The 113,080-nt window shown below is 66.6% G+C and carries 109 protein-coding genes, 2 tRNA genes, 1 pseudogene and 1 riboswitch (2 of these 113 only partly in view); of the genes and pseudogenes, 75 read left to right on the top strand and 37 right to left on the bottom strand.

Features of this window, described 5'->3' with window-relative positions:
• The 12 genes from ACQPW1_RS37345 to gatB form a co-directional block, all read left to right on the top strand.
• Positions 1-174, top strand: the final stretch of a protein-coding gene (locus ACQPW1_RS37345) for an ABC transporter substrate-binding protein (protein ID WP_433657202.1). The gene continues 954 nt to the left of window position 1, outside the view; 174 of the gene's 1,128 nt are visible here — the last part of the coding sequence; the start codon falls outside the window, past its left edge; its stop codon occupies positions 172-174.
• Positions 155-1,243, top strand: a complete 1,089-nt coding sequence (locus ACQPW1_RS37340) for a FecCD family ABC transporter permease (protein WP_433657200.1) — start codon at positions 155-157, stop codon at positions 1,241-1,243. The genes ACQPW1_RS37345 and ACQPW1_RS37340 overlap by 20 nt, the downstream gene beginning before the upstream one ends.
• Positions 1,236-1,991, top strand: a complete 756-nt coding sequence (locus tag ACQPW1_RS37335) for an ABC transporter ATP-binding protein (protein WP_433657198.1) — start codon at positions 1,236-1,238, stop codon at positions 1,989-1,991. Before ACQPW1_RS37340 ends, ACQPW1_RS37335 begins: the two co-directional genes overlap by 8 nt.
• Positions 1,988-2,602: a hypothetical protein gene (locus tag ACQPW1_RS37330; RefSeq protein ID WP_433657197.1), complete on the top strand. Its 615-nt coding sequence runs from the start codon at positions 1,988-1,990 to the stop codon at positions 2,600-2,602. The genes ACQPW1_RS37335 and ACQPW1_RS37330 overlap by 4 nt, the downstream gene beginning before the upstream one ends.
• A complete protein-coding gene (locus ACQPW1_RS37325; protein ID WP_433657195.1) occupies positions 2,599-3,213 on the top strand; it encodes a hypothetical protein in 615 nt (204 codons plus the stop codon). Before ACQPW1_RS37330 ends, ACQPW1_RS37325 begins: the two co-directional genes overlap by 4 nt.
• Before the next feature lie 13 nt (positions 3,214-3,226).
• Positions 3,227-3,721 carry a hypothetical protein gene (locus tag ACQPW1_RS37320; RefSeq protein WP_433657193.1) on the top strand — a complete coding sequence of 165 codons (495 nt, stop codon included), beginning with the start codon at positions 3,227-3,229 and terminating at the stop codon, positions 3,719-3,721.
• A 100-nt stretch (positions 3,722-3,821) separates the two neighbouring features.
• Positions 3,822-4,856, top strand: a complete 1,035-nt coding sequence (locus tag ACQPW1_RS37315; protein ID WP_433657191.1) for an ATP-dependent 6-phosphofructokinase — start codon at positions 3,822-3,824, stop codon at positions 4,854-4,856.
• A 79-nt stretch (positions 4,857-4,935) separates the two neighbouring features.
• A complete protein-coding gene (locus tag ACQPW1_RS37310) occupies positions 4,936-5,379 on the top strand; it encodes a hypothetical protein (RefSeq protein ID WP_433657190.1) in 444 nt (147 codons plus the stop codon).
• 85 nt (positions 5,380-5,464) lie between these two features.
• Positions 5,465-6,595, top strand: a complete 1,131-nt coding sequence (locus ACQPW1_RS37305) for an MAB_1171c family putative transporter (protein ID WP_433665448.1) — start codon at positions 5,465-5,467, stop codon at positions 6,593-6,595.
• A gap of 110 nt (positions 6,596-6,705) precedes the next feature.
• A complete protein-coding gene (locus ACQPW1_RS37300; protein ID WP_433657188.1) occupies positions 6,706-7,815 on the top strand; it encodes an MAB_1171c family putative transporter in 1,110 nt (369 codons plus the stop codon).
• Entirely contained in the window at positions 7,797-9,176 is a 1,380-nt protein-coding gene (locus ACQPW1_RS37295) for an alpha/beta hydrolase family protein (RefSeq protein ID WP_433657186.1), read from the top strand. The genes ACQPW1_RS37300 and ACQPW1_RS37295 overlap by 19 nt, the downstream gene beginning before the upstream one ends.
• Before the next feature lie 144 nt (positions 9,177-9,320).
• Positions 9,321-10,826 (top strand): Asp-tRNA(Asn)/Glu-tRNA(Gln) amidotransferase subunit GatB, encoded by a 1,506-nt coding sequence (gene gatB / locus ACQPW1_RS37290; RefSeq protein WP_433657185.1) that lies wholly within the window; start codon positions 9,321-9,323, stop codon positions 10,824-10,826.
• A gap of 79 nt (positions 10,827-10,905) precedes the next feature.
• Here the strand turns inward: gatB and ACQPW1_RS37285 are convergent, their stop codons facing one another.
• Positions 10,906-12,009 carry a PQQ-dependent sugar dehydrogenase gene (locus ACQPW1_RS37285; RefSeq protein ID WP_433657183.1) on the bottom strand — a complete coding sequence of 368 codons (1,104 nt, stop codon included), beginning with the start codon at positions 12,007-12,009 and terminating at the stop codon, positions 10,906-10,908.
• A gap of 322 nt (positions 12,010-12,331) precedes the next feature.
• On the opposite strand from ACQPW1_RS37285, the gene ACQPW1_RS37280 reads away from it, so the two are divergent.
• A complete protein-coding gene (locus tag ACQPW1_RS37280) occupies positions 12,332-13,189 on the top strand; it encodes a DoxX family membrane protein (RefSeq protein WP_433657181.1) in 858 nt (285 codons plus the stop codon).
• 214 nt (positions 13,190-13,403) lie between these two features.
• Here ACQPW1_RS37280 and ilvD read toward each other — a convergent pair whose 3' ends face one another.
• The 3 genes from ilvD to ACQPW1_RS37265 all read right to left on the bottom strand — a co-directional run bounded on the left by ilvD (position 13,404) and on the right by ACQPW1_RS37265 (position 16,302).
• Positions 13,404-15,245, bottom strand: coding sequence for a dihydroxy-acid dehydratase (gene ilvD / locus ACQPW1_RS37275; protein ID WP_433657179.1), 1,842 nt, complete (start codon positions 15,243-15,245; stop codon positions 13,404-13,406).
• 104 nt (positions 15,246-15,349) lie between these two features.
• Positions 15,350-15,502 carry a hypothetical protein gene (locus tag ACQPW1_RS37270; RefSeq protein WP_433657177.1) on the bottom strand — a complete coding sequence of 51 codons (153 nt, stop codon included), beginning with the start codon at positions 15,500-15,502 and terminating at the stop codon, positions 15,350-15,352.
• 173 nt (positions 15,503-15,675) lie between these two features.
• A complete protein-coding gene (locus ACQPW1_RS37265; protein ID WP_433657175.1) occupies positions 15,676-16,302 on the bottom strand; it encodes a PH domain-containing protein in 627 nt (208 codons plus the stop codon).
• Between the two features lie 329 nt (positions 16,303-16,631).
• Here ACQPW1_RS37265 and ACQPW1_RS37260 point away from each other — a divergent pair, with 329 nt between their 5' ends.
• The 4 genes from ACQPW1_RS37260 to ACQPW1_RS37245 all read left to right on the top strand — a co-directional run bounded on the left by ACQPW1_RS37260 (position 16,632) and on the right by ACQPW1_RS37245 (position 20,884).
• Complete coding sequence (locus tag ACQPW1_RS37260) at positions 16,632-18,560, top strand: acetolactate synthase large subunit (protein ID WP_433657173.1); 1,929 nt, start codon at positions 16,632-16,634, stop codon at positions 18,558-18,560.
• Positions 18,557-19,060 carry an acetolactate synthase small subunit gene (ilvN, locus tag ACQPW1_RS37255; RefSeq protein WP_357378084.1) on the top strand — a complete coding sequence of 168 codons (504 nt, stop codon included), beginning with the start codon at positions 18,557-18,559 and terminating at the stop codon, positions 19,058-19,060. The genes ACQPW1_RS37260 and ilvN overlap by 4 nt, the downstream gene beginning before the upstream one ends.
• A gap of 132 nt (positions 19,061-19,192) precedes the next feature.
• A complete protein-coding gene (gene ilvC, locus ACQPW1_RS37250; protein WP_191094228.1) occupies positions 19,193-20,194 on the top strand; it encodes a ketol-acid reductoisomerase in 1,002 nt (333 codons plus the stop codon).
• A 306-nt stretch (positions 20,195-20,500) separates the two neighbouring features.
• A complete protein-coding gene (locus ACQPW1_RS37245) occupies positions 20,501-20,884 on the top strand; it encodes a VOC family protein (protein WP_433657171.1) in 384 nt (127 codons plus the stop codon).
• 97 nt (positions 20,885-20,981) lie between these two features.
• Here the strand turns inward: ACQPW1_RS37245 and ACQPW1_RS37240 are convergent, their stop codons facing one another.
• The 4 genes from ACQPW1_RS37240 to ACQPW1_RS37225 all read right to left on the bottom strand — a co-directional run bounded on the left by ACQPW1_RS37240 (position 20,982) and on the right by ACQPW1_RS37225 (position 24,604).
• Positions 20,982-21,281, bottom strand: coding sequence for a hypothetical protein (locus ACQPW1_RS37240; RefSeq protein ID WP_433657169.1), 300 nt, complete (start codon positions 21,279-21,281; stop codon positions 20,982-20,984).
• A gap of 552 nt (positions 21,282-21,833) precedes the next feature.
• The gene (locus ACQPW1_RS37235) at positions 21,834-23,054 is read right to left on the bottom strand and encodes a cation:proton antiporter (RefSeq protein ID WP_433657167.1); all 1,221 of its coding nucleotides are present in this window, start codon (positions 23,052-23,054) and stop codon (positions 21,834-21,836) included.
• A gap of 15 nt (positions 23,055-23,069) precedes the next feature.
• Complete coding sequence (locus ACQPW1_RS37230) at positions 23,070-23,987, bottom strand: zinc-binding dehydrogenase (protein WP_433657165.1); 918 nt, start codon at positions 23,985-23,987, stop codon at positions 23,070-23,072.
• A 197-nt stretch (positions 23,988-24,184) separates the two neighbouring features.
• Positions 24,185-24,604 carry a PPOX class F420-dependent oxidoreductase gene (locus ACQPW1_RS37225; protein WP_433657164.1) on the bottom strand — a complete coding sequence of 140 codons (420 nt, stop codon included), beginning with the start codon at positions 24,602-24,604 and terminating at the stop codon, positions 24,185-24,187.
• 96 nt (positions 24,605-24,700) lie between these two features.
• Here ACQPW1_RS37225 and ACQPW1_RS37220 point away from each other — a divergent pair, with 96 nt between their 5' ends.
• Positions 24,701-25,582 (top strand): AAA family ATPase, encoded by an 882-nt coding sequence (locus tag ACQPW1_RS37220; RefSeq protein ID WP_433657162.1) that lies wholly within the window; start codon positions 24,701-24,703, stop codon positions 25,580-25,582.
• Positions 25,583-25,590: 8 nt separating this feature from the next.
• On the opposite strand, the gene ACQPW1_RS37215 is transcribed toward ACQPW1_RS37220, so the two are convergent.
• Positions 25,591-25,995, bottom strand: coding sequence for a hypothetical protein (locus ACQPW1_RS37215; protein WP_433657160.1), 405 nt, complete (start codon positions 25,993-25,995; stop codon positions 25,591-25,593).
• 272 nt (positions 25,996-26,267) lie between these two features.
• On the opposite strand from ACQPW1_RS37215, the gene ACQPW1_RS37210 reads away from it, so the two are divergent.
• Positions 26,268-27,689, top strand: coding sequence for a vWA domain-containing protein (locus tag ACQPW1_RS37210; protein ID WP_433657158.1), 1,422 nt, complete (start codon positions 26,268-26,270; stop codon positions 27,687-27,689).
• Positions 27,690-27,807: 118 nt separating this feature from the next.
• On the opposite strand, the gene ACQPW1_RS37205 is transcribed toward ACQPW1_RS37210, so the two are convergent.
• Positions 27,808-29,100, bottom strand: coding sequence for a DNA cytosine methyltransferase (locus tag ACQPW1_RS37205; RefSeq protein WP_433657156.1), 1,293 nt, complete (start codon positions 29,098-29,100; stop codon positions 27,808-27,810).
• 268 nt (positions 29,101-29,368) lie between these two features.
• Here ACQPW1_RS37205 and ACQPW1_RS37200 point away from each other — a divergent pair, with 268 nt between their 5' ends.
• The 4 genes from ACQPW1_RS37200 to ACQPW1_RS37185 all read left to right on the top strand — a co-directional run bounded on the left by ACQPW1_RS37200 (position 29,369) and on the right by ACQPW1_RS37185 (position 32,973).
• Positions 29,369-29,872 (top strand): very short patch repair endonuclease, encoded by a 504-nt coding sequence (locus ACQPW1_RS37200; protein WP_433657154.1) that lies wholly within the window; start codon positions 29,369-29,371, stop codon positions 29,870-29,872.
• Positions 29,873-29,907: 35 nt separating this feature from the next.
• Positions 29,908-30,684: an NgoMIV family type II restriction endonuclease gene (locus ACQPW1_RS37195; protein ID WP_433657152.1), complete on the top strand. Its 777-nt coding sequence runs from the start codon at positions 29,908-29,910 to the stop codon at positions 30,682-30,684.
• A gap of 414 nt (positions 30,685-31,098) precedes the next feature.
• Positions 31,099-31,893 (top strand): HNH endonuclease, encoded by a 795-nt coding sequence (locus ACQPW1_RS37190; RefSeq protein ID WP_433657151.1) that lies wholly within the window; start codon positions 31,099-31,101, stop codon positions 31,891-31,893.
• Positions 31,894-32,121: 228 nt separating this feature from the next.
• Positions 32,122-32,973, top strand: a complete 852-nt coding sequence (locus tag ACQPW1_RS37185) for a hypothetical protein (protein WP_433657149.1) — start codon at positions 32,122-32,124, stop codon at positions 32,971-32,973.
• Positions 32,974-33,049: 76 nt separating this feature from the next.
• On the opposite strand, the gene ACQPW1_RS37180 is transcribed toward ACQPW1_RS37185, so the two are convergent.
• From ACQPW1_RS37180 to ACQPW1_RS37165, 4 genes and pseudogenes are all read right to left on the bottom strand, one after another.
• Complete coding sequence (locus tag ACQPW1_RS37180; RefSeq protein ID WP_433657147.1) at positions 33,050-34,069, bottom strand: Gfo/Idh/MocA family protein; 1,020 nt, start codon at positions 34,067-34,069, stop codon at positions 33,050-33,052.
• A 61-nt stretch (positions 34,070-34,130) separates the two neighbouring features.
• Entirely contained in the window at positions 34,131-35,135 is a 1,005-nt protein-coding gene (locus tag ACQPW1_RS37175; RefSeq protein ID WP_433657145.1) for a LacI family DNA-binding transcriptional regulator, read from the bottom strand.
• Between the two features lie 290 nt (positions 35,136-35,425).
• Positions 35,426-36,514, bottom strand: coding sequence for an IS3 family transposase (locus tag ACQPW1_RS37170; protein ID WP_433653973.1), 1,089 nt, complete (start codon positions 36,512-36,514; stop codon positions 35,426-35,428).
• A pseudogene (locus ACQPW1_RS37165) lies at positions 36,406-36,648 on the bottom strand (transposase); the annotation flags it as partial. The gene ACQPW1_RS37170 and the pseudogene ACQPW1_RS37165, both read right to left, overlap by 109 nt.
• Before the next feature lie 72 nt (positions 36,649-36,720).
• Between ACQPW1_RS37165 and ACQPW1_RS37160 the strand changes: the two are divergent.
• The 10 genes from ACQPW1_RS37160 to ACQPW1_RS37115 all read left to right on the top strand — a co-directional run bounded on the left by ACQPW1_RS37160 (position 36,721) and on the right by ACQPW1_RS37115 (position 46,579).
• Positions 36,721-37,617, top strand: coding sequence for a TIM barrel protein (locus tag ACQPW1_RS37160; RefSeq protein WP_433657143.1), 897 nt, complete (start codon positions 36,721-36,723; stop codon positions 37,615-37,617).
• A gap of 19 nt (positions 37,618-37,636) precedes the next feature.
• On the top strand, positions 37,637-38,632 hold the full coding sequence (locus ACQPW1_RS37155; protein ID WP_433657142.1) for a sugar ABC transporter substrate-binding protein: 996 nt from the start codon (positions 37,637-37,639) through the stop codon (positions 38,630-38,632).
• A gap of 18 nt (positions 38,633-38,650) precedes the next feature.
• Entirely contained in the window at positions 38,651-39,703 is a 1,053-nt protein-coding gene (locus ACQPW1_RS37150) for an ABC transporter permease (protein WP_433657140.1), read from the top strand.
• Positions 39,700-40,530, top strand: coding sequence for an ATP-binding cassette domain-containing protein (locus tag ACQPW1_RS37145; RefSeq protein ID WP_433657138.1), 831 nt, complete (start codon positions 39,700-39,702; stop codon positions 40,528-40,530). The genes ACQPW1_RS37150 and ACQPW1_RS37145 overlap by 4 nt, the downstream gene beginning before the upstream one ends.
• Positions 40,531-40,564: 34 nt before the next feature.
• Complete coding sequence (gene iolC / locus ACQPW1_RS37140) at positions 40,565-41,503, top strand: 5-dehydro-2-deoxygluconokinase (protein ID WP_433657136.1); 939 nt, start codon at positions 40,565-40,567, stop codon at positions 41,501-41,503.
• Between the two features lie 33 nt (positions 41,504-41,536).
• Positions 41,537-42,430 carry a Cgl0159 family (beta/alpha)8-fold protein gene (locus ACQPW1_RS37135; protein ID WP_433657134.1) on the top strand — a complete coding sequence of 298 codons (894 nt, stop codon included), beginning with the start codon at positions 41,537-41,539 and terminating at the stop codon, positions 42,428-42,430.
• A gap of 517 nt (positions 42,431-42,947) precedes the next feature.
• Entirely contained in the window at positions 42,948-43,835 is an 888-nt protein-coding gene (gene iolB, locus ACQPW1_RS37130) for a 5-deoxy-glucuronate isomerase (protein WP_433657132.1), read from the top strand.
• Positions 43,832-45,673, top strand: a complete 1,842-nt coding sequence (gene iolD, locus ACQPW1_RS37125; protein ID WP_433657131.1) for a 3D-(3,5/4)-trihydroxycyclohexane-1,2-dione acylhydrolase (decyclizing) — start codon at positions 43,832-43,834, stop codon at positions 45,671-45,673. The genes iolB and iolD overlap by 4 nt, the downstream gene beginning before the upstream one ends.
• Positions 45,674-45,857: 184 nt before the next feature.
• Positions 45,858-46,274: a putative immunity protein gene (locus ACQPW1_RS37120; protein WP_433657129.1), complete on the top strand. Its 417-nt coding sequence runs from the start codon at positions 45,858-45,860 to the stop codon at positions 46,272-46,274.
• A gap of 101 nt (positions 46,275-46,375) precedes the next feature.
• Positions 46,376-46,579, top strand: a complete 204-nt coding sequence (locus tag ACQPW1_RS37115) for a cold-shock protein (protein ID WP_054814460.1) — start codon at positions 46,376-46,378, stop codon at positions 46,577-46,579.
• A gap of 74 nt (positions 46,580-46,653) precedes the next feature.
• Here the strand turns inward: ACQPW1_RS37115 and ACQPW1_RS37110 are convergent, their stop codons facing one another.
• On the bottom strand, positions 46,654-47,295 hold the full coding sequence (locus ACQPW1_RS37110) for a dihydrofolate reductase family protein (RefSeq protein WP_433657127.1): 642 nt from the start codon (positions 47,293-47,295) through the stop codon (positions 46,654-46,656).
• Positions 47,296-47,412: 117 nt separating this feature from the next.
• Between ACQPW1_RS37110 and ACQPW1_RS37105 the strand changes: the two genes are divergently transcribed.
• Positions 47,413-47,907 carry a winged helix-turn-helix transcriptional regulator gene (locus ACQPW1_RS37105; protein WP_433657125.1) on the top strand — a complete coding sequence of 165 codons (495 nt, stop codon included), beginning with the start codon at positions 47,413-47,415 and terminating at the stop codon, positions 47,905-47,907.
• 12 nt (positions 47,908-47,919) lie between these two features.
• Here ACQPW1_RS37105 and ACQPW1_RS37100 read toward each other — a convergent pair whose 3' ends face one another.
• A complete protein-coding gene (locus ACQPW1_RS37100; protein ID WP_433657123.1) occupies positions 47,920-48,729 on the bottom strand; it encodes a nucleotidyltransferase domain-containing protein in 810 nt (269 codons plus the stop codon).
• 62 nt (positions 48,730-48,791) lie between these two features.
• Complete coding sequence (locus ACQPW1_RS37095) at positions 48,792-49,991, bottom strand: MFS transporter (protein ID WP_433657121.1); 1,200 nt, start codon at positions 49,989-49,991, stop codon at positions 48,792-48,794.
• Between the two features lie 168 nt (positions 49,992-50,159).
• On the opposite strand from ACQPW1_RS37095, the gene ACQPW1_RS37090 reads away from it, so the two are divergent.
• Positions 50,160-51,044: a LysR family transcriptional regulator gene (locus tag ACQPW1_RS37090; protein ID WP_433657119.1), complete on the top strand. Its 885-nt coding sequence runs from the start codon at positions 50,160-50,162 to the stop codon at positions 51,042-51,044.
• Positions 51,045-51,733: 689 nt separating this feature from the next.
• On the opposite strand, the gene ACQPW1_RS37085 is transcribed toward ACQPW1_RS37090, so the two are convergent.
• Both ACQPW1_RS37085 and ACQPW1_RS37080 read right to left on the bottom strand, forming a co-directional pair.
• Positions 51,734-53,440, bottom strand: coding sequence for an alpha/beta fold hydrolase (locus ACQPW1_RS37085; RefSeq protein ID WP_433657117.1), 1,707 nt, complete (start codon positions 53,438-53,440; stop codon positions 51,734-51,736).
• A 71-nt stretch (positions 53,441-53,511) separates the two neighbouring features.
• Positions 53,512-54,066 carry a TetR/AcrR family transcriptional regulator gene (locus ACQPW1_RS37080; RefSeq protein WP_433657115.1) on the bottom strand — a complete coding sequence of 185 codons (555 nt, stop codon included), beginning with the start codon at positions 54,064-54,066 and terminating at the stop codon, positions 53,512-53,514.
• Between the two features lie 157 nt (positions 54,067-54,223).
• On the opposite strand from ACQPW1_RS37080, the gene serA reads away from it, so the two are divergent.
• The 3 genes from serA (at position 54,224) to ACQPW1_RS37065 (ending at position 57,637) form a co-directional block, all read left to right on the top strand.
• Entirely contained in the window at positions 54,224-55,822 is a 1,599-nt protein-coding gene (gene serA, locus ACQPW1_RS37075; RefSeq protein ID WP_433657113.1) for a phosphoglycerate dehydrogenase, read from the top strand.
• 54 nt (positions 55,823-55,876) lie between these two features.
• The gene (locus ACQPW1_RS37070; RefSeq protein WP_433657111.1) at positions 55,877-56,884 is read left to right on the top strand and encodes a 3-isopropylmalate dehydrogenase; all 1,008 of its coding nucleotides are present in this window, start codon (positions 55,877-55,879) and stop codon (positions 56,882-56,884) included.
• A 150-nt stretch (positions 56,885-57,034) separates the two neighbouring features.
• The gene (locus ACQPW1_RS37065; protein ID WP_433657110.1) at positions 57,035-57,637 is read left to right on the top strand and encodes a Uma2 family endonuclease; all 603 of its coding nucleotides are present in this window, start codon (positions 57,035-57,037) and stop codon (positions 57,635-57,637) included.
• Positions 57,638-57,649: 12 nt separating this feature from the next.
• Here the strand turns inward: ACQPW1_RS37065 and ACQPW1_RS37060 are convergent, their stop codons facing one another.
• Entirely contained in the window at positions 57,650-58,258 is a 609-nt protein-coding gene (locus tag ACQPW1_RS37060) for a TetR/AcrR family transcriptional regulator (RefSeq protein WP_433657108.1), read from the bottom strand.
• 328 nt (positions 58,259-58,586) lie between these two features.
• Entirely contained in the window at positions 58,587-59,774 is a 1,188-nt protein-coding gene (locus ACQPW1_RS37055) for an MFS transporter (protein ID WP_433657107.1), read from the bottom strand.
• Between the two features lie 205 nt (positions 59,775-59,979).
• On the opposite strand from ACQPW1_RS37055, the gene ACQPW1_RS37050 reads away from it, so the two are divergent.
• The 4 genes from ACQPW1_RS37050 (at position 59,980) to ACQPW1_RS37035 (ending at position 62,670) form a co-directional block, all read left to right on the top strand.
• Positions 59,980-60,756 carry a fumarylacetoacetate hydrolase family protein gene (locus tag ACQPW1_RS37050; protein ID WP_433657105.1) on the top strand — a complete coding sequence of 259 codons (777 nt, stop codon included), beginning with the start codon at positions 59,980-59,982 and terminating at the stop codon, positions 60,754-60,756.
• 13 nt (positions 60,757-60,769) lie between these two features.
• Positions 60,770-62,242, top strand: coding sequence for a glutamate--tRNA ligase (gene gltX / locus ACQPW1_RS37045; RefSeq protein ID WP_433657104.1), 1,473 nt, complete (start codon positions 60,770-60,772; stop codon positions 62,240-62,242).
• A gap of 134 nt (positions 62,243-62,376) precedes the next feature.
• A tRNA-Gln gene (locus ACQPW1_RS37040) sits at positions 62,377-62,448 on the top strand.
• Between the two features lie 149 nt (positions 62,449-62,597).
• A tRNA-Glu gene (locus ACQPW1_RS37035) sits at positions 62,598-62,670 on the top strand.
• A gap of 295 nt (positions 62,671-62,965) precedes the next feature.
• Here the strand turns inward: ACQPW1_RS37035 and ACQPW1_RS37030 are convergent.
• From ACQPW1_RS37030 to ACQPW1_RS37020, 3 genes are all read right to left on the bottom strand, one after another.
• Positions 62,966-63,172, bottom strand: a complete 207-nt coding sequence (locus tag ACQPW1_RS37030) for a DUF5302 domain-containing protein (protein WP_357378170.1) — start codon at positions 63,170-63,172, stop codon at positions 62,966-62,968.
• Positions 63,173-63,335: 163 nt separating this feature from the next.
• On the bottom strand, positions 63,336-63,836 hold the full coding sequence (locus ACQPW1_RS37025; RefSeq protein ID WP_433657101.1) for a PPOX class F420-dependent oxidoreductase: 501 nt from the start codon (positions 63,834-63,836) through the stop codon (positions 63,336-63,338).
• A 33-nt stretch (positions 63,837-63,869) separates the two neighbouring features.
• On the bottom strand, positions 63,870-64,571 hold the full coding sequence (locus tag ACQPW1_RS37020) for an IclR family transcriptional regulator (RefSeq protein ID WP_375903242.1): 702 nt from the start codon (positions 64,569-64,571) through the stop codon (positions 63,870-63,872).
• Between the two features lie 166 nt (positions 64,572-64,737).
• Between ACQPW1_RS37020 and leuC the strand changes: the two genes are divergently transcribed.
• From leuC to ACQPW1_RS37005, 3 genes are all read left to right on the top strand, one after another.
• Complete coding sequence (gene leuC / locus ACQPW1_RS37015) at positions 64,738-66,159, top strand: 3-isopropylmalate dehydratase large subunit (protein ID WP_433657100.1); 1,422 nt, start codon at positions 64,738-64,740, stop codon at positions 66,157-66,159.
• A gap of 35 nt (positions 66,160-66,194) precedes the next feature.
• Complete coding sequence (gene leuD, locus ACQPW1_RS37010) at positions 66,195-66,803, top strand: 3-isopropylmalate dehydratase small subunit (protein ID WP_433657098.1); 609 nt, start codon at positions 66,195-66,197, stop codon at positions 66,801-66,803.
• Between the two features lie 156 nt (positions 66,804-66,959).
• Positions 66,960-67,619: an HU family DNA-binding protein gene (locus ACQPW1_RS37005; protein WP_433657096.1), complete on the top strand. Its 660-nt coding sequence runs from the start codon at positions 66,960-66,962 to the stop codon at positions 67,617-67,619.
• Between the two features lie 230 nt (positions 67,620-67,849).
• Here the strand turns inward: ACQPW1_RS37005 and ACQPW1_RS37000 are convergent, their stop codons facing one another.
• From ACQPW1_RS37000 to cofC, 3 genes are all read right to left on the bottom strand, one after another.
• A complete protein-coding gene (locus ACQPW1_RS37000; protein ID WP_433657094.1) occupies positions 67,850-68,788 on the bottom strand; it encodes an NUDIX hydrolase in 939 nt (312 codons plus the stop codon).
• A gap of 20 nt (positions 68,789-68,808) precedes the next feature.
• Positions 68,809-70,968 (bottom strand): RNA degradosome polyphosphate kinase, encoded by a 2,160-nt coding sequence (locus tag ACQPW1_RS36995; protein WP_433657092.1) that lies wholly within the window; start codon positions 70,966-70,968, stop codon positions 68,809-68,811.
• A gap of 160 nt (positions 70,969-71,128) precedes the next feature.
• Positions 71,129-71,812 (bottom strand): 2-phospho-L-lactate guanylyltransferase, encoded by a 684-nt coding sequence (cofC, locus tag ACQPW1_RS36990; RefSeq protein WP_433657090.1) that lies wholly within the window; start codon positions 71,810-71,812, stop codon positions 71,129-71,131.
• Between the two features lie 31 nt (positions 71,813-71,843).
• Between cofC and ACQPW1_RS36985 the strand changes: the two genes are divergently transcribed.
• Both ACQPW1_RS36985 and ACQPW1_RS36980 read left to right on the top strand, forming a co-directional pair.
• Positions 71,844-72,839, top strand: a complete 996-nt coding sequence (locus ACQPW1_RS36985) for an NAD(P)H-dependent glycerol-3-phosphate dehydrogenase (RefSeq protein ID WP_433657088.1) — start codon at positions 71,844-71,846, stop codon at positions 72,837-72,839.
• Positions 72,840-72,918: 79 nt separating this feature from the next.
• On the top strand, positions 72,919-74,022 hold the full coding sequence (locus tag ACQPW1_RS36980) for a D-alanine--D-alanine ligase family protein (RefSeq protein ID WP_433657086.1): 1,104 nt from the start codon (positions 72,919-72,921) through the stop codon (positions 74,020-74,022).
• A gap of 63 nt (positions 74,023-74,085) precedes the next feature.
• Here ACQPW1_RS36980 and ACQPW1_RS36975 read toward each other — a convergent pair whose 3' ends face one another.
• Positions 74,086-74,673 carry a DUF3515 domain-containing protein gene (locus ACQPW1_RS36975; protein ID WP_433665447.1) on the bottom strand — a complete coding sequence of 196 codons (588 nt, stop codon included), beginning with the start codon at positions 74,671-74,673 and terminating at the stop codon, positions 74,086-74,088.
• 221 nt (positions 74,674-74,894) lie between these two features.
• Between ACQPW1_RS36975 and ACQPW1_RS36970 the strand changes: the two genes are divergently transcribed.
• From ACQPW1_RS36970 to ACQPW1_RS36955, 4 genes are read left to right on the top strand one after another with little or no spacing between them, the layout of a single operon-like run.
• A complete protein-coding gene (locus tag ACQPW1_RS36970) occupies positions 74,895-75,893 on the top strand; it encodes a thiamine-phosphate kinase (protein ID WP_433665446.1) in 999 nt (332 codons plus the stop codon).
• 11 nt (positions 75,894-75,904) lie between these two features.
• Positions 75,905-76,588 (top strand): uracil-DNA glycosylase, encoded by a 684-nt coding sequence (locus ACQPW1_RS36965; RefSeq protein WP_433657084.1) that lies wholly within the window; start codon positions 75,905-75,907, stop codon positions 76,586-76,588.
• Positions 76,589-76,642: 54 nt separating this feature from the next.
• Positions 76,643-76,909: a hypothetical protein gene (locus ACQPW1_RS36960; protein ID WP_433657083.1), complete on the top strand. Its 267-nt coding sequence runs from the start codon at positions 76,643-76,645 to the stop codon at positions 76,907-76,909.
• A 60-nt stretch (positions 76,910-76,969) separates the two neighbouring features.
• On the top strand, positions 76,970-77,833 hold the full coding sequence (locus tag ACQPW1_RS36955; RefSeq protein WP_433657081.1) for an alpha/beta fold hydrolase: 864 nt from the start codon (positions 76,970-76,972) through the stop codon (positions 77,831-77,833).
• Position 77,834: 1 nt separating this feature from the next.
• Here ACQPW1_RS36955 and ACQPW1_RS36950 read toward each other — a convergent pair whose 3' ends face one another.
• The 3 genes from ACQPW1_RS36950 to rpmB all read right to left on the bottom strand — a co-directional run bounded on the left by ACQPW1_RS36950 (position 77,835) and on the right by rpmB (position 79,446).
• The gene (locus tag ACQPW1_RS36950) at positions 77,835-78,614 is read right to left on the bottom strand and encodes an enoyl-CoA hydratase/isomerase family protein (RefSeq protein WP_433657079.1); all 780 of its coding nucleotides are present in this window, start codon (positions 78,612-78,614) and stop codon (positions 77,835-77,837) included.
• Between the two features lie 47 nt (positions 78,615-78,661).
• Positions 78,662-79,168 (bottom strand): N-acetyltransferase family protein, encoded by a 507-nt coding sequence (locus ACQPW1_RS36945; protein WP_433657078.1) that lies wholly within the window; start codon positions 79,166-79,168, stop codon positions 78,662-78,664.
• 86 nt (positions 79,169-79,254) lie between these two features.
• On the bottom strand, positions 79,255-79,446 hold the full coding sequence (gene rpmB / locus ACQPW1_RS36940) for a 50S ribosomal protein L28 (protein ID WP_011210730.1): 192 nt from the start codon (positions 79,444-79,446) through the stop codon (positions 79,255-79,257).
• A gap of 360 nt (positions 79,447-79,806) precedes the next feature.
• Between rpmB and ACQPW1_RS36935 the strand changes: the two genes are divergently transcribed.
• Positions 79,807-81,465 (top strand): DAK2 domain-containing protein, encoded by a 1,659-nt coding sequence (locus ACQPW1_RS36935; protein WP_433665445.1) that lies wholly within the window; start codon positions 79,807-79,809, stop codon positions 81,463-81,465.
• Positions 81,466-83,748: an ATP-dependent DNA helicase RecG gene (recG, locus tag ACQPW1_RS36930; RefSeq protein WP_433657076.1), complete on the top strand. Its 2,283-nt coding sequence runs from the start codon at positions 81,466-81,468 to the stop codon at positions 83,746-83,748.
• Between the two features lie 43 nt (positions 83,749-83,791).
• Here the strand turns inward: recG and ACQPW1_RS36925 are convergent, their stop codons facing one another.
• Positions 83,792-85,252 carry an MFS transporter gene (locus ACQPW1_RS36925; RefSeq protein ID WP_433657074.1) on the bottom strand — a complete coding sequence of 487 codons (1,461 nt, stop codon included), beginning with the start codon at positions 85,250-85,252 and terminating at the stop codon, positions 83,792-83,794.
• 169 nt (positions 85,253-85,421) lie between these two features.
• Here ACQPW1_RS36925 and sigJ point away from each other — a divergent pair, with 169 nt between their 5' ends.
• Both sigJ and ACQPW1_RS36915 read left to right on the top strand, forming a co-directional pair.
• Complete coding sequence (gene sigJ, locus ACQPW1_RS36920) at positions 85,422-86,366, top strand: RNA polymerase sigma factor SigJ (protein WP_433657072.1); 945 nt, start codon at positions 85,422-85,424, stop codon at positions 86,364-86,366.
• Between the two features lie 125 nt (positions 86,367-86,491).
• Positions 86,492-87,430, top strand: a complete 939-nt coding sequence (locus ACQPW1_RS36915; protein WP_433657070.1) for an LLM class flavin-dependent oxidoreductase — start codon at positions 86,492-86,494, stop codon at positions 87,428-87,430.
• Positions 87,431-87,440: 10 nt separating this feature from the next.
• On the opposite strand, the gene ACQPW1_RS36910 is transcribed toward ACQPW1_RS36915, so the two are convergent.
• A complete protein-coding gene (locus ACQPW1_RS36910; RefSeq protein WP_433657068.1) occupies positions 87,441-88,865 on the bottom strand; it encodes a short-chain fatty acyl-CoA regulator family protein in 1,425 nt (474 codons plus the stop codon).
• Between the two features lie 130 nt (positions 88,866-88,995).
• On the bottom strand, positions 88,996-89,169 hold the full coding sequence (locus ACQPW1_RS36905) for a DUF1737 domain-containing protein (RefSeq protein ID WP_433657066.1): 174 nt from the start codon (positions 89,167-89,169) through the stop codon (positions 88,996-88,998).
• Positions 89,170-89,307: 138 nt separating this feature from the next.
• On the opposite strand from ACQPW1_RS36905, the gene ACQPW1_RS36900 reads away from it, so the two are divergent.
• Positions 89,308-89,685: a nuclear transport factor 2 family protein gene (locus tag ACQPW1_RS36900; protein ID WP_433657064.1), complete on the top strand. Its 378-nt coding sequence runs from the start codon at positions 89,308-89,310 to the stop codon at positions 89,683-89,685.
• A 369-nt stretch (positions 89,686-90,054) separates the two neighbouring features.
• Here ACQPW1_RS36900 and metE read toward each other — a convergent pair whose 3' ends face one another.
• Positions 90,055-92,322, bottom strand: coding sequence for a 5-methyltetrahydropteroyltriglutamate--homocysteine S-methyltransferase (metE, locus tag ACQPW1_RS36895; protein WP_433657062.1), 2,268 nt, complete (start codon positions 92,320-92,322; stop codon positions 90,055-90,057).
• Between the two features lie 153 nt (positions 92,323-92,475).
• Positions 92,476-92,680, bottom strand: a riboswitch (cobalamin riboswitch).
• 258 nt (positions 92,681-92,938) lie between these two features.
• On the opposite strand from metE, the gene ACQPW1_RS36890 reads away from it, so the two are divergent.
• The 4 genes from ACQPW1_RS36890 to coaD all read left to right on the top strand — a co-directional run bounded on the left by ACQPW1_RS36890 (position 92,939) and on the right by coaD (position 98,425).
• The gene (locus tag ACQPW1_RS36890) at positions 92,939-93,811 is read left to right on the top strand and encodes a glycosyltransferase (RefSeq protein ID WP_433657060.1); all 873 of its coding nucleotides are present in this window, start codon (positions 92,939-92,941) and stop codon (positions 93,809-93,811) included.
• 115 nt (positions 93,812-93,926) lie between these two features.
• Positions 93,927-97,331, top strand: a complete 3,405-nt coding sequence (locus ACQPW1_RS36885; protein ID WP_433657058.1) for a pyruvate carboxylase — start codon at positions 93,927-93,929, stop codon at positions 97,329-97,331.
• Positions 97,328-97,879: a 16S rRNA (guanine(966)-N(2))-methyltransferase RsmD gene (gene rsmD / locus ACQPW1_RS36880; RefSeq protein ID WP_433657056.1), complete on the top strand. Its 552-nt coding sequence runs from the start codon at positions 97,328-97,330 to the stop codon at positions 97,877-97,879. The genes ACQPW1_RS36885 and rsmD overlap by 4 nt, the downstream gene beginning before the upstream one ends.
• Positions 97,880-97,939: 60 nt before the next feature.
• Positions 97,940-98,425 (top strand): pantetheine-phosphate adenylyltransferase, encoded by a 486-nt coding sequence (gene coaD, locus ACQPW1_RS36875; protein WP_433657054.1) that lies wholly within the window; start codon positions 97,940-97,942, stop codon positions 98,423-98,425.
• 69 nt (positions 98,426-98,494) lie between these two features.
• Here coaD and ACQPW1_RS36870 read toward each other — a convergent pair whose 3' ends face one another.
• Positions 98,495-99,013, bottom strand: coding sequence for a GtrA family protein (locus tag ACQPW1_RS36870; RefSeq protein ID WP_433657052.1), 519 nt, complete (start codon positions 99,011-99,013; stop codon positions 98,495-98,497).
• A 392-nt stretch (positions 99,014-99,405) separates the two neighbouring features.
• Between ACQPW1_RS36870 and ACQPW1_RS36865 the strand changes: the two genes are divergently transcribed.
• The 9 genes from ACQPW1_RS36865 to ACQPW1_RS36825 all read left to right on the top strand — a co-directional run bounded on the left by ACQPW1_RS36865 (position 99,406) and on the right by ACQPW1_RS36825 (position 106,705).
• Entirely contained in the window at positions 99,406-100,152 is a 747-nt protein-coding gene (locus tag ACQPW1_RS36865; protein ID WP_433657050.1) for a DivIVA domain-containing protein, read from the top strand.
• Positions 100,153-100,317: 165 nt separating this feature from the next.
• On the top strand, positions 100,318-100,986 hold the full coding sequence (locus ACQPW1_RS36860; RefSeq protein ID WP_433657048.1) for a YceD family protein: 669 nt from the start codon (positions 100,318-100,320) through the stop codon (positions 100,984-100,986).
• Positions 100,987-100,988: 2 nt separating this feature from the next.
• Positions 100,989-101,171, top strand: a complete 183-nt coding sequence (gene rpmF / locus ACQPW1_RS36855) for a 50S ribosomal protein L32 (protein WP_014987105.1) — start codon at positions 100,989-100,991, stop codon at positions 101,169-101,171.
• Between the two features lie 99 nt (positions 101,172-101,270).
• Entirely contained in the window at positions 101,271-101,984 is a 714-nt protein-coding gene (gene rnc, locus ACQPW1_RS36850) for a ribonuclease III (protein ID WP_433657046.1), read from the top strand.
• A 3-nt stretch (positions 101,985-101,987) separates the two neighbouring features.
• Positions 101,988-102,848 carry a bifunctional DNA-formamidopyrimidine glycosylase/DNA-(apurinic or apyrimidinic site) lyase gene (mutM, locus tag ACQPW1_RS36845; protein ID WP_433657044.1) on the top strand — a complete coding sequence of 287 codons (861 nt, stop codon included), beginning with the start codon at positions 101,988-101,990 and terminating at the stop codon, positions 102,846-102,848.
• Positions 102,849-102,912: 64 nt separating this feature from the next.
• Positions 102,913-103,494 (top strand): dihydrofolate reductase family protein, encoded by a 582-nt coding sequence (locus ACQPW1_RS36840; RefSeq protein ID WP_433657042.1) that lies wholly within the window; start codon positions 102,913-102,915, stop codon positions 103,492-103,494.
• Positions 103,495-103,499: 5 nt separating this feature from the next.
• Complete coding sequence (locus ACQPW1_RS36835) at positions 103,500-104,561, top strand: PHP domain-containing protein (protein ID WP_433657040.1); 1,062 nt, start codon at positions 103,500-103,502, stop codon at positions 104,559-104,561.
• Between the two features lie 106 nt (positions 104,562-104,667).
• Complete coding sequence (locus ACQPW1_RS36830; RefSeq protein WP_433657038.1) at positions 104,668-106,194, top strand: PstS family phosphate ABC transporter substrate-binding protein; 1,527 nt, start codon at positions 104,668-104,670, stop codon at positions 106,192-106,194.
• A 79-nt stretch (positions 106,195-106,273) separates the two neighbouring features.
• Positions 106,274-106,705 carry a carboxymuconolactone decarboxylase family protein gene (locus ACQPW1_RS36825; RefSeq protein ID WP_433665444.1) on the top strand — a complete coding sequence of 144 codons (432 nt, stop codon included), beginning with the start codon at positions 106,274-106,276 and terminating at the stop codon, positions 106,703-106,705.
• Positions 106,706-106,759: 54 nt separating this feature from the next.
• Here the strand turns inward: ACQPW1_RS36825 and ACQPW1_RS36820 are convergent, their stop codons facing one another.
• Positions 106,760-107,056 carry a hypothetical protein gene (locus ACQPW1_RS36820; RefSeq protein WP_433657036.1) on the bottom strand — a complete coding sequence of 99 codons (297 nt, stop codon included), beginning with the start codon at positions 107,054-107,056 and terminating at the stop codon, positions 106,760-106,762.
• Positions 107,057-107,136: 80 nt separating this feature from the next.
• Between ACQPW1_RS36820 and ACQPW1_RS36815 the strand changes: the two genes are divergently transcribed.
• From ACQPW1_RS36815 to ACQPW1_RS36790, 6 genes are all read left to right on the top strand, one after another.
• Positions 107,137-108,225 carry a winged helix DNA-binding domain-containing protein gene (locus tag ACQPW1_RS36815; protein WP_433657034.1) on the top strand — a complete coding sequence of 363 codons (1,089 nt, stop codon included), beginning with the start codon at positions 107,137-107,139 and terminating at the stop codon, positions 108,223-108,225.
• Positions 108,226-108,657: 432 nt separating this feature from the next.
• Positions 108,658-109,836 (top strand): glycosyltransferase family 4 protein, encoded by a 1,179-nt coding sequence (locus tag ACQPW1_RS36810; protein WP_433665443.1) that lies wholly within the window; start codon positions 108,658-108,660, stop codon positions 109,834-109,836.
• Complete coding sequence (locus ACQPW1_RS36805; protein ID WP_433657032.1) at positions 109,833-111,971, top strand: amylo-alpha-1,6-glucosidase; 2,139 nt, start codon at positions 109,833-109,835, stop codon at positions 111,969-111,971. The genes ACQPW1_RS36810 and ACQPW1_RS36805 overlap by 4 nt, the downstream gene beginning before the upstream one ends.
• 104 nt (positions 111,972-112,075) lie before the next feature.
• Positions 112,076-112,261, top strand: coding sequence for a hypothetical protein (locus ACQPW1_RS36800; RefSeq protein WP_433657030.1), 186 nt, complete (start codon positions 112,076-112,078; stop codon positions 112,259-112,261).
• Positions 112,262-112,353: 92 nt separating this feature from the next.
• A complete protein-coding gene (locus ACQPW1_RS36795) occupies positions 112,354-112,758 on the top strand; it encodes a hypothetical protein (protein WP_433657028.1) in 405 nt (134 codons plus the stop codon).
• A gap of 240 nt (positions 112,759-112,998) precedes the next feature.
• Positions 112,999-113,080, top strand: partial view of an NAD-dependent epimerase/dehydratase family protein gene (locus ACQPW1_RS36790; RefSeq protein WP_433657026.1) — the start only. 986 nt of this gene lie beyond the right edge of the window; the window shows 82 of its 1,068 coding nt (coding positions 1-82); it begins with the start codon at positions 112,999-113,001; the stop codon falls past the right edge of the window.

The following is a 113,080-nucleotide window of genomic DNA, read 5'->3' as shown; positions in this document are numbered from 1 at the left end:
CAGTGGATGCACGAGGTGCTCTACCCGAAGACCGGGGCGAGCGACATGCGGAAGAACGTTCGCGACAGCTTCGACAATCTGTTCGGCTACAAGATCTCCGACAAGGAGATCGATCAGGTGCTGCGGCTCGACCTCAACGCGAACTCCGCGGGCTATGACCACTTCCGCGGTTGAGATCGACGGCAAGGTAGTCGAGGACGAGCCGACGTTCACCCCGCCTCGCCAGTGGCGAGCCACGGTGGTGATGCTGGTACTCGTCGTCCTGCTCGTGGTCGTCGCGATCACCGCGTTGGCCGTCGGCCGGTATTACGTGCCGCCCAACGAGGTTGCGCGGCTGCTGCTCGGTCTGGTGTTTCCGCTCGACGAGACCTGGTATCCGCAGGAACGCAGTGTGGTGCTCGACATCCGGTTGCCTCGGGTGCTGCTCTCGATGATCATCGGCGCGGGGTTGGCGGTGACCGGCGCGGTCATGCAGGCGGTGTTCCGGAATCCATTGGCCAGCGCGCAGGTGCTGGGTGTGTCGTCCGGGGCTTCGTTCGGCGGAGTGCTGATCTTGATGATCGGCGTCGGCGGCGTCTACCTCGTCGGCGGTGCGTTCCTCGGTGGCGTCCTCGCGCTCGTCCTGGTGCTGCTGATCGCCCGGGCGACACCCGGTTCGCCGCTGTTGATGATCGTCCTCGGCGGCACCGTTGTCGGCGCGATGTTCCAGGCGATGGTGTCGTTCGTGACCTACATCGCCGACCCGTACCGCGAACTACCCTCGATCGTGTTTTGGCTCCTGGGTTCGTTCGCCACGGCCGGTTACGGCAAGGTGCTGATTGCGTTGGTGCCCATCGCGATCGGCGGGGCGGTGGTGCTCGCGCTGCGGTGGCGGCTCAACATCTTGGCGATGGGTGACGAGGATGCGCTGTCCCTCGGTTTGCGGCCCGCTCGGATGCGGCTGCTGCTGCTCGGGTGCGTCGCGCTGATCACCGCTGGTGCGGTGGCGGTGGCCGGGGTGATCAGCTGGGTGGGATTGATGGTGCCGCATCTGGTTCGGATGCTGGTCGGCACGGATAATCGGATCGTGGTGCCGATGAGTGCGCTGCTGGGCGCGTCCTATCTCACCCTGATCGACACGTTGTCACGAACGCTGAGCACCGCCGAGATTCCGATCGGGATTCTCACCGCGATGATCGGGGCACCGTTCTTCGTGGTGCTGCTGATCCGTAATCGGCGACAGCTGTGGGGTGTCGATGGTTGAGGCGCGCTCGATCTCGTTTCGCTATTCGGCCAAGGGGCCGTGGATCTTCCGCGACGTGTCGGTGGACGCACGACCGGGCGAGGTGCTCGCGGTGCTCGGGCCCAACGCGCGCGGCAAGACCACGATGCTCAAGTGCCTGTCGGGGCTGGTTCCGCCGACCGAGGGGACCGTCGAGCTCTCCGGGAACGTCGGTTTCGTGCCGCAGAGTCATGCGGTCGTGTTCTCGTTCTCGGTGGCCGACACGGTGCTGATGGGGCGGGCGCGGCAGGTCAAGATCTACGGCGCGCCAACCCGTTCCGACCGTCGCGCCGCCGCGGCCGCGCTGGCTCGGGTGGGCATCAACCATCTCGCCGAGCGTGATTACGCCCGGCTCAGCGGTGGCGAACGGCAGTTGGTGCTGATCGCCAGGGCGTTGGTATCCGATTGCGCCACCATCGTTCTCGACGAACCGGCTTCCGCGTTGGATCTGCGCAACCAGGCGCGAGTGTTGACGTTGTTGCGGACGCTCGCCGATGAGGGTATGGCGGTGGTGATGACGACCCACCATCCGGATCACGCGTTGCACATCGCCGAGCGGGTGGTGTTGATGGTCGACGCCGACGATCAGCGGGTCGGTCCGACGCGAGAGTTGTTGACCGACAACGTGTTGAGCGAGCTGTATGAGCTGGACATCGTCACTGCGGACGTGCGGACTGCAAGTTCGGTGCGGCGGTTGATCGTGCCCGACTTCGGTCGAGGTGTGTCGTGACGGTGCTGCGGGTGGTGATGGAGCCCGGTGTATCCGAGTCGGAGGGCTGGCGGCGGATCGATGTCTACGACCTTCCGGAGACCGATCTCGCGACGGTGACGGGGTTGTATCTGGCCGCCGATATCGATCAGGAGTTCCTCGTCGAGCATCGGGAGTTGTTGGGGCGGTTCGTCTCCGCGGGCGGTCGGGTCGTGGTGAACGGCCACGTGCAGCGCGTGTTTCTCGACGGTCTGACGCGCTGGCGGAAGCTGGAGTTCCGCAAGCCCGCGGATCTCGCGTTGACCCGGGTGTCGGAGCATCCGGTGTGGGCGGGCATTGATCCGCGAGTGTTGTTGTACAGCACCGGAACACCGGGTCGCCTGTCGTTCGAGGAGCTCTCGCGGATCGGCGTCGCCGGATTCTACGGTCGCGGTTACTACTTGGATCTGCCCGACGAAGCGCAGGTGATCCACACCATCGGGCCCACCGCATGTCCGGTCGACTACGCGTACCCCCTCGGTGCAGGACACGTACTCGTGCACGGCGGCAACGACCTGTTGCAGTTCGCCAGTCCCGATCGTGGCACGAGTTTCCTGACGGGACAGGTGTTGTCGTGGCTGGGGCAGCGATGAGGCGGATTGTCTTCGTGTACGGCGGAACACACGCGCAGTTGGCGACCCTGGCCGATCCGGCGTTGGCGCCGTACCGGATTCAGCCGGTGCACGTCCGCGAGCTCACAACGGACGCGGTGGCCGACGCCGATGTGGTGGTGGTCAGCGATCGCCTTCGACCCGACCTGCTGATCCCGCGGGCACCCGCGCTGCTGGCGGGCCTGGATCGCGGTGCGACGGTCGTGGTGTTCGGTGTCAACTCCGTCGGTGACTGGCTGCCCGGCGTTCGGGAGGAATCCCGGCCGACCGTCTTCTGGTGGTGGCGGACCGGCGAGGACCACCGAATCCGGCTGCGCGAACCCGGCCATCCGGCCTGGCCGCTCTTCGCCGAACGAGCGGTGATCTGGCACTACCACGGTGTGCTCGAGCCGCCCACCGGAGCGGTGAGCCTGGTTGACCTCGAAACCGTCACGGGCGAGCGCGACGGTTCGCTGCTCTATATCGATGAGATCAGCACTCCTGGTCGGCTGCTCGTGACCACGATGGACCCGGTCTATCACCACGGCTCCGGATTCATGCCCGGGGCAACCCAACTGCTGTACTCCGCGCTGCAGTGGGCCACGCGGAGCTGACGAAGGAGATGGCATGTCGCTGATTGTTCGTGAAGGCTCAACCACGTTGGACTTCACCTTCGAGGACTTGATGAAGTACCACGGCCCCAACTTCCCGGGTGGCGTCGCGCACGGTTACACCGCGATGCAGGTGGCGCTGCCGCGGCTGGCACCGGTCGTGGAGCGTCGAGAGGTGCAGGTGCGGACCGCATTCCGTGGACCCGGCGGGCGGGACGCGAACGAGATGGTGCTGCGCGCCGTCACCGAGGGGCAGTACACGGTCGCCCCGGAGTTGGAGAAGCCGGAACGTGGCGTGGTGCTCGAGCGCTACGTGTGGGAATTCAGTTACCGCGGCAATGTCGTGACGGTGCAACTGCGCGACAACGGTTTCGTCGTCGACGAGTTCATCGCGCTGGGGCGCAAGCCGGATCGCACCGCGGCCGAGGAAGCGCACCTCACGCAGCTCAAGCTGGAAATGACCGAACGGTTGTTGAGCAGGGCGGCCACCGAGGTCTACGAGGTCGTGTGACGCCGGAAACGATCGTCTACCGCTACCGAATGATCGCTATTACCCGGGCTTCACGGGGGTCGTCCTGCCAAGCGCGGCCGGGCGGGGCAAGATAGCGGCCATGCGCATCGGAGTCTTGACCGGAGGCGGAGACTGCCCTGGACTGAACGCGGTCATCCGTGCTGTCGTTCGCACCGCGAACGGCCGCTACGGCGACGCGATCGTCGGGTTCGAGGACGGGTGGCGCGGCTTACTGGAGGATCGCAAGATCCCGATCCACAACGACGACCGCACCGACCGGTTGCTCACCAAGGGCGGCACCATCCTCGGCACCGCCCGCACCAATCCCGACGTGCTGCGCGCCGGGCTCGGCCGGATCAAACGGACCCTGGACGACAACGGCATCGACGCGCTGATCCCGATCGGCGGCGAGGGCACGCTCACCGCGGCCAGCTGGCTGTCCGACGAGGGCGTGCCGGTCGTCGGCGTGCCGAAGACCATCGACAACGACATCGACTGCACCGACGTCACTTTCGGCCACGACACCGCGCTCAGCATCGCCAGCGAGGCGATCGACCGGCTGCACACCACCGCCGAATCGCACCAGCGGGTGATGCTGGTCGAGGTGATGGGGCGGCACGCGGGCTGGATCGCGATCAACGCAGGCATGGCGGCGGGCGCGCACCTGACCCTGGTGCCCGAGGTGCCGTTCAACGTGAACGAGGTGTGCGCCATGATCAAGCGCCGCTTCCAGCGCGGCGACAAGCACTTCATCTGCGTCGTCGCGGAAGGCTCGCATCCCGCGGAGGAGTCCGGTTTCGCGTTGCGCGAGGGCGGTATCGACGAATTCGGGCACGAGCGGTTCACCGGTGTCGCCCAGCAGCTCGGCGGGGAGATCGAACGCCGCATCGGCAAGGAGGTCCGCACCACGGTGCTCGGCCACGTGCAGCGCGGCGGCAGTCCCACCCCCTACGACCGCGTGCTGGCCACCCGGTTCGGGCTGCACGCCGCCGAGGCGGTGCACGCCGGACAGTTCGGGCAGATGGTGGCGTTGCACGGCAGCAACATCGATCTCGTCCCGCTGGCCGAGGCGACCAAGCAGCTCAAGCGGGTGCCGGACGAGCGCTACCGCGAGGCCGAGGCGTTCTTCGGCTGATCGATCGAATTCGTCAGGGCGACAGCCGATCAGCGGATGCCCGGCAGGCCGCTCGGGCCGCCGGGTTACGCTGGCCGGTATGGCCGACTTACACGTGAACGCCCTGCCGGAAGCCGACGTCGCGGTGCTGCGCCGTCGGGCCGGCGCCGCCGGACTCCCGCTGCTCGGCTACGTGCGCGAAGAACTGATCGCACTAGCCGGCAGGCGATCCGCTGACGACACCGTCGTGGAATTCCTGGAGTCCGAAGGCCACGAACTCATCCCGGAGATCGACGCGGCCGCCGTCGCCCTCATCGACACCTACGACCTCCCCGCCGAGGCCCTCGCCACCTTCGGCCGCCGCGCCTACGCCACCGGCCACCCCCTCAGCGACTACGTCCGGCACGCCCTCATCACCTCCGCCCGCCGCAGCACCTTCGACGACGTGATGCTCGAATTCCACGAGATCCAAGACCGCGACCCGAGCCTGAACATCGACATGGAGTCCGTCGCCGCATCGGTCCGGTACGCGCGCGGGGAGTGACGAGTTCTCCGCTGTCCGAGGGTGATTCGCGCAGCCACCGAGTAGGCCGATAGGTGCGCTCGCCCGGGTAGGAGGGACATCGTTGGTGTCGCCGGTTTCCGGGTTCCTCGCATGGGCGGTGCTGGGCTATGTCGTGCTGATCGGGGTCGGCCGGTTGCTCTTCACCAGGGAAACGACCTTCGACCAGCTGGTCAATCGGACATGGCTGTGGTTTGTGATCGGCCTGGTGTTGTACCGGTGCACGCAGACGCCGAGCATCAGCAGTGTGCCGAACCAGCTTGCGCTGGGGTGCGTCGTCATGGTCAACATGTACCTGTACGGTCTCGTCCGGTTGTGGGAATCAGCTGCCGCCCCGGAAGTGACCTGGCGGCACCAGCGGATCTACTGCGCGGTCGCCGTTCTCTCGACGGTGCTGATACTGCTCGCCGGTCCATCCGCCGCAGGTGCCGGGCGACTGGTCGACCACAACTTGAACTGGGGCGGGATCGTCGTCTGGGCGGCAAACAGTGTTCCCCTGGTGGCGACGATGCTGGTGTTCACCCGGTTGTGTATCAGAGAACTCCGGATGGAAAACAGGACGTTGCTCGCGAAGGCGCTGGGCCTGCTGATGCTGCTGGACATCGTGCCCTTCTATGCGGACGTTGTGCTCGTTATGGGCGAAGTGTTCTTCGGGTGGCAGCTGCGCTATCCACACATCGTCCGGGTGGAAATCGCCTTCACCATCATCGGCGTCCTCGCCACCACGCTCGTCGCCGTCCCGGTGGTCGAGCACCTGATGGAGCACGCCGGTCTGGATCGTGATGGACGAATCTGCCGCCGTTTGCGTCCGCTGTGGCGTGATGTCACCGCGGCGGTGCCGGAGATCGTGATGCGCCCCGCCACCGACGGGCTGATCCGGCGCGATACGACCGCGCAGCTCGTGCGGATGACTGTCGAGATACGTGATGCGCTGCTGCATCTCGGGCCCTACCTTGCCGCTATGCCCACCGAGTCCGCGGCGGCTCATCAGGGCGGATCCGAGGCGCAGCTGCGGGATTACGCAAGCCGTCTCGCGGAGGCGGCCCGTGCCCGGCAGGCGGGAACCTTACCGCCCAACTCAGGGGCTGTGCCGCAACCATTTCCGGCCGCGCAGGACTTCGACACCGAACTCCGCCAGCTATTGGACCTGGCCCGGATCTGGCCCGGGAGTGACGAGTTCTCCTCTGTCCGAGGGTGATTCGATACCCATTAGGTAGGCCGGTAGGTACTCTTCGCCGAGGGCAGATCGCCCCCGGGTCGAGGAGGGCAGCGTTGGGATCGCCGGTGTCCGGGGTCGTCGGGTGAGTGGTGATCGGCTATGTGGCGGTCGTCGCTGTGGGCAGGCTGGTTTTCACCAGGGATACGGCTATTGATCAGCTGGTCAATCGGTTGCCGCTGTGGTGCCTGATCGGGCTGGTGTTGTATCGGTTCACGCCGGTGCCGGATATCGGCAGTGTGCCGAACCAGTTGGCGCTGGGGTGCATCGTCATGCTCGGGATGTATCTCTATGGGATGGCCCGGGTGTGGGAATCCGGACCGGAAGGCCTCTGGCGTCGTCAGCGGGTCTACTGCGCGGTGGCCGTGGGTTCAGCGGCGTTGATACTTCTCGCCGGTCCATCGGCAGCCAGTGTCGGGCGCCTGTCCGAGCAGCTCAACTGGGGTGGGATCGTCGTCTCGACCGCCTTTGCCGCGCCGCAGGTAGCGACGGCGGTGATCTTCGCTCGACTTTGTATTCGAGAGCTGCGCAGTGGCACACTCGGGCCGGTGGCCAGGGCGTTCTGCTACCTCATGCTGCTGGCGTTCCTGCCGTTCTGGACTGATCTGGCGCTCTTCGTCTTTCAGCTGACCCTGGGTTGGGATTTCTTCCCGCCGCACATCGTCCGGATGGAGCTCATCTTCACCAGCACCTCCATCCTCGCCTCGACGCTCATCGCCAGTCCGGTGGTCGAACACCTGCAGGCGCAGATCGGTTGGGACCGTGATGGGCGGATCTGTCGTCGCTTACATCCGCTCTGGCGTGATGTCACCGCGGCGGTGCCGGAAATCGTGTTGATGCCGCCGCCCGGCTGGCTGAACCGACGGGATACCACCGCTCGGCTGCTCCGGGTGACCGTCGAGATCCGTGACGCGCTATTGCATCTCGGCCCGTACCTGCCGACGAATACCGCGCCCTCGGATGGTGCCGGATGTGGGATGGAGGTCTACGCCGGTGGGCTCGCGAGTGCGATCCGCGCGCGGAATGCCGGCCTGCGGCCGACGGACTCGGAGCCCCGGCCGCAAACCTTCTCGAGCGCACAGGATTTCGATACCGAACTGCGGCAGTTGCTGGCGTTGGCGCAGGTCTGGCCTGCGGCTCGCGCTGCGCCGGGGTTGTCACCGGCGATCGGTACTGTTGAATCATGCGTACCGGGCGAATGATTGCGTTGGTCCTGTTCGTCGTCGGCGTGCTGGTCGCGGGGTGCTCGTCGGACTCGAATCCGCCGGAGCCGACGACCGGTGACTGGCACGGGGTGATCGAGATCCCCGGTCAGCCACTCTCGATCGGCGTGACATTCACCGGCGCGGACACGGGCACCGTCGATATCCCGTTCCAGGAGACGGTGGGTGAACCGCTGAAGGACGTGCAGTCCAGCCGCAACGGGGTGTCCTTCGCGATCGCCGACGCTCCAGGCGACCCGAGATTCCACGGCACCTACGACCAGGGCGCCGACCGGATCACGGGTGACTTCACCCAGGGCGGCAAGACATTCAAGCTGACGTTGGAACGTGGCAAGGTCGCCCCGCTGAACCGCCCGCAGACGCCGAAGCCGCCGTTCCCGTACAAGTCCGAGGACGTCACCTATCGCAGCGGCGACATCACCATCGCGGGCACGCTGACCAAGCCCGAAGGCAGCGGCCCGTTCCCCGCGGTCCTGCTGATCACCGGCAGCGGCCCGCAGAATCGCGATGAAGAACTGTTCGGCCACAAGCCTTTCCTGCTGGTCGCGGACACGTTGACCCGGGCGGGCTACGCCGTCTTGCGCACCGACGACCGCGGCATCGGCGGGACCGGCGGCAAGCTGGACGATGCGAACTACACCGATCTAGCCAATGACGGGGCGGCGGGAGTCGGGTTCCTGCGCGGCCGCCCGGACATCGATCCGGCGCGCGTCGGACTGTTCGGTCACAGCGAAGGCGGTTACCTCGCGCCCCTGGTGGCCTCGCGTCCCGACAGCGGTGTCGCGTTCGCCATTCTGATGGCCGGGCCGGGCGTGCCGGGCTCCGACGTGCTCGTCGAACAGACTCGGTTGATCGCCGCCGCTGGTGGCGCCCCCGCCGATGAGGTCGACACCCAGGTGCGGCAAACCGCTGAGCTAGCAGCCCTTTTGAAGGTCGGTGACCTGGCGAGTGCGAAGGCGCTGGTACGCAAGCAGAACGAGGCCCTGCCGCCCGACAAGCGTGCCTCGGATGCGGAGATCAACGCGCAGATCACGCCCTACCTGGCCGCTCTCATCGCCTACGATCCGGCACCGGCGCTGGCTGCCCTGCGCATTCCCGTGCTCGCCTTCTTCGGCGGGAACGACCTCCAGGTACCGCCGAGCCAGAGCGAACAGCCGATGCGCACCGCCCTCGCCGCCGATCCCGACGCGACGGTGCACGTCTTCCCCAGCCTGAACCACTTGATGCAACCCACCCAGACCGGCCTGCCCAGCGAGTACGCCAACATCGAGACGACCATCTCGCCGGACGTCCTCACCTTCGTCACGGGTTGGCTGACCCAGCGCATCCAGCCGAAGTAGACGCCGACGGCCGGGGGCATGATCCCCTGCGTTCTCGTCCGAGGCTTTACATAGAATGTTCCGCATGAGCGAGCGCAGCGAGCGAAAATTGGGCACAGCCACTTGTGGGGTCATGGCGGAGCCGAGCGCTAGCGAGGCGCAGGCATGAGCACACCCACACTCGACTTGATGGACTACTCGGATGTCATGGCTCGGTTCGAACCGGTGCTTGGCCTGGAGGTCCACGTCGAGCTGAACACCGCGACCAAGATGTTCTGTGGCTGCCCGACCGAATTCGGCGCCGAGCCGAACACCCAGGTGTGCCCGGTCTGCCTCGGTCTGCCCGGCGCACTGCCGGTGGTCAACGAAAAGGGTGTGGAGTCCGCGATCCGCATCGGGCTGGCGCTGAACTGTTCGATCACCCCGTGGGGACGGTTCGCCCGCAAGAACTACTTCTACCCGGATCAGCCGAAGAACTACCAGATCAGCCAGTACGACGAGCCGATCGCCACGGAGGGCCACCTCGACGTGCTGCTCGACGACGGCAGCACCTTCCGGGTGGAGATCGAGCGCGCGCACATGGAAGAGGACACCGGCAAGTCGACCCACGTCGGCGGCGCCACCGGCCGCATCCACGGCGCCAGCCACTCGCTGCTCGACTACAACCGGGCGGGTGTGCCGCTGGTCGAGATCGTCACCAAGCCGATCACCGGTGCGGGGGAGCGCGCGCCCGAGGTGGCCCGCGCGTACGTGACCGCGCTGCGCGAGGTGCTCAAGTCGCTCAACGTGTCCGACGTCAAGATGGAGCAGGGTTCACTGCGCTGCGACGCCAACGTGTCGCTGATGGAGATCGGCGCCAAGGAATTCGGCACCCGCACCGAGACCAAGAACGTGAACTCGCTCAAGAGCGTCGAGGTCGCCGTCCGATTCGAGATGCGCCGCCAGGGCGCCGTGCTGGCCAACGGCGGCACCATCGTGCAGGAGACCAGGCACTTCCACGAGACCGACGGCACCACCTCGCCGGGCCGCATCAAGGAAACCTCCGAGGACTACCGCTACTTCCCCGAGCCCGACCTGGAACCCGTTGCGCCCGAGGCGGACTGGGTGGAGCAGCTGCGCAACACCATCCCGGAGTACCCGTGGCTGCGCCGGACCCGCATCCAGTCCGACTGGAACCTGTCCGACGAGGTGATGCGCGACCTCGTCAACGCGGGCGCGCTCGACCTCATCATCGCCACCGTCGACGCGGGCGCCCCCGCCAACGAGGCCCGCTCCTGGTGGGTCGCCTACCTCACTGAGAAGGCCAAGGAGCGCGAGGTCGCGCTGGAGGAACTGCCGATCACGCCCGCCCAGGTCGCCGAGGTGATCAACCTGGTCGAGGCGAAGACGGTGAACAACAAGGTCGCCAAGCAGGTGGTCGACTTCGTGCTGGCCGGTGAGGGCGAGCCCGCGCAGATCGTCGAGTCCAAGGGCCTCGGCATGGTCAGCGACGACAGCGCCTTGCAGTCCGAGGTCGAGAAGGCGCTCGCCGCGAACCCCGATATCGCCGAGAAGATCCGTTCCGGCAAGGTCCAGGCCGCGGGCAAGATCGTCGGCGACGTCATGAAGTCGACCCGCGGGCAGGCCGACGCGGCGCGTGTTCGTGAGCTCGTGCTGGCTGCTTGCAGCTGAGTTCTCGAACCTGTTCGCGCACAACTGACAACGCAAAGGGCCGACTCCCGGAGTCGGCCCTTTGTCGTTCGCCCGATGCCTAGTCCGGGCCGTTGCCACCAGCCTGCGGCGGCGGAATGCGTACTACTCGATCGTCATTCGGCCCCGGCTGACCGTCCGTCTTGTTGACAGTGCCCACCCAGATCGCCCCGTCAGCGCCGACCGCGGCACCGCCGAGCTGTCCGTACTTGTCCTGCGCGATCAGGGTCGGGGCCGAGGTGACCGCGTGCGTGGTCGCGTCGGCCGCCGCGATGGCGAGGGCCTTCGCCTTGGTGAGTGCGATCGCGACGCCGTCGGTCGCGGCGGCGCAGCCCGCGACGCCGGGGCGGTCCGGCCAGGTCCACGCGGTGGTGACCACACCGTCGGCGCCGAGCCGCTGCAGCCGGTCCTCGACGGCGGTGCGGTCGGTGATCCAGATGCTGTCCTTGCTGTCCCGGCACACGTCACCCGCGACGCCGATGCCCGACACCGCGACCTCCGCGGTGGCGCCCGGCGCGGGGGAGTTCACCCGCAGCAGCTTGCCCGCCAGCGAGGACGGGGAGCTCGCGGCGCCGGGATTGCCCGAGTCGCCGGTCAGCACCAACATCTGGGTCGGCGTGGCGAAGTCGATGGCGCCGTGGTTTCCGCTGGGGCCCTTCGGGATTCCGGTGAGGATGTCCTTGGGCGCGCCGCCGCCAGGGGCGATGCGGACCACCCGGTTGTCGCTGGGGGTGGTGATGTAGGCGTACATCAGCCCGTCCTCGGGGAAGGTCGGGGAGAGCGCGATGTCGCTGAGCCCGCCGTCGCTGGAGCCGTCCACGTCCACCCGCGCGTACTCCGTCGGCGGCGTTTCCGGTGCCACCTTGAGGATGCGACCGGTGCGCCGCTCGGCGACCAGCGCGCCATCGCCGAGTGCGACCAGTCCGCCCGTGGTGTCCAGGCAAGTGGCCACCACCGCCGGATCGGGGTCGATGCACGGCCCGCTGGGGCGGTTGGTCGACGTCGGTGCTTGCGACGGTTTCTGCGGGTCGATGTTCGCCCCGTGCAGCGTCGGCTCCGGTGTGAACGGGCTCGACGCCGAATCATCGAACCGCGCGCATCCGGTCACCAGCACGGACCCGAGCGCCAAGCCGACCGCAACGCGACCCACGACAACCAACCTCATAGCTCAGACGTTACGGAAATACCTCCGGCACCGCCCCCTCGGCCCACCGATGGAGGTACGCACGTTTTGTCCTGGACACCTATACCGTGGCGACGCACCAGTGCTCCGGTCCAGATTGCGTGCGGCCACAACAGCCGCACGCCTTCCGATTTCCCGCACCCCGACTCGCCGCGCTGACACGCGTGCGTCTGTCAAAAGGTGTGCGGCTGTGCGCCGGGGTCGTATCTGGGCTGTGCGGCGACGGTTCGCGTCGTCAAAATCTGAACCACCACGCCGTGGTTTAGGGGCCCGCTGCCGGGCGACGCAGCATAGGGTATTGGCCGTGACCGAGAAGCCCAAAGACACATCCGACCCCGCGGCGGCCCGAAGTTCGGTGCCGTCCACGGCTGAGCAGTCGGCGGTGTCGTCCACCGGTCGAGGCGTTAGCAGTCCGTTCGATTCGCCGACCGAGCAGTTCCCCAAGTTGACCAAGGACGTGCCGCGCACGGACGACGAGCTCGGCTTGGACCCGCAAGTCCCGTCGGTCGGTGCGAGCGGCACCTCGCCGGACGCGCCTCCCGCCTATGCCTACGCCAGTATCCCGCCCGCCGCGAACGCGCCGAACGACACCGGCAGGTTGCGCCGCCGTAACGGCGAAAACCGGCGCGGCACCCTGGATTTCGGTCTGTTCCTGCTGCGCCTCGTCGTCGGCGGCATCTTCATCTACCACGGCCTGCAGAAGCTCACCGGCTGGTTCAACGGCCCCGGCCTCGACGGCACCCGCGACATGATGGAGACCGGCGGCTGGGATCACCCGACCCTGGCGGCCATCCTGGTCACCATCGGTGAACTCGGTGGCGGCGCACTGCTCGTCCTCGGCCTGGCCACCCCCTTCGCCGCAGGCGCTGTCCTCGCCGTCATCCTCGACGCCTGGGCCTGGAAGCAGGGCATGATCCCCGGCTTCCAATTCAAGGCAGCAGTCCCCACCGGCGTCGAACTCGAAAGCATCCTCGCAGGTACGGCCGCCGTCATCATCCTCACCGGCCCCGGCCGCTGGGCCTTCGACCGCAACCGCGGCTGGGCCACCCGCCCCTTCACCGGCTCCTTCGTAGTCCTGGTCCTAGCCATAGCCGCCGCCATCGCCACCTACTGGTACCTCCACGGCGGCAACCCCTTCACCGGCATCGGCCCCTTCGACTAACCCACCCCGCCCCAAACCTCCGGCACCCCTCGAACTCCCGAGGGGCGCCGTTCGTCTACCTCCCACCGAATCGTCATCCAGTGGCACATGGCTGTGGCAAACGTCGAGTAGGGCTCTCCATCGTGTGCCAATCACGGCGCGGCAGGTGTTGGGGGAGAACGAGATCCGGCGCCCCTCGTGGAGGGGCGCCGGATGGTGGTGGTGAGTGGGGCCGCTACGGCACGTGGCGGACGGCGCCCTTGTCGGCTGACGTGGCCAGGGCGGCGTAGGCGCGGAGGGCGGTGGTGACGGTGCGGTCGCGGTTGACCGGCTGCCAAGGTCGTTCGGAGGCTTCCATTTTGGCGCGGCGTTCGGCGAGGACGGCGTCGTCGACCAGGACCTCGAGGGCTCGGGTGCTGACGTCGATGCGGATCTGGTCGCCGGTTTCGATCAGGCCGATGGTGCCGCCGCTGGCCGCCTCGGGGGAGATGTGCCCGATGGACAGGCCCGAGGTGCCGCCGGAGAAGCGGCCGTCGGTGATCAGCGCGCACTGCTTGCCGAGGCCCGCGCCCTTCAGGAATGCGGTGGGGTGCAACATTTCCTGCATGCCCGGCCCGCCCGCGGGACCCTCGTAGCGGACGACGAGCACGTCACCCGCCTTGATCTTCTTGCCGAGGATGGCCGACACGGCTTCCTCCTGGGATTCCACCACGAGCGCGGGTCCCTGGAAGGTGAACAGCTCCTCGTCGATGCCGGCCGTCTTGAGCACGGCACCGTCGGGAGCGATGTTGCCGCGCAACACGACCAGCCCGCCCTCCCGCGTGTAGGCGTGCTCGAAGTCGCGGATGCAACCACCGGCGGCATCGGTGTCGAGCGAGGACCAGCGGTTCTCGGTGGAGAACGGCTCGATCGTGCGCACGCCACCCGGCGCGGCATGGAACAGCTCGATCGCCTCGTCAGAAGCCTTGCCGGAGCGGATATCCCAGGTATCGAGCCACTCGTCGAAGCTGCGCGTGTGCACGGTGCTCACGTCGGTTTCCAGCAGACCCGCGCGCCGCAGCTCACCGAGGATGGCCGGGATGCCACCGGCCCGGTGCACGTCTTCCATGTGGTAATCGGAGTTGGGCGACACCTTCGACAGCGTCGGCACCCGGCGGCTGGTCTCCTCGATGGTGTGCAGATCGAAGTCGACCTCACCCTCCTGCGCGGCCGCGAGAGTGTGCAGCACGGTGTTGGTGGATCCACCCATCGCCACATCCAGGGCCATCGCGTTGCGGAAAGCCTTGGCATTGGCCACATTCCGCGGCAGCACGGACGCGTCGTCCTCGCGGTACCAGCGGTTGGCGATGTCGACGACCACGGTGCCCGCCCGCTCGAACAGCGCCCGGCGCGCGGCATGGGTGGCCAGCGTGGAACCGTTGCCCGGCAAGGCAAGTCCCAGCGCCTCGGTGAGGCAGTTCATCGAGTTGGCGGTGAACATGCCCGAGCACGAGCCGCACGTCGGACAGGCGGACCGCTCGACCTCGCTCAAACCCTCTTCGGACACAGCCTGATTCGCGCTCGCGGAGATCGCGGTGATCAGGTCGGTCGGCGCCTGCGCGACACCACCGACGACCACGGCCTTACCGGCCTCCATCGGCCCACCGGAGACGAACACCGTCGGAATGTTCAGTCGCATAGCGGCATTCAGCATGCCCGGGGTGATCTTGTCGCAGTTGGAGATGCACACCAGCGCGTCGGCGGTGTGCGCGTTCACCATGTATTCCACCGAGTCGGCGATGATTTCGCGCGACGGCAGCGAGTAGAGCATGCCGCCGTGGCCCATCGCGATGCCGTCGTCGACGGCGATGGTGTGGAATTCCCGTGGCACGCCACCCGCGGCGCGCACCGCCTCGGCCACGATCTCGCCGACGTTCTTCAAGTGCACGTGGCCGGGCACGAACTGGGTGTAGGAGTTCGAGATGGCGACGATCGGCTTGCCGAAGTCGGAGTCGGTCATACCGGTGGCGCGCCAGAGTGCGCGGGCGCCTGCGGCATTGCGGCCGACGGTGGTGGTGCGTGAACGAAGCGGTGGCATTGATGGTCCTCGATCTGGGTCGCGGGGGCTGGGGTGCGACTGCGCAGAGTTAGCTCGGCGGCCGCTCCACGGTACTCCCGCGTGGGTGTCGGCCTACCTGCCGGTCAGGGCGGCTCGTGGCCGTCGTCCTGGTCCGTCCTCGGTGTCAGTCCGTGCTGATGTCGCCGCGAGTGGTGTTCGTCGACGCTGACGGTATCGCCGGAGTTGCCGGTCCGTCGGGCTGCGGTGTGCGCGTCGGAGATCGGTCCTCCCGACACGCTGACCACTTCGCCGACAACATCCTACCGCCGGTGATTGTTCCTGATCGCGCTCGTTGCGGTGTCATCGCCGCAACGAGCGCAACGGCGTTCGTTCCCGCACACCTGTTGATTTCCCGCATACGGAATGGCATGCGATTAGCTGTGCGGGAGATCAGAAGGTGTGCGGCGGATTACTCGGAGCGGTCGGGACCCTTGCCCTCGTCACCGGCTCGGTCGGGCTCGCCGGGCGTCCCTTGGCTGTCGACTTCGGCAGTCGCAGGAGCGCTGGTCGCGGCTTCGGCGGTCGCGCCTTCGGTAGTCGCGGGATCGGCGGTCGCGCCCGCCCCCTCCGACTTCGCGACCGGCGGCACCGCGTACGGATCGGGGATCCGCCCCTGCGACGCGACCGCGAGATCACGCACCCGGTCGTAACTCACCGCAGGCAGTTTCACCTCGGACCCGTCGACCAGATCAGCCCGCACGTATCCACGTTTCGGGATCCGCACCCCCTTCAGCTGAGACCAGTCCAGATGCCGAGACCGGAACACGGTCCGCAAATCCAGTCCGCCCGCGGAAACCGTCGTCTGCGTCCGCAGCACCCACACGCTCACCGCCACGGGGATCAGCAGCAACCACCACAGCCCGATCGGCCAGCCGACGAACATGAAGAACACGCACATGAACAGGATGAACACACCTAGGAAGGCCAGACGCGGGATGCGGATCACAGTGACGGCCGAGCCGCCACCCGTGTCCGATCCCTCGGGCGCGGTGTGGGACGATTTAGCCGGTGGCACGGACTGATGCGGTGATGACACACCACCATCCTCGCATCCTGGTGAAGGACCCAAGCAGCCGCACTATCCCACATAATGGGACCTGTTTGACTCTTCGGCTCACGCACACATACCGTCATGCGCGTGAATCGAAACGAGCTTCTCGTAATCGGCCGGCGCGTCCAGCGTTGAGCCTGACTATCTGAGTCGAATACGTCAGCTCGCGTTGCGACGCGCCACCCTCGAACAGCCATGCGCTGTCGGGGGCTTTTTTGTGTTCGGGTGAAATATCCGCACGTGGCAAGTCGCAAGACACCGCATGTCAGATACAAATCCGGGGTCAGAACGACAAGCAGTTAGGAACGAAGACGGTGAGTGCACCAACCGCACGGCCCGGGCCATCGGCCCGCAGGCCAGCGCCCTCGGCTAATCAGCCGACAGCGCCCGCTGGCAGTTCGACGACGTCGGCCAACCGCCGCCAGCTCCCGCCCGAGCGGGTGACCGGCGCGCAGTCGGTCGTCCGTACGCTCGAGGAGCTCGGCGTCGACACCGTATTCGGCATTCCCGGTGGCGCGATTCTCCCGGTGTACGACCCGCTGTTCGACTCGACCAAGGTCCGCCACGTGCTGGTCCGCCACGAGCAGGGCGCGGGTCACGCCGCGACCGGCTACGCCCAGGCGACCGGCAAGGTCGGCGTCTGCATGGCGACCTCGGGTCCCGGCGCGACCAACCTGGTCACGCCGATCGCCGACGCGCAGATGGACTCGGTGCCGATCGTCGCGATCACCGGCCAGGTCGGCCGCGGCCTGATCGGCACGGACGCCTTCCAAGAGGCGGACATCTCCGGCATCACCATGCCGATCACCAAGCACAACTTCCTCATCACCGAGGGCATCGACATCCCGCGCATCATCGCCGAGGCGTTCTACCTGGCCTCCAGCGGACGCCCGGGCGCCGTGCTGGTCGACATCCCGAAGGACGTGCTGCAGATGCAGACGACCTTCAGCTGGCCGCCGGAGATGCGGCTGCCCGGCTACCGTCCGGTGACCAAGCCGCACGGCAAGCAGGTGCGCGAGGCCGCACGGATGATCTTGGAAGCCAAGTCGCCGGTGCTCTACGTCGGCGGCGGCGTGATCAAGGCCGACGCCTCGCCCGAGCTGCTCGAACTGGCCGAGATGACCGGCATCCCTGTGGTCACCACGCTGATGGCGCGCGGCGCGTTCCCGGACAGCCACCAGCTCAACATGGGCATGCCCGGCATGCACGGCACCGTGGGAGCCGTTGCGGCACTGCAGCGCTCGGATCTGCTGATCACCCTCGGCGCCCGCTTCGACGACCGGGTGACCGGCCAGCTCGACTCGTTCGCGCCGGACGCCAGGGTGATCCACGCCGATATCGACCCGGCCGAGATCGGCAAGAACCGGCACGCGGACGTGCCGATCGTCGGCGACTGCCGCGAGGTGATCATCGAGCTGATCGAGACGCTGAAGGCCGATCCCGCGGCCAAGTCCCCGCTGCTCGACCTCACCGAATGGTGGAAGTACCTGGACAACGTCCGCAAGAGCTACCCGCTCGGCTGGACCGCGCCCAGCGACGGTTCGCTCTCGCCCGAGTTCGTCATCGAAGCGCTCGGCCGCCTGGCCGGACCCGACGCCATCTACTGTGCCGGCGTCGGTCAGCACCAGATGTGGGCCGCGCAGTTCATCAAGTACGAAAAGCCGCGCACCTGGCTGAATTCCGGCGGTCTCGGCACCATGGGCTACGCCGTCCCGGCCGCCATGGGCGCCAAGATGGGCAAGCCGGACACCGAGGTGTGGGCGGTCGACGGTGACGGCTGCTTCCAGATGACCAACCAGGAGTTGGCCACCTGTGCCGTCGAGGGCGTGCCGATCAAGGTCGCGCTGATCAACAACGGCAACTTGGGCATGGTCCGCCAGTGGCAGACGCTGTTCTACCAGGAGCGCTACTCCAACACCGATCTCGGCACGCACACCCTGCGCATCCCCGACTTCGTGAAGCTCGCGGAAGCCCTCGGCTGCGTCGGCATCCGGGTCGAACGCGAGGAGGACGTGGAGGACGCGATCCGTCAGGCGCAGTCCATCAACGACCGTCCCGTGGTGATCGACTTCATCGTAGGCAAGGACGCCCAGGTGTGGCCGATGGTCGCCGCGGGCACCAGCAACGACGAGATCATGGCCGCCCACGGCATCCGCCCGCTGTTCGACGACGACGAGCAGGCCGCCGAGCCCGCGGTCATCCACGAGGCGATGCTGCACGAGAAGAACAAGGTGAACGAATGAGTACAACTCACACGCTGAGTGTGCTTGTCGAGGACAAGCCTGGCGTGCTGGCACGAGTCGCGGCGCTGTTCTCCCGGCGCGGCTTCAACATCGAGTCGCTCGCGGTCGGTGGCACCGAGCTTCCCGAGATCTCCCGGATGACCATCGTGGTCACCGTCGAGGACCTGCCGCTCGAGCAGGTCACCAAGCAGCTCAACAAGCTGATCAACGTCATCAAGATCGTGGAGCAGGATTCCGACACCTCGGTGGCCCGCGAACTGATCCTGGTGAAGGTCCGCGCCGATGCCAGCGTGCGGACCCAGGTGATCGAGGCGGTTACGCTCTTCCGGGCGAAAGTGATCGACGTCTCCCCGGACGCGCTCACCGTCGAGGCGACCGGAACCCGGTCCAAGCTCGACGCGCTGCTGCGCATGCTGGAACCGTATGGAATCCGGGAGATCGTGCAGTCCGGTGTGGTCGCGGTGGGCCGTGGGCCGAAGTCGATCACCGCGACTCGCTAGCGCTCGCCGCGGTATCCGCGCTGTGATTTGGGCCAGCCCAAAGGACGGGCTGGCGGGCTAATCACTTCTAACTAAACAACTTTCAGACCTAAGCAAAGTATCCAGAAGGGAACCAACCAAGTGGCAGTCGAGATGTTCTATGACGACGACGCCGACCTGTCGATCATCCAGGGCCGCAAGGTCGCTGTCATCGGCTACGGCAGCCAGGGCCACGCGCACTCGCTGAGCCTGCGCGACTCCGGCGTCGAGGTCCGGGTCGGCCTCGCGGAGGGTTCGAAGTCGCGGCCGAAGGCCGAAGAGGCGGGCCTGACCGTCGGCACCCCGGCCGAGGTTTCGGCGTGGGCCGACGTGATCATGGTGCTGGCCCCCGACACCGCGCAGGCGTCGATCTTCACCAACGACATCGAGCCCAACCTGAAGGACGGCGACGCGCTGTTCTTCGGCCACGGCCTCAACATCCACTTCGGCCTGATCAAGGCGCCGGAGTTCATCACCGTCGCGATGGTCGCCCCGAAGGGCCCCGGCCACCTGGTGCGCCGTCAGTTCGTCGACGGCAAGGGCGTGCCCGCCCTGATCGCCGTCGATCAGGACCCGAAGGGTGAGGGCCAGGCGCTCGCGCTGTCCTACGCGAAGGCGATCGGTGGTGCCCGCGCCGGCGTCATCAAGACCACCTTCAAGGAAGAGACCGAGACCGACCTGTTCGGCGAGCAGGCCGTGCTCTGCGGCGGCACCGAAGAGCTGGTCAAGACCGGCTTCGAGGTCATGGTCGAGGCCGGCTACGCGCCCGAGATGGCGTACTTCGAGGTGCTGCACGAGCTCAAGCTCATCGTCGACCTGATGTATGAGGGTGGCATCGCCCGGATGAACTACTCGGTCTCCGACACCGCCGAGTTCGGTGGCTACCTGTCCGGCCCGCGGGTCATCGACAAGGACACCAAGAAGCGCATGCAGGACATCCTCAAGGACATCCAGGACGGCACCTTCGTCAAGCGCCTCGTCGCCAACGTCGAGGGCGGCAACAAGGAGCTCGAGGGTCTGCGCAAGGCCAACGCCGAGCACCCGATCGAGGTCACCGGCGCCAAGCTGCGCGGCCTGATGAGCTGGGTCGACCGGCCGATCACCGAAACCGCCTGAGTTTCAGCACAATAGCGGCCCGGCACCGATTGGTGCCGGGCCGTTGTCGTGGGTGGGTCTATCTGTGGTGGTGGTTCGGGTGGGCGGGGTTGTCGCACTGGTCGAGCGGGAGGTCACGGATCTCGGTGGCCGCCGGTGCTGCCGAAGCCAGGATCATCGAGGCAGTCAACGGAACGCGGCGATCGCGCCTACGACGGCCAGCCGGGCCAGTAGTCGGCGTGAACTCGTCGTCGAGAGCTATGGAACCATCCTGTCTGCCGTGCGGAAATGCCTGTTCAGGGCGGGGGAGCTGAGTAGTCTTCGCCCATGACGTCACTCGCCGCCGCCGAAGTCATCGCGTTCGCACCATCGACGGACCTGGAACGGTCGCGCCGGTTCTTCGGGGAGGTGCTGGGGCTCGAGGTCGTCGAGGTGACGCCGTTCGCATGTGTGGTTCGTAACGGTGGCACCATGATTCGGGTCACCGCGGTGGAGAACCTTGTCCCGCAGCCGTTTACGGTGCTGGGGTGGGCGGTTACCGATATCGCGGGCATCGTCGCCGAACTCGGTTCGCGCGGTGTGGAATTCATTCGATACGACGGAATGGATCAGGGCGACAACGGGGTATGGACTACGCCTGGTGGTGACAAGGTGGCGTGGTTCACCGATCCGGACGGAAACGTGTTGTCCCTGACCGAATTCGTGACCTGAGCCGCTGGGCCGGGTAGCCCGTCGTCGTGGGCTGACTCATCCGCCCGCGGATGTCGGGTGACGGCCCGGCTCCTGACCGGTGCCGGGCCGTGCAGTGCTAGCTGCTGCCGAACAGCCCATGCGGGCGGTTCTGGCGGAACTGCCAGAACGGGTCGTCGTGCCTGCCGCGGTCGAACGGGCCGTTGTTGCAGCTCCAATTCTCGAACGGGCCGAAGTCGCAATTGCGATCGTGGTGCGGACGGTGCCGCACGTCGGTGACGCCTGGTACGCCCAGCTCGGCGTTGGCCGACGCGGGAATGGCCAACGCAGTCAACGGAATCGCGACGATCGCGCCGGCGACAGCCACTCGGGCCAGCATGCGGCGCGAAGTAGTGGACTTGGTTGTGGAGAACAACATGGATCCTTTCACTCTGCGGTGAACTGCTCGTTCACCATCCCCCGCTGCGGTCTGCCCACGTGATCGCGCCCAGCGGTCGCTGGCGCGCACCCTGCGGACAGGTCGGGATCAACTGTGTCGCCGCCGCTTTGCGGGCGCCCCCGGCATACCCGGCCCAGCACCGACTGCACGGTCTTCACTCTTGCGCATTTCGCCCAAAAGGTCACGGGTGTTGGCAGGTATGCGGAAACTTTCAACCTCGGGTACTAGGGGATAACCCTCAGTGTCGCAACAGGCCCCGAATATCGATGGCACCGATGTCAGGGGCATTGCACGCTGGCCCGATCGGTGTCCCGGGAGCGACCGAACTCGAAACGCATTGGCGTCGCGCGCCCATCGGCGTAGTCCAGCAACGTCTAGAGGATGCTACGTCGACCGGCACGCCATAGCGGGTCTTCTCGACGTTTGCCGCAGCCATGTGCCACTCACGATCCAAGCGGCCGTGGAAGGGCGGGTCGGCCCGTCACTGCGTCGTACACCGCTACTCGCGCGCGCCGGACCCATCCACCGCTGTCAGTCGTGCGCACCGCCAATCGCGTTATCGCGCCGCCTCTTTCCCAGATGCTCGGCGATGAGTGGCGCACCGATTCCGTGCAGAACGACGCTGCCGACGACGACCACCAACGTCACACCGATCACGAGGTACGCATCGTCGTCCTTGTGTAATCCGTTGAAAGCGAGCAGCGCGAACACAATCGACGCCACACCGCGTGGCCCGAGCAGACCGAGCATGAGTCGCTCACGTTGCGTGAACGGTGAACCGAGCAACGACAACGAGACCGGTACGAGTCGGACCACCGTCAGCGCGAGCAGCCCGTAGACGATGACCTGCCAGTCGAGCCAGCCGAAGCTGGCCGCGGCGACATTCCCGACCGCGAACCACATGGCCAGACCGCAGAATTCGGCTACATCCTCGGTCGACTGCAATGGCTCACCCGGCAGCTCGCGCCGAGTGGCGCTGTGGGCGATGCCCGCGAGGAAGGCGGCCACGAATCCGTTGCCATCCATCCATACCGCGATGCTGTAGGTGAGCACCGGTATCGCGATCGTCCCGATGCGCACGGCCCGGGCGTCGGTCCACCGTCTGCGGACGGCGTAGGTCATGCAGTATCCGGCTAGCCCACCCACCGCGAGACCGATGAGTATCGACTTCACCACCGCGGGCACCGCCTGCCCGAGCGCGTGCACTGCTTGATCCGACTCCGCGCTGGCCTCCGCCGCCGCCAATGCGAACAGGAAGATCGGCGCGACGAGTCCGTCGTTGAAACCGCTCTCCACATTGAGCGCATGCCGAACCCGTTCCGGCACAAGCAGATCCCGCACGATCGCCTGCGCAGGCACCAGATCGATGGGGATGACGATGCAGGCGATCAGCAGGATCACCGTCCACGAAACGCCCGGCAGGAGAGCAAATCCCAGCAGATAGGCGGCCGCGAGGCTCAGCGGAAAGGCGATGAACAGCAGCCGGAAGATCCCGGTGTGCCGACGACCGGACAGCCCGTCGCGCACCTCCGTCGCATCGGTGAAAAGGAAAAGCGCCAAGATGAATTCGACGATCCGCTGTGCCGTATCGGTGTTGATCGCCGCGGCCAGCCAGTGATCGCTGCCCCAGCTGATCAGCGCGCCGACCACCACCATGGCCAGCGGCGCGGTCACCTTCCAGCGAGCCATCGAGCGGGACAGGCAGGACCACACCAGGATGACCGTCATCGTCGCCGCGATCGCAATGAACATGAGTCTCCCGATCCGTCAGGGACGCAAGATGAGTCGGATCGGATCGCCCTCTTTACGGACGAGCCGGTCGACGATCGCGGGCGCGTCGGCGAGCGGGAACACTCCGCTGATCGAGCGCGAAAGATCAAGGCGCCCACCGGCGGTCAGCCGAATCAGCTGCGGTACGTGGGTGGCATCCGAGCCGTAGTGTCCGCGAATCTGCTGCTGTGTGACCACGAACGGCCCGCTGTGCTTGATGGTCAATGGCTCATTGACGATGCCGACCAGGACAAGTCGCCCTTTGAGCGCCAGCACCCGGACGGCCTGCTCGCGGACCGCAGGCACACCCGCGAAGTCGAACGCGACATTGAGCCCCGCGCCGCCGGTGGCCTCCGCGACCTTCTTCCCCAGGTCGGGGTCGGCCGAATCGAGTGCCAGATCGGCCCCGAACTCGACGGCTCGAGCCCGGGCCGCGGCGTTCGGATCGACCGCGATGATCGGATAGGCGCCGACGATGCGCAGCAACTGCACCGCATGCGCGCCGAGCCCACCCACGCCCCACACCCCGACGGCCTGCGCGGGGCGGACGTCGCCGGTTGCCGTGATCGCGGCCCACGGTGTCGACACCGCGTCCGGAATGATCGCCGCCTGCTCGAACGGCAGGCTGTCCGGTATCGGGATCACGGTCTCTGCCGTGGCCAGCGCGTATTCGGCCCACCCGCCGTCGTAGTCGACGCCCGGCGTGTAGACGACACCCTTACACAGTTCACCTGCCTGCAGCGCCACCCGATCGCCGACAGCGAGCCCCGTGACCTCCGGCCCCACCTCGGCGATCGAACCGGCCACCTCGTGCCCGAGCGTGACCGTGTCGCCCGCGAGTAGCTGCGGTTGCAGACCACCGCCGATGAGGTGCACGTCGGACAGGCATACCCCCGCCGCTTCAACCTTGATCAAGACCTCACCCGCGCCGGGCACCGGCTTGGGGGACCTGCTCCATGGACAAAGTGTGCGAGGGGATTTGCAATCGGGCCGCAAGCATCGTTTCCATGCGAGTCCTCCGCGAATCGTTACCCGAAAAGGCGAGCGTGACGGACGCTATCAGGAAACAAGATCAACGGGACATGGTGGTGGCATCGTGCTCAGGTGGTCACCTACTCGACGTTGCGCGCACCACCATCGGGGTCGGCCGGATCGAGGTGCCAGCTCCGGATGCGGCGGGGGTGAATTCGGATGATGTCGTTGGAGAACCATTCGGGCGCGACCGGCGGAACGTCTACCGTCAGCGTTTCCACCACGCCACGGATTTCGACTCCGCGTCCCCAACCCGGCTTGACTGCGTCGGGCTCGTCGGGAGTCATGTCATCGATCAGCAGGCTGACCTGAGGGTTGGCCAGGATGTTGCGATAGCGTTGCGTCGCAGCATGATTCGGGCCGCCGATATCGATGGTGTCGTCGGGATTGAGGCGGAAGCCGAGCGGGACCACCTGCGGCGCCCCCTCGGATGTGACGGTAGCGAGGCGGGCCAGACTCTGACCCGCGAGGTAGGTGCGTTCGACGTCGGTGAAACTCATAACGCGACCCTAGAACCTCAATCGCAGTTCAGATCAACCCCGACTGGCCGATCTCGAGTCGAGACCACCGAATCCGGGCGATCTAGACTCTTACTGATGAGTAAGTTCTTCGGCTCCGTCGACGAGGTGACCCGGCGGCTCACCGATGCCGGGTACCTCCCGTCCATCGACATCGCCACCGCCGTCTTCCTCGCCGACCACCTCGGCAAGCCCCTCCTGATCGAGGGGCCCGCCGGCGTGGGCAAGACGGAACTGGCCAAGGCCGTCGCCACCGCGTCGACCGCCGACCTCATCCGCCTGCAGTGCTACGAGGGCATCGACGAGGCTCGCGCCCTCTACGAGTGGAACCACGCCAAACAACTCCTCCGCATCACCGCCACCGACCACGAGGCTTGGGACAGCACCCGCGATCACGTCTTCACCGAGGAATTCCTACTCGCCCGCCCGCTACTCGCCGCCATCCGCAACCCGAACCCCACCGTCCTGCTCATCGACGAACTCGACAAAGCCGACGTGGAGCTCGAAGGCCTACTACTCGAGGTACTCGGCGACTACCAAGTGAGCATCCCCGAACTCGGCACCATCACCGCCGTCCGCAAGCCCTTCGTCATCGTCACCTCCAACGCCAACCGCGACCTCTCGGAAGCGTTGAAGCGCCGCTGCCTCTACCTCCACATCGACTACCCCACAGCCGAATTGGAACGAGCTATCGTCCGCATGAAGGTCCCCGAACTAGACGAAGCCTTGGGCGAGCCGGTAGTCCGCGTCGTCGGCGCGTTACGCGAACTCTCCCTTCGCAAACCGCCCTCGATCGCCGAAACCGTCGACTGGGCAAGAACTCTCGTAGCCCTCGGCACTCGCTCCCTAACCGGCGGCGTCATCCGCTCCACCCTCGGCGTGCTACTGAAATACCAAGCGGACCACCGCATTGCGTCCGAACGCCTGTCACTGGACTCCGATGACGGGGCGGAGAAGTGAGTGTTCGGTCAGTAGTCGCAGAGCTTGATCCATTCGAAGTTGCCGTTGCGGTCGTCGAGGTTGCTGGAATAACCGCGACTCTCGAGCAAGAACAGTCCGGCACCCTCGACGTAAGGGACAGCGAGGTCGAAGTCGCTGGCGCGGTAGACGATCCACTTGCTGTCTCGGGCACCCAGCATGCGCGCGTTTTCGGCGGCATCGAGGAAGCCCATGAAGGAGAAGCTGTGGTCCTCCCAGGACCCGACGGTGCCGTCGTAGTCGGGGAAGGCGAACTGGTACGTATGCGCGTAAAAGTAGCCCCGGTGCTCCGCCGAGCCGGAACAGCTTCCAGAGGTGGAGTCGGCGTGGGCCGGCCCGATACCGGTCAGCAGGGTGGCCACCACAGCCAAGAACGTGAACAGAACTCGCTTCATAAAACCCACGCTAAAGCGCCAACTTGTCTTGCCGATCATCACAACATCATCAGCGACTCACTCGACTGGCCGTACCCTGCCAACACCGAGTTCTCGGCGGAATCCGGAGCGTGGGGCATAGCGACCGCCGACCACAACGCGGCCGAACTCGTGGTGTCCGCGCCGAGCACCACGGCACGGATCGCAAGCCGGGGTGCGGAGACCGTCGATCACCGCGCGTCCGAGCGATTCATGTTGTCCCCGACCGTCATGGTCCGAATCGAGGCAGCGGCATGACGTCTACCCGCCGCGGGTCAACTGCTCCGCAACAGCCCTCCGACACCATCACTGATCGCCTCGTCGAGTTCGTCGGCCTACTCCGCGACCACGGAATCACCGCAGGCCCCAGCGAAACCATCGACGCCGCAGAAGCAATGCTCGCCCTCGGCCTGTCCGACCGAAACCGACTGCGCTCGGGGATGGCCGCCTGCCTCCTCCGCCGCAACGGTCAACGCACCGTCTTCGACCAACTCTTCGATCTCTACTTCCTGACCACCGAACAGCCGCAGCCCACCGCCCCCGCAACGCCGGAATCCATTGAGTCACTGCGAGATCGACTAGCCGCCGCACTCATCGAGGACGACCCGTCCGCCGCCACCGACCTCGCCCGCCAAGCGCTGACCCAACTCGGCGCCTACGGGGGAGCGGGCACCGGCCAGTCCGACACCCCCGTCACCACCGCCTCCGGCGCAGGCTGGTCCTCCTACCTGACCATGCGAGCCCTCAACCCAGAAGACCTCATCGCCCGCATAGTCGCAAACACAAGCGGCGCAACCGAACTCGACGCCGCCGTCCGCACCATCGAAGCCAACCGCCGCCTCACCCAATTCCGCACCGCCGTCCAAACCGAGGCCCGCCTACGCTCCGGCCAACTCCGCGGCACCGAATACATCGCCCGCCGCGGCGTCGAATCCAGCACCGACCAGATCGATTTTCTCGGCGCCCGCGAACAAGACCTAGCCGAAATGCGCCGCCTAGTAACCCCTTTGGCCCGCAAACTAGCCACCCGCCTAGCCGCTCGCCGCCGCAAGTCCGTCCGCGGCCAAATCGACATGCGCCGCACCCTCCGCCGTTCCATGTCCACCGGCGGCGTCCCCATCGATCTCGTCCTCCGCTCCCGCAAACACGGCCGCCCCGACCTAGTAGTCCTAGCCGACCTCTCCGGCTCCGTAACCGGCTTCGCCGAATTCACCCTCCAACTAACCCAAGCCCTCCAAGACCAATTCACCAAGGTCCGCAGCTTCGGCTTCGTCGACACCTGCGACGAAATCACCGACTACTTCACCCCCGGCGAACCCCCCGCCCCCGGCACCGCCACCCGAATAGTCCGCGACGCCAACGTAGCCCGCTACGGCAGCTCCAACTACGGCGAATCCCTCCAGGGTTTCGTCGACAACTACCTAGACGCTCTAGGCCCCCGAACCTCCCTCCTAATCCTCGGCGACGCCCGCACCAACCGCACCTCCCCCAACCTCCCCGCCCTCCAAACCATGTGCGCCAGAGCCAAACACGCCTACTGGCTGAACCCAGAACCCTCCCGCTCCTGGTCCACCGGCGACTCCGCCGCCAACATCTACGCCGAGCACATCACCATGCACGAATGCCGCAACGTCAAACAGTTAGCCGAAGTCGTCGGCCGACTCTTGCCCGCCTGACGGGGATGAAGGCACTGGCATCGATCGCAAACATCCACGCGGACGGACCAAGCCCTGTTCCTAGTTGGACTCCTGGCACGCTGCTACAGGACAGTGAAGCTGGAGTCGCTCACACAGGTCAACTCTGTGCCGCTGCTTCTGTGTCCCATAGCCCAATCTGCCCCTGTGCGGAATTGTCGGGCACAGGCTTGCTCGGCCGTCGGCGCTTTGGTTGCGCAGGATCTGGAGACTTGCGGCTGAGTCGGCGCGCTGCCATATCGATTGGCTCGGTACCCTGCTGGTCGCGCTTTCGCGCCGCGTTCAGCACCTTGATAATCGACTCACCCACTGCCTTCGCCACGGGCGGTGGGAACGCATTTCCAACCTGGCGGTACTGCGCGGTCTTTCCGCCAGAGAAGTCCCAATTGACTGGGAAGCCTTGAATGATGGCAGCCTGTCGTACTGTGAGCATCGGTCCATCAGGGCCGAAAAGATCTCGGTTTTCGGTATGCTTTTCCAAGCAGGTCTTGATGTCATTCGCGACGCCCATACCCGAGATTCCCAGCTGCTTCCAAGCGGTTTTCGCTCGGCTCGGCCCGAGATCGGCACCGCCGTGCTTCTTCGAACCGCCGACAATCGTGGGGGCGATACCTCCACCTTTGCCTTTGAGCTCAACATCGCGTTCGCGCGCCTTGTTCCGCCAGCGTTCGAAAGCCGCGTGAGCTTGCTCCGAGTGCGGCCCGTCGAAATAAGGCGCGAACCGATCGTGCATCGATTGCTCGAGACTCGTCAGAACGCTGACCGGATTTGTGTCTTTCCCCTTCGGCAACTCGTAGTCGAGATCTCCGATTACTTCTTTCCGGAACGCGACCAAGATGGCCCGGGGTCGAAGCTGTGGAACGCCGAAGTCGGCAGCCTCCAAGACTTCCCACCGAGGTTCGCAATAGCCTAGGTTTATCAGTCTGCGCTTGATCTCATGACGATATTCTTCGAATTTCGGATCCATGAGCCCGCGGACGTTCTCGATCATTACTGCTCGCGGTTCAAGGATCTTGACAAGCTCCAGCATTCGAGGAAAGAGATCTCGCTCATCATCTTTGCCCAATTGCTTTCCGGCGTGCGAGAAAGGCGGGCACGGTACGCCGCCGGCGAGCAAATCGAGCCCGTGCTGCTGCAGCAGTTCAACGCTCCGCTTCTTCATCGCGTCGGCATCGGCGTCGGCTTTGTAGGGATCGAAGTCCTTGACGTCCGTCCCAACGATGCTGCAGTTTTCCCTCTCCCAAGCCCACAGCTGATGGTCCTTGATGTTGAGCTTGAGGGTTTCGACCGCATGTGTGTCGATTTCGACCAGTGCCAAATGACCGAAGCCAGCTTGATGTAGACCGACGGCCTGACCGCCGGCACCGGCGCAGATCTCGATCGACGTGAACACGCGTTCCTTCGACCCCTTGGGTGCGCGCTTCGATGCATCTCGAGTCATGTCTGCGGCCCGTCACCGCAAATCAGCAGGCTTACCATGCGATCCACCATCACTGCGTCCTCGAGGATCTGTTTGCTGGCGCAACTCTCTCTGACGCGAAGATCGGTCACGCTGATGCCTTTCGGTGCGGAGGCCAAGATCGAGTGGTGGTGTGTGCGGGAGTATCTTTCAGTACTACACCCGCCAGCACTACACTCGCCTGCCTCGAACTGTGACAGATGTGACTGAGGAACGATCGGAAAGCGCCAGGAGCAGAGCGCACGAGCGCGGTCTCTACCCTGCTCCCCTCAATGAGGGGCGTTCCCGCAACATGCGAGCCAACCGCCGAACCGGCACCAAGCCGGAGATCGCGCTGCGGAGTGCACTGCATCGGCTGGGCTACAGGTATCGCAAGGACTTCAGGCTCGACCTCGGCTCGATGAAGGTCCGACCGGACATCGTCTTCACGGCGCGCAAGGTCGCGGTCTTCGTGGACGGCTGCTTCTGGCATGTCTGCCCGGAGCACGGTCGGCAGCCGACGACCAACGAATGGTATTGGACGCCAAAGCTTCGCCGGAACATCGAACGCGACCGTGCCGCGGATGTTGCCTTGACGGAGGCGGGTTGGCAGGTGGTCCGCCTGTGGGAGCATGAGACTCTGGAGAAGGCTGTGACCGCAGTCACCAGCGTCTTGGAGGGCGGACCCGAACATGTGAGCGATCATATGGGATCGACCCGAAGTTGATCGAGAGACGCTCCGGGCACGCTAGATTTGCCGGTGTGAGCGCCTCCTTCAGGACGGAGTTGCTGGGCTGGAAGCCGAGCAAGAAGAACAAGCTCGGCTGGAAGTGGGTTCCCAACTCTGCTGATGTCGACAATCCAACGAGCTTGCGGCTCGCAGCACATGTTCTCGAGCAACTCGGCGATCCGGACCCGAACACGGCCGAATTGACACCTGAAGTGCCGCCAGCGAATCCGGGTGGGCTACTCGAGGTGCAAGTGCTGGCGAACTTGTCCAACGAATTGCCGGTGTTGGACCCTTGTCGCAAATGGGACTTTGCTCGAGGAAAGAGCATCGTCGGCTACGCGCAATACCAGCACCTAGCTGGTGTGGACGCCGCGATCGCCGATGATCCGAATCTCAGGGTGACGCTGGGTACTGACTACCTCATCAAACCCGATGTGCTGGTTGGGCTGTACGGAACATCAACCATGACACCGCATCCGTGGTTGCACGCTGCGATCGCGTGTAAGTGGACGATTCGGTCAGATCGAGTTCAGAACATCCGCCACGAGAACGGCAACATGATCAGACACAGGCGCGGGCGGCTGCCCCACCTGGTGACTGTGACAGCTGAACCGCTGCCGACACGGCTCGCCGCGATCGCACGTGGAACGGGTGAGGTCGATGCGACATATCACATCACCTATGACGAGCTGGCGAACGCTGTTGCTGCCCACAGCAGTTCGGAACAGAAGGCGGCGTGGGAAGAGGTAACCAAGCAGGGGCGATTGCTTGACTACCGGAGCCTTGCGAGGTCGTTGGTGGAGTGGTAGCTCCCTCCTTGCTGCACGACCTATCGCCGCGAGTCTTTCTGCCGGTCGGGCATATTCTCCCGGTGCGCTGTTTCAGTCGGCCCTTGCAGGTCGACGCCAGGCCGGGCGCCAAATGTTCTCTGTCTGCCGCACGGAGGGTCCTGTCATGAATTGCCATCTGGCGCTATACGATCCAGCTTGGACATTCGCCCAAGATGAGGAGACCGCTTTGGCGGGCGCGGAGCTCGATTGAACGTGCCCGGGGGAGAAGCGTCCGGTACCGGCAGTTCCGCTCACCTCCAAGGATGACGAAGAGATGACCCTGACACACGCCAACATTGGCAGCCATCTGTCCCCGTCGGCCGATGTTGCTGGTGCTCCCCTCGGTGCCGTGCTTGCATACCAGTGTGAGCTGGGAAACGCGGCGGTCGCCGCATGAGCAGCGCCAAGGAATTCCCCGCGGACGCATACGCACCTAACGGTGAACCCTGGTGGCTACTGAAATACGCGCCCAACACGAGGCAGCGTTACGGCGCTGAGCGCAAGATCGCTGCCTGGCTGTATTTCAACAAGAGCATCGGTGATCGGTTCACTCTCCGCGAACTTCGTGAAGCGATCAGCACCGACAACCTCGCAAACGATCAGGAGCATTTCAATCGTCGGATGCGCGAGCTGCGCAAGCTGGGCTGGCGGTTGCCGTCGTCGCAGGAAGATGCACAGCTGAAGACCGATGAGTACAGGGTCGTGCGAAAGGGATGGCAACCTGGTGCTGGGCCCAGGCCGAAGACGGCTGGTCAGATCAGTGCGATCCTTCGGCGGCGCGTGCTCGAACGCGACGGCTACAGGTGCGTCATCTGTGGCGTGGCCAATGGGGAGCCATACCCGGATCCGCCGCCGGGCAACGCAGTGTTGTCCATAGGACACCGAATTCCGCGGGAGCTCGGTGGAAGTAACGACGCCGACAACTTGCAAGTCGAATGCAAGCGATGCAACGAACCTGTGCGCGAAGAGGTCGGCCTCCCCGAGACTCTCGAAGAATTGTATGCCCAGGTCAAGGGTCTCAAACGGGCAGAAAAAGTGACGATGCTGGAGTGGCTTCTCAACGGAAGAAGGACACGGTCGAGTCTGGATGCACTCTACGACCGCGCCCGTCGGCTGAACCCCAGCGAGCGGAAGCAGTTAGCCGCTCGACTCAAGGTCGCCACCGGTCAGCAGCCCACCACTGGCTAGTAGGCGACACCTCGTACTCCACCCAAGCGGCCAGACCACCGACATGAATCGAATGGGGTCTGGTTTCATGTCTGCGCTGCACCGGGCATTGCTCTGTTCCTCAGGCTCACCAGCTCAAGGAAGAGATTGGCCACTGGCTAACAACGGGTTGTTCGCCCACAGAGTAGTTGAGGGCTACTTGTCGTTGCCCTGTCGTAGCTTGGGCGATAAGGCGATGTAAACGGATGAGTGGAGCGGGCCTCCGAGCTCGAGGTGGTTGACATGACAGTGGAAGTCAGCGGTGGCGACGTCGTGCGGGTCTTCGGTTCAACAGGGAAGGCTCGCAGCAGACTCCGGTGGTGGAAGACCATACCGGGCTGCGAGTACGTCGCTGAGGAGGTCCTCGGGCATGTCAGCTCCGCCATCTTCGACGTCGAACCTGAGACGATCCAGCAGCTCGAAACCGAGCATCCGCTCGGTGAATTGCGTGAAGACTTCGACAGCACAGTCCACCTCATCAGAGACTGGCGCCCGGACTTCGCATTCGCGCACCTATTTCACTTCTGCCTGGAAGATCTGGGCAGAGTCTTCAGCTGGCAAGAGTTCCGCGACGACTGGAGCGCCAGACCCGCCAAGCGCCCCTGGCTATGGGATCCCGCCAAGGCGATGCAACGTCGGGCCGCAGATCACCTCATGGAACGAAATGGTTTCACCGAGCGCAGGGCACTGGCTGCCGCACACGACGCGTTGCAGTGGCGCGTCGGCACGTTCTACTACTCATTCCTGCGCGAGGCCTACGCATTGAGCTGGCTTCGCAGACAGGGCCTTCCCGCACTCTCCCATCCGCTCGCCGATGCGCTCTTCCGCGCCGACCTGTGGTGCGGCAGTGCTGTTGTCGGCATCTACATCGAGAACCCCAACTACCGAAGCGGAGCCGAGGGGCGTAAGCATCCGGCGCAGTACTATCTCGAAGATCAGCGTCACTTCAGCTTCGTCGACCTGCGAATGGCCAAACCCGCAGAGTTCGGTACGGTCGCATTGCCTACCGACGAAGAGATGCAGATTTGTGCGGACACCCTGCGGGCGACGCTTCCTACTTAGCAGGGAATGTCGCTGAGTCGGTGGTGTCGACAACCGGCCTTCGGGACGTTCGCGGCCGGTTGTCGAAGATCTGGGATCAGCGGCGGACTTCGGCGACTTGTACTGCACGTTCTTTGCGGCGGGAGAGTTCGCACGCCTCGGCGACGTAGAAGGCTTCGAGGGCATCTGTTGGGCTGCAGGGGTTCTCGAGGTTGCCGTTGACGACTGAGATGAAGGCTACGAGTTCGTCGGTGTAGGCGCGGCGGAAGCGGTCCATGAAGCCGGGGTAGGCGGGGAAAGTGGAGGGGATGTAGTCGGGTTCGACTGAGGTCAAGGGGGAGCGGTCGTCTAGGCCGACTATGGCGTTTCCTTTGGAGCCGAGGGCCTCGAGGCGGACGTCGTAGCCTGCGCCGTTGTAGCGGGTTAGGGAGACGGTGGCGAGGGAGTTGTCGTCCAAGCGCAAGAGGATGGCGGCGGTGTCGACGTCGTTTGCGGCGGTGAAGAAGGGGTCGCCTCGGTTGGCGCCGGTGGCGTAGACCTCGGTGATTTCTCGGCCGGTTACCCAGCGGATTATGTCGAAGTCGTGGACGCCGCAGTCGCGGAAGATGCCGCCGGAGCGGGGGATGTAGTCGGCGGGGGGTGGGGTGGGGTCGAGGGTGGTGGCTCGGAGGGTGTGGAGCCAGCCTAGGGAGCCGGAGGCTATTGCGGTTCGGGCGGCTTGGTAGCCGGCGTCGAAGCGGCGTTGGAAACCGATTTGGACTGGGACGGAGGAGGTTTGGATGTGGGTGAGGACGGCTAGGGTGCCTTCGATGTCGGCGGCTACCGGCTTTTCGCAGAAGACGGGGATGCCTGCGTCTACCGCTCTGGTGATCAGTTGGGGGTGGGAGTCGGTGGCGGTGGTGATGATGAGGCCGTCGAGGTCGGCGGCGAAGAGGGTGTCGAGGTCGGGGGCGAACTCGAGGCCGAGTTTGGTTGCGGTGGTGCGGGCTCGGTCGGGGTCGGCGTCGGCGACGATGACGTTGGCTACGTTGGGGAGGTTTTTGAGGGTTTCGGCGTGGGAGGTGCCGATGCGGCCGGTGCCTGCGAGGCCGAGGGTGACGGCTTTGTGGGATGTCATCGACTTTCCTCCTGGTGAAATCTCGACGTGCAATGGGGAACTGCCTGGGGCAGGGGGAGTTTCAGTTGGTGGGGGTGCTGGTCGTCGCGCGGACGACGAGGGAAGGCTGGAGGCGGCGACGGACCGGTTCGGTGCGGTCGGCGCGTAGGCGTTCGACGAGGGCTTCGATTGCGAGGCGGCCCATTTGGACGCGCGGCTGGTCGATGGTCGTCAGGGAGACGTGGCGGAGGGCGGCGAGGGAGGTGTTGTCGTAGCCGACGATGGAGACGTCGTCGGGGACGTGCAACCCGGCCTCTTCCAGGGCGGACATGGCGCCGACGGCGTTGAAGTCGTTGCCGCACACCAGGGCTGTGGGGAAGTTGTCGCGGGTGAAGATGTTCAGGAGCTTCTGTACTGCGGCTATACCGGCGGAGTCGGTGTGTTCGCTTGGGATGACCATCGGCTCGAGGCCGTGCCGTTCCATCGCGGCGCGGTAGCCCTTGCGGCGGGGGGCCGCGGTGAACGCGCTGCCGCCGTCGAGGTGCACGATGCGTCGATGGCCAAGGGACGCAAGGTGATCCACGGCTAGGCCAGCACCGACTTCACCGTCGTCGTTGACGGTGTCGACGTCGGCGATGGCCGAGCTGCGGGACACCAGCACGAGCGGGGCCTGTTGTGCCGCATCGCGAATGGCGGCGGCGGGCAGGATGGGGGAGAGCAGGATGATGCCGCCGGGGCGGAACGCGAGCAGGCTCTCCAGGGCGGTGCGCTCGCGGGCGGCGCTGCGACGGCCGGTGTTCAGGATCAGCTCGAGGCCGGATTCCTGTGCGGCGCTGTCCATTCCCTCGACGACGTCGGCGAAGAAGGCGTTGCGCAGGTCGGAGACCATGACGCCGACGATGTTCGAGGTTCGGCTGGCCAGTGAGCGGGCCATGATGTCCGGTTGGTAACCGAGGTCTTTGGCGGCTTCCAGCACGGCGCGGCGACGGTGATCGCTCACCTTCGGTGAGTTGCGCATGACGAGCGAGACGAGGGCGCGGGAGACGCCGGCGCGTTCGGCGACGTCTTCCATGGTCGGTCGCGCCATGTCGCCTCCGTTCCGCATTCGGTGATCCGTGCAGTGTCGGACGTTACAAGGTTGGAGCGCGCTAATCAATAGAGCGCTCTAATCGGACTTTCTTCGTATCCGAGTTTCCCGCTGTTTCCGCTGGAAGGCGGTATATCAGCTGGTAGTAGCGATATTATGGGCAACGGAGCGGCTCTTGACACACTATGACCCACGTTACATAGTTGGAGCGCTCCAATCGCGTGGAGCGTTCAACTCGACATCGAAGGTCGGAGAAGTCCTGAGGTTCCCCCCAAATGGTGGACGGGGGGTTATGCGGCCGAAGTGGCCGCGAGGAGTGACCGCTCATAATTGTCGGGGCTGAGCATCCCGATCGTGGAGTGGCGTCTTCTACTGTTGTAGAAATTCATCCATTTGTCAACTGCTGCAACGAGTTCCGCTTTGGTGGCGAAGGTGTGTCGATAGTAGTATTCGTGTTTGAATGTCGACCACAGGCTTTCCGCGCCGGCATTGTCCCAGCATATTCCGGTCGATCCCATGGATCGGCGCAGACCGTGCCGATCGCAGGCGGCAGCCATGTCGTTGGCGGTGTACTGGCTACCTCGGTCCGAATGCAGAACCGTGCCCGCACACGACCCGCCACGCGCCGCTACCGCCCGGTCCACGGCGTCGGTGACCATCTCGGTCCGCATGTGATCGGCCACGGTCCAGCCGAGCACCTTCTTGGAATGCTCGTCCTTGATCGCGCACAGGTACATATCGCCTTCACCGCAAGTCAGATAGGTGATGTCGGAAACCCAGACTGCGTCTACACGGCCCTGGTCGAAAAGACGTTGCACCAGGTCGTCCGGGAACGACGCGGTCGGGTCCACGATCGTGGTCCGCACCTTGAAGGTGCGCGGGCTGATCCCGGCCAGCCCGATCTCGGCCATGATCGCCGCGACCGTCTTCTCCGACACCCGATCACCGCGATCGCGCAGCTCGGCGGTGATCCGCGGAGCCCCGTAGGTCCCATCGGAGTCTTTATGGACGGCAAGGATCTTCACCGTCAAGTCGGCGCGCCGCTGCTGCCGATCGGTCAACACAGGGGCCGTCTTCCGCTTCAGGTACGCGTAGAACCCTGAGGTCGATACACTCAACAACCGCGCCATGCGCGTGATATCGGCTGTGCTGCCGTTGATTTCGGTGGCGGCGCACTGCGCTGCCATCAGCTCGAACCGGGCCGGTTCTGCTGCATCGCCGCGAAGTACGCGCTCGCTTTTTTTAGGAAACTGACGTCTTTCTCCAGCTCGCTGACCTGCTTGCGTAACCGGAGCAACTCTGCCCGCTCGGCCGGGCTCAACGGCTGCTCGCCGTGTACCTCGGCCGCCGCTATCCGGCGGCGTTCGTCTTGGACCCATTTAGCGAGAAGGCTTTCATGCAAACCCAACTCGCCAGCCACCGCGGCGATCGTGCGACCGGAATCGATCACCCGATGCGCGGCCTCGACCCGGTACTCGGCCGTGAACGACCGGCGCTTCCGAGACGATGACATACTGGACATCCTTCCAGCAGGACCGCGATCCCGCTAAATCGGTGTCCACTGCTTGGGGGGAGCCTCATCCTGATGACCGAACCGCTCTACCCGCTGCGCATCGCGGCCGCCCCCATCTCCTGGGGAGTGTGCGAAGTTCCCGGCTGGGGTCACGTGCTCGACGCGCACACCGTGCTCTCGGAGATGGCCGCGCTGGGCCTGTCCGCGACCGAACTCGGCCCGCCGGGCTATCTTCCGCGCGACCCGGACGAATTACGCTCGCTGCTGGCGACATTCGGCATCTCCTCGGTCGGCGGATTCTTGGCGCTGGTGCTGCACGCGGACCCGGAGCTCGCGCTCGCGGAGGCGAAGGAGAACGCCGCGCTGTTCGCCGCGACCGGCGCCGACGTGCTCGTGCTCGCCGCCGCGACCGGGCTGGGCGGATATGACGCCCGTCCGCGGCTCAGCGCGGACGAATGGCGCACGCTCATCGACACTTCCGCCGCGATCCGCGACATCGCCGCCGAGCACGGACTGCGCACGGTGCTGCATCCGCACGTCGGTACCCACGTGGAGACCGAGACCGAAGTCGAACGCTTCCTTGCCGATTCGGATCTCGACATCTGTCTCGACACCGGCCACCTGCTGATCGGCGGCACCGACCCGGTGCTGCTGGCGCAGCGACATGCCGATCGGATCGGGCATATTCACCTGAAAGACGTCCGCAACGCGGTAGCCGACGAAGTACGCGGCGGCGCACTGGAATACAGCGAGGCCGTACGTCGTGGGCTGTATGTCCCGCTGGGCGAGGGCGATGTCGACATCGCCGCCCTGGTCAGCAGCATGCAGGCCGCCGGTTACGGCGGCTGGTACGTGATGGAGCAGGACACCGCCCTGCAGCCCACCGACTCGGCGGAGCTGCCGAGCCGGGATACCGAACGCAGCCTGCGCCACCTCGCGGCGCTCGCGACTTCCGCCGCACGAATCTAGTTGGGAAGTGATGACAACGATGTCTCTTCGAGTTCGCCGAGGGTGGCAGCGATCGCGCCGCTTGGTGCCGTGGCTCGCCGCCGCCGCGGTGCTCGCCGCGTGTAGCGGGCCGGGCGCCGACGTGGCCGCGCCGACCAATTCCCCTGTCGCCGCAGGCAAATTGAACTCCGTCGCGGTGGTCACGCACGGCAGTCCGGGTGACGCGTTCTGGAACGTCGTCAAGAACGGCGCGGAGGCGGCGGGTAAAGACCTCGGCGTCCGGGTCGAATACAACTCGGCCGGTGATCCGGGCCAGCAGGCGAAGCTCATCGACAACGCGGTCGCGCAGGGTGTCGACGGGCTGGTCGTCTCGATGGCAAACCCTGACGCGCTGCGGCCCTCGATCGAAAAGGCCAGGGCTGCAGGCATTCCGGTGGTGACGATCAACTCCGGTGAGAGCGAGAGCGTCAAGTACGGCGCCATCGGCCATGTGGGACAAAGCGAGTCGCTAGCCGGGCAGGCGGCGGGCAAGCGCCTCGCCGACGCCAAGAAGACCAAGCTGCTCTGCGTGATCCACGAGGCGGGCAATATCGGCGCCAACCAGCGTTGCGAGGGGGCGACCAAGGCCTTCGGCAACGGCACGACGCTGCAGGTGGACATCAACAACCCGACCGACGCCCAGTCCCGGATCAAGGGCGCGCTGGAGGCGGACAAGTCCATCGACGCTGTGCTGACGCTGAATTCGCAGGTCGCCGCACGCGCGGTGGACGGGGTGAAGGAGGCGCAGTCCGGCGCGATGGTCGCGACGTTCGACCTCAATACTGATGTGGTCGAGGCTATCCGCGCGGGCAAGCTGCTGTTCGCGGTCGACCAGCAGCAGTACGAGCAGGGCTATCTGCCCGTGGTGTTGCTGCAGGCATACCGGACGAACCTGAACACCGTCGGTGGTGGCACACCGGTGCAGACGGGTCCGGCCTTCGTCGACAAGAACAACGTCGATGCCGTCGCCGCGCTCGTGGCACAGGGCACGCGCTGAGGTCAGGGAGTAGATGAAATGACTGTTGCCACAAAGACATCCGAGGCCGACCCGGCCGCCGAGCCGAAGGGACCGACGCTGATACAGCGGATGGTCGTGCGGCCGGAGATCGGTGCCGCGCTCGGCGCGCTCCTCGTATTCGTGTTCTTCTCGATCATCACCGATCGCTTCCTGAGTCCGCTGGGCGTCGCGACCTGGCTGGATGATTCATCAACCCTCGGCATCATGGCGGTTGCCGTGGCGCTGTTGATGATCGGCGGTGAATTCGACCTGTCGGCCGGTGTGATGACGGCGTCGACCGCGTTGGTCACCGCACTGCTCGCGGTGCACGCGGGCTGGAACGTCTGGTTCGCCCTGCTGGCCTCGCTGGTGCTCGCGCTGCTCGTCGGTGCGTTCAACGGGTGGCTGGTGATGCGCACCGGGCTGCCGAGCTTCATCGTCACGCTCGGCACTTTCCTTGCGCTGCAAGGACTGAACCTCGGCGTGACGCGGCTGGTCACCGGAACCGTTCAGGTGTCGGGGATTCGGAGCGCGGACGGCTACAACTCGGCCGGTTGGGTGTTCGCCTCGACACTGAACATCGGCGACGCTCGCATCCAAGCCTCGGTCATCTGGTGGATCGTGCTGACCGTGATCGCCTCGATCGTGCTGGTGCGCACCAGGTTCGGCAACTGGATCTTCGCGGTCGGCGGCGCGCTGCAGAACGCGCGGGCGGTGGGTGTGCCGGCGAATCGGACGAAGATCGTGCTCTTCATGACCACGGCGTTCGCCGGTTGGGTCGTCGGCTCGTGCAGCATCCTGCGGTTTGCCAGTGTGCAGGCGAATCAGGGTGTGGGGCTCGAGCTGCACTACATCATCGCCGCGGTTGTCGGCGGCTGCCTGCTGACCGGTGGTTTCGGTTCGGCGGTCGGTGCCGCGATCGGTGCGCTCATCTTCGGCATGGCGCGTCAGGGAATTGTGTTCGCGCGCTGGGACAGTGACTGGTTCATGCTGTTCCTCGGCGTGCTGCTGCTGGCGGCGGTGTTGGTCAACAACAGATTCCAGAAGCGAGCCGAAAGGGTACGCCGATGAGTGAAACATCGCGAAGCGATTCGACGAGCGGCGGTGACCAGGCGACAGGTGCGCCGACCCCACTCATCGAGGCCGTTGGTATCGGCAAGAGCTATGGCGGCGTTGTCGCGCTGCAGGACGTGTCCACCGTGGTGAACGCGGGCCAGGTCACCTGCATCCTCGGCGACAACGGCGCGGGCAAGTCGACACTAATCAAGATCCTGGCGGGCGTGCACCAGCACGACCGCGGCGAGTTGCGGATCGACGGACAGCCGGTCCGATTGTCCTCGCCGCGTGCGGCTTTGGACCATGGCATCGCGACCGTCTATCAGGATCTGGCGGTGGTGCCGCTGATGAGTGTGTGGCGTAACTTCGTGCTCGGCTCGGAACCCACCACCGGCCCGTTCCGGCTGCTCGACCGCCGCAAGGGCCGCGAGATCGCCCGACAAGGGTTGGCGGACATGGGCATCGAGATCCGTGACATGGAGCAGCCGGTCGGCACGCTGTCCGGCGGTCAGCGGCAATGCGTCGCGATCGCGCGGGCCGTGCACTACGGCGCCAAGGTGCTGATCCTGGACGAGCCGACCGCCGCGCTCGGCGTGAAGCAGGCCGGAGTGGTACTGAAATACGTTGTGCAAGCGCGCGATCGCGGGCTCGGGGTCATCCTGATCACGCACAACCCACACCACGCCTTCCCGGTCGGTGATCGGTTCCTGCTGCTCAAGCGCGGCACGGTGCTCGGCTCGTACGAGAAGGACGAGATCGACCTGTCGGAGCTCACGCGGCAGATGGCGGGTGGCGCCGAGTTGGACGCGTTGCAGCACGAACTGCAGCGGGTCGTGTCGTGAATCGAACGCGCGAAGCGTTGCGGAAGGTGCTGTCGTGACCGGTCTGGAAGCGTTGACGATCGGCCGCGTCGGCGTCGATCTCTACCCGCAGCAGAGCGGTGTCGGCCTCGCCGAGGTCGAGTCCTTCGCGAAGTTCCTGGGCGGCACCGCGACCAACGTCGCGGTCGCCGCCGCGCGACTCGGCCGCCGCAGCGCGGTGCTGACCAAGGTGGGGCCGGACGGCTTCGGCGACTACGTGCGAACAGCGTTGGCGGACTTCGACGTATCGGCCAGCTATGTGGGCACCGCGCCGGATCTCCTGACGCCCGTGGTCTTTTGCGAGCTGAAGCCGCCCGCCGATCCGCCACTGCTGTTCTATCGTGCGCCCATCGCCCCGGATCTCACCATCACCGAGGACGAGGTGCCGTGGGATGTGGTGGATTCGGTTCCGCTGCTGTGGGTTACCGGCACCGGGGTGAGCGCCGAACCCGGACGCACCACTCAGCGCCGGATTCTCGAGCGACGCGACCGGCGCGGGCACACCGTGCTGGATCTCGACTACCGGCCGATGTTCTGGCCGGACATCGACACCGCCCGGTCCGAGATCGGCTGGATGGTCGATCACGTCAATGTCGTCGTGGGCAACCGCACCGAGGTCCAAGTCGCCGTGGGGACAGCCGATCCCGACGAGGCGGCCGACCGGCTGCTGGCGCGCGGTGTCCGGCTCGCGGTGATCAAGCGCGGCGCCGAGGGCGTGCTCGTCGCCACCGAGTACGAACGCTGGACGGTGCCGCCGTGCCGCGTCGAGGTGGTCTGCGGGCTCGGGGCGGGCGACGGATTCGGCGGTGCGCTGATCCACGGCCTGCTCTCGGCCTGGGATCCGCACCGGATCGCCACCTACGCGAATGCGGCTGGCGCCCTGGTGGCGTCGCGGTTGGCGTGCGCGGATGCCATGCCGACCAACTCGGAGATCGAGGAACTGCTGTGCCGTTGACGCGGCGAGCAATACAGAACTGGAGGAACTACGGTGCATTTGACCGACGAACGCTGGCGTGAGCTGCTGCGCGTCCGCGCGACGGACCCGGCGGCGGTCGAGCGGGCATATGCGAAACGGGTCCGTCGCCCGAACCTGTTGGCGGACAAGGACACCCTGTTCCTGATCGCCGCGGACCACCCGGCCCGCGGCGCCCTCGGCGTCGGCTCGGACCTGACCGCGATGGCGGACCGGCGCACGCTGCTGGAGCGGCTGCTGATCGCGCTGGCGCATCCGGACGTCGACGGTGTGCTCGGCTCCCCGGACGTGGTGGAGGAGCTGTTGCTGTTGGATGCCTTGGACGACAAGGTCGTCATCGGCTCCATGAACCGCGGCGGACTGGCGGGTGCGGAGTGGGAGATCGATGACCGCTTCACCGGATACGACGCGGACTCGCTCGCGAGATTCCGGCTCGACGGCGGCAAAATGCTGCTGCGCCTTGTCGATTCCGACGCGGGCACGGTGCCGACGCTGCAAGCTTGCGCGCAGGCGGTCTCCGAACTCGCGGCCAACGGACTCATGGCGATGGTCGAGCCACTGCCGTACCACCGCAACGAATCCGGCGCACTGGTTATGAGCAAGGACGCGGCATCGCTGGCCCGCGCCATCACAGTCGCTTCCGGCCTCGGCGTCACCTCCGCCTACACCTGGCTGAAGATCCCTGCCCCGCAAGACATCTCGGTTCTCGATGCTACGACACTGCCGGTCGTCGTCCTCGGCGGCGCTCCCTCCGGCGACCAGGTCGCCGATATCGCGTACTGGGACGGCGCTCTCGGCCACGACGTGGTTCGCGGTCTGGTAGTCGGCCGAACCCTGCTCTACCCGCCCGATGGCGATGTCGGCACCGCGGTCGACGCGGCGGCCAAGATGCTGAAGGAGACCCGATGAATCGCGGCCACCTCCCGAACCCCGTCGGCGGACGCGACTGCGCGCTGCTTCTCGCGACCGACGCGCATAGATTGTCATCACGCGCAGGAAGTTGCCAGCGAATTCGTGCGCAGCGCCCTGCTATGTGTGCGCGGCGTACACACAATGGCGGGCGATACGTCGAGCGCCGTAGCCGACCTGCTGCCGCCGCGCGGCGTAGCGGGCGACTGCTGCGCACGAATCGTCTCGGCGCGGACGGAATTGCCAGCGGATGTGTCCGCGCGGTGCGATTTCGTTCGCTGCGGGCAGCAGGTGCAGATACGGGGGCGAAGTTGCTGAGGCGCGGCCAGCAGGTGGACGTCGGTAGTGGCGGTCCGCCGCGCACGAATCATCATGGCGCGCGGAGAATTGCCGACGATTGTGTGCGCTTCGCGCGAATTCGTGCGCGGCGGCTGGCCGGTGCGCACGAGGGGCGTGGCGCAACTTCGGGGGCGCCCGGCTCGGGGTCGGTCGCCATCGCCCAAAGCTGGAGGCTGCGATGAAACTGCATCGACCGGCTGGTTCGCTCAGCGATGACCGCGATCCGATCCACCTCACACCGGAAGATGCCGGGTGGACCTACACGGGACTGCGAGTACTGAAACTCCGGGCAGGTGAAACCCGGAGGCTCGACACCGGCGAGTTCGAGGCGTTCGTCTTGCCGCTGGCTGGAGCCTGCACTGTGCGCGTCGACGGCATGACGTTCGAATTGTCCGGGCGGGACTCGGTTTTCACTCGTGTGACGGACTTCGCCTACGTCCCACGTGATGCGGAGGTCGAGCTGATCGCCGACGGGGACGCGGAGCTCGCCCTGCCCATGGCGCGCTGTGCGAACCGCCTGGATCCGAAATATGGCCCCGCAGAACAGGTCCCGGTCGACATTCGTGGCGCGGGCCGAGCTACCCGTCAAGTAACCAACTTCGGCGTGCCCGGCGTCTGGGACCACGCCGACAAGCTCAACGCCTGTGAACTGATCACCCCGGATGGGAACTGGTCCTCGTACCCACCGCACAAGCACGACGAGGCGAGCGACTGCGAGGTCGTCAACGAGGAGATCTACTACTTCCGTATCGCCGGGTGGGACGGCATCACTCCGTCACGTGACGGATTCGGAATGCATCGGACCTACAGCGCGGACGGTGCGCTCGACGAAAACGTGGCCGTGCGTGACGGCGACGTTTTCCTGGTCCCGCAGGGCTACCACGGCCCATGCATCGCCGCCCCCGGCTACCCGATGTATTACCTCAACGTGCTCGCGGGCCCCGCCCCGGAGCGTTCGATGGCCTTCTGCGACGACCCGGCCCACAGCTGGGTGCGCGGCACCTGGGACGACGAGCCGCTCGATCCCCGCTGCCCGGTCACCAACCACGAAGGACGGCTCCGATGAAACTGACTGCGGCGCAGGCGCTGGTGGCCTGGCTGGTCGCCCAGCGCTCGGAAACCCTCGACGGCCGCGAAGTGCCCTTGTTCCCCGCCGTTTTCGGCATCTTCGGGCACGGCAACGTGCTCGGCCTCGGCACCGCACTTCAGGAGCGACGGGACGAAATCCCGGTCTGGCGCGGGCACGCCGAGCAGGGCATGGCCCTGGCGGCCGTAGGTTATGCCAAAGCGACACAGCGGCGGCAGATCGGGGTGGCCACCTCCTCGATCGGGCCCGGCGCGCTGAACATGGTGACCGCCGCCGGTGTCGCGCACGCCAATCGCCTTCCGCTGCTGTTGCTTCCGGGCGACACCTTCACTACCCGCGCACCCGACCCGGTGCTCCAGCAGGTCGAGCATTTCGGCGACGCCACCGCCACGGTCAACGACGCCTTCCGCGCGGTGAGCCGCTACTTCGATCGAATCACCCGCCCCGAGCAGCTGATTTCCACGCTGCCCCAAGCGGTCCGGGTGCTCACGGACCCGGCTGAGGCCGGTCCGGTAACCCTCGCGCTGCCGCAAGACGTCCAGGCCGAGACCTACGACTTCCCCGACGCGCTGTTCGAACCGGTCGTGCACCGCATCCTGCGTCCACGTGCCGACGAGCGCTCGCTGACCGACGCCGCCACGGCGCTGCGCAACGCGGCGCGGCCGCTGCTGGTGCTCGGCGGCGGCGTCCGCTACTCGGGCGCGGGCCGCACCGCCCTCGAATTCGCTGAGCGCCATGGCATTCCGATTGTCGAGACAACAGCGGGCCGCACCCTGGTGCCCCACGATCACCCGCTCTACGCCGGTCCACTCGGCGTCACCGGCTCGACCTCGGCCAACGTTTTAGCCGCCGAGGCCGACCTCGTCCTCGCCGTCGGCACCCGCCTCCAGGACTTCACCACCGCCTCGTGGACCGTGTTCGCGCAAGACGTCCGCCTCGTCACCATCAACGCCGCACGCTTCGACGCGGTCAAGCACGGTGCTCTCGCGGTAGTCGGCGACGCCGATGCAACGGTCCGTGACCTGGCCGAACGCACTCAGGACTGGCACATCGACCCTGAATGGACCGCCCGCGCCGCAGCCCAACGCAGCACCTGGGATGCCCACATCGACAAGCTGCGCGCCCACACCCCGGGCACCCCCAGCTACGCCCAGGTGGTGGGCATCGTCAACGAGCTCAGCGGACCGAACGACTACGTGATGACCGCCTCGGGCGGCATGCCCGGCGAACTCGTCGGCGGTTGGCGCGCGTCCGGCGGCACACCGACCATGGACGTCGAATACGGATTCTCGTGTATGGGTTACGAACTCGCCGGAGCCTGGGGCGCGGCCATGGCGCATACCGACGGCCTGGTCACCACCATGCTCGGCGACGGCTCCTACCTGATGTTGAACTCCGAACTGTTCTCCGCGGCCTTCGCCGGACATCCGCTCGTCGCGGTGGTCTGCGACAACGACGGGTACGCGGTCATCGCCCGCCTACAGGAGGGGCAAGGCGGCGCACCGTTCAACAACTTCTACGCCGACTGCCGGACCACCCACGACGAGCCGCCGCGAGTGGACTTCGCCGCGCATGCCCGCGCGCTCGGCTGCGCCGTCTTCACCGCCGCTGACCTCGACGAATTCCGTGACGCCTACGCCGGTGCGCGGGAAACCGCGGTCCGCGAATCCCGCCCGGCCGTGCTGGTCATCCGCACCCAGCCGTCGTCCTGGACCGAGGCCGGCGCCTGGTGGGAGGTCGGTGTTCCCGAGCATCTGTCCGGACGCGCCGCCCACAGCGAAGCGAAGCCGCGTCAGGTGCGCTACTTGCTGCCGTGAACAGTGGGGAAAGCGTGGGGGCTGCGCGACTCGGCAGAAAGTCGTAGGATGACTTAGCGGCGCCTTGGTGCGCTGGTAGTGATGGCCCTTGCGGCACAAGATAACTGGATGTCGCCGAGCATCGGCGACCACTTGCGTCGAAAAGGGGAAGGCCTGTGCGGACCGAGGCGATTCGAGCGGTTCGGTGACTCCCGACAGAGTCGACCACCCAGTGATGGCGCTGTGCGCCGAGCACGTGCTGCCGCTTCTCGAACGCGACGCGCGACGGATGCGCGACGATCGCACGATGCCGGAGGCGCGCAAGGCCGCCTCCGCCGCACACGATTCCGCCCGCGAGACCGACGGCGCGGCCGCTCTTGCCACGCGATCGGCCGGGCACGCGGCGGCCACCGACCATGTCGCCGGGCACGCGGTGCATGCCGCGAACTATGCATTGCAGGCGGTACAGGCAGCGGATTCGTCGGTGGACGACGACCGCGCCTGGCAGGAAGCTCAGGTACCTGAACGACTGTTTCGGGTGGTTTCCCCCGGATCAGGGCCTGTCGGAGCTTGGGAGGTGAAGGCAACAATCCCTCGTCAGCGTTGTTTTGCTCACAGTTGACCGAGGAGGATGTGGAGAAATTCGTCGGATCATGGCATCGTTGATCTCGAGACCAGGCCATTCCATTTGGCAGAATCTGGCTCGTCTACAGAAAGTATGAAATGGCTCAGGGCATTGTGAAGTGGTTCAACAGCGAGAAGGGCTTCGGCTTCATCGCGCAAGACGGCGGAGGCCCCGACGTCTTCGTGCATTACTCGGCCGTTAGCGGCGCGGGTTTCCGGTCCCTCGATGAGGGGCAGCGCGTGGAGTTCGAGATCGGCCAGGGCCAGAAGGGCCCGCAGGCGCAGGACGTTCGCGTCCTCTGATCTGATCGCTCCTAAGCTTTCGAAAGGCCCCACACCGGTTTGGTGCGGGGCCTTTCCCCATTTCAAGCGGTGTTTTACGCCTTGGTGAAGACCACATGGGTGACCGCGGGGGAGCGGACCACCGAGCTGACCGCGTAACCGGGCAGCACACCGAGCTCGTCGTAGAGGCGCTCGCCGCCGCCGAGCAGGATCGGGACGACGGCCAGGTGCATCTCATCGACCAAGCCCGCCTGCAGGAACTGCCGCACGACCGACGAGCCGCCGCCCAATCGCACATCCTTGCCGTCGGCGGCCTTGAATGCCAGCCGCAGCACTTCTTCAGGGGTGTCGTCGACGAAGTGGAATGTGGTCCCGCCCGCCATCGGCAGTGACCGCCGCGGGTGGTGCGTCATCACGAACGTGTCGTGGTGGTACGGCGGGTTGTCGCCCCACCAGCCCTGCCAGTCCTCGTTCGGCCAGGCACCGCGGATCGGCCCGAACATGTTGCGGCCCATGATGGTTGCGCCGACGCCGACATCGCCCGCGACGATGAAATCCTCGTCGACACCCGCCTCGCCACCCTCGGAACCGGTCCACTTGTGTCCGGTCTCGGTGTTGAAGACCCACTCGTGCAGGCGCATGCCGCCTTCGCCGAGGGGGTTGTCGGGGCTTTGATTCGGACCGGCGACGTAGCCGTCCAATGAGATGGCCAGGTTGTGTACGCGCAGCTTCGGCATGATGGTGTCTTTCTCTATACTGCTTGCAGTTTGCAATCGCTTATGGACAGAGTAAGGGCAACTGGTTGTATATTGCAAGCAGAAGTTCTGAACGGTTTCGCGGAGAAGGAGCGGTGGATGCGCGAAGAGGGACGCTCGGGCTGCCCGATCAACGCGACGATCGAGGTGATCGGTGATCGATGGACCCTGCTGGTGCTGCGCGACGTGATGTTCGGTAACCGGCGCTACTTCCGTGAACTGCTCGCCGGATCGGAGGAGGGCATCGCCTCGAACATCCTGTCCGACCGGCTGAAACGGTTGGTCGCGGCGGGCATGCTCAGCCGCGAGGACAGCAGGCCAGGTCAGAAGGCGGAATACCGGCTGACCGAGCCTGCCATCCAGCTGGTGCCGGTCATGGCGCAGCTCGGGGCGTGGGGGTTACGGCATCGGCCGACCACCAAGCAGCTGCGGGTGCGAGCCGAGCTGCTGGAGGAGGGCGGGCCCGAACTGTGGGCGGAGTTCATGGACGAACTACGGGAATCACACCTCGGGATTCCCCGCCCGAACCAGGACCGGCCGACCGCCACGCACCGGCTGGCGCAGGCGTACGCGGCGGCCGTCGCCGAATCGTAAGTCCCGCACGGGTTACGACCGTGCCGTGGCCTCGGCGCGGAAGAACTCCGCGGTGAGCTTCCTGGCCCGGTCGAGGTCCGGTTCCGCGGACTTCGGGAAAGCGGCTGCGGCCAGGTCGAATTCGGATTCGATGAAGGCGGCGATCGGCACCGGCACTGTCCCGCTGCCCATTTCGCGAGTCCGCGACTTGAGCTCGGTCAACTCCGCCACTGCCGCAACCAGTTCGGCGGGCAGGTCGGACTCGGCCATCAGCGTCGGCAGGTGCATCGGCGCCACCGCCGCACCCGGATGTTCACGCAGCCAGCGCAATGCCATTGCCGGGCGCAGCGAGTAGAACACCTTCTTCAGTGATCGGTTGCGGTCGAACAACTCCCACTGCTTGCCGCCGAGGTGCAGGTAGTGCCGGGCCACGCGGTTGCGGTCGGCGACCTCGTCGGCCAAGGCGCGCAGGTCGTCTCGGAACCGGCTGTCGCCGCGGTACGCGATCGGCGACATCAGCCATTCGATGAGCACGGCATTGCCCGCGACCAGCAGTCGCAGCGCCTTGGCCAGGTCCCAGCCGTTGACGTCGAGCAGGCCGGCCAGCGGCGTCTCGATGACGTCGCGGGTGCGCCAGGGCGACAGGTAGGTATCCAGGCTCGCGACATAGACGAACCGGCAGTCGTAGTCGGAATCCGGCGACGGGAAACCCCAAGCCCGGCTGCCGCTTTCGATGGCGAGCCGGACCGAGACGCGGTGTTCGCGCTCGATCCTTTCCAGCTCGAAGTCGATGGACCCGACCACCGTCGGGTCCATCGAAGCAGGGATCGCGCGTAGGGCCATGTCGTTGATGCTATGTGCTGGCTACTCCGGAACGCAGTTCATTTTCGGGCCATCGGCGCAGTTCAGGGCTGCTCGGGCGAGCGACCGATGGCCGCGACGGTCAGTGCGACGAGCACGAGGGCACCGCCGAGCCACATTGCCGAGGTGACGCCGAACGCGTCCGCGGAGCGTCCGCCGACCAGTGCGCCGAGGGCGATGGCGGCGTTGAAGACACCCGCGTTCAACGAAGATGCGGCCTCGCGTGCGTCGGGTGCTGCGGCGAAGACCCAGTTCTGCGTGGTGACCGAGACGCCGCCGTAGGACAGCCCCCACGCGACCATCAGCGTGACGGCGAGCCACAGCGAACCGCCGAGCATAGGTATCAACAGCACGGTCAGGGCCAGCGGAAGGCTGATCGTCATCAGCGTCCGGCGCGGGCTGCGGGCGCCCGCGGTGCCCGAGCTGAAATTGCCGATGACACCGGCGATTCCGTACACCAGCAGCAGGGTGCCGATGGTGCTCGCGCCGATGCCGGTCACCTTCTCCAGCAGCGGACGGATGTAGGTGTAGGCGGCGAAGTGGCCGGTCACCAGGAACGCGACAACCAGTAGCGCGGTACGCAATTGCGGCTCGCGCGCCAGTCGCAGTACCGCCCGGAGCGGAACTACCTGCGCGACAGTCAATCTCGGTAGGAGCAAAGCGATCGCGACCAGCACGATCAACGCGAGACCCGCGATGACGAGGAATGCCGCGCGCCATCCGGCGAGCGCGCCGATGTAGGTTCCGGCGGGAACGCCGATCACCGAGGCGACCGCGACGCCGCTGTAGACCAATGCGGTTGCGGCACCGGTAGATTTCGCTGGTACCAGGCGCGCCGCCATGCTCGCCGCGATCGCCCACACGCCGCCGATCCCGATACCGACCAGCACCCTGGCCCCCATCATGACCCCGAAGTTCGGCGACCAGGCCGCGCCGATATTGCCCACCGTCAACACCGCGAGCAGCACGCAGAGCACGAGCCTGCGGTCGGTACGGCCGAGCGCGGCGGTGATCAGCGGTGCGGACAGGGCGGCGACCAGGCCGGTGGCCGTCAGGGAAAGCCCGGCCGCGCCCTCGGTGACCCGCAACGTATCGCTGATCGGGGTGAGCAACCCGACGGGCAGCATCTCCGAGGTGACGACCGTGAAGGTGGCCCCGGTCACGGCGCCGACGCCGAGCCAGCCGCGCAGCGCCGAATCGCGTGCTGCGGGCTCTGGACTCGCGATTCCTTGAACCTGTGTCATGTCTTCAGCCAACCGATCGGCCCGGGCGGAAACAACGACGAAGGTCTCATCGTTCTATGAGCTGAACTCATCGACGCTGGAGAGGGAGCCAATGAGGGAGCGCAGCGAGCGAATCGTGTTACAGCGTCCCCAGGGCGTGACGGAGCCGAGCGTCAGCGAGGCGGAGTCATGAGTCTGGAGGTACGCGAGCTGGAGGCCTTCCTCGTGCTCGCCGAGGAGCTGCACTTCGGGCGCGCGGGCGAACGGCTGTACGTCTCGCAGAGCCGGGTCAGCCAACTGTTGCGCGCGCTGGAGCAGCGGGTCGGCGCGCGGCTGATCGAGCGCACCAGCCGCAAGGTCATGCTGACGCCGCTCGGCGAGGACTTCCTGGCCGACCTGCGGCCCGCGTACGCCGCGCTGCACGCCACAGTGGACAGCGTCCGTGCCGCCGCACGCGGGATGGAAGGTGTGCTGCGCATCGGGGTTCAGGGTTCGTCCACCGAGAATCTGACGGACGCGCTCGCACTGTTCCAGCACAGGTTTCCCGCCTGCGGCATCGAGGTGGTCGAGATCCCGTTGGCTGACCCGTTCGGTCCGGTGCAGCGCAGTGAGGTCGATATCGCGGTGGTGCTGCTGCCGATGGGGGAGAGCGATCTCGTTCTCGGGCAGGTCTTTTCGGAGCAGCCGCAGATGTTGGCGGTGCACAAGGGGCATCCGCTCGCGGCGCGGACCGACTTGTCGCCGGAGGACCTCGCCGAGTTCGCGTTGATCGGCGTTCGCGGACCCGCACCGGAATACTGGCGGCGGGCCCAGTCGGTCGACGTCACGCCCGGCGGTCGCCCCGTTCCGGCCGGGCCCGGCGTCGGCACGCTGCAGGAAGGAATCGAGTTGGTGGCGGCCGGTCAAGGGGCGATGCTGCTGTGCCATCCGACCGCGGTGTTCCACGATCGGCCGGAGGTCAACTTCGTGCCGGTGACCGGGTTGGCGCATTCTCGACTGGGTCTGGTCTGGCATCGCAACCGCGAAACCATCCGGGTGCGGGCCTTTTCGCGAGCTGTTGCTGCGGCGAGCTGAAAGCCATTGCCGGGTTGGCGAGAAATACTGCGCGCCAGGTTTATCCGGTGCTCGTGTAGCTGTTGATTTCGTATTCGCGCGCTGCGCACACGACTCCTTCTTCGAAGTGCAATCGAGGAATTCGTGCGCTTGTTACAGAGTTTCGTATCGCCTGTCGTCAATGCCGGAAATGTCCGAGTATGACGAGGTGGTCATATCGGTCTTATCCGGCCGCGAGGGATTTCTTAGAGGATCTTTATGTTTACCGGGCGTTGGCTTGTCGCCGCGCCCGGTGAGGCGCATACGTAGTGGTCAAGCCCATGGTTCCCAGGGCACGCACCCCTAATGGTCACCTGACCAGGTGTTCTTCGTGATGTGACTGTAACCTGCGTCACTATATGCCGGAATTTCGTAACCGTCGTTGTTCGGTCGCCGATTAGCCTTGTGTCAGCCAGTACGACTGGATTGTCTTTCAATGAAGAGGTATTTAAATGATCCCCGTTATCATCGACACCGGTAGCGCTGCCCTCGGCGGTTTCCTGGACACCTTCGGTGCCGCTTTCCACGGAATCCTCAACACCCTGTGGACGGGCTCCTTCGGCGGCCGCTGATTCAACGTAATGGTCGATTGATCGACCGGGTCTCGCGCCACTGAGCGCGATTCCGGAGAGGGCCCCGCACCCGAGTGGTGCGGGGCCCTCCGCGTTCCGCTAGAGCGCCGGTGCGTGGACGCCGACCCGGGCGATCTCGGCCGCGACCTGTGCGGGGTGCGTCAGCTGGGGGTAGTGACCGGTGCCCTCGATGACGGCCGATTCGCGCGTCGTGGCCACCGAGAGCGGATCGTCCGCGCCGACGACCAGCCGCACCGGTACTTCGATTCGCGCGAGCAGCTCGGTCAACTCGTTTCGCCGTCCGGCCGCACTCGCCCGCCGCAGCGCGGCGACCGTACGTGTCGCGACTCCTGGCCTGCGCAAGTTGGCCGCCGCACTGTCCACCGCCGGGCCTGTGGGGATACCGAGCCGTGTTGCCAAGGTGGCGGCCGACATTCGGCGCAACGCCACCGCGGCCAGCGGTGAACGCAGGATCCAGCCGGTCGGCGACTGTAGGAACGCGGGGGACACCAGAACGACACCGGAGATCCGATCCGGATGCGCGGCGGCGTATCTCAGCACCGGCCCGCAGCCCAGCGAATGGCCGACCAGTACCGGGCGACTGCGTACGGAGCTCATCAATCGCGGTAGTACGTCATCGATTTCGCCGGGTGCGGAGCGGCCGAGCCCGGGAAGGTCAGCGACCAGGCTCGGTGCCTCGAGGGCGGTCCGTACCGCTGTCCAGGAATCACTGTCGACGGGCAGGCCGTGCAGTAGGACGTAGTCGGGATGTTCGCGATCACCGGAAACCCAAGTGCCGTCGACGAATCCGGCTGTCGGATCCGCCTCGACGGCACCGAACCGACTCGACACCAGGTGATCGGCCCAGGTGCGCAGGACGGTCTCGGCGTGCGGCATGGTGATTCCCGCCGTGCGCGCGACCTCGTCCGCGGCGGAGGTGTCGTACCGATCGTCGGCGATGAACGGCAGTGTCTCGGGATCGGCACCGGTCAGCGCTCGCGGCAGCTTCTCGATAACGCTGACCGGAACCGAGAAGCGCGGAGCGCGCACACCTAGATGCCCGGCGAGCACCCGAATCAGCTCCGGCAGCACCGGGGTTCGCGGATCGAGGACGGTGAAGGACTGCCCCGCCGTGTCGTCCTGACTCGGCAGATTGATCAGGAACGTCGCGAAGTAGTCCAGATCGACTATCGGAACGAAGGTTTCGCGACCGCCCGGGATCGCCGCGAGCCGACCGTGCCACAGATCGTCGACAATGCTTGCGAGCCCGACGTATTGGCCGGGGCCGAGCACGCTGCTCGGGTTGGCGATCGTGAGCGGGATGCCGCGCTCGGCCGCGCGACGGCGCAGCAGCGGATCCGACTCGAACTTGGACGCGCCGTAAGCGCCTCTCTCATAGTGCTGTTCGTCGGAATCCTCGACGGTGATGCGGTAGCCGGTGATGTGGACGACGCGTCGCAAGGCGGGCAGCGTCGCGGCCCAGTCGAGCACATTGAGCGCCCCGGTCACGTTCACCGCGTACGCGTCGTCCTTGCCGAGCCCAAAGGCGAAGCGCGCAGCGCAGTTATAGACGTCACGGATGTCAGCAGTGCCGAGGTCGGGCAGGCCGAGACCCTCGGCGGTGACATCGCAGGAGACGACGCGGAGCCCGGTCTGGTCGACGGCACGTGCGCGCAACCATGCGGTGAGCCGTTCCTCGCCGCCTGGGCGGACCGCGGCGACAACGGATCCGCCCTGCTCGAGCAACTGCGCAACGACCGCGCGACCGATGAACCCGGCGGCGCCGAGCACGATGCTATGGGACATGATTCTCCTTAATAGACCGGTCTACATATTCTGAAGGCATGCGAAAACTGTTGGCATAACGACTGATCCGTTCAGAGCATGGTGCGGATCGTGCGCGCCACCCGCTCGAGCGGCTCGCGGCTGCGCTGGGCCCGCGCCAAGAGCAAACCGCCCTCGATCATCGCGAGAATCGCCGCGGCCAAGTCCGCGGCATCGGACCGCCCGTCGGCCCTCAGCCGAATGCGTAGCGCCTCTTCCCATCCCGCGTAGGCGGCGGCGCATTCGGCCTGGATGGTGTCGTTCGCCGCGGACACGTCGAGGGTGACGGTGGCGACCGGGCAGCCCTGCTGCCACTCGGAGGCTTCCAGTCGATCGCCGAACGCGGTGAGCAGGCTGGTCGCCGCCGCGGCGGTGTCGCCGGGTTCGAAGGCATCGATCAGTGCGGAGATTTCGTTGCCCGCCTGGGCGACCGCCTCGGCGACGAGTTGGTCCTTGCCGCCGGGGAAGTGGAAGTACAGGGAGCCGCGCGGGGCGCCGCTGGTCTCGATGATCTGGTTGAGGCCCGCGCCGAAGTATCCGTGCTTCTCCATCAGTCCGCGCGTGGCACTGATCAGTCGGCAGCGCGTTTCGGTTCCCTTGGCACCCATGCGGTAACTGTAGACCGGTCTTCATATTTTGACCAATGGGCCGTCCAATGGGTCATACTGACGACGGCCGCCTTACCAGGGGGTAGCACATGCCGAAACGACGCCCACTAAGCTGATCGGCGGTAATTGCCGACCCTTTCCCCAGGAGTACTCCACAGTGAGCCAAGCAGGCCGTCCTGTTGTCCTGATCGCCGACAAGCTTGCCCAGTCGACCGTCGACGCGCTCGGTGACGGAGTCGAGGTTCGGTGGGTCGACGGCCCTGACCGCCCGGCTCTGCTCGCCGCGGTCCCCGACGCCGACGCGCTACTCGTGCGCTCCGCGACCACGGTGGACGCCGAGGTGCTCGCGGCAGGCAAGAACCTGAAGATCGTCGCTCGGGCCGGCGTCGGCCTCGACAACGTCGACGTGCCCGCGGCCACCGAACACGGTGTCATGGTCGTCAACGCGCCGACCTCGAACATCCACACCGCCGCCGAGCACGCCGTCACGCTGCTGCTCTCGGCCGCGCGCCAGATCCCTGCCGCCGATGCCACGTTGCGCGAGCACACCTGGCAGCGCAGCAAGTTCAACGGCGTCGAGATCTTCGACAAGACCGTCGGCGTGGTCGGCCTCGGCCGGATCGGTCAGCTGTTCGCGGCCCGGCTCGCCGCCTTCGAGACCAAGATCGTCGCGTACGACCCCTACGTGTCGCCGGCCCGCGCCGCCCAGCTCGGCATCGAACTGCTGAGCCTGGACGAGCTGCTCGAGCGCGCCGACCTGATCTCGGTGCACCTGCCGAAGACCCCGGAGACCAAGGGCATCATCGGCAAGGAAGCCATCGCCAAGACCAAGCCGGGCGTCATCATCGTCAACGCCGCGCGCGGTGGCCTGGTCGACGAGCAGGCGCTGGCCGATGCCATCAAGTCCGGTCACGTGCGGGCCGCGGGCCTGGACGTGTACGAGACCGAACCGTGCACCGACAGCCCGCTGTTCGAGCTGCCGCAGGTCGTGGTGACCCCGCACCTCGGCGCGTCCACCTCCGAGGCGCAGGACCGGGCGGGTACCGATGTCGCCAAGTCCGTATTGCTCGCGCTCGCCGGTGAATTCGTGCCCGGTGCGGTGAATGTCACCGGCGGCAGCGTCGACGACGACGTCGCGCCGTGGCTGGACATCGTGCGCAAGCAGGGTGCACTGCTCGGTGCGCTGTCCAGCGAGCTGCCGGTCAGCGTCGAGGTGCAGGTGCGGGGCGAACTCGCCGCGCATGACGTTGCGGTGCTGGAACTTTCGGCGCTGCGCGGCATCTTCTCCGCGCTGGTCGAGGACCAGGTCACCTTCGTCAACGCGCCGACCCTGGCCAAGGAGCGCGGCATCACCGCACAGGTGAACACCGTGCCGGACAGCCCGAGCCACCGCAGCGTCGTCGACCTCCGCGCCGTGTTCGGCGACGGCCGCACCCTGAATGTGGCGGGCACGCTGACCGAACCGCAGCAGGTGCAGAAGATCGTCAACATCAACGGCCGCAACTACGACATGCGCGCCGAGGGCATCAACATGGCCGTGCTGAACTACGAGGACCGGCCGGGCGCGCTCGGCAAGATCGGCACCAAGCTCGGCGAGGCGGGCATCGACATCCTTGCCGCGCAGCTGAGCCAGGACGTCGACAAGGAAGGCGCCACGGTGATCCTGCGGGTCAACCGTGAGGTGCCTGCCGAGATCGAGTCCGCGATCGCCGAATCCGTCGGTGCCGCAAAGGTCGTCGTCGTCGACCTGTTCTGATCGTGTGCGGGGGCGCGTCGATGGCGCGCCCCCGATTAACAACGGAGCGTTGCAATGAAGCTTGCTGTCATCCCCGGCGACGGCATCGGTCCCGAGGTCATCGCCGAGGCGCTCAAGGTGCTCGACGTGGTCCAGCCCGGCGTGGCGAAGACCGAGTACGACCTCGGCGCCAAGCGCTACCACGCGACCGGTGAGATCCTGCCGGATTCCGTGCTGCCGGAGTTGAAGCAGCACGACGCGATCCTGCTCGGTGCGATCGGCGATCCGTCGGTGCCGAGCGGTGTGCTCGAGCGCGGGCTGCTGCTGCGCACCCGATTCGCGCTGGATCATCACGTGAATCTGCGCCCCTCCAAGCTGTTTCCGGGTGTGACCAGCCCGCTGGCCGGGACTCCCGACATCGACTTCGTGGTGGTCCGCGAGGGCACCGAGGGGCCGTACACCGGCACCGGCGGCGCGATTCGCGTCGAGACCCCGCACGAGGTGGCGACCGAGGTCAGCACCAACACCCGCTTCGGCATCGAGCGCGTGGTGCGCTACGCCTTCGCGAAGGCACAGGCCCGCCGCAAGCACCTCACGCTGGTGCACAAGACCAACGTGCTCACCTTCGCCGGTTCGCTGTGGCAGCGCACCGTGGACGAGGTCGCGGCCGAATTCCCTGATGTCGCAACGGCTTACCAGCACATCGACGCCGCGACCATCCACCTGGTGAACGATCCTGGCCGGTTCGACGTGATCGTCACCGACAACCTGTTCGGCGACATCATCACCGACCTCGCGGCCGCCGTGAGCGGTGGCATCGGCCTGGCCGCCAGCGGCAATATCGATGCCTCCGGCACCAACCCGAGCATGTTCGAGCCGGTGCACGGCAGCGCCCCCGATATCGCGGGTCAGTCCAAGGCCGATCCGACCGCCGCGATCCTCTCGGTGTCGTTGCTGCTCAACCATCTCGGCAACACCGAGGCCGCGGCCCGCATCGAATCCGCCGTCGCCAAGGATCTCGCGTCGCGCGCGGGTGCGGCGTCGACGGTCGAGGTCGGCGACCGCATCGCCGCCATCGTCTGAGCGAAACCGACGCAGGTCCCGCGCCGTTTCGGCGCGGGGAGCCTGCGGCCGAGTGTGAAACGGCCGTGCGGTGGTAAACCATCGCTGGGCCCATGAAATGCGCCGCACCCGGCCGCTTATCGATGGGCTACCTGGTGAGACGGAGGTTCGGTGAGCGCACAGCGCGGGAATCGGAGACCGCAGGTCGGTCCGTATGCGGGGCTGGACCTGCGTGACGTCCCAGGTGGCGGCAAGGGTTTCGAACTCGAGGACGGCTGGCTGGTCGAGGTGGCCTGCGGCGCTCGGCACAATCACGTGACGCAGCGGCTCGGCCGATTCATCGATGCCGGTGCGGTCGGTGCCGCCGTTCACCTCTGCGTCGGGAGCGGCTGGGAGGTCAGCACGCGCAGCGGGGTGCGCAAACCCGACATCATCGTGATTCCGCGTGAGGTCGCCAGGGCCGCCGTGGTCGCGGACGTGCCCAAGCGGATTCCCGGATCCGAGGTGCGGCTCGCGGTCGAGGTGATTGCGCCGGGGAGCGGGACCGAGCGCACCGATCGGGTGCGGAAGGTGCGCGAGTACGCGGCGGTCGGCATTCCGCAGTATTGGATCGTCGAGCATCAGCCCGATGTGGTGATGCATCGGATGGTGTTGGGCGACGGCGGGTATGGAGCAGACCCCGCTGTCTGCTCCGGCAGTGTTTTCGATGCGGTCGTCGACGCCGACGTACCGTTCCACGTCACGTTCGATCCCGCTGCGCTACTTGCGGTTTGAGCCGGTTCGGCATCAGCCCATGCCGTGATGGCAGATCGGGCGATGGTTCAGGCCGACCGCGCGGCGGACGAACGCGATTGTCTCCCGGGCGATCTCGTCGTGCTGGCGGCCCGCGTCGATGTGTTCGACGGCGCGGACGAGTGCGCCATCGATGAGGTCGGCGGTCAGGTCGGGGTTCGGGTTGTCCAGCGCGGTGAGCGCCGCGCGCAGCGGAGCAGCCAAATCGTGGTGTGCGTCGGCGAGATCGCGCCGCGCCGCCTCGTCGCGGGGGAGGGCGCTGCCGAGGACCGCGATGCGGTGCGCGCCAGATGCGGCCAATGCCAGGGTGGTTCGCACGTAAGCCTCGACTTGGCCCGCGGGGGTCTCGGCGCGTTCGACGGTGTCGTGCACGCGCTTGCCCCATTCCAGCAGCGCGTCCGTCACGATGCGGAACAGGATTTCGTCGCCGGAGCGGAAGTACTTGTAGACGCTGCTGCGGGCGAGCCCGGCGGCCGCGCCGACGGTGGCGGGCGTCACCGCCTGCGGGCCGTTCTGTAGCAACACCATTCGCGCGGCGTCGAGCAGCGCGCGTTCCTGGTTCGCCCGGTGTTCGGCGACGGTTGGTGCGTCGATCCTGGGCATCGCACTCCTGGTGATAGCGACGGAATGTTTCCATCGTACTCGTTGGCGACAGTGTGTCGCTAAAAGCGACATGGGCGGCAGTGGGAAGTGGTCCGAGCGCGCTTCTGTTTGATCGCGGTCAGCGGCGGGTCGCCGGTACGCGAAGTTGTTCAGTGGGCTGAATGGTGCTGTCGTACCAAAAGTGTTGTGGCCAAGTCGTTCCCGGCCGATCGGGGTGGTCGATCTCGCATCGTGCTGCGAGCGACTCCATAGGTCGCGATTGTCACACTCGACGGACGACGCTCGCCCCGGCAGGAGGAGCGGGCGTCAATCCATCAGTGCTGGGCGGCTATTGGGCGCGACGGTCGGTCGGCACCAAGGGGACGGCGGCCACCGCCAGTGCGGCCGCCAGTAGATACGCGGCGCCGAAACCGCTTGCGGTGATGAGCGCGCCGAACACCGGCGGCACCGCGGCCATCGCCAGATTCTGGCCGGTGTTCTGGATGCCGAGTCCGCGGCCACTCCAGTAGGGGCCCGCGATTTCGGCGACCGCGGTGAAGGCGAGTCCGTTGTCGGACACCGTGATCACCGAGGCGACGACCAGCAACGGGATTGCGGCCCACCACATGTGGGTCCAGGCCGCCAGCGCCAGTGCGGACATCGACACCACGGCGGCGATGGCGACGGTACGCAACGGACCCAACCGGCTGCCGACCCGGTCCGACCACGCGCCCACGCCGATTCGGCCTGCGGCACCCAGGATTTGGGTGGCGGTGACTAGAATTCCGGCGGCGGCCAACGACCAGCCGACGTCCCGGTGCAGCCACAGCAGTGCGAAAGTCCACACCGTGCCCTGCGGTATGACGAGCAGCACAGAGACAGCATGGATGCGCCACAGTGTCATGTCACCGCGATAAGGATTGGCGCGCAACGCCGCATCGTCGCTGCTGTGCTCGGGGCGCGGCGGATCGACGATGCCGATCAGGCTGCCCACCGCGGCGATGCCCGCCATCGCCGCGGGAACCAGAATCGCCGCGGGCACACCGTAAGTCGCGGCGACGGCGGGCACGGCCAGCGCGCCGATGCCGACGCCGAGCGGCTGGGCGGTCTGCCGGATCCCCATCGCCAGTCCGCGCCGATGCGGCGGGAACCAGCCGACGATGAGGCGGCCGCTGGCCCCGTTGGTGCTCGCCGCGCCGACGCCACCCAGGAACAGCAGTGCGCCCAAAGTGATGTCGTTGGTGGCGGCGGCCGCGGCGCCGCCCGCGATCAGCATCAGCAGCGGTCCGCCGATCAGTACTTTGCGCTCACCGATCCGGTCGACCACGTATCCCCACGCGATCAGTGTGCAGACCAGCCCGAGTGTGGGCATCGCCACCAGTAGTCCCGCAGTGGCCAGCGGCATTCCGCGATCGGTCAGTGCGGGCAGTAGAAACGCGACGCCGTTGACGAAGACCGCACTCGCGGCTTGCGCGAAGACGCCGAGACCGAGCATGGACCACCGTCGAGTCTCCTTGATCTGCGTCACGGTAGCCATCGGTCTCACCTCTGAATCTCATTATGTGGGAATGTATTCCCATTGAATGAACAGTGAGGCTCACGTTACACCGCATCGGCAAGTGGATTTCGGCAGTCGGATGTCAGACTGCTCACAGCTCGCGGAATTCGGGCGGGCGCGGCCGGGCGTACCGCTCGGTTGGGCGCGTTCGAGCAGGTGGAAGCCGGTCGATAGACTGCCCGGCATGCGTCTAGGTCGAGTAGCCAGTCCCGATGGGGTCGCCTTCGTCAGCATCGAGGGGGACGGAAGCGACAGCATCGCGAAGGAAATCGCGGAACACCCGTTCGGTACGCCGACGTTCACCGGACGGAACTGGCCGCTGGCCGATGTCCGCCTGCTCGCGCCGATCCTGGCCAGCAAGGTGGTCTGCATCGGCAAGAACTACGCGGCCCACGCGGCCGAAATGGGCGGGCCCGCACCGGAAGACCCGGTGATCTTCCTCAAGCCGAATACCGCGATCACCGGGCCGAATGCCCCGATCATCCTGCCGCCCAGCTCCTCTCAGGTCGACTACGAGGGCGAGCTCGCGGTCGTCATCGGCCGTCCGTGCAAGGACGTGCCCGCCGCCCGCGCGCTGGACGTGGTGCTCGGTTACACCGTCGCCAACGATGTGACCGCGCGCGATCAGCAGCGCCACGACGGACAGTGGACCAGGGGCAAGGGCTACGACACCTTCTGCCCGCTCGGCCCGTGGATCGAAACCTCCTTGGATCCTTCGGATCTGGAGATCGTCACCGAGCTCGACGGCGAGGTCCGCCAGCGCAGCCGCACTTCGCTTCTACTGCACGACATTCCGAAGCTCATCGAATGGATCAGCGCCGTGATGACGCTGCTGCCCGGCGATGTCATCCTCACCGGCACGCCCGAAGGCGTCGGTCCGGTACAGGCCGGGCAGCAGGTGTCCGTGACCATCGAGGGCATCGGAACCCTCATCAATCCCGTTGCCGCTAAGCCTCGCTAGCCGAAAGAGAGCCATGACTGAAGTACGGGTCCGCTTCTGCCCGTCACCGACCGGGACGCCGCACGTCGGCCTGATCCGGACGGCGCTGTTCAACTGGGCCTACGCCCGACACCACGGTGGAAAGTTCGTGTTCCGCATCGAAGACACCGATGCGGCACGGGATTCCGAGGACTCCTACCGCGCGCTGCTCGACGCGCTGCGCTGGCTCGGCCTCACCTGGGACGAGGGCCCGGAGGTCGGTGGACCCTACGAGCCGTACCGCCAGTCGCTGCGCAAGGATCTGCACCTGGATGTGGTCCGGCGGCTGCTCGACGCCGGGGAGGCCTACGAATCCTTCTCCACGCCTGAGGAAGTCGAGGCGCGTCATCGCGCGGCCGGCCGCGACCCGAAGCTCGGCTACGACAACTACGATCGCGAGCTCACCGCGCAGCAGATCGAGGCGTATCGAGATGCCGGGCGCCCCGCGGTGATTCGGCTCCGGATGCCCGCCGAGGACCTCACGTGGCACGACCTGGTGCGCGGCGAGACCACCTTCAAGGCGGGCAGTGTGCCGGACTTCGCGCTCACCCGCGGCACCGGCGATCCGCTGTACACGCTGGTCAACCCGGTCGACGACGCATTGATGAAGATCACCCACGTGTTGCGCGGCGAGGATCTGCTTTCCTCCACCCCGCGCCAGATCGCGCTCTATGGTGCGCTGCGCCGCATTGGCGTCGCCGACTTCACGCCGGAGTTCGGCCACCTGCCGTTCGTCATGGGCCAGGGCAACAAGAAGTTGTCCAAGCGCGATCCCGAGTCGAATCTGTTCGTCCATCGAGACCGCGGATTCATCCCAGAGGGTTTGCTGAATTACCTGGCACTTCTCGGTTGGAGCATCGCCGACGACCACGACCTGTTCACCATGGCGGAGATGGTTGCCGCGTTCGACATATCGAAAGTAAATTCGAATCCGGCCCGTTTCGATCAGAAGAAGGCGGACGCGCTCAACGCCGAGCACATCCGATTGCTGGAACCGGGTGATTTCAGCAACCGACTCCGCGAGTACCTGACCCAACACGGTCATATCGGCGCCGAAATCGATGAGAAGATGTTCTCCGCTGCGGCCGAACTCGTACAGACGCGGATCGTCGTGTTGTCCGATGCTTGGGAACTGTTGCGTTTCCTGTTGGCGCCCGCCGAACAATTTGCGATCGACCCCACTGCGGGAGCCAAGAATCTCGGTACCGAAGCAACTCCGGTATTGCAATCCGCTATTACTGCTCTGGAGCCTTTAGTACAGTGGTCCACAGTCGCTATCGAAGAAGCGCTGAAAACCGCGCTGATCGATGATCTGGGCCTCAAACCACGCAAAGCATTCGCGCCGGTGCGCGTCGCGTTGACCGGATCGCACATCAGCCCGCCACTGTACGAGTCGCTCGAACTGCTCGGCCGAGACGCCAGCCTGGCTCGGCTGCGCTCCGCACAAGAGTGGTCGGCAACCTCCTGAAAGTGCGGAATCGGCCAAAAACGTGGCTTTGACCAGGCGATTTGTAGTTAACCCGTAGCCGTTTGGTAGTCTTCTTCTCGGCTCGGAACAAGGCCTCGCAGTCATCCAGACGCGAGGCTGAAACGCCTGGTCATTGGGGTATGGTGTAATTGGCAACACAGCTGATTCTGGTTCAGCCATTCTAGGTTCGAGTCCTGGTACCCCAGCGGAGAGATTGTTGTCGAGGACGGTCTGCGGCCGAAATCAGTACAGCAGCTGGCGATTTGGTCGCCACGCTCCGGCCAGCTAAGCTAGCCGAGCCTCCTGATCGAAAGATCAACCAAAGGTGCTCCTCGTGCAAACGAGAAGCAGTCCTGGCCCCGTCGTCTAGCGGCCTAGGACGCCGCCCTCTCAAGGCGGTAGCGCGGGTTCGAATCCCGTCGGGGCTACACCAGATACAAGGCTCATGCCCATGGGGCATGGGCCTTTTCTGGTTTCGCGTTTCTTTTGGGGGTGCAACCCCCAAGCCCCGCCCGGCGGGCTGCGCCCCCGGACCCCCGGGCCGAGAGGCTTCGCCCTCGGCGCGCATGTGGGCCGGTATGCGGTGGATCTCTCGTTCCCACGGCTTTGTTCGACCGTGTTGGCCTGACCGGCTGCTGGCCGCATCCCCTCGATGCCGCCCCCCACCCAGGCAAAACGAAGGCCCCCCGGTCGGTGACCAGGGGGCCTTTCTCGGCTTGCGAGCTATCCGCTCTTGCGGCGGAATTCGCGCTTGGTGCTGGCGTTGCCGTGGGTGGCGTTGGCGCCCTTTGAGCGGCCGTCGAGGTGGTCGGCGGTGCGGGCGTTGTGCTGGTTTTTGCGGTCGAGGGCCTCTTTGAACTTGCGCTTTACTTCTTCGGCGCTGGTGGCCTCGGGGGTGCCTGAGCCGTTGGAACTATCAGATTCCGTCATCGCCGTCGTCTCCTCGTGGTGGCGGTCGGGGGGCCGCGCTCTTGCGGGCTGCGGTGTCCCGGCCGATTCGTGTCGAACGGCTTGACGTTAGTCGGGTGAGGGGGGTGATGTCAGTTCGATATCGGGGCGCGTCGGCGAGGCTGTGTCGGAAGGCATAGGCAGGTCAGTCCATTGGTTGGGCCGTGGTGCCGCCGAGGGGGAGCTGGGGGAGGCCCAGCTTGCGGTGGTCCCAGCTGCGGGTGCGGTCGGGGATGACGCGGATGGCGGAACGTTTGTGCAGCATGGTTTCGACCATGGGGCGGACGTCTTCGCTGTAAGGGCCGGTGTAGCGCTCCCAGACGCTGACGCCGACGGCGTAGAGCTGCTCTGGGTCGTCGATGATTTCGGCGTGGCCTTCGATGGCGACGCCGCGGAGCTGGTCGTAGGTCTGGCCTGCTTCGACCATGCAGGTGATGCGGGGGTCGCGGCGCAGGTTGACGGCTTTTTGGGACTTGGTTTTCGTTTCGAACCAGAGTTCGCCGTCGATGAGCGCGTACCACATGGCGGTGAGGTGCGGTCTGCCGTCGGGGCCGATGGTGGCCAGGGTGGCGACGCGGCTGCGCTCGAGGAACTCGCTGATCTCGGTGTCGGACATGACGATCTGTGCCCGTTGGTTGACTCCCATGGGCTTACTCTAGAAGGTGCTTTCTAGAACGTGTTACAGGCGCTTGTGTAGTGCTTCGGCGGCGGCGACCAGGTCGGCTGCCCAGCGGGCGCCGGGGCGGCGGCCCATGCGATCGATGGGTCCGGATACCGAGACGGCGGCGATGACGGTGCCGCCGGCGTCGCGGACGGGGGCGGAAACGCTGGCTACGCCGGATGCGCGTTCGGCGGCGCTTTGCGCCCAGCCGCGTTTGCGTACCTCGGTGAGTGCGCGTTCGCCGAAGACGGCGTCGGCGAGGATGGTGCGCTGCAGGTCGGCGTCGGCCCAGGCGAGTAGCACTTTCGCCGCGGAACCGGCGGTGAGTGGGAGCCGTGCGCCGACGGGGACGGTGTCGCGCAGTCCGACGGGTGGTTCCAGCGCCGCGACACAGATCCGCGCATTGCCGTCCAGGCGGTACAGCTGGACGCTTTCGCCGGTGATCTCGCGTAACCGGGGCAGGATGGCCGACGCGGCCTCCAGAAGCGGATCGGTGGCCCCTGCGGCGAGTTCGGCGAGGGCGGGGCCGGGCCGCCACATTCCGGTGTTGTCGCGGGCCAGCAGGCGATGCACTTCGAGGCCGACGGCCAGGCGATGTGCGGTGGCGCGGGGCAGGCCGGTACGGGCGCAGAGCTCGTTGAGACCGCAGGGGTGCTCGGCGACGGCGTACAACACCGCCACTGCTTTGTCGAGGACGCCGATGCCGCTATGCTGTCTCATAGAACGATACTAGCGTCTCGGATGTTGGGAAATCCACTCTGGCGTACCCAGCGTGTGGCATCTCCGATGGAGCATCCGACCTCGCACATATCCGAAAACTCGTGCAGCCGCCGCCGCGCTCCCAGCCCGGACCGCGACCGGATGCTTGTCGAAAGGTGATCGAGAAATGGCACAGCCACGCACCATGGCCGAAAAGGTGTGGGAGCAGCACGTCGTAACCCGCGGTTCGGGTGAGGGCACCGGGCGTGAACCCGACCTGATCTACATCGATCTGCATCTGGTGCACGAGGTGACCAGCCCGCAGGCGTTCGACGGCCTCCGCGCGGCGGGCAGGCCGGTGCGCCGGACGGATCTGACGATCGCGACCGAGGACCACAATGTCCCGACCGCCGATATCGATAAGCCGATCGCGGACCCGATTTCGCGCACCCAGGTGGACACCCTGCGCCGTAACTGCGCGGAATTCGGTGTGCGCCTGCATCCGATGGGCGACTTGGATCAGGGCATCGTGCATGTCGTCGGCCCGCAGCTCGGCCTGACCCAACCGGGAATGACGGTGGTGTGCGGGGACAGTCACACCTCGACGCACGGCGCGTTCGGCGCGCTGGCGATGGGTATCGGCACCTCCGAGGTCGAGCATGTCCTTGCCACCCAGACACTCTCGCTGCAGCCGTTCAAGACGATGGCGATCACGGTGGACGGCACCCTGACGCCGGGCGTGACGAGCAAGGACCTGATTCTGGCCGTCATCGCGAAAATCGGCACCGGCGGCGGCCAGGGCTACGTGCTGGAGTACCGCGGCGAGGCGATTCGCGCCATGTCGATGGAGGCGCGAATGACCATCTGCAACATGTCCATCGAGGCGGGCGCCAGGGCGGGCATGATCGCTCCGGACGAAACGACCTATGAATTCCTCGCGGGACGCCCGCACGCCCCGCAGGGAGCCGACTGGACGGCAGCAGTGGCCGCCTGGGAGGCGCTGAAGACCGACGACGGCGCGGCTTTCGACGCCGAGGTGCACATCGACGCGAGCGAACTGACCCCCTTCGTCACCTGGGGCACCAACCCGGGACAGGGCGCGCCCCTTGGCGAATCGGTGCCAGATCCCGCCCAGATCGCCGACGAGACGGCGCGCGAGTCCGCGGAGAAAGCGCTGCGGTACATGGATTTGGCGCCGGGCACGCCACTGCGCGAGGTGGCGGTCGACACGGTATTCGTCGGTTCGTGCACCAACGGACGCATCGAGGATTTGCGTGCCGTCGCCGAGGTTTTAAAAGGACGCCGGGTCGCGGAGTCGGTGCGAATGTTGGTTGTACCGGGGTCTATGCGGGTTCGGGCGCAGGCCGAATTAGAAGGACTGGGCGAGATTTTCACGGCGGCAGGCGCCGAATGGCGGCAGGCGGGCTGCTCAATGTGCCTGGGAATGAATCCGGATCAGCTGGATCCGGGCCAGCGCTGCGCCTCGACGTCGAACCGGAACTTCGAGGGCCGGCAGGGCAAAGGTGGCCGTACGCACCTGGTTTCCCCGCTCGTAGCGGCCGCGACGGCGGTGCGCGGAACCCTGTCCTCGCCTGCGGATCTGGACTGACCGGACGCGATACCTCTACCGACTCAGGAGAATCAATGGAAGCCTTCAGCATGCACAAGGGGATCGGCGTACCGTTCCGCCGTTCCAATGTCGATACCGATCAGATCATCCCGGCTGTGTACCTGAAGCGGGTGACCCGCACGGGATTCGAGGACGGACTCTTCGCTGCGTGGCGTAACGATCCGGACTTCATTCTGAACAACGAGCCGTACAACCGGGGCACTGTGCTGGTAGCGGGCCCGGATTTCGGCACGGGATCCTCTCGTGAGCACGCCGTATGGGCGCTGTCGGACTACGGCTTTCGGGTGGTGATCTCGTCCCGGTTCGCCGACATCTTCCGCGGCAATGCCGGTAAGGGCGGGCTGTTGGCCGCTCAGATGTCACAGAACGATGTCGAAATGCTCTGGAAGTTGCTCGAGGAACAGCCCGGACTCGAATTGGTTGTGGACCTCGAGGCGCGCACGGTGACCGCCGGAACAGCCGTGTTGCCGTTCGATATTGATGACTACACACGGTGGCGTCTGCTCGAAGGATTGGACGACATCGGGCTCACGCTGCGCCGCAGCGACACCATCGCCGAGTTCGAAAACGCAAGGCCAGCATGGAAGCCCACTACCCTGCCAGCACGTATTTCGCAGTCCTAAACACCCTTGGGTGTTAGCTGGATGGCACCGGGGCCGATAGCTGGACGTGTGCTAAACCACATGAATTTTGGCGTGGCACATAGACTCTTGCCCATTGTGGGTTTACCGTGGTACCTAGTCGGTCCGACGACGGGCCATTAGTCTGCGGAGGATTCAATGAACAAGGCGGAACTGATCGACGTTCTGACCGAAAAGTTGGGTACTGATAGGCGCACGGCCACCGCGGCAGTCGAGCATGTGGTCGACACCATCGTGCGCGCGGTGCACAAGGGCCAGAGCGTCACAATCACCGGATTCGGTGTGTTCGAACAGCGTAAGCGTGCGGCTCGAGTTGCCAGGAACCCGCGCACCGGCGAAACCGTCAAGGTGAAGCCCACTTCGGTGCCTGCGTTCCGTCCGGGTGCTCAGTTCAAGGCCGTGATCGCGGGTAAGCAGAAGCTCGCCCAGAGCGGTCCCGCCGTCAAGCGCGGCGTGAATGCCCCGGTGGCAGCCAAGAAGGCGGCCGCCAAGAAGACGGCGGCCAAGAAGACCGCCGCCAAGAAGGCCACCCCCACCAAGGGCCCGGCCAAGACGACGGCGAAGAAGGCTGCCAAGAAGGCACCCGCAAAGACCGCTGCTCGCAAGACGACTGCGGCCAAGGCGCCCGCCAAGAAGACGGTGGCGAAGAAGACCGCCGTGAAGAAGGCTCCGGCCAAGAAGGTCACCGCCGCCAAGAAGACGGTGGCCAAGCAGACCGCCGCTAAGAAGACGGTCGCCAAGAAGGCTCCGGCCAAGAAGTCGGCCGCCAAGAAGGCTCCCGCTCGCGGTCGCCGCTAGATACTGCGCCAGTACGGTATTGGCGCCGGGTGACCGGCCGTAAGGCCGAAACACCCGCTGTACCGATCGAACACGGCCCCGGAAGCGTGCTTCCGGGGCCGTTTCGTATGTCAGAGCCCATCTTTCGGAGGCTGTCTGTGTAGGCCGGTCAGGCTCTGCCTTTGGGGGCCGTTTCGTATGTCCGGGCCCATGTTTCAGAGCAATAGAGTCCGGTTTTAAGGTCGGAGCGGTCAGGCCTTCACGAAGTCGGAGTTCAGTGATCGGTCCAGATGGTCGGCGGCGACCAGCTTGCCGTCGACGAAGGACAGCACCCACACACTGCCCTTACGGTTGCGCGCGGACGGCAGCGTGATGCCGTCGCGCTCGGCCCACCACTCCAGCAGATCGGGAATTACCTTGCCCTGACTGCACACAACGGGCACCTCGGTATCCGGCACCAGTGACAGGATGCGCTGCCGCGTCTCGTCCTGCGCTGCGGCATAACCGGTTTCGGAAAGCAGCGGCTCGAGGATGATCTCGACGCCGAGCTTCTCCGCCAGCGGTGTCACCGTCTGCACGCAGCGCACCGGATCGGCCGAGTGGATCCGAGATGCCCCGAACGCCAGCAGATTCGAGACCAGGGCCCGGGCCTGGGCCTGGCCGGACCGATCCAGTGGGCGCAGCGGGTCGGGACCGGAGAAGCGGTCTCGCCGACCAGCTTTCGCGTGCCGGACCAGCAGCATGGTGCGGGTGTTCGCGGGCAGCCGGGTGAACGCGCGCAGCACCTGCCGGTCCATCGGGTAGGACAGCTGCTCCATCACCCGATCCAGCGAGTACCAATTCAGCACGTCCACTTCGTCATTCGAGGCGAACTCACCACCCGCCACCTCGGCCGCCCAGTAGTCGACCCGCTTCAACTTGCGGTGTCCCGGAACGGGATACGTGACGTGGCCGAGGTAGCGGCCGAGCTTGCAGTCCAGACCGGTCTCCTCGCGGACCTCACGGACCGCGGCGAGCACCGGTGTCTCACCGGGATCGAGCTTGCCCTTGGGCAACGACCAATCCTGATACTTCGGGCGATGCACTACGGCGATCTCCAGCGCGCCGTCCTCCGCCCGACGCCACAACACCGCGCCCGCGGCGTGAATGTTGGCGGTAATACGGGGATCCCAGAAGGGTCCCCCTTCCATCTCGTACCCCGTAGCACCACTCACTGCTGTTCCGGCCTCCGCAGGCGCATGAGGAATTCTTGGTGGTCACGCACTTTGACGTTGTCGTCGCCCGCGTGCTCGGGCCGGGCGAGCCAGTTGCCATCTGCGGTGAGTACCCAGCAGCGGGTGTCGGGATGCAACGCGGAGTCGAATACCTGCCCGAGTTGTTCGGTCAGTCGCGGATCCTTCACCTGCGCCATGACTTCCACGCGCCGGTCGAGGTTGCGGTGCATCATGTCGGCGCTGCCGATCCAGTACTGGTCTTGCGCTTGGAAGTGCATGACCCGCGAGTGCTCGAGGAAGCGGCCGAGGATCGAGCGCACTTCGATGTTCTCGCTCATGCCGGGTACGCCGGGGCGCAGTCCGCAGATGCCGCGCACCACGATCTGCACCGGAACCCCGGCCAGTGAGGCCCGGTACAGCGCGTCGATGATCTCCTCGTCGACGATCGCGTTGGCCTTCAATCGGATTCGGGCGTCCTTGCCCTGCGCCGCCAGTTCGGTCTCCCGCTGGATCCGCTCGATGATTCCGGCGCGCACACCGTGCGGTGCGACAAGCAGGTTGCGGTAGTTCTCTTTTCGCGAGTAACCGGTCAGCGAATTGAACAGGTCGGTCAGGTCGGCACCGATTTCCGGTGCGGCGGTGAGCAATCCGACGTCCTCGTAGAGCCGCGCGGTCTTCGGGTTGTAGTTGCCGGTGCCGATGTGGCAGTAGCGGCGGATGGTCGCGCCCTCGCGGCGCACCACCAGGCAGGTCTTGCAGTGCGTCTTGAGGCCGATGAGGCCGTAGACCACGTGCACGCCCGCCTGTTCCAGCGCGCGGGCCCATTTGATGTTGGCCTGCTCGTCGAACCGCGCCTTGATCTCGACCAGCGCGACGACCTGCTTGCCCGCCTCGGCCGCGTCGATGAGCGAGTTGACGATCGGTGAGTCACCGGAGGTGCGGTAGAGCGTCTGCTTGATGGCGAGCACCTGCGGGTCCGCGGCGGCCTGTTCGATGAACCGCTGCACGCTGGTGGAGAACGAGTCGTAGGGGTGGTGCACCAGCACGTCGCCCTCGCGCAGCGCCGCGAACACGTTGCGCGGGGTCTCCCGTTCGCCGAACGCGGGCGGGGTGGCCGGTACGTAGGGCGCGTCTTTGAGGTTGGGCCGGTCCACCCCGTACACCTGCCAGAGGCAGGACAGGTCGAGCAGACCGGGCACCTGGATGACGTCGCCGGGGTCGACATCGAGTTCGCGCAACAGCAATTCGAGCATGTGCTCGGTCATGTCGTCGGAAACCTCTAGGCGCACCGGCGATCCGAAGCGCCGCCGGGCCAGTTCGCGTTCCAGCGCCTGCAGCAGGTCTTCGTCGCGGTCCTCGTCGACCTCGAAGTCGGCGTTGCGGGTGATCCGGAACGAGTGCTGCTCAACCACTTCCATGCCGGGGAACAGCAGATCGAGGTGCGCGGCGATCAGTTCTTCCATCGGCAGGAAGGCGGCGATGGTCGAAGCGGCGTCGGTGCGGCGCACCCGGACGAATCGATCGACGTTGTCCGGCACCTTGACTCGGGCGAAGTGCTCGCCGCCGGTGGCGGAATCCTTCACCGTCACCGCGAGATTCAGGCTCAACCCGCTGATGTAGGGGAACGGATGCGCCGGATCCACCGCGAGCGGGGTGAGCACCGGGAACACCTGATCGTGGAAGTGGCCCGAGAGGCGTTGGCGCTCATCGTCGTTCAGGTCGGTCCAGTCGATGATCGCGATGCCCTCGTCGGTGAGCGCTGGCAGCACGTCGTCGATGAAGACCCGCGCGTGGCGGTCGGCGATCTCCTGAGCGCGTGCGGCGATCAACTCCAGCTGCTCACCGGGCGAGCGTCCGTCCGCGGAACGAACAAGCAGACCGGTCTCGGCGCGACGTTTGAGGCCGGCGACCCGCACCATGTAGAACTCGTCGAGATTGGACGCGAAGATGGCAAGGAATTTCGCGCGCTCCAGCAGCGGCAGCGACGCGTCCTCGGCAAGGGCGAGTACCCGGGCGTTGAAATCGAGCCAGCTCAGCTCACGGTTGAGGTAGCGATCACGTGGCAACTGCTCGACGGTCGCGTCGGCCGACACCGGTGACGCCGCGGGAGGCGGCGTAGGAAGCAACTGCGGTTTGACGGTCTCTGTATCGCTCATGCCGTTACCTCGCTGGGGCTCGGCACCGACACGCGCGATGCGCGCTGGCAGTTGGTTAGCTCGCTTCGCTCACTCACGCCAACGATCATCCCCTACGAAGAGGGTGGTGTGGAGCCCGACACTATGATTGACGTGAGCATCACCTCACTCTGGCGATCTCCTAGCACACTCGGCGAACCGGCTGGTGAACGCGATCTGGCCAGCCGATGTCGTGCAGTGCGACGCTGGTCGCACAACCTGCCCCGAGGTCAATGGCCAGGTCGAGGTCTTCGGCCGTGTCTACATCCAGCCGTAAACCGGGCCAATCACCGGTCAGGTCGACCGCGCCCGCGGCAATGTGTTTGCTCGCCGAACCGGGGCCGAACCGGGGTTCGAGGGCGGCGATGGGGTCGCGGACAAGTAGCGCGGCCGTGCCGGTGCCCGCGTGATCGACCACGATCGAGCGCAGTCCGCGCGGCGCGACGGTGAGCACGTCGGTCAATTCCTCGGCGCGGAGTGCGGGCAGGTCGGCCTGCAACGCGAGCAGATCGACCGGTCCGTGCCGGTGCCGCAGCCCGGCCGCGGCGTCGGCCAGCGCGCTGTTCAGTGGGTCGTGACCGCCGGTGCGTGGCTCGGGATGGACCGCCGCACCCATCGACAAGGCCAGGTCGGCCACGGCCGGATCCGGGGTGACAACGGTGACCGAGACGATCTCCGGAACGGCCGCGGTGGCGGTCAGGGTGTCGGCGAGCATGGCGAGGACCAGCCGGGCCCGGTGTTCCGGGCGCAGCCGGTCGGCCAGTCGACTCTTGGCCTGATCGAGGCTCTTGACCGCGATCACGGCATGCACGGCGTGCGGGCGCATGCGTCCAATCCTTCCATGGCATATTGGGCAGATGACGAGGGCGGCAGTACTGGGCGCGGGATCTTGGGGGACCGCGTTCGCAAAGGTCTTGGCGGACGCGGGAACCGAGGTCACCATCTGGGCGCGACGAGCCGAGGTCGCCGAAGTACTGCACACGCAACATCGCAATCCGTCCTACCTCACCGATATTCCGCTGCCCCCGATGGCGGCCACCCACGACCCGGCCGTCGCGCTCGACGGCGCCGACATCGTGGTGCTCGCGGTGCCGTCCCAGTCGTTGCGCGCGAATCTCGAGCAGTGGAAGGGGCTGATCCCCCAGGACGCGTCGCTGCTCAGCCTGGCGAAGGGCATCGAGAACGGCACGTTGCTGCGGATGAGTCAGGTGATCGGCGAGGTCACCGGGGCCGACGAGAGTCGAATCGCGGTGCTGTCCGGTCCGAATCTGGCGCGCGAGATCGCCGTCGGTCAACCCGCTGCCACCGTGATCGCCTGCTCCGATGCCGAGCGGGCGGTCGCGCTTCAGCACGCCAGCGCCACCGGATACTTCCGGCCGTACACCAATACAGACGTGGTGGGCTGTGAGGTCGGTGGCGCGTGTAAGAACGTGATCGCCCTCGCCTGCGGCATCGCGTCCGGAATGGGCTTGGGGGACAACACCGTGGCCAGCATCATCACCCGGGGCCTCGCGGAGATCATCCGACTCGGGGTGGCGCTCGGCGCCGAACCGGCCACGCTCGCGGGCCTGGCCGGGGTCGGCGATCTGGTCGCCACCTGCACCTCACCGTTGTCCCGCAACCGTTCGTTCGGGCGTGCGCTGGGTGAAGGCGGCTCCATGGAGACCGCGCAGGAGGCGACGCACGGACAGGTGGCCGAGGGCGTGAAGTCGTGCACGTCCATTCGCGCGCTGGCCGTGAAACACGATGTCGACATGCCGCTCACGACCGCGGTGAACCAGGTCTGTCACGAGGGCATGGCGGTGCGTGAAGCCGTCGGCAATCTGCTCGGTCGGCGGATCAAGCCGGAGTAGTCCCAGCGCGGACATGCGCCGCAGTTACGCCAGTGGGTAGCGGTGGGGACCACGCGCCGCGACGGGTACGGTTCGGGGCATGACGAAGCGGATCCGGGTGGCTGTGGTTTTCGGCGGGCGGAGCAACGAGCACGCCGTCTCCTGCGTGTCGGCGGGCAGCGTGCTGCCGAACCTGGATCCGGAGAAGTACGACGTGGTGCCGATCGGCATCAGCACCGAAGGCACCTGGGTGCTGGCCGATTCGAACATCGCGGCGCTCGGCTTCCACGACCGCACGCTGCCGTCGGTCGACGGCACCGGTACGGCGTTGACGTTGGCGTCCGGTCCGAGCGACTCGGGTTCGCTGGTCGCCATCGACGATCCCGGCGCCGCCCTCGGTTCGGTCGACGTGGTGTTCCCGTTGCTGCACGGACCTTTCGGTGAGGACGGCACGCTGCAGGGCATGTTGGAGCTCGCCGGTGTGCCCTACGTGGGTGCGGGCGTGCTGGCCAGCGCGGCGGGCATGGACAAGGAGTTCACCAAGAAACTCCTTGCGGCGGAAGGCTTGCCGGTCGGCATCCAGGTGGTGTTGCGGCCGGGCACCGAGACGGTGAGCGAGGCGGACCGGGCTCGGCTCGGGCTTCCGGTGTTCGTGAAGCCCGCGCGTGGCGGTTCGTCGATCGGCATCACGAAGGTCGACGACTGGACCGAGCTGGCCGCGGCCATCGACACGGCCCGTGCGCACGACCCCAAGGTGATCATCGAAGCGGCCGTCGTCGGCCGCGAAGTCGAGTGCGGCGTACTGGAATTCCCGGACGGCCGGGTGGAAGCCAGTGTGCTGTCGGAGATCCGGATGCCGGAGGAAGGCGCGGCCGCCGCGAACCCGGAGTTCTACGACTTCGAAACCAAGTACCTCGACGACGTCTGCGACTTCGACGTGCCCGCGAAGCTGGACGACGAAGTCTCCGACAGCATCCGGGAACTCGCGGTCCGGGCATTCCGTGCGCTGGACTGCCAGGGGCTCGCCCGCGTCGACTTCTTCATCACCGCCGACGGCCCGGTGATCAACGAGATCAACACCATGCCCGGCTTCACGCCGATCTCCCAGTACCCGCGGATGTGGGAAGCCACCGGCATCGACTACAAGGACCTGGTGTCCACGTTGATCGAGACGGCGCTCGCACGCGGCACCGGACTTCGCTAGCGGCGCAGGGTCTTCCACAACGGCACCTGGCATCGCGCGAGTGCGGCGCGGCCGGGTGCTGTTTCAGTTGGGGAGGGGGCCCGGGTCGAGTGGCTTGGCGGGGAGGTTGGCGGTGATGGTGTCGGAGACCGCTTGCAGTGGGGTGGGGCCGGAGCCGTCGGGGACGGTCAGCGCGATGTAGGTCTCGCGGTCGACGGCGAACCAGGTGCTGGCCTTGGCGGCTTGGTCGCGGGCCTCGAACCACTGGACGCCGTTCACGATCTGCAAGGCCGAGGCACGATTGAACTCGAGCGGGCGGTCCAGGCCGCAGCGCAGCACGATCGGGTCGCCGCCGTCGGCGCGCTGCCAGGCGCGGGTGGCCGGTGGGGACGGTTCCACCAGGGTGGATTTGGTGTAGTCGCCGAGTTCGGTCGGCAGCGCGGGGAGCAGGTTGGTGCAGTCCGGGCCGGTCGCGGCGGGTGCGGGGACCGGGCCGAGGACCAGCGGTTCGCGCTCGACGGGTGCGCGGCGCGCGAGGATCGCGGCCACCAGCACCGCGACCACCAGGATGACCGGCAACGCCACGGCGGTGGCGATGAGGGCGGGGGAGTACTGGCGAGTGCTCGCGGCAGTACCGGCTTCCGCGGTGGCAGCAGGCTCGGCGGCCGGCACGGTGCTCTCGCCCTCGGTGACCTGCCCGGCCGCGTCCTTCGACGAATCGTGGTCCGACGATTCCGCCGCCATGCTCACCGATCCCTTCCTGTTGCGCTGGCGGGACGGACGGCCGCCGCGAAGGTGCGGCGGTGCCGTGACCGGCCCGGTAGCAGTCGATTGCCCTGAAAAGGGTACCTTCGGGTCGATTCCACCCGGCAGCGCGGCTGAAAGGACCGGTCATCAGCGAGCACACGGCACCGAGGACGGTGCGTGAACTGGGCGAGTTCGCGCTGATCGAGCGGATCAACCGCGGCCGGGTCCAGGCGCCGAGCGTATTGCTCGGCCCCGGCGACGACTCCGCCCTGGTCGCCGCGCCCGACGGGCAGTTCGTGGTGACCACCGACATGCTCGTGCAGGACCGGCACTTCCGCCTCGACTGGTCGAGCCCCGCGGACATCGGCCGCAAGGCGATCGCGCAGAACGCGGCCGACGTGGTCGCGATGGGCGCGTGGCCGAGCGCGTTCGTGGTGGCGCTCGGCTGCCCGGCCGACACCGCGCTGGACGTGATCGACGGGCTGACCGACGGCATGTGGGCCGAGGCGACCCGCGCGGGCGCGTCCATCGCGGGCGGTGACCTGGTGCGCAGCCGCGACCTCGTCATCTCGGTTACCGCGTTCGGTGACCTGCGTGGTCGCGCGGCCATCACGAGAGCCGGTGCGCGCGTGGGGGACACGGTCGCCGTCGCGGGCCGCCTCGGCTGGTCGGCCGCAGGACTCGCGATCCTCACCGCGGGCACCGCATCCGACGACTTTGCCGAAGCACTTGCCGCGCACCGTGTCCCGCAGCCGCCCTATGCGGCGGTGCTGAATACGGATACCGGGACCGGGCTGAACTCGCTCACCGATGTCTCCGACGGCCTACTCGCGGATCTCGGCCATATCGCCGAATCATCCGGTGTCGCTATTGATCTGAGTTCGGATGCGTTGCACGACCCAGCACTCGAGCGCATTGCCGCCCGCATGGATGCCGATGCGGCGCAATGGATTCTGACCGGCGGCGAGGATCACGCGTTCGTCGGCAGCTGGTCGGCGGAGTGTGATCTGCCCGCCGGATGGGTGCCGATCGGCCGCGTGTCCGCCGGTCACGGCGTCACGGTCGACGGTGTAGCGCGGTCGGGTAGCGCCGGGTGGGAATCGTTCGGTGGGGCGGACTCGGCGGTCGCGAGCGAACCACGATAAGTTGTGCGGTCATGGGCGCGAAACCACTGTCGGAAATCATGGATCCGGGATGGGCGAAGGCACTCGAGTCGGTGGCGGAACGGATTTCCGCCATGGGCGAGTTCCTGCGCGAAGAGAACGCGGCGGGCCGCGGCTATCTACCGGCCGGTGAGAACGTGCTACGCGCCTTCCAGCGACCCTTCGACGCGGTGCGTGTGCTGGTCGTCGGCCAGGACCCCTACCCGACCCCGGGCCACGCCATGGGCCTGAGTTTCTCTGTCGCACCGAATGTTTCGCCGGTCCCGCGCAGCCTGGCGAACATCTTCGCCGAATACACCAAGGATCTCGGCCACCCGACGCCGTCCTGCGGCGACCTGAGCCCCTGGTCCGATCAGGGCGTGCTGATGCTGAACAGGGTGCTCACGGTGGCGCCCGGCCAGCCCGCCTCGCATCGCGGCAAGGGCTGGGAGGCCGTGACCGAGCAGGCGATTCGCGCGCTGGTCGCGCGGGACGAGCCGCTGGTCGCGATCCTCTGGGGCCGCGACGCCTCGACGCTCAAGCCGACCCTGGTCGAGGCCGAGGTCCCCTACATCGAGTCCGCGCATCCGTCGCCGCTGTCGGCGTCGCGCGGCTTCTTCGGTTCCCGCCCGTTCTCCCGAGTGAACGAACTGCTCGACGAGCTGGGTGCCGAACCTGTTGACTGGCGCCTGCCCTGAGCCGGCGTCTGTGTGTGATCTACCTAGATTGATTTTCGAGTGAGGAGCTTTTCTATGCCCAACACCACCGTTCGCGGCGTCACCGCCACCCTGGCCCTCTGTGCCGCCCTCGCGGGTGGCGCCGCCACCGCGAATGCCTCGGGGCTGCCGCTGGAGCAGGCCACGGACACCACCTCGGCGCCGGCCGCGGACACCTCGTCGACGCAGATCGGCGAGGAATTCACCTCCAACGGCTCCTCCACCATCTCCTCCTCGGTCAACGCCAAGGTCGCCTGCCTGCTGCAGCGCACCCTCAGCGCCTCCGGCAAGTGGGACTGCTGACCTGATCCCGTTCGGGAGGCTCGCCGCGAACCGCAACAGGTTCTATGCGATGCTCGGTTCGTGAGTAATGCGAACAATCTGCTCGAGCCGACGCCACTGCGGCTGCGCGGCTCGGGCGGGCTCGAGCTGGCCGCCGACCAGTTCGGCCCGGTCGACGGTCCGCTCGTCGTCTTCCTGCACGGCGGCGGGCAGACCAGGCACTCGTGGAAACAGACCGGCGCGAAGCTCGGTGCCGCAGGGATGCGCGTGGTCACCCTGGACGCGCGCGGACACGGCGACAGCGCGTGGTCCGAAGACGGCGACTACCGCCGCGACACCATGGTGGCCGACCTACTACTCGTGCTCGAACAGCTCGGTGCGCCCGCCGTCGTGGTCGGGGCGAGCATGGGCGGCGTCACCGGCCTGCTCGCCACGGCCACGCCAGGCGGTGAGGCGATCAGCGCGCTGGTGCTCGTCGACATCGTGGCCAGGCCCGAGAAGGCCGGTGGGACACGAGTGATCGACTTCCTGGGTAAGCATCGCGACGGCTTCGACAGCTTGGAGCAGGTGGCCGACGCCGTCGCTGAATACCTGCCGCATCGGCCGCGTCCGAAGAACACCGATGGTCTGCTGCGCAACCTGCGCGAGCGCGACGGTCGCTGGTACTGGCACTGGGACCCGAACATGCTGTCCGGCTGGGGCGAGTTCGCGTCGGAGATGACCGATCGGCTGGAAGCCGCCGCGCGCAAGCTGACGATTCCGGTGTTGCTGGTGCGCGGCCTGCTGTCGGACGTGGTGAGTTCCGAAGGCGCCGCGGCGTTTCAGGAGTTGGTGCCGCACCTGCAGCTGGTCGAGATCGGCGGCGCGGCACACACGGCGGCCGGTGACGACAATGACGCCTTCACCGACGCGGTCGTGCAGTTCGTCTTGCAGTCCGATCAGTGAGTTACGCGTAGTTCGGCTTGCGCTTCTCGACGAACGCGTCGACGCCCTCGCGACCGGTCGCGCCGTTGGCGGCCGCAGCGATCGCGTCGCGTTCGCGGTCCAGCTGATCGCCGAGAGCCGACGAACTGGACTGTGCCAGTAGCGTTTTGATGCTCGCGTAGGTGGAACGCGGTCCGGCAGCAAGGGTTCGAGCCAGGTTCAGTGCCTCGGCCTGCACCTCGTCGTCGGCTACCAGCCTGCTGAGGATGCCGAGCCGCACCGCCTCGTCGGCATCCAAAACCGCGTCGGTGAGCAGGATTTCGCGGGCTCGGCCGACTCCGACGATGCGCGGCAGCGTCCAGGACATGCCGCCGTCGGGGCTGAGGCCGATGCCCGGGTAGGCCGGGCGCAGCTTGGTGCTCGGCCCGCCGAGTGCGATGTCGGCGGCGCAGACCAGGCTCATCCCGGCACCCGCCGCCCAGCCCTGAACGCCGACGACCACCGGGACGGTTGTCGCGTCGAGTGCGCGCACGAAGTGGTGCAGATCCGTTGCCAGGCCGTAGATGTGGGCGGCCCGATCGGCCGCTGCCGCGAAGCCGCGCACATTGCCGCCCGCGCAGAAGTTCGCACCGGTGCCGGTCAGCAGCACCGCGCCGACCTCGGAGCCGAGCGAGCGGAGCGCGGCGGTGCCCGCGACGATCCCGCCGAAGTCCATGGACGTGCCGTTGGCGGCGGTCGCGATGGTGATCTGCAGGACGCCGTCGACGGTTGTCACGTACCCGGCTTGCTCGGTTGCGGTCATGATCTGCACCCTATCGCGTGGATATGTATGGCTCGGACGGGCCGTTTTCAGCGCACGGGTCCGGGCGCGCGCACCATGCGGACCTCGATTGATGGAGAGAAGGCCTCGACTCTGCTCGTGCCGTCCGGCTCGAAACCGTGCTTGCGGTAGAAGGCCAGCGCGCGTGGATTCTGCTCGAACACCCACAGCGAGTACGTCGCTGTCGGATCGAGTGCGGCACGCAGTAGATCCTGTGCGACGCCCGTGCCGTACCAAGGTGACCGGACGTACAACGCATTCAGCTGATGCGCGGGTATCGGTGGATCGTCGACGGTCTCGCCCGCGCTGGAGAACCCGATCACCTGCGCACCGACCAACGCCACCCAGGTGCGTCCGGGGTACTTGACCCGGTTGCGTTCCCATTGCTCGGCTCGTCGCTCCACATCGAAAGCGTCGAGTACATGCGTGGGCACCAGGTCGCGGTACGCCTCCCGCCAGCAGGCGATGTGGCATTCGGCGAGACTGTGGGTGTGTTCGGCGGCAAGTGGGGCGATGCGCCAGTCGGGCTCGGTCATACCCGCCTATCGATGACTACGCCCCGGACCACCCGTGAGGGTGCCGGGGCGTGCGTCGGTCTCGTACAGGTGTTCCGTGGCTGAAATCAGCCGCGGACGACCTTGCCCGCCTTGAGGCAGGAGGTGCACACGTTCATGCGACGGGTGTTACCCGGCGCAACCTGGGCGCGAACGGTCTGGATGTTCGGGTTCCAGCGACGGTTGGTGCGCCGGTGCGAGTGCGAGACCGACTTCCCGAAGCCGGGGCCCTTGGCGCAGACGTCGCAGACGGCAGCCATAGTCGCGAACTCCTTCATGTCATGTGGAGGACCGTCGCCCGCAGGCGGCATGTCCGGAAACAATGTATTGACGTACCCCTGCCGACTGACATCGGCCAGCGCAAACCGGCAACGGCCACGCGAGGCAACCCTGCAAGGGTAGCGGGACGGCCCCCGATCCACCAAACCGGGTGCGCTCCGGACGTTGCCGGAACACGTAGTGGGTACCAACCGTATGTCGGTAACGCCCGCTAACCTTGCGGGCGGTGCAGGTGGCGAACGTAGGCCCGGCGGCGGCCGCTCGAGCAACCACACAGGGAACCGGGAGCGCCGCAAATGGAACCACGGAAGGGGTGACGGGTGCCCGGAGTGCGGGATGTGATGGACGGCACGGCGTTGCTGCGCTGGGGTCGAGCCTGCCTCGACGGTTTGGAAAACCGGCGCGAGGAGATCAACGCACTCAACGTCTTCCCGATCCCCGACGCGGATACCGGCACCAATCTTCTGGCCACGATGCGTGCGGCGATGGATGCCGCGGCGGCTCGCGGCCCGGTGGGCCCGGTGAGCGCGTTGTCGGCGCACGATGTTGCCGCCGCCATGGCACGCGGCGCGACCATCGGCGCACGCGGCAACTCCGGGATCATCCTGTCGCAGGTCCTGCGGGGTATCGCCGAGGCGGTCCGGAGCGAGCCGCTGACGGCCACCACCCTGCGCGATGCCTTGAACCGGGCCTCGGTCCTGGTCCGCGAAGCATTGAGCGAGCCGATCGAAGGCACCATCCTCACTGTCCTCGACTGCGCGGCCGCCAGCGCTGCGTCGTGCCCGGACACCTCGCTCGCCGACGTCGCATTGGCCGCGGCCGACGGTGCCGCCAAGGCGCTCGGTGACACACCATCCCAGCTCGGCGTGCTGCGCGCGGCCGGAGTCGTCGACGCGGGCGCGCGCGGACTCGTGGTCCTACTGGACAGCCTCGTCTCGATCACCTTCGGCGAGATTCCCACTCGGCCGGAGTACGCCCCGCGTGAGCCCATCACCGTGCGCTCCGCCGAGGACAACCCCGAAACTGGTTCGGCGGCACCGCAATACGAGGTTATGTACCTACTCGCCGACACCGACCAAGACCGGGTGACACAGCTACGCGCCCGCCTCGCCGAACTCGGCGACTCGGTGGTGGTCGTCGGCGACGGCGACCGATCCTGGTCCGCCCACGTGCACTGCGCGGACGCGGGCGCCGCCGTGGAAGCCGGTCTCGCCGTCGGCAAGCTCAGCGGCATCCGCATCGAGAGCTTCGCGCTGGCCAGGCACGAGCCGCCGCACGACATGACATCCGGGCACCTAGTCACCCACACCACCATGGACTCCGCGAAGGAGATCGACGGACCCGCCGACCGCGGGATTCTGGCGGTAGCGGCCGGTGACGGTGCGGCCGAACTGTTCGAGGACGCGGGCGCCGTGGTGCTCGCCGGTGACGGCGCGGTGACCGCCGCAGACCTGCTCGCCGCTATCCGCGCGATGCCGAACCGCGAGGTCCTCGTCCTACCCAACGGCGCGTTACCCGCCCACGACCTGGTCGCGGTCGGTGTCGCCGCCCGTGACGCGCACCGCGATGTGCTGCTGCTGCCGAGCGCGTCCATGGTGCAGGGATTCGCCGCGCTGGCCGTGCACGACCGCGGCCGGATCGCCGTCGACGACGCCTTCGCCATGTCGGAGGCCGCCGCGACCACCCGGTGGGGGTCGCTGCGCGCCGCACCGGAACGCGCGCTCACCATGGTCGGCACCTGTGAAGCGGGTGACGGACTCGGCCTGGTCGGCCACGATGTCGTAGTGATCGACCATGATGTGCGGGCGGCCGGATTGACGCTGCTGGACCGGATGCTCGCGTTCGGCGGCGAGCTGGTCACCCTGCTGATGGGTGCGGCGGCGCCGGACGGCCTGGCCGGCGAACTCGCCGCACACATCGGCGAAAGCTTTCCCGGCGTGGAGGTCACCGTGTATTCCGGTGGGCAGCACGGGGATCTGGTGCAGATCGGAGTGGAGTAGATGGCGACCCTGAGTGATCGGCTCGACCATATTCTCGGCGTAAAGGCGGCGGGCTCGCTGGTCGATGCGTTCGACATGCACACGGTGGAGGACCTGCTCCGGCACTACCCACTGCGCTACGCGACCCAGGGGCAGCCGCTCACCGAGGAAGAACCGGAAGACGGTTCGCACATCACCGTGATCGGCCGGATCACCAAGGCCGAGCTGCGGCCGATGCGTAATCGGCGCGGTTCGTTGCTGAAGGTGGTGCTGGACACCGGTTCCGGCACCGGCCGTGGTGTGGACGTCACCTTCTTCAATGGTGACAAGGTGAAATACGTTGTCCGTGAAGGGCTTCGGGCGATGATGTCGGGCACGGTCAACTACTGGCGGCCCGGCCAGTGGAACCTGAGTCATCCGGGCTATCTGATCCTGCCCGAGGCCGACGACGAGTCGGTCGGCGCGGTGAAAACCGTGCGCGGCGGCGGTGACCTCCGCGGGCTCGCGCAGAGCGCGAAAGGCGCTGAGGGCGTGGACACCTCGTTCATGGAGCGGGAGTTCATCCCCGTCTACCCGGCCACCGCCAAGGTGCAGAGCTGGGACGTGCTCGCCTGCGTGCGTCAGGTGCTCGATCAGCTGGATCCGATCGACGACCCGCTGCCGGACGACATCCGGGAAGACCGTTCGCTGATGAAGATCTCGGACGCGTTGCGCCTGATCCACCTGCCGGAGAGCAAGACCGACATCGAGCAGGCGCAGGAGCGTCTGCGCTTCGACGAGGCGCTGGCGTTGCAGCTGGTGCTCGCCGAACGCCGCCACGAGGTGTCCGGCCGGGCCGCGCGCCCGTGCCCGCCGCGAGCCGACGGCATCGCCGCCGAGTTCGAGAAGCGCCTGCCCTTCGAGCTGACCGCGGGACAGAAACAGGTGGTCTCGGAGATCTCCGCGGACATGTCGCACAGTCATCCGATGCACCGTCTGTTGCAGGGCGAGGTCGGTTCGGGCAAGACGATCGTCGCCTTGGAGGCGATGCTGCAAATCGTCGATGCCGGTCAGCAGTGCGCGTTGCTCGCGCCGACGGAAGTCCTTGCCGCCCAGCACTATCGGTCCCTGCGCGGGATGCTCGGCGATCTCGGCAACGCCGGTGAGCTCGGCGCGGGTGAGAACGCGACGAAGGTCGTGCTGGTCACCGGCTCGATGTCGACGGCGACCAAGAAGGCGGCGCTGCTGGCCGCGATGACCGGCGAGGCGGGCATCGTGATCGGCACGCACGCGTTGATCCAGGACAACGTCGAGTTCTTCGACCTCGGCATGGTCGTCGTCGACGAACAGCACCGCTTCGGCGTCGAGCAGCGGGATGCGTTGCGGGCCAAGGCGAAGTCCGGCTCCAGCCCGCACCTGCTGGTGATGACCGCGACGCCGATCCCGCGCACCATCGCCATGACCACCCTCGGCGATCTGGAGACCTCGACGCTCACCGAACTGCCACGGGGTCGCTCGCCGATCACGTCCAAAGTCGTTCCGCGCAAGCAGCATCCGAACTGGGTCGACCGGGCATGGGAACGCATCGTCGAGGAGGTCAAGGCTGGTCGGCAGGCCTACGTGGTGTGCTCGCGCATCGGTGCGGACGAGGAGAGCGCGGGCAAGACCCGCAACGGCAAGGCGAAGGCGGCGGAGCCGGAAAAGGAAGGTCCGACAACGCAGGCCGCGCTGGACGTCTTCGAGACGCTGCGCACCGGCCCGCTGTCCGAAGTACGCGTCGGTTTGTTGCACGGTCGGCTACCCGCGGACGAAAAAGACCAGGTGATGCGCGCTTTCAACGACGCGTCCGTCGACGTGCTCGTCTGTACGACCGTCGTCGAGGTCGGCGTGGACGTGCCGAACGCGACCGTCATGGTGATCCTCGACGCGGACCGCTTCGGCGTCAGCCAGCTGCATCAGCTGCGTGGCCGGATCGGCCGTGGCAAGCATCCCGGGTTGTGCCTGCTCGTCACCGATTCCGCGCCGAACGGTTCGGCGATGGCGCGGTTGGACGCGGTCGCCGCCACCACCGACGGCTTCGAACTCGCCGTGCTCGACCTGCGCACCCGCCGCGAGGGCGACGTGCTCGGCTCGGCCCAGTCCGGAACCGCTCGCTCGTTGCGCCTGCTCTCGCTGCTCGACGACCTCGAAGTCATCACCGCCGCGCAGGAACTCGCCCGCGAGATGGTCGAAGCCGACCCGGGCTTGAAGAAGCACCCCGGCTTGGCGAGCATGATGCACGCCGCGGTTGATTCGGAGCGTCTGGAGTACCTGGCCAAGTCGTAATCAGCCGGGTATCGACACACCCGATACCCGGCCTTCGAACACGTTATGCGGCAACAGCTTCAGCAGGCTTGGCCGCCGACACCTCCCCTCGCGAGTTGACGGTCCGTAATCCGATGAAGGCAGCGCTGACCGTGATGATCCCGCCGATCAACAGCGCAAGCTGGAAGCCTGAGGTCATTGCGTCCAGCGGTGGGTGACCCGCGGTCAGCTGGTTCGCGGTCCGGGAGGTGGCGACCGCGGTCAGCACGGCGAGACCGCGCGCGCCGCCGATCTGCTGCCCCGTATTGAGCAGTGCCGCAGCCAAACCGGCCTGCTCGGCAGGGACGCCCGCGTTCGCGGCGGTGGTGTTCGCGACGAACACCACACCGAGCCCGATGGACATGAACACCATCGGCGGCAGCAGGTCGACCAGGTAGGAACCGTCGGTGGGGATCCGCGACAGCCAGATCAGCCCGAGCCCGGAGATCACCGACCCCGCGACGATGAGCGGCCGGGTCCCGGTCTTGGCGATGAACTTCGCCGTCACTCCGGCGGCGGCACCGATGGTGAGGCTGATCGGCAGGTAAGCGTTGCCCGCCTGGAACTCCCCGTATCCCAGCACTTCCTGCATGTAGAGGGTGACGAAGAAGAACATCGCGAGCATGCCCGCGGCCAGTGTCAGGTGGGTCAGGTTGGCCGCCGCGAGACCCTTGACGCGGAAGATCGACAGCGGGACAAGCGGATCCGCGGTCCGCTGTTCATTGAGCACGAAGCCGACCAGCAGCGCGACCGCCACGCCGAGTTGCAGGATCGTCCGCACATCGCCCCACCCCTGCTGCGGCGCCTGCACCAACCCGTAGACCAGCAGCATCAGACCGCCGGTCGCCAGCGCGGTACCGAAAACATCGAAGCCGCCGCGGATCTCGTTGCGCCGGTCGTCGGGCACCAGGAACGGAATCACGGCCAGCACCAGCAGGCACACCGATGTGTTGACATAGAAGACCCAGCGCCACCCGGGTCCCTCGGTCAGCACGCCGCCGAGGAAAACCCCTGCGGCAGAGGCGAGTCCGGCGGTGCCACCCCAAACACTCAGCGCGGGGGTGCGATCGGACCCCTCACGGAAGTTGGTGGTGAGAATGGAAAGAGCGGCAGGCAGCATTAGCGCGGCGCCGACACCCTGGGCGAAGCGGGCGCCGATCAGCAACCCACTGCTCTCGGCCAGGCCGCCGATCGCCGACGCGGTGCCGACCAGAATCGTCCCGGCGATCAGTACCCGGCGCCGCCCGAGCAGGTCGGCCAGCCTGCCACCGAGCAGCATCAGCCCGCCGTAGGTCAGCAGATAGCCGCTGGTGATCCATTGCAGCGTCGACACCGACAGCCCCAGCTCGTGCTTGATGGTCGGCAATGCGACATTCACGATCGAACTGTCGACGAAGTCGAGGAACGCGACCAGGCACAGCAACCCCAGCGTGAGCTTGCCGCGGCGGGTCGCCAGAAACGACAGTGATTCGGTGGGTGCACTCACTCCGATGTCCTCTCTCGGGTCCGGACGAGGTTTCATCCGTTGCCATACCGAGAGCGCCAAGCGGTGGCGGTACGTGACATGGCGAGAGCTGGATCACATTTCCCGCGTTGGCGTCACTTTCTGGTGGGCTGTCTCGCTCTCAGTAGCAACACCGGAATGAGGAGCGGCGATGATCGAAATCGTGGACGAGGATGCGACCCGGGTGTTCGCCGAGCACCGGGAACTGCTGTTCTCGGTCGTCTACAACATGCTCGGCAGCGTTGCCGACACCGAGGACGTGCTGCAGGACACCTGGCTGGCCTGGGTATCGCGGAATCAGGCGGACGGCCCGGAGATCGAGCACCCGCGCGCCTACCTGGTGCGCGTCGCGGTCAACCACACACTGGGTCGACGGGCCGCGATCAACCGGCGGCGCGAAACGTATTTCGGCCCATGGCTGCCCGAGCCGCTGGTCTCCGACGAATCGGCGGTCCGCGACAACGCGGACGCGTCCGAGCCCGCGCTGCGCGCCGAATCCGTCTCGATGGCAATGCTGGTCGTCCTGGAGACCCTCACCCCGCTCGAACGCGCGGTGTTCGTGCTGCACGACGTCTTCGGCTATCCGCACGCCGACATCGCCGACATGCTCGGCCGCAACACCGCCGCTGTCCGGCAGCTCGCGCACCGGGCGCGCGAACACGTCCATGCCCGCAGACCGCGCCATCAAGCCGACCGGCGGGTGCAACGTGAGGTGACCGAGAAGTTCCTGGCCGCCCAGCTCGGCGGCGACCTCACGGGATTGCTCGCGTTATTGGCACCGGACGTGACGTTCTGGTCCGACGGCGGCGGCAAGCTGCGGGCCGCGCTGCGCCCGATCTACGGCGTAGACAAGGTTGCCCGCCTGATCACCAGTCCGATAGTGCTCGGCCATGTTTCGGAGCTGAACATCCGACACCGGTTGGTCAACGGCGACCCATCGGCTGTGGTCTACTCCGGCGACGCGCCGTTCGCGGTGGTCGTGCTCGATATCGACCCGGCCACCGAACAGATCCGCGGCATCTATGCGGTGGCCAATCCGGACAAGCTCACGAGAATTGCGAGTGACCCGAAGGAGCACACGGCTCAGCCGGAATGACCTACGCCGCTGGCAGTTCGGAGTACTGGGCCTAGTCGCACGGTCGGCCGTGAATCGATGGCGGTGCACTGCCTATTACCTCTCGGGTAATCGACACTTCCCAACGAGCGCGGGACGATCATCGCATGATCGAGGTCGGAATTCTGCTGCCGAGCCGGGAAACCGCGATGACCGGGCGGCATGACGCGTCGCGGCTGGTGACGTTCGCGAAGCTCGCCGAGGACGCGGGGTTCGACTCGGTGTGGACCGGTGATTCGCCGCTGGCGCGAACAAGAGTCGATCCGCTGACGTTGCTTGCTTCCGTCGCGGCGGCGACCCATCGGATTCGCCTGGGTACCGCGGCTTGGACTGCGACTCTTCGCCATCCACTGCTCGGCGCGCACGCGGCGGCGACCGTCGATCAGCTCGCGCCGGGCAGGCTCGTGCTCGGCCTCGGCGCCGGATTTCCGTTGCCGGAGAGCCGCGCCGAGTTCGAAGCGATCGGTATCCCGTTCGACGAGCGCGTCGGTCGTCTGGACGAGACCGTACACATCTGGCGCGCGGCTTGGTCCGGTGCACCGGACTTCGACGGAAAGTATTGGCACATAGACGATCTGGCGCGCGCACTACCGACCTCGACACCGAGCGGTCCGCCGCTCTGGCTGGCAGGGAGCGACACACCGAAGGTACTCACACGGGTCGCTCGCCACTACGACGGTTGGCTGCCGTATCTCCCCGATGCTGCCGCGTATGCCCGAGCCTGGGAGACGATCCAGCAGCAAACGACCCGCGTGGTGACTCCCGCGATGTACGCGACAATCGTGCTGGCCGCAGACCGCGACCACGCGCAGGCCGAGCTGGATGGCTATGTGCGCCAGTACTACCGCCGCTCGCTGGCGGAAATGTCCACCATCCAAGCCTATTTCGGCGGTACTGCCGAGGACTGCGCCGACTGGCTGGCCCGTTACCTCGACGCGGGTGCGACCCACTTCATCCTGCGCCTCGGCTCCTTGGACGTACACCGCCAACTCGACCTGGTCGCCGAGAAACTGTTGCCCGCCTTGCGATCACGTGTCCCCGTATGACGGAGAACGATTACAAGTGCCCCACACGCGGATAAGGCAGGTCGGTGCTGGTGTTCTCGGTGACCGCGAGTGGACTGCCGATATGCGGGAACGCGCGCTGCGGGCACGACGGCCGCTCGCAGACCTTGCATCCGGCACCGATCTGCACTGCCGTCGCCGGATCGTCTAGCTGCAGACCGGACGAATACACCAGTCGCTCCGCATAATCGATGTCGCAGCCGAGCCCGATCGCGAAGTTCTTTGTCGCGGTGCCGAATCCGTGCGGCGCGGTCATCGCGGTGCGCGCGATCCACAGGTAGCGTCGCCCGTCCGGCATCTCCGCGATCTGCGGGAGGATGCGGCCGGGATGTGCGAACGCCTCGTGCACCACCCACAGCGGGCAACTGCCGCCGACCCTGGAGAAGTGGAAGGCGGTGGCGGACTGGCGTTTCGAGATGTTGCCCGCGCGGTCGGTGCGGACGAAGAAGAACGGCACCCCGCGCTGACCCTGACGCTGCAGGGTGCTCAGCCGGTGGCAGATGGTTTCGAAGCCGACCTCGAAGCGCAGGCCGAGCAGGTCGATGTCGTAGTGCAGTTCTTCGGCCGAGCGTAGGAAGCGCCCATACGGCAGCACCAGTGCGCCGGCGAAGTAGTTGGCCAGCCCGATCCGCGCCAGCGTGCGGGATTCGCCGGTGAGCGAGGGTGTTTCGGCGAGCACGCCGTCCAACTCGGTTCCGTACAGCAGGAACGCCAGGGTGGTCGCGATCTGAAAGGCGCGCTGCCCCGGTCGAAGTCGCCTGGCCAGGGTCAGCGTGCGGCTGTCCGGATCGTATTGCCGTTTCGGGATGGACGGATCCGCGCCGTCGCCGCGCACCAGCACGGTGACCCCGGCACGTTCCTCGGCGACCCTGGCGAGCTGGCGGTCCAGCGAGCCGATGGTCAGCCCGGACTGCTCGAACAGCTGCTCGGCGGCGATGTCCAGCTGTGGGATGTGATTGTGGTGGTCGTAGAAGAAGTCCCGGACATCCTCGTAGGGCATGGGCATGCCCGGCGCGCCGGTCGGTGCGGACACCCGGGCGGAGAGCAGGTCGAGCTGGTCGGTGGCGGCGCGCAGGCGGCGATGCATCGCGACGACGATCCTGGCGACGTCGGGTTGCCTGGTCGCCAGCTCCTCCACCTCGGTCAGCGGCGCGGAGTGCCCGCCCGCGGCGTCGATCAGCACCTCGTGCAGGTCGGACACGAGGCGCGCGTCCGAGTCCGCGGCGAAGAACTGGACGTCGAGGTCGAAGGTGGAGTTGAGTTTCAGCAGCACCGGGATGGTCAGTGGCCGCTGATCGCGTTCTAGCTGGTTGAGGTAGCTCGGCGATAGATCGAGCGACTTGGCCAGGGCCGCCTGGGTGAGTCTGCGTTCCTCGCGCAACCGCCGAAGGCGAGCGCCCGCATACATCTTCCGCACGGAAAGATCGTAGACCTGGATATTCGCAATCATCGCAATATCGGCACTTCTTTCTTACGGAAGTATGCCGCTGCGAGGTATTTTGCCGAAGAATACGGCTGCGTAGCGTGCGAAGGGCGGTTCCGGGCGGCTACTCGCCGTCCCAGATCACGGCCTGTGCCGCGATCACGTCGGTGCCGTTGAAGGTCACGGCGGGCGAGCCGTGCAGTCGATAGCCCTGATCGAGCAGGCCGCTGATCCGCTCGCAGAACGAGGCGTCGTCGACGCCGGTGATCAGGCGGTAGCGCAGGGGGCGATCGTTCATACGTCCAGCCTAGGACGATGGCACCGGGAGCCGCTGACCGCCAAGGGCTTCCGTACCGAGCAATTGCTTGGTTCAATCGGGAGGGCGTTGCGCACGACGCGGTTCGCCCGCCCCGGCAGCAGAAAGTGAGCCAGCCCCATGCCAACTCCCGACGAACTCGTCCGCGACATGTGCCGCAGCTGGTCCGACCCGGACCCCGACCGCATCGCCGCCTTCTTTGCCGAAGACGCTGTCTACCACAACATCCCGATCGAACCGGTCGTCGGCCGCACCGCCATCCGCGATTTCATCGCAGGCTTTCTCACCACCTTCGAAGCCATCGACTTCGACATCCACCACCAGATCACCTCCGGCAACCTGGTCATGAACGAACGCACCGACACCCTCCGTGGCGCGGGCCAGACCATCCTGCTCCCGGTCACCGGTGTCTTCGAGGTGTCCGACAACGCGATCGTCGCCTGGCGCGACTACTTCGACATGGGCGTCATCAACCGCGCCTTCGACCCGGCAGGCTGATCGACACCCGTCAGCCGACGCCACCGGCTGTCAGGAACTTCGTGGCAACTGGTCGGAACCGATCCGCGCGCCCGCGCGTCGAAGGTGGTTAGGGGCGAATCATGGAGTGGTTCACGACGTGTGAAAAGGGGTTGGCATGGGTCGGTGTCCTGGGTGTCATACGGCATGGCGACAGGGGATGAGTTCCAGGTCGCGGCAGCAACCGGTCAAGCGGACCGAGCAGCCGTGTGAGCGGTACACATCACGGCGGCGGCATGTGCCGCGCCCCGAGCCCGAGGCGGGCTGAGGGCGAAGGTGATCGGGGTAGTGGCTCAGCCCCTCCTCCTGGATCAGGAGGAGGGGCTGAGCGTCAGCGAACAGCCGGGACGGTCAGCGCACGGCCGTCGCGGCGGCAACCATGTTGCGCAGTGACGCTTCCACCTCGGCCTGGCCGCGGGTCTTCAGGCCGCAGTCGGGGTTGACCCACAGGCGTTCGGCGGGAACGGCTTTCAGGGCCGCGCGCAAGGAGGTGGTGATCTCCTCCACGCTGGGCACCCGGGGCGAGTGGATGTCGTAGACGCCCGGCCCGACGCCGAGGTCGAAGCCCGCCGCATTGAGGTCGTCGAGCACCTCCATGCGTGAGCGTGCCGCCTCGATCGAGGTCACGTCGGCGTCCAGGCCGGCGATCGCGTCGATCACCTCGCCGAACTCGGAGTAGCACAGGTGGGTGTGCACCTGGGTGACGTCCGAGACGCCGGAGGTGGCGAGCCGGAACGACTGCACCGACCAGTCGAGGTAGGCCTGCTGGTCGGCCTTGCGCAGCGGCAGCAGCTCGCGCAGTGCCGGTTCGTCGACCTGGATGATCCGGATGCCCGCGGCCTGCAGGTCCACCGTCTCGTCCCGGATCGCCAGCGCGACCTGCCGCGCCGAGTCGCCGAGCGGCTGATCGTCACGGACGAACGACCAGGCCAGGATGGTGACCGGCCCGGTGAGCATGCCCTTGACCGGCTTCTCGGTGAGCGACTGGGCGTAGCTGCTCCAGTCGACGGTCATCGGCGTCGGCCGGGTGACATCGCCGAACAGGATCGGCGGCCGCACGCAGCGGGAGCCGTAGGACTGCACCCAGCCCTGCTCGGTGGCCGCGAAGCCGTCGAGCTGCTCGGCGAAGTACTGCACCATGTCGTTGCGTTCCGGCTCGCCGTGCACCAGCACATCCAGGCCCAGCTTCTCCTGCAGCGCAATGACATCGGCGACCTCGGCGCGCATCCGGCGGATGTACTCCGCCTCGTCGATCTCGCCCTTGTTGAACGCGGACCTGGCCAACCGGATCGCCGAGGTCTGCGGGTACGAGCCGATGGTGGTGGTCGGCAGCGGCGGCAACTGCAGCCGCTCCTGCTGCAGCACCCGGCGCTCGTCGGCGGGCGCCCGCCGGATCGCGTCCGGGCCGAGCTCGGCCAACCTGGCCCGTACCTGCGCGTCGTTCAGCCGGGGATCGGCGTGCCGGGTGGCCAATGCCGCACGGGTGTCGGCCAATTCGGCGCTGATCGCGTCGGTGCCCGCGGTCAGCGCGGTCGCCAGCAGCCGGACCTCGGCCACCTTCTCGGTGCCGAACGCCAGCCAGGACCGCAGCCGCTCGTCCAGCTTGGTCTCCGCGGCCAGCGTGTACGGCACGTGCAGCAGCGAGCAGGAGCTCGAAACCGCCACCGCCGCAGCGGAACCCAGCAGGGTGCCGAGGGTGGCCAGCACGGCGTCCAGATCGGCGCGCCAGACGTTGCGTCCGTCGACCACACCGGCCACCAGCAGCTTGCTCGCCAGCGCCGGAATCCCGGCCACATCGGAAACACTGGTGCCGGAGGTGAAGTCGAGCGCGACGCCCTCGATGTCGGTGCCCGCCAACGTGGCCAGCGCGGCATCGGTGTGGCCGAAGTACGTGGCCACCAGGATCGCCGGCCGCTCGGCGGACGCCGTCAGCTCGGTGTAAGTGCTTCGCACCAAGGCGAGTTCGTCCTCGGTGAGGTCGGTGACCAGCACCGGCTCATCGATCTGCACCCAGCCGATGCCCGCCTCGGCCAGCTGACCGAGCAGGTCGCGATACAGCGGGACGAGTTCGGCGAGCCGGTCCAGCGCCGCGCCACCGGTGGCCTTGGCCAGCTTCAGGAAGGTGATCGGACCGACCACCACCGGGCGGGCGGGCGCGCCGAGCGCGAGCGCCTCGCGCACCTCGTCGAGCAGCTTCTCCGGGTTCAGCGAGAACACGGTGTCCTGGTCGATTTCCGGGACCAGGTAGTGGTAGTTGGTGTCGAACCACTTGGTCATCTCCAGCGGTTCCACGGTTTCGTTGCCGCGCGCGGCGGCGAAGTACCGGTCCAGCGGATCGGCGATCCCGGCCACCCGCGGCGGCAGCGCACCGAGCAGCAGGGCGGTGTCGAGTACCTGGTCGTAGTACGAGAAGGTGCCCACCGGGATCGAATCCAGGCCCGCGGCCTGTAATTCGGCGAGTTGGGCGTGCCGCAGGTCGCGCGCGACGGTGTGCAGCTGCGCGGCGTCGATCTTGCCCGCCCAGTAGGCCTCGGTGGCCCGCTTGAGCTCACGCCGCGGTCCGACCCTAGGTAGCCCGAGAACCGTTGCGGTGAACGGTGTCTGATTTACAACAGTCACGTTGTCTCTCCAGTGCTGGTGTCGTGGGCCCTCGCCATACGGGCTGCGCGGCTACCGGAGATACGCCAGGAGATTCCGACAACGGAGCCCCGACACATCAAGTACTGGTAGAACCGCGCGCCCAGATCCACGAGGCGGTGGCCGTCGGATACGGCGTATCCGACACGGCTGGCAGGTCTTCGGACTCACAGGCACCGGCCTTGTCGGCCGACCTACTGGCCGTCGCTTCCCGGGTCTTGCGCCCAGTGCGTGTGACGGCGGTCGTTCCTGCTTACCGCTGCGGGACAGTCCCGGATTTCCACCGGGTTCCCTCTCGCCCGGCCGCCCTTTCGAGGCGACCGAACTCGGCTCCGCAACGCGACGACGGGGCTCCATCTCGTACGCGCGCGGTGAACCAGCTGCACCCACCAGCATAGGGCGCTAGGCGAGCGCGCGGTGCGGCCGGGCGGTGCAGCGGTGGTCGTCGATCAGTCGGACATCATCGTTTGGTCATCTGTCCAAGTCTGTGAGGAAGCCCACGGAACCTGGGTGTAGCCCAACATTCCGGTATATGTCTAAAGTTGTTTCACTCGGGGGAGGGCTCCGGCGTGGGGAATCGATAGCAGGAGTGTTTGTGGTGACTGAACGGTCGGTATCGATCGTCATTCCAACCTACATCGGGACGGCTGAAGGCCGGGATCTCCTCGATGTCCAACTAGACGCCTTGACGCGTCAAGATTACTTGGGGGAATTCGACGTTGTAATAGCCGACAACGGCTCACCTGTCGATGTGCAAGCCCATATAGCGAGTCATCCACTTCGCGATCGGCTGAAAGTTCATTATGTTGACGCGTCAGATACCTCCGGTGCCGCTTTTGCGCGAAATGTCGGAGCCGCCCATGCCACGGGCGAGGTTTTGCTGTTCTGTGATCATGACGACCGGGCGTACCCGAACTGGGTCAGCCGCATGGTCGAGTTCCTCGACGAGGGCTACGACCTGACTTGTTCTGCGGTCGAGGGCGATTCGCTCAACGCGGACAACCCGCGGCACGTCGCCAACATCCCGGCACCGGACCAATTCCAGCCCGCGGGCGTTTATGCGCCTGTGATCATCGGGACGAGCATGGCGTGCCGTGCGGAGGTCTATCGGAAGCTGGGCGGCCAGGACGTCACCTTCGCCGCCAACGAGGATCTCGAATTCGGCTGGCGCGCCCATCGCGAGGGCTACCGTCTCGGATATCTGGCCGAGGCGCTCGTCGCCTATCGGTACCGCCGGGGCTTCCGTCCCGGCTATCGACAGGGACGTAGCAGAGGAATCGGCTTGGCGCGGCTGAATGCCGAATTCCCGAAGAATGGTTTACCTGAGATTCACTTGCCTGAAGTTTTGCTACGAATGATTCGGCTACCCTTTACCCGCGGATTAGTCGCCGAGGAACGCGGACTAATGATCGGCCTCGCGGTCGGGCAGTTCCGCGGCGGGCTGCGGCACCGGACGATGCACTGGATCTGAGGATGTGACGTCCCGGTGAACGGAACTTCGCAACGCTGCTAGACCGCGTTGTGAAGATGCTTGCGAAGGCCCCTTCCGTGTCTGTGCGGGGGCTGGGGGCGGGTACCTTAGGCCAATGTTCACGAAAGTCTTGGTTGCCAACCGCGGCGAGATCGCCATCAGGGCCTTCCGCGCGGCCTACGAACTCGGCGTGGGGACGGTAGCCGTCTTCCCGTACGAGGACCGCAATTCGGTCCATCGGATGAAGGCGGCCGAGTCCTACCAGATCGGTGAGCAGGGACACCCGGTCCGGGCGTACCTGTCGATCGACGCGATCATCGACGCGGCCAAGTCGGCGGGCGCCGACGCCGTCTACCCCGGGTACGGCTTCCTGTCCGAGAACCCGGATCTGGCGGCGGCCTGCGCCCGCGAGGGCATCACGTTCATCGGTCCGTCCGCCGAGGTGCTCGAGCTCGCGGGTAACAAGGCCCGGGCCATCGCGGCGGCCAAGGCGGCCGGGCTGCCGGTGCTGCGCTCCAGCGCGCCGACCGCCGACGTGGACGAGCTGATCGCCGCGTCGGAGCAGCTGGACTACCCGATCTTCGTCAAGGCGGTGGCCGGTGGCGGCGGGCGCGGCATGCGCCGGGTCGCCGATGCCGAGCATCTGCGCGAGTCCATCGAGGCCGCGTCGCGCGAGGCCGAGTCGGCGTTCGGCGATCCGACCGTGTTCCTCGAGCAGGCCGTGGTGAACCCGCGCCACATCGAGGTGCAGATCCTGGCCGACCAGCACGGCAACGTGATGCACCTGTTCGAGCGCGACTGCTCGGTGCAGCGCAGGCACCAGAAGGTGATCGAGCTCGCGCCCGCGCCGAACCTGGATCCTGAACTGCGCGAACGCATTTGCGCCGACGCCGTGGCTTTCGCCAAGGAGATCGGCTACAGCTGCGCGGGCACCGTCGAGTTCCTGCTCGACGAGCGCGGCAACCACGTCTTCATCGAGATGAACCCGCGCATCCAGGTCGAGCACACGGTGACCGAGGAGATCACCGACGTGGACCTGGTGCAGTCGCAGCTGCGCATCGCGGCGGGGGAGACCCTCGAACAGCTCGGCCTGAGCCAGGACACGGTCAGCGTCCGCGGTGCCGCGATGCAGTGCCGGATCACCACCGAGGACCCGAACAACGGCTTCCGTCCCGACACCGGGCGGATCACCGCCTACCGCACGCCGGGCGGCGCGGGCATCCGGCTCGACGGCGGCGCGAACCTCGGCGCGGAGATCGGCGCCTACTTCGACTCGATGCTGGTGAAGCTCACCTGCCGTGGGCGTGACTTCCCCGCTGCGGTGTCGCGGGCCCAGCGAGCGCTCGCCGAATTCCGAATTCGCGGTGTTACCACCAACATTCCGTTCCTGCTCGCGGTGCTCGACGACCCGGACTTCCGGGCCGGGCGGGTCACGACGTCGTTCATCGATGAGCGGCCGGAGCTGCTCAACCAGCGTGGTTCGGCGGACCGCGGCACCAAGATCCTCACCTATCTGGCCGACGTGACGGTGAACAAGCCGCATGGTGAGCGGCCGACGACGGTGTATCCGCATGACAAGTTGCCTGCGATCGACCTGTCGGTGCCGCCGCCGGCTGGTTCGCGGCAGCGGTTGCTCGAGCTGGGGCCCGAGGGTTTCGCACAAGCGTTGCGCGCGCAGAAGGCAGTTGGGGTCACCGACACCACCTTCCGTGACGCACACCAGTCGTTGCTGGCCACTCGCGTGCGCACCAACGGGCTGCTCGGCGCCGCGGGGCACGTGGCACGGTTGACGCCGGAGTTGTTGTCGATCGAGGCGTGGGGCGGTGCGACTTACGATGTGGCGCTGCGGTTCCTGTACGAGGACCCGTGGGAGCGACTGGCCGCGTTGCGGGAAGCCGTGCCGAACATCTGCTTGCAGATGCTGCTGCGTGGCCGAAACACCGTGGGCTACACCCCATATCCCGAACAGGTGACCCGCGCGTTCGTGTCCGAGGCGACCGCGACCGGTATCGACATCTTCCGGATCTTCGACGCGCTCAACAACGTTGATCAGATGCGCCCCGCCATCGACGCGGTGCGTGAAACCGGTACTGCCATCGCCGAAGTCGCGATGAGTTACACCGGGGACCTGGCCAACCCCGATGAAACCCTCTACACCCTCGACTACTACCTCAAACTGGCCGAGCAGATGGTCGACGCCGGTGCGCACGTCCTCGCCATCAAGGACATGGCCGGGCTGCTGCGTGCTCCCGCGGCCGTGAAGTTGGTGACGGCGTTGCGCAGCAACTTCGACTTGCCGGTGCATGTGCACACCCACGACACCCCCGGCGGGCAGCTCGCGACCTACTTGGCGGCGTGGCAGGCCGGTGCCGATGCCGTGGACGGCGCGAGTGCGGCGATGGCCGGAACCACCAGCCAGCCAGCGCTTTCCGCGATCGTCGCCGCCGCTGCACACAGTGACTACGACACCGGGTTGAACCTGCAGAACGTGTGCGACCTGGAACCGTATTGGGAAGCGTTGCGGAAGGTGTACCGGCCCTTCGAGTCCGGGCTCCCGGCCCCGACCGGGCGGGTCTACACCCATGAGATCCCGGGTGGTCAGCTGTCGAACCTGCGTCAGCAAGCCATCGCGCTCGGTCTGGGTGATCGGTTCGAGGAAGTCGAAGCCAAATACGCTGCCGCAGACCGCCTTCTGGGCCGCCTGATCAAGGTCACCCCATCCTCCAAGGTCGTGGGCGATCTCGCGCTCGCGCTGGTCGGTACCGGGGTCGATATCGAAGACTTCGCCGCCGATCCGGGCCGCTACGACATCCCGGATTCGGTAATCGGTTTCCTGCGTGGCGAACTCGGCACTCCAGCTGGTGGCTGGCCCGAGCCGTTCCGCAGTCGCGCTCTGGCCGGACGCGGTGCCGCGAAACCGGAAACCCCGCTCACCGCAGCGGATGAGGCCGGTCTCGCCGGTACTTCCGACGAACGGCGCGCAACACTCAACCGACTGCTGTTCCCTGCTCCCACCGCCGAATTCAACGCGCACCGCGAAAAGTACGGCGACACAATGGGCTTGTCGGCCAACCAGTTCTTCTACGGCCTCCGCCACGGCGAGGAACACCGCGTCCAACTGGAGAAGGGCGTCACCCTCCTCATCGGCCTCGAAGCCATCTCCGAGCCCGACGAGCGCGGCATGCGCACCGTGATGTGCATCCTCAACGGCCAACTGCGCCCCGTCGCCGTCCGCGACCGCTCCATCGCCAGCGACATCCCCGCCGCGGAGAAGGCGGACAAGGGCAACGCCGGGCACATCGCCGCCCCGTTCGCCGGTGTCGTCACCTTGGCTGTGTCCGAGGGCGATTCGATCGCGGCGGGCGACACCGTCGGCACCATCGAGGCGATGAAGATGGAGGCCGCGATCACCGCGCCGCGGGCGGGCACCGTCGGCCGGGTCGCGATCGGCCCGGTGCAGCAGGTCGAGGGTGGCGACCTGCTGATCGAGCTGGCCGTGCGCGAGTCCGCGACCGAATGACCCGGATCGTTGCCGGAACGGCGGGCGGGCGGCGGCTGCGGGTGCCGCCCGCAGGCACCCGCCCGACCTCCGACCGGGTCCGCGAGGCAGTCTTCAGCGCGCTCGACGCTCGGATCGACTTCGACGGCATCCGGGTGCTAGACCTGTACGCGGGCTCGGGCGCGCTCGGCTTGGAGGCGCTGTCCCGCGGCGCCGCCCACGCACTGCTGGTCGAGGCCGATCGCAAGGCCGCCGAGGTCGTCCGCGGCAACATCGCCGATGTCGGGCTGCCCGGCGCGGAACTGCGCGTCGCGACCGTGGCCAGCGTGCTGGCACTGGGCGGCGCAGGCGAATTCGACCTGGTCCTGTCCGACCCGCCCTACGCGGTCGAGATCGACGCGGTCCTCGCCGACCTGCAGGCGCTGGCCGACGGCTGGCTCTCTCCCGACGCCCTCGTCGTCGTCGAGCGGGCGCGCCGCTCGCCGGAAATCGAATGGCCTGCGGGCTATTCGGCGATGAAGCCGCGCAAGTACGGCGAAACACGCATCGAAATGGCGACTTTCGATTGACGGTGTGCTCTCGAGCACCCTCAGTGCCGCCCGCCCGGTCCCGCACGATAGCGTCTGACCATGGCAGGAGCATTGTGCCCCGGGTCCTTCGACCCCGTGACCAACGGACACATCGACATCTTCGCGCGGGCCGCGGCCCAGTTCGACGAGGTCGTTGTCACCGTCTCGATCAACAAGAACAAGCAGGGCATGTTCACCGTCGACGAGCGCATGGAGATGCTGCGCGAGGCGACCTCGCACCTGCCCAACATCCGGGTGGAGTCGTGGTACGGCCTGACGGTGGACTTCGCCAAGCAGCAGGGCGTCACGGCCATCATCAAGGGCCTGCGCGACGCGACCGACTTCGGCTACGAGCTGCAGATGGCTCAGATGAACAAGAAGCTCTCCGGCGTCGACACCTTTTTCATCGCCACCAACCCCGCCTTCGGCTTCCTGTCCAGCTCACTGGTCAAGGAGGTGGCCACCTTCGGCGGCGACGTCACCGACATGCTGCCGCCCAACGTGCACAAGCGCCTGCTCGCCCGCCTCGCCGAACGCAAGAGCTGACCCCGAACACAAACCAGCCCCGGCGCCAAATGTCTTGGTGCCGGGGCTGATTCCCCTCACTCGATGAGCTCAGAAGACCAAACCACGTAGGGCCAGGAAGCGCATGCCGCCGACGGCCGCGGTGATGGCGAGGATGGCGGTGGCCTCCGCCGTGCCGCCGATAGTGGGTGCCCAGACATCCAGCGCCGCGAGGCCCGCGGTGGTGATGGCGAGTCCGACCAGTGCCAGGCCGCCGCCTTCCCACTGTGCGGTGAACCAGCCGACTCGGCCGCGCGCGTGGAAGGTGAGCTGACGGTGCAGCTCGTTGGCGATGATGGTGCTGACGATCGAGCCGACCACGTTGGCGATCAGCGGGCCAATGCCGTGCATCGCGAAGAACAGCAGCACGTAGGCGATATTGCTGGACCCACCGACCAGCGCGAAGCGGATCAGCTGGGCGAAGGCCCGGTCGCCGCGCAGGTAGGTCATCAACTGCTCGAACCGAGCGGCCATCGGCGGTGCCGTGAGCACCGGGTACGGGCCTACCCACGGCATGAAGTAGCTGGTGGTGCTAACTCCTGCCGATCTCTGTAGATCCAGAACAGTCATGGTTTTTCCGATCGAACATAAGCCTTCGATGGGGACAACAGCGACGGTGATCGCTTCCTTCCCACCGACTCTTGATAGGTTCCGCTTGTGCAATGTGTTCAGCATGTACTGAACAGTCGGAACCTGTCAACACTCGGCGGATCGGCTCAGCCCTTCCCTCTGGCTTCCTCAATCCCGCAGTCCCGGTGGGGGCTGCGCTCGGGATGAAGACCTTGTCGATCTTCCTACTGACGATAACACGAAGCGGAGACAGATCCTCCACTTGATTTGTGTGGCGTACGAGACACTGTGACGACACACCGGAGGGTGACTCGGCACAGGCCGTGATGAGGGGCACACTGGGGCTCGGCGGACAGTTCGCCATTGAGTCGTAGGAGAGTGGGGTAGTCAGCATGTATCGCGTATTCGAAGCCCTCGACGAGCTGGTCGCCATCGTCGAGGAGGCGCGTGGCATCCCGCCGACCCGCAGCTGCATCGTGCCGCGCGGCGACGTGCTCGAACTGCTCGACGACGTGCGTGACGCGCTGCCGGGCGAGCTCGACGATGCCCAGGACGTGCTCGACATCAGGGACAAGATCGTCTCGGACGCCCGCTCGGCCGCCGACGTCACGGTGACCAGCGCCAACGAGCAGGCCAGTCACACCATCGGCTCGGCCCGCGAGGAGGCCGACCGCATCCTCGCCGACGCCAAGGCGCACGCCGATCGCATGGTTGCCGAGGCGAGCGCGCACGCCGACCACCTGGTCAACACCGCGCAGGCCGAGGCTGACCGGGTCGTCGCCGACGGCAATGCCGAGTTCGAGGCCGTCACCGGCCGGGCCCGGCTGGAATCCGAGCGAATGATCGACGCGGGCAAGGCTTCTTACGATCGGTCCGTCGCCGAGGGCGAGGCCGAGCGGGACCGGCTGGTCGCGCAGACCGAGGTGGTGCGCGCCGCGCACGCCGAGTCCGCGCGGGTGATCGACGCCGCGCACGGTGAGTCCGATCGGATGCGCGAGGAGTGCGACCTCTACGTCGACTCCAAGCTCGCCGACTTCGAGGAGACCCTGAGCAACACCCTGCGCACCGTCGGCCGCGGCCGCCACCAACTCCGCTCCGGCGCCGGCGCCCCCGACTACGCCGCCGACTACCGCCGCTGACCCCCGAACAGCCGCACACCTCTCGATTTCCCGCAGACCGAATCGCATGCGAAACGTTCTGCGGGAAATCAGGAGGTGTGCGGCTGTCTGGGTTTGGGTCGATGCGAACCCTCGCGTATCGTGGTGTGGTTGCCCATTCCCCCTCGGAAGTGAAGTGAGTTCGTGATGCCCGCCGGTTCCGGTTCCGCCCCGCGCAATGGCTCGGCCGCGCGCCGAGAGCCCGACGCGGCCTTCGTGCTGGACGTCCGCAGTCTCGGCCGCCGGGCCGGGACGATGCGCGAGCTCCAGCGCACGATCACCACCGTCAGCCGGATCGGCCTCGATCTGGTCGGCGTGCCGGTCGGTGCCGAGATCGAGCTCGACCTGCAAATGCAGGCGGTGTCCGAAGGTGTGCTGGTCACCGGAACGGTGGCCGCGCCGATCGAGGGCGAGTGCTCGCGCTGCCTCGAACCGTTCACTGACCAGGTGAACCTGCGCCTCACCGAGCTGTTCGCCTACCCGGACAGCACCACCGAGCAGACGACCGACGACGATGATGCCTACCGCATGATCGACGACACGATCGACCTCGAACCGGTGATCATCGACGCGATCGGCATCGAGCTTCCGCTGCAGCCGCTGTGCACGCCCGACTGCGCCGGACTGTGCGCGGAATGTGGCGTGCGGATGGCGATTGCGGGATCTGAGCACTCGCATGAGATACTTGACCCTCGCTGGGCCGGGCTGGCGAAATTCGCCACTGCATCGCCCGGCAACGGCAGCCCCGACCAGGGTGCGGCCACAGCAGCAGACCAGTCAGCCGAAATGGCAAGCAATATGACAGAGGAGAAGTAGTCGTGGCCGTTCCCAAGCGCCGGATGTCCCGTTCCAACACCAGGTCGCGGCGCAGCCAGTGGAAGGCCACCGCGCCGACCCTGATCACCTGCCCGAACCGTGCGTGTGGCGAGAAGACCCTGCCGCACATCGCGTGCCCCTCCTGCGGCACGTACAAGGGCCGTCAGGTCACAGCAGCTGTCTAACAGCTTAATCTGTCGTACCGACGTGACTGAGCGAAGCGAAGGAACCGAGAACACAGCACCGCCGGTCGCGGCGGAACCGAGCGTTAGCGAGGTGCAGCTGTGACCGACGAACCCGACTTGTCCGATGGACACGCGAGCTTGCTCGCGGCGCTCGGCGTCGAGGTGCAGCCGGATCTGCTGCGCCTGGCGCTGACGCACCGGTCGTACGCATATGAGAACGGCGGCCTGCCGACCAACGAGCGCCTGGAGTTCCTGGGCGATTCCGTGCTGGGTCTGAGCATCACCGAGCGGCTTTACCACGAGCACCCGGACAAGTCCGAGGGCGAGCTGGCGAAGCTGCGCGCGAGCGTGGTCAATATGCACGCGCTCGCCGAGGTGGCGCGTCAGCTCGGCGCGGGTGGTCTCGGCGTGCACCTGCTGCTCGGCAAGGGCGAAGAGCTCACCGGCGGCCGGGACAAGCCCAGCATCCTCGCCGACGGCATGGAATCGCTGCTCGGTGCGGTGCACCTCGAGCACGGCATCGACGTTGCGCGTGAGGTGGTGCTGCGGCTGTTCGCCGACCTGCTCGAGCGCGGACCTCGCATGGGGGCCGGCCTCGACTGGAAGACGAGCCTGCAGGAACTCACCGCCGAACGCGGTCTCGGCGTGCCCAGCTACGAGATCACCTCGACCGGTCCCGATCACGACAAGGAATTCACCGCGACCACGGTGGTCGGCGGTCGGGCCTACGGGCAGGGCGTCGGTCGCTCCAAGAAGGAAGCCGAGCAGAAGGCAGCGGGCACCGCCTACCAGGCGCTGACCGCCGAATCCTGAATCGTGCCAGAGCTCCCCGAGGTAGAGGTCGTCCGGCGCGGCGTCGCCGAACACGTGGTCGGTCGCGTCATCGAGTCGGTCGCGATCACCCATCCCCGCTCGGTGCGCCGCCACCTCGAGGGCGCCGCCGATCTTGCCGCGCGGCTGACCGGCCTGAAGGTCGCGTCCGCCGAGCGGCGCGGCAAGTATCTCTGGCTCACCTTCGACGAGCCGGACACCTCGCTCGTCGTGCATCTCGGCATGAGCGGGCAGATGCTCGTGCAACCCGCCGACGCACCGTTGGAGAAGCACGCGCACATCCGCGCCACCCTGGGCGACGGCACCCAGCTGCGCTTCGTCGACCAGCGCACCTTCGGTGGCTGGGCGCTCGCGCCGCTGGTCGAAGTGGACGGCACCCAGGTGCCGGAACCGGTCGCGCACATCGCTCGCGACCCGCTGGATCCGCGCTTCGACGCCGAATCCGTGGTCACCGCGATCCGCGCCAAACAGACCGAGATCAAACGCGTCCTGCTCGATCAGAGCGTCATCTCCGGCATCGGCAACATCTACGCCGACGAATCCCTGTGGCGCGCAAAGATCCACGGCAGCCGCCTCGCCTCCGGCCTGTCCCGCCCCGCCGTGCGCGCCTTGCTCGCCGATGTCGGTGCGGTGATGGGGGAGGCGCTGACGGCCGGTGGCACCTCGTTCGACGCGCTGTATGTGAACGTCAACGGCGAATCCGGCTACTTCGAACGTTCCCTCGCCGTCTACGGCCGCGAGGACGAGCCGTGCCGTCGCTGTGGCGCCCCCGTGCAGCGAGAAAAGTTCATGAACCGTTCCTCGTATTCTTGCCCGCGGTGCCAACCGAAGCCTCGCCGTCGTTAGCGGGCGCGAGTTACCTTTCTTGTAGGCGGTTCGGGAAGTCGGTCCGGCCGTGGAGGAAGGACACATGCGCAAGCTCACGTACTACGTAGCGTCGACCATCGACGGATACATCGCCACCGAAGAGGGATCGGTCGATTTCTTCCCGGTCGGTGGCGACCACGGGCCTGCGATCACCGCGCAATATCCCGAGACCCTGCCGACCAAGGTGCGCGAGTCGATGGGCATCGATAAGCGCAATCGCTACTTCGATACGGTGCTGATGGGCCGCAAGACGCACGACTTCGGCGTGCGCACCGGCACGTCCAGCCCGTACGCGCATCTGAAGCAGTACGTGGTGTCCACCACGCTGCCGGAGAACCCCGACCCCGACGTCGAGCTGATCGCCGCCGACCCGCTGGCGAAGGTGCGAGAACTCAAGCGCGACAACGGTCTCGGGATCTGGCTCTGCGGCGGTGGCGAGCTGGCACAGGAGTTGCTGCCGGAGATCGATCAGATCTTCCTCAAGCTGTACCCGGTCCTGCTCGGCCGCGGTAAGTCGCTGTTCGGCGCGGGCCCGCGCCTGCCCGATGCGGCCAAGTTCCGGGTCATCACCAGCCGGGTGTTCGAGGACGGAGTGGCCTTCATGAAATACAGCAGGATTCGTTAACCGCTGTGGCGGAAGACGATTCGATCGCCGCGGACCCGACCACCGCGCCGGGTCCGGTGGAGGTGCTCCGCGAGATCGGCTTCTGGCTGGAACGCTCGCGGGCCGAGACGTATCGGGTCAAGGCCTACCGTCGCGCCGCCGATATCGTCGCGGAGCTGTCGGACGAGGAACGCGCGGCGCATCGGACCGCGCGCAGCTGGCGCGAGATCGCCGGGATCGGGCCGAAGACCGCGGGCGTCATCGAACAGTCCTACTCCGGTGTGGTGCCGCAGCAGCTGCTCGACCTGCGCAAGGCGGCGAAGCCGATCGGTGCGCCGGGCAAACCGCTGCGTGCCCAGCTGCGCGGCGACCTGCATACTCATTCGGACTGGTCCGACGGCGGTAGTCCGATCGCGGAGATGATGGGTGTCGCGTCCGCCCTCGGGCACGAGTACTGCGCGCTGACGGATCATTCGCCGCGCCTGACCGTCGCCAACGGGCTGTCCGCCGACCGGTTGCGCAAGCAACTCGACGTGATCGCCGAACTCAACGACCGCCTGGCGCCGTTCCGCATTCTCACCGGCATCGAGGTCGACATCCTCGACGACGGCACCCTCGACCAGCAGGCCGACCTGCTCGCCGAGCTCGACATCGTGGTGGCCAGCGTGCATTCCCACCTGCGCGCGGACAGCGCGACGATGACCAAGCGGATGGTCTACGCGGTGGCCAACCCCAACGTCGACGTGCTCGGCCACTGCACGGGACGGCTCGTCGAAGGCGGCCGCGGCACCCGGCCCGAGTCCAGTTTCGACGCGGAAATGGTGTTCGAGGCCTGCCGGACCTACGGCACCGCCGTAGAGATCAACAGCAGGCCGGAACGCCGCGACCCGCCGTCCCGGCTCATCCAACTCGCGGTCGAGATGGACTGCCACTTCTCCATCGACACCGACGCGCACGCCCCCGGCCAATTGGACTGGCAGGGCTACGGTTGCGAACGCGCCCTCACGAATGGCGTTGCGGCCGAACGGGTCATCAACACCTGGCCGCTGGCCGACCTGCTGGCCTGGACCGAGTCGTCCGGCGCGTGATGACCGCCGGGTTAAATGTTGCCGAATAGTTCTGCCGTTCCGGGGATATCCACCGATCGCGGCTGAAACTGGTTGCCAGACAGATCTTGTGGGGGTGGGTTAACCGTTGGGCGACTTTCCGGTCGAAATCGTGCTGGCGCTCATCGGTATCGCGGTGCCGATCGGCGCGTTCCTGTACGAGTTCGTGGTCGTCGGGCGCAAGCGGCTCGGCTACCGCGTGCAGATGGATACGCCCGTCACCGGTGAGGTCGAATCGGTGTTCCCGGGCGTGCTGCCGCAGCTGCGGCCCGCGCTGGACGGTGCGAGTCCGGACCTGAAGGATCTCTCGGTTGTGCTGGTGCGCATCGAGAACAGCGGCGCGACGACCATCGACACGAACGACTACAAGGCACCCGATCCGGCGCGGATCGGGCTGCACCTGCGGTTCCCACAGCGCCTGGTGATCGGTATGGCGGTGACCGAACTCAGCGATCCCGGCCTGGCGGACAGCCTCGACGGTGACTCCGGGATCGCGGTACGCCAGGACATGTCCGGGCACATCGGCGTCATCGATCTGCCCAAGGTGCCGTTGAATCGTGGTGAGCACTACAAGATCCTGGCCATCCTGCAGCGTGCCGAAGGTTCGGGGGAGTACCCCGTGCCGGTGTTGACCGGTGGTATCAAGGGCGGGCGGGTCCTCGAAACCCGAAGCCAGACCGGCATTCCCCGAATGATGTTGGGGCTGACGATCTTTCTGGTGCTGGTCATCGTCGTCCAGCTCGTTATCACCGCCCTGGAGCCATCGCCGACGCCGCTGGAATGTGCCTCGGGCAAGCTCACCGTGGTCGGGTCGTCGGCCTTCGCGCCGGTCGTCCGGGAGGCCGCTGAGCAATACGGGAAGCGCTGCACCGGAGCGGAATTCGCGTTCGGCTTCGAGGGCACCGAGCGCGGGCTGGACCGGCTGGCCGAAGAGGGCAAGGATCATTCGGGGCTGCTGGCCATCAGCGACGGCCCGAAGGGCAACGGGTACCCCGCGCTGGTGTATCGCCCGCTGGCGCTTTCGCTGTTCAGCATGATCGTCAACAAGGACGTCGGCATGCAAAGCCTCACCGAGACCCAGATCCGGGACCTCTATCAGGGGCGGGTCGGCAACTGGCGGGACGTGGGCGGCCCCGATCTCCCGGTGGTGCTGGTGAATCGGATCCCCGGCTCGGGTACTCGAAACACGTTCGAGCGCAGGCTACTCGGCGCGGGCCAGCCCGATCGCCCGCACGTGAGTTGCACCGCGATCAAGGGCACGGTGCGCTCCGACGCGGCGCACTGCGATGTCCAGGTGACCACGGACATGCAGAAGGCGGTCGGCGAAATCCCCGGCGCCATCGGCTATTCGGAGTCCTCCGTGGCGCTGGAGGCCGGTCTGCCGACCGTCACCATCAACGGCGTCACCGCGGGGCGCGACGCGGCGATCAATCGCACGTATCCGTTCTGGGGCGTGGAATACGCCTACAGCTACGGCGAGCTGCCCGGCGACTCGCTGGCCGCGGCGTTCCTGCACTTCCTGGTCGATCAGACCGGCAAGGACATGCTGCGCGCGCACGGCAACGCACCCTGCGGCGAGCTGCCCGACCCGGCGCGGTGTCTGCCGGATTCGTGACCGGGTGTCACACTTTCGGCGCCTATTTCGTCCCTCTTGTGTAGAAGAACACCGAGGAAAGGACGACAACGTGTCACGGATGAAGCTCGCGCAGGTTGCTCCGGAGGTGTACCAGGCGTGGTACGCGGCCGAGGGGGCCATCCGCCGCGGCCCGCTGGACCCGGTTGTCCGGGAGCTGGTCAAGATTCGCGCCTCGCAGATCAACGGCTGCGTGTACTGCATCGACATGCACACCACCGATGCCCGGCTGGCCGGGGAAACCGAAAAGCGCATTTTCCAACTCGACGCCTGGCGCGAGTCGGCGCTCTACACCGACGCCGAGCGGGCCGCCCTCGCGTACGCCGAGGCGGTGACGAAGCTCGGTGATCACGGCGTGAGCGACGAGGTGTGGGCCGAGGTCGAGCAGCAGTTCGAGGAGGGTGCCGCGGCCGGATTGGTCGCGGTGACCGCGATGATCAACCTGTGGAACCGGATCGGGGTCCCGCTGCGGATGCAGCCCGACATCGACTGACGCCGCCGACGGTGCCGCACGCCGTGCGGCACCGGCTTCGGTTCTCGTGGACCGCTATTCGGTCGGCGGCAGCATCGGCCGGGTGAAGTAGTCCTCGACCGGCAGCGGACCGGTGTAGCGGCGGCACGGGCAGCGCACCCACTCCCACGTCGCGGGCGCGATGGACCGCCGCTCCTCCGCGTGGCACTCGCCGGCCTGCGCGTCGTGGATGGCGAGGTCGTGGCCGCATCCGCACTTCGCGACGCTGCGCGGCGACTTGCCGCCGACCGTCCCGCGGTGGCCGTACCGTCCGACTGCCCAGCCGACGCCGAGGATTCCGGCTCCGACAGCCAGGGTGATGGGATCGAACATGGATTGATTGTACGTATACGTATGCGGGTTGAGCGCCGAAGGGCCCCGTTTTGTCGGTGGTATCGGCGAAGATGGCAGGCATGACGGAACTATCGCTGCGAGAGCTCAACCGAACCCTGCTGGTGCGTCAGATGCTGGCGCAGCGGGTCGCGATAACGCCGTTGGAACTGGTGCGGCATCTGGTCGCGGTGCAGGGGCAGGAACCCAACTGGCCCTATGTCGGGCTGTGGACCCGGCTGACCGATTTCGGGCACGACGAGCTGGCCGCGCTGCTGCGCGAGCGAAAGCTGGTGCGCTCGGCCATGATCCGCCGCACGGTGCACCTCGCCGACGCGGACGACTTCCGCTGGCTGCGCCCGACGGTGCGCCCGGTCGTGCACGCGGCCTTGCAGGCGCCGTACTACCGCGACGAGATCGAGGGCATCGATCTCGACGAACTCGCCGCCGCGGGCCGGGAACTGCTGTCCGGTCGCATCCTGTCCCGGTCCGATCTCGGAAAGCTACTCGGCGAGCGCTTTCCGGATCGGCACACGCGCAGGCTGGCCGAGTCGGTGGAGCTGCTGGTCCCCATGGTGCACAGCCCGGTGACCGGAGCCTGGGGCAAATGGCGCAACCGCTCGGTGACCGTCGCCCTCGCCGACGAATGGATCGGCGCACCGATGGAGACGACGCCGCACGCCGAGACTCTGATCCTGCGCTACCTGGCCGCGTTCGGCCCGGCCACCGTCGCCGACATGCAGGCGTGGGCTGGTGTCACCCGGCTCGCCGAGGTGGTCGACGAGATGCGCACCCGCCTACGCGTTTTCACCGACGATCAGCATCGCGTGCTGTTCGATCTGCCGGAGGCCCCGCTGGCGGACCCGAATCTGCCGGTGCCGGTGCGCTTCCTGCCCGCCTTCGACAACGCGCTGCTCGGCCACAAGGACCGGCGCCGGATCATCAGCGAGGAGGATCGCCAGCGGATCGCCGGGGAGGCGTCGGGCGGTGTCCCGATGTACCTGGTCGACGGCTTCGTGCACGGCCGGTGGTCCTTGGACGACAGCACTATTCGGGTTACCCCGTGGCATCCGTTGTCCGAAGCCGACGCGGAGGAGCTGCGCGCCGAGGCCGAGCGACTGCTCGCTTTCGTCGTTCCCGGTCAGGACGGAAAGGTCGTCATCGAGGGCTGAGCAGAAATCCAGTCCCGTAGACATGTTCGATTGAAATCCGCAAAGGCCGCTCCCACCTGGCGATCTCGGCAATCGATCAGCAACGTATCCGACTGCATGGTTTGAGAAGGCTCCGGTGAGGTACATCACTGGCGGCCCCCCTGATCGCGCGGCTAGCGACCAGGCCAACCAAGTCCTACCGGACCGGCGGTGCAGCACAGCTTCACCTCCGCCGCGGCGGCCACCAGCTCGGCGCCCTGCGCTTTCCGAGTGCTGGGTGTGTGCGCGAATTGCTAACGGTTGTGCCCAAGCAAATGGTTGTGTCCCTGGACGGTTGTGCCCTTTGGAAGGAGGGTCCATGAGCGAGCCCCGGCGAGCGAATCGACAACACAGTGCGCCTTCGCGCATGACGGAGCCGAGCGCCAGCGAGGTGGAGTCATGAGCGAGTTGCCCATGTCGGGTTCGGGTCAGGTTTCTACGTCGGACTTGCTGTCGATCGATCACAGCGGCTCCCGATTCCGGATCGCGATGGTTGTTCCGCCGTACTTCGATGTGCCGCCGAAGGCGTACGGAGGTGTCGAGGCCGTCGTCGCCGATCTGGTCGACTCGCTGGTGGCCAGAGGCCACGACGTCACCCTGCTCGGAGCCGGCGAGCCGGGCACCAAGGCGAACAAGTTCATTCCGCTGTGGGACAACATCTGCCCCGAGCGCCTCGGCGAGCCGTTCCCCGAGGTGTTGCACGCGCTGCGGGCGCGCCGTGCAGTCGAGAAGCTCGCCGCCGCGGGCCGCATCGATCTCGTGCACGAGCACACCTTCGCCGGGCCGCTGAACGCGCCGGCGTATAGGGGACTTGGCTTACCGACCGTGGTGACGGTGCACGGGCCGGTCGAGGGCGAATGCTATGAGTACTACCGGGAAATGGGCGATGAGGTCTCGCTCGTCGCGATCAGCGACCGGCAGCGGGAGCTGGCGCCGGATTTGAATTGGGCTGGACGCGTGCATAATGCTCTGCATCCCGAGGAGTGGCCGTTCCGTGCCGACAAGGACGACTACGCGCTGTTCCTCGGCCGCTTCAACGAGTGCAAGGCGCCGCATTTGGCGCTGGAGGCCGCGCACGCCGCGGGCATCCCGCTCGTGCTCGCGGGTAAGTGCAGCGAGCCGCCCGAGATCAAATACTTCGAGGAGCAGGTACGCCCGTTGTTGACCGACCAGGATCACGTGTTCGGCCTCGCCGACGCCACCGACAAGCGAAAGCTGTTGTCGGGAGCCAAGTGTCTGCTGTTCCCGATCCGCTGGGAAGAGCCGTTCGGCATGGTGATGATCGAGTCCATGGTGTGTGGCACACCCGTTGTCGCGTTGCGCGGCGGCGCGGTGTCCGAGGTGATCGTCGACGGGGTGACCGGCCGCGTGTGTGACGACCCGGCCGAACTCACCAGCGCCATCGCCGAGGTGCAGACCATGGATCCGGCGGCCTGCCGCGCGCATGTCGAGTCGAACTTCGGTTCCGAAACGCTGGGCCGCGGCTACGAGCAGGTCTATCGCAGGCTGATGCGGGCCCGCAAGCGCACCGGATTCCGTTGGTACCAGGACCAGGCCGTGCCGATGCAGGCCGCGGCGGGCGGACTCGCGTGACGGCGGATTCCACCGCCGCACTCAGCCCCGCCCCACTGAACTCCGGTGAGCCAACGGGTTTCGGTGGGGCGGGCTCGGTGACGCTGGTGGAGGGCGGCACCTTCTGCCTGTCGAACCGGCTCGGTGATGTCGAGCCGGGCCGTCCGCACGGGCTGTTCTTCCGGGACGCGCGCGTCGTGTCCCGGTGGGAGCTGCTGGTGGACGGCCATCTGCCCGAACCGCTTTCGGTGCTCAGCCCGGAGGCGTTCGCGGCGCGGTTCGTACTGCGAAGACCACCGACGGCCGGGCTGGCCGACAGCACGCTGCTCGTGGTGCGCGAGCGGATCGTCGCCGACGGCATGCACGAGGTGATCACGCTGGAGAACATGGGTCGCGAGCCCACGGCGGTCACCCTCGAACTGCATGTCGACGCCGACTTCGTCGACCTCTTCGCGGTCAAGGAGGGGCGCGCCGGACACGGCCGGTCCGAGGTGACGGTGGCCGAGGGCGAGCTGCTGTTTCACGATCGGGCCGATCGGATGCGCGGGCTCTCGGTGTCCGCGACCGTCGAACCCACGGTATTGCCAGGCACTTTGATGTGGCGAGTAGTGGTTCCGGTTGGCTCGAGTTGGCAGACCGAGATCACCGCCCAGCCCACCCTCGGCAACCAGCGGTTCCAAGCACCGCTGGCCCCGGGTGAGCACTACGGGGTCAGCGCGCCCGGTCGCAAGATCGCCGCTTGGCGGCACACCGCCACCGACATCGCCGCGTCGCATCCGGAACTCAGCCAGGTGCTGCGGCGCACCGAAAGTGACTTGGGCGCCTTGCAGATTCACGACGACTCCGGCGCGAACAGACCGTTCGTCGCGGCGGGCGCGCCCTGGTTCATGACCCTGTTCGGCCGGGACAGCCTGCTGACCGCGTGGATGGCACTGCCGCTCGAGGTCGACCTGGCCCTCGGCACATTGCAGCAGCTGGCCGAACTGCAAGGGCAGACAGTGAATCCGCTGACCGAGGAGGAGCCGGGGCGGATCATGCACGAGATGCGCCGCGGCCCGGCGGGTGGGCTGGTGCTGGGCGGCAACATCTACTACGGAACCGTCGACGCCACTCCGCTTTTCGTGATGCTACTGGCCGAATGTCATCGCTGGGGCGCGGATTCGGAGGCGATCCGAGAGCTGCTGCCTGCCGCGGATGCGGCGCTGGACTGGATCAGAGATTACGGTGACCGGGACGACGACGGGTTCGTCGAATACTGCCGGGCCACCGATCGCGGCCTGGTCAACCAGGGGTGGAAGGACAGTTGGGACGGCGTCAACGACCTGGAAGGGCACGTCACCGAGGCGCCGATCGCGCTGTGTGAGGTGCAGGGTTACGTGCACGCCGCGCTCTTGGCCCGCGCCGAGCTCGCCGAAGCGTTCGACGACCCGAACCGGGCCGGGGAGCTCCGGGATCAGGCGGATCAACTGCGCGGCAAGTTCGGCGAAGAGTTCTGGCTGCCGGAACGCGGCTGGTATGCCATCGCGCTGGACAAGGGCAAGCGGCGCGTCGATGCGCTGACAAGCAATGCGGCGCACTGTCTTTGGTCCGGCATCGCCAGTGACGCGCACGCCGCAGAGCTGGTGCAAAGACTGTCGGGATCCGAGATGGACAGCGGCTTCGGATTGCGCACGCTCGCTTCGAATATGGGCGCCTACAACCCGATGAGCTACCACTGTGGCTCGGTGTGGCCGCACGACACCGCCATCGCGGTGGCCGGTCTGCTGCGCTATCGGCACGTACCGGGCGCGGTCGACCTGGCGACCCGGCTCGCCACCGGATTGCTGGACGCCGCAACGGCTTTCGACGGCAGACTACCCGAGTTGTACTGCGGCTTTCCGCGGTCGAGATTCCCGACGCCGGTGCCGTACCCGACCTCCTGCTCGCCGCAGGCGTGGGCGAGCGCGGCTCCGCTGCTGCTGGTCCGGGCGTTCCTCGGCCTCGACCCCGACGTGCCCAACCGCACCCTCACCGTGCGCCCGTTGGTGCCGCCGGAGTGGGGCCGAATCACGTTGTCCGCGTTGCGTCTCGGCCCGATCACCGTCGACCTCGAGGTGGAGGGCGCCCAGGTCACCGCCGCCCGCCTACCCGACGACTGGCAGCTGATCACGCGATGAGCCCCGATCTTGGTATGAACTGTCCGACATCGGGTATCCCTCCGGTGTAAGGCATTTCGGTCATGCTTTTCAGGCTGATAGACAACGCAGGCTGGAGGCGCATCATGCAGACATCGCTGGATATGCGGGACCTGTGGGGTTCCCAGCACCGCGACTGCACCATCGAGCCCATGGATCTGGACCTGGACCTCGCTCAGTTCGTCCGCAGTACCCACGCGGGCCACGGCCCCGAATGCTGCCAATACCTGGCTGCCTCGGCCTACTACTTCGACCACGCCGAAGCAGGCTGACCCCGGCACTTTCCGGCACCGTACTTCGCCGGAGCGGCTGCTAGTATCCGATCCGGGGTACGGCGTGGCCGCACATGTGCTGGGGGAGTTTCGTGTTCGGTACGTATGTGGTGCTGCTCTTTGTCAGTGGCCTTGTTCTGATCGTGCTCGCGATAGTTGCGCAGGAGTTGCGGGTCGTTGCTCGGATCTTCTACAGCGCAGTCGGTGTCGGGTTCCTGGCGTACGGCAGCTACCTCGCGTTCTTCCTCGAGAGCGGGAGGTACCGGATCATGTGGCCGGTGTTCGTCCTGCCCGTGGTGCTGCTGATCAAAGTTGCTCGTACGGTCGAGCTGCCAGCGGATTCGGCGTCGGCGCCATTGCGGCCGAGACGGCAACAGCCGGAAGGTCCGCCTGTCGCTGAGGGTCGGCGTACCGCTGAGAGTCGCGAGCGCCGCGCGGCACGCACCCAAGCGGAGCGTGCCGCGATCCGGGCAAAGTACGTCGACAGTTCCGACTGAGCTTGCGTCTGGCCGACCACGGTGCGCGAAGCAGGCAAACGCAGCCATGACGCGCTGCTAGCGAGCACGACTACCGGCAGCACGCCGAACCGGCGGCGGTGCCGAGGAGTGACGAAAGTCTGACGCTGCGGCGTGGGCGGCGCTGAATGGGGCGGGGACCAGGCACGATCAGGGTATGACGTCAGCTCCGGAAGTGGTCGGGACCATCGCCCAGGTCGGATTTCAGTCGAACGGGCGTGGGTGAGCGGCGTGCGGGTGTTGCTGACCGGTGCTGCCGGGTTCATCGGGTCGCACATTCGTCGCGCGTTGGTGGATGCGGGGC

Source organism: Nocardia sp. CA-128927, from assembly GCF_050955855.1.
Lineage (GTDB): Bacteria > Actinomycetota > Actinomycetes > Mycobacteriales > Mycobacteriaceae > Nocardia.
Note: the sequence above shows the minus strand (reverse complement) of the source record. Positions and strands in the feature narration are given on the sequence as shown.

Bases quoted from the DNA above. Each gene is read 5' to 3' on its own strand.
- ACQPW1_RS37340 (WP_433657200.1), top strand. From the start codon at position 155: ATGACCACTTCCGCGGTTGAGATCGACGGCAAGGTAGTCGAGGACGAG.
- ACQPW1_RS37335 (WP_433657198.1), top strand. From the start codon at position 1,236: ATGGTTGAGGCGCGCTCGATCTCGTTTCGCTATTCGGCCAAGGGGCCG.
- ACQPW1_RS37325 (WP_433657195.1), top strand. From the start codon at position 2,599: ATGAGGCGGATTGTCTTCGTGTACGGCGGAACACACGCGCAGTTGGCG.
- ACQPW1_RS37320 (WP_433657193.1), top strand. From the start codon at position 3,227: ATGTCGCTGATTGTTCGTGAAGGCTCAACCACGTTGGACTTCACCTTC.
- ACQPW1_RS37315 (WP_433657191.1), top strand. From the start codon at position 3,822: ATGCGCATCGGAGTCTTGACCGGAGGCGGAGACTGCCCTGGACTGAAC.
- ACQPW1_RS37310 (WP_433657190.1), top strand. From the start codon at position 4,936: ATGGCCGACTTACACGTGAACGCCCTGCCGGAAGCCGACGTCGCGGTG.
- ACQPW1_RS37295 (WP_433657186.1), top strand. From the start codon at position 7,797: ATGCGTACCGGGCGAATGATTGCGTTGGTCCTGTTCGTCGTCGGCGTG.
- gatB (WP_433657185.1), top strand. From the start codon at position 9,321: ATGAGCACACCCACACTCGACTTGATGGACTACTCGGATGTCATGGCT.
- ACQPW1_RS37285 (WP_433657183.1), bottom strand. From the start codon at position 12,009: ATGAGGTTGGTTGTCGTGGGTCGCGTTGCGGTCGGCTTGGCGCTCGGG.
- ilvD (WP_433657179.1), bottom strand. From the start codon at position 15,245: ATGCCACCGCTTCGTTCACGCACCACCACCGTCGGCCGCAATGCCGCA.
- ilvN (WP_357378084.1), top strand. From the start codon at position 18,557: ATGAGTACAACTCACACGCTGAGTGTGCTTGTCGAGGACAAGCCTGGC.
- ilvC (WP_191094228.1), top strand. From the start codon at position 19,193: ATGTTCTATGACGACGACGCCGACCTGTCGATCATCCAGGGCCGCAAG.
- ACQPW1_RS37245 (WP_433657171.1), top strand. From the start codon at position 20,501: ATGACGTCACTCGCCGCCGCCGAAGTCATCGCGTTCGCACCATCGACG.
- ACQPW1_RS37240 (WP_433657169.1), bottom strand. From the start codon at position 21,281: ATGTTGTTCTCCACAACCAAGTCCACTACTTCGCGCCGCATGCTGGCC.
- ACQPW1_RS37235 (WP_433657167.1), bottom strand. From the start codon at position 23,054: ATGTTCATTGCGATCGCGGCGACGATGACGGTCATCCTGGTGTGGTCC.
- ACQPW1_RS37225 (WP_433657164.1), bottom strand. From the start codon at position 24,604: ATGAGTTTCACCGACGTCGAACGCACCTACCTCGCGGGTCAGAGTCTG.
- ACQPW1_RS37220 (WP_433657162.1), top strand. From the start codon at position 24,701: ATGAGTAAGTTCTTCGGCTCCGTCGACGAGGTGACCCGGCGGCTCACC.
- ACQPW1_RS37215 (WP_433657160.1), bottom strand. From the start codon at position 25,995: ATGAAGCGAGTTCTGTTCACGTTCTTGGCTGTGGTGGCCACCCTGCTG.
- ACQPW1_RS37210 (WP_433657158.1), top strand. From the start codon at position 26,268: ATGACGTCTACCCGCCGCGGGTCAACTGCTCCGCAACAGCCCTCCGAC.
- ACQPW1_RS37190 (WP_433657151.1), top strand. From the start codon at position 31,099: ATGAGCAGCGCCAAGGAATTCCCCGCGGACGCATACGCACCTAACGGT.
- ACQPW1_RS37180 (WP_433657147.1), bottom strand. From the start codon at position 34,069: ATGACATCCCACAAAGCCGTCACCCTCGGCCTCGCAGGCACCGGCCGC.
- ACQPW1_RS37175 (WP_433657145.1), bottom strand. From the start codon at position 35,135: ATGGCGCGACCGACCATGGAAGACGTCGCCGAACGCGCCGGCGTCTCC.
- ACQPW1_RS37170 (WP_433653973.1), bottom strand. From the start codon at position 36,514: ATGGGTCCAAGACGAACGCCGCCGGATAGCGGCGGCCGAGGTACACGG.
- ACQPW1_RS37160 (WP_433657143.1), top strand. From the start codon at position 36,721: ATGACCGAACCGCTCTACCCGCTGCGCATCGCGGCCGCCCCCATCTCC.
- ACQPW1_RS37155 (WP_433657142.1), top strand. From the start codon at position 37,637: ATGTCTCTTCGAGTTCGCCGAGGGTGGCAGCGATCGCGCCGCTTGGTG.
- ACQPW1_RS37150 (WP_433657140.1), top strand. From the start codon at position 38,651: ATGACTGTTGCCACAAAGACATCCGAGGCCGACCCGGCCGCCGAGCCG.
- ACQPW1_RS37145 (WP_433657138.1), top strand. From the start codon at position 39,700: ATGAGTGAAACATCGCGAAGCGATTCGACGAGCGGCGGTGACCAGGCG.
- iolB (WP_433657132.1), top strand. From the start codon at position 42,948: ATGAAACTGCATCGACCGGCTGGTTCGCTCAGCGATGACCGCGATCCG.
- iolD (WP_433657131.1), top strand. From the start codon at position 43,832: ATGAAACTGACTGCGGCGCAGGCGCTGGTGGCCTGGCTGGTCGCCCAG.
- ACQPW1_RS37115 (WP_054814460.1), top strand. From the start codon at position 46,376: ATGGCTCAGGGCATTGTGAAGTGGTTCAACAGCGAGAAGGGCTTCGGC.
- ACQPW1_RS37110 (WP_433657127.1), bottom strand. From the start codon at position 47,295: ATGCCGAAGCTGCGCGTACACAACCTGGCCATCTCATTGGACGGCTAC.
- ACQPW1_RS37105 (WP_433657125.1), top strand. From the start codon at position 47,413: ATGCGCGAAGAGGGACGCTCGGGCTGCCCGATCAACGCGACGATCGAG.
- ACQPW1_RS37100 (WP_433657123.1), bottom strand. From the start codon at position 48,729: ATGGCCCTACGCGCGATCCCTGCTTCGATGGACCCGACGGTGGTCGGG.
- ACQPW1_RS37095 (WP_433657121.1), bottom strand. From the start codon at position 49,991: ATGACACAGGTTCAAGGAATCGCGAGTCCAGAGCCCGCAGCACGCGAT.
- ACQPW1_RS37090 (WP_433657119.1), top strand. From the start codon at position 50,160: ATGAGTCTGGAGGTACGCGAGCTGGAGGCCTTCCTCGTGCTCGCCGAG.
- ACQPW1_RS37085 (WP_433657117.1), bottom strand. From the start codon at position 53,440: ATGTCCCATAGCATCGTGCTCGGCGCCGCCGGGTTCATCGGTCGCGCG.
- ACQPW1_RS37080 (WP_433657115.1), bottom strand. From the start codon at position 54,066: ATGGGTGCCAAGGGAACCGAAACGCGCTGCCGACTGATCAGTGCCACG.
- ACQPW1_RS37070 (WP_433657111.1), top strand. From the start codon at position 55,877: ATGAAGCTTGCTGTCATCCCCGGCGACGGCATCGGTCCCGAGGTCATC.
- ACQPW1_RS37060 (WP_433657108.1), bottom strand. From the start codon at position 58,258: ATGCCCAGGATCGACGCACCAACCGTCGCCGAACACCGGGCGAACCAG.
- ACQPW1_RS37055 (WP_433657107.1), bottom strand. From the start codon at position 59,774: ATGGCTACCGTGACGCAGATCAAGGAGACTCGACGGTGGTCCATGCTC.
- ACQPW1_RS37050 (WP_433657105.1), top strand. From the start codon at position 59,980: ATGCGTCTAGGTCGAGTAGCCAGTCCCGATGGGGTCGCCTTCGTCAGC.
- gltX (WP_433657104.1), top strand. From the start codon at position 60,770: ATGACTGAAGTACGGGTCCGCTTCTGCCCGTCACCGACCGGGACGCCG.
- ACQPW1_RS37030 (WP_357378170.1), bottom strand. From the start codon at position 63,172: ATGACGGAATCTGATAGTTCCAACGGCTCAGGCACCCCCGAGGCCACC.
- ACQPW1_RS37025 (WP_433657101.1), bottom strand. From the start codon at position 63,836: ATGGGAGTCAACCAACGGGCACAGATCGTCATGTCCGACACCGAGATC.
- ACQPW1_RS37020 (WP_375903242.1), bottom strand. From the start codon at position 64,571: ATGAGACAGCATAGCGGCATCGGCGTCCTCGACAAAGCAGTGGCGGTG.
- leuC (WP_433657100.1), top strand. From the start codon at position 64,738: ATGGCACAGCCACGCACCATGGCCGAAAAGGTGTGGGAGCAGCACGTC.
- leuD (WP_433657098.1), top strand. From the start codon at position 66,195: ATGGAAGCCTTCAGCATGCACAAGGGGATCGGCGTACCGTTCCGCCGT.
- ACQPW1_RS37005 (WP_433657096.1), top strand. From the start codon at position 66,960: ATGAACAAGGCGGAACTGATCGACGTTCTGACCGAAAAGTTGGGTACT.
- ACQPW1_RS37000 (WP_433657094.1), bottom strand. From the start codon at position 68,788: ATGGAAGGGGGACCCTTCTGGGATCCCCGTATTACCGCCAACATTCAC.
- ACQPW1_RS36995 (WP_433657092.1), bottom strand. From the start codon at position 70,968: ATGAGCGATACAGAGACCGTCAAACCGCAGTTGCTTCCTACGCCGCCT.
- cofC (WP_433657090.1), bottom strand. From the start codon at position 71,812: ATGCGCCCGCACGCCGTGCATGCCGTGATCGCGGTCAAGAGCCTCGAT.
- ACQPW1_RS36985 (WP_433657088.1), top strand. From the start codon at position 71,844: ATGACGAGGGCGGCAGTACTGGGCGCGGGATCTTGGGGGACCGCGTTC.
- ACQPW1_RS36980 (WP_433657086.1), top strand. From the start codon at position 72,919: ATGACGAAGCGGATCCGGGTGGCTGTGGTTTTCGGCGGGCGGAGCAAC.
- ACQPW1_RS36965 (WP_433657084.1), top strand. From the start codon at position 75,905: ATGGGCGCGAAACCACTGTCGGAAATCATGGATCCGGGATGGGCGAAG.
- ACQPW1_RS36960 (WP_433657083.1), top strand. From the start codon at position 76,643: ATGCCCAACACCACCGTTCGCGGCGTCACCGCCACCCTGGCCCTCTGT.
- ACQPW1_RS36950 (WP_433657079.1), bottom strand. From the start codon at position 78,614: ATGACCGCAACCGAGCAAGCCGGGTACGTGACAACCGTCGACGGCGTC.
- ACQPW1_RS36945 (WP_433657078.1), bottom strand. From the start codon at position 79,168: ATGACCGAGCCCGACTGGCGCATCGCCCCACTTGCCGCCGAACACACC.
- rpmB (WP_011210730.1), bottom strand. From the start codon at position 79,446: ATGGCTGCCGTCTGCGACGTCTGCGCCAAGGGCCCCGGCTTCGGGAAG.
- ACQPW1_RS36935 (WP_433665445.1), top strand. From the start codon at position 79,807: ATGGACGGCACGGCGTTGCTGCGCTGGGGTCGAGCCTGCCTCGACGGT.
- recG (WP_433657076.1), top strand. From the start codon at position 81,466: ATGGCGACCCTGAGTGATCGGCTCGACCATATTCTCGGCGTAAAGGCG.
- sigJ (WP_433657072.1), top strand. From the start codon at position 85,422: ATGATCGAAATCGTGGACGAGGATGCGACCCGGGTGTTCGCCGAGCAC.
- ACQPW1_RS36915 (WP_433657070.1), top strand. From the start codon at position 86,492: ATGATCGAGGTCGGAATTCTGCTGCCGAGCCGGGAAACCGCGATGACC.
- ACQPW1_RS36905 (WP_433657066.1), bottom strand. From the start codon at position 89,169: ATGAACGATCGCCCCCTGCGCTACCGCCTGATCACCGGCGTCGACGAC.
- ACQPW1_RS36900 (WP_433657064.1), top strand. From the start codon at position 89,308: ATGCCAACTCCCGACGAACTCGTCCGCGACATGTGCCGCAGCTGGTCC.
- ACQPW1_RS36885 (WP_433657058.1), top strand. From the start codon at position 93,927: ATGTTCACGAAAGTCTTGGTTGCCAACCGCGGCGAGATCGCCATCAGG.
- rsmD (WP_433657056.1), top strand. From the start codon at position 97,328: ATGACCCGGATCGTTGCCGGAACGGCGGGCGGGCGGCGGCTGCGGGTG.
- coaD (WP_433657054.1), top strand. From the start codon at position 97,940: ATGGCAGGAGCATTGTGCCCCGGGTCCTTCGACCCCGTGACCAACGGA.
- ACQPW1_RS36870 (WP_433657052.1), bottom strand. From the start codon at position 99,013: ATGACTGTTCTGGATCTACAGAGATCGGCAGGAGTTAGCACCACCAGC.
- ACQPW1_RS36865 (WP_433657050.1), top strand. From the start codon at position 99,406: ATGTATCGCGTATTCGAAGCCCTCGACGAGCTGGTCGCCATCGTCGAG.
- ACQPW1_RS36860 (WP_433657048.1), top strand. From the start codon at position 100,318: ATGCCCGCCGGTTCCGGTTCCGCCCCGCGCAATGGCTCGGCCGCGCGC.
- ACQPW1_RS36840 (WP_433657042.1), top strand. From the start codon at position 102,913: ATGCGCAAGCTCACGTACTACGTAGCGTCGACCATCGACGGATACATC.
- ACQPW1_RS36825 (WP_433665444.1), top strand. From the start codon at position 106,274: ATGAAGCTCGCGCAGGTTGCTCCGGAGGTGTACCAGGCGTGGTACGCG.
- ACQPW1_RS36820 (WP_433657036.1), bottom strand. From the start codon at position 107,056: ATGTTCGATCCCATCACCCTGGCTGTCGGAGCCGGAATCCTCGGCGTC.
- ACQPW1_RS36815 (WP_433657034.1), top strand. From the start codon at position 107,137: ATGACGGAACTATCGCTGCGAGAGCTCAACCGAACCCTGCTGGTGCGT.
- ACQPW1_RS36810 (WP_433665443.1), top strand. From the start codon at position 108,658: ATGTCGGGTTCGGGTCAGGTTTCTACGTCGGACTTGCTGTCGATCGAT.
- ACQPW1_RS36800 (WP_433657030.1), top strand. From the start codon at position 112,076: ATGCAGACATCGCTGGATATGCGGGACCTGTGGGGTTCCCAGCACCGC.